Origin of the sequence: Serratia sp. root2, from assembly GCF_031931805.1 — a bacterium.
Lineage (GTDB): Bacteria > Pseudomonadota > Gammaproteobacteria > Enterobacterales > Enterobacteriaceae > Serratia > Serratia inhibens.
Window position 1 is genome coordinate 1486530 of the sequence record NZ_JAUJXB010000001.1, and the last position, 114306, is coordinate 1600835.

The 114306-nt window shown below is 55.5% G+C and carries 110 protein-coding genes and 3 tRNA genes (1 of these 113 cut by a window edge); 70 read left to right on the forward strand and 43 right to left on the reverse strand.

Features of this window, described 5'->3' with window-relative positions:
* From QZQ97_RS06610 to ydfG, 4 genes are all read left to right on the forward strand, one after another.
* Nucleotides 1-631 carry the 3' portion of an MFS transporter gene (locus tag QZQ97_RS06610; RefSeq protein ID WP_311992791.1) on the forward strand. It extends 824 nt beyond the left edge of the window, so only the last 631 of its 1455 coding nucleotides appear in the window; its start codon lies beyond the left edge, outside the window; it ends in the stop codon at nt 629-631.
* Nucleotides 632-634: 3 nt separating this feature from the next.
* Nucleotides 635-1693, forward strand: coding sequence for an aldo/keto reductase (locus QZQ97_RS06615; protein WP_311992792.1), 1059 nt, complete (start codon nt 635-637; stop codon nt 1691-1693).
* 98 nt (nt 1694-1791) lie between these two features.
* Nucleotides 1792-2313, forward strand: coding sequence for a GNAT family N-acetyltransferase (locus tag QZQ97_RS06620; protein WP_311992793.1), 522 nt, complete (start codon nt 1792-1794; stop codon nt 2311-2313).
* Between the two features lie 200 nt (nt 2314-2513).
* On the forward strand, nt 2514-3263 hold the full coding sequence (gene ydfG / locus QZQ97_RS06625; protein ID WP_311992794.1) for a bifunctional NADP-dependent 3-hydroxy acid dehydrogenase/3-hydroxypropionate dehydrogenase YdfG: 750 nt from the start codon (nt 2514-2516) through the stop codon (nt 3261-3263).
* Between the two features lie 19 nt (nt 3264-3282).
* Here the strand turns inward: ydfG and QZQ97_RS06630 are convergent, their stop codons facing one another.
* Nucleotides 3283-3612 (reverse strand): YnfA family protein, encoded by a 330-nt coding sequence (locus QZQ97_RS06630; RefSeq protein WP_311992795.1) that lies wholly within the window; start codon nt 3610-3612, stop codon nt 3283-3285.
* A gap of 149 nt (nt 3613-3761) precedes the next feature.
* Here QZQ97_RS06630 and QZQ97_RS06635 point away from each other — a divergent pair, with 149 nt between their 5' ends.
* Together QZQ97_RS06635 and QZQ97_RS06640 are read left to right on the forward strand one after the other, a co-directional pair.
* A complete protein-coding gene (locus QZQ97_RS06635; RefSeq protein ID WP_311992796.1) occupies nt 3762-4130 on the forward strand; it encodes a DUF1283 family protein in 369 nt (122 codons plus the stop codon).
* Nucleotides 4131-4219: 89 nt separating this feature from the next.
* Nucleotides 4220-4519, forward strand: a complete 300-nt coding sequence (locus QZQ97_RS06640) for a DUF1161 domain-containing protein (RefSeq protein WP_311992797.1) — start codon at nt 4220-4222, stop codon at nt 4517-4519.
* A 45-nt stretch (nt 4520-4564) separates the two neighbouring features.
* Here QZQ97_RS06640 and QZQ97_RS06645 read toward each other — a convergent pair whose 3' ends face one another.
* Nucleotides 4565-6052 carry an MDR family MFS transporter gene (locus QZQ97_RS06645; RefSeq protein WP_311992798.1) on the reverse strand — a complete coding sequence of 496 codons (1488 nt, stop codon included), beginning with the start codon at nt 6050-6052 and terminating at the stop codon, nt 4565-4567.
* A gap of 274 nt (nt 6053-6326) precedes the next feature.
* Between QZQ97_RS06645 and clcB the strand changes: the two genes are divergently transcribed.
* A complete protein-coding gene (gene clcB, locus QZQ97_RS06650) occupies nt 6327-7607 on the forward strand; it encodes a voltage-gated ClC-type chloride channel ClcB (RefSeq protein WP_311992799.1) in 1281 nt (426 codons plus the stop codon).
* On the opposite strand, the gene bioD is transcribed toward clcB, so the two are convergent.
* From bioD to QZQ97_RS06665, 3 genes are all read right to left on the reverse strand, one after another.
* Nucleotides 7604-8275, reverse strand: a complete 672-nt coding sequence (gene bioD, locus QZQ97_RS06655) for a dethiobiotin synthase (RefSeq protein WP_311992800.1) — start codon at nt 8273-8275, stop codon at nt 7604-7606. The genes clcB and bioD overlap by 4 nt on opposite strands.
* Before the next feature lie 149 nt (nt 8276-8424).
* Nucleotides 8425-9642, reverse strand: coding sequence for a sugar metabolism global transcriptional regulator Mlc (gene mlc, locus QZQ97_RS06660; protein ID WP_311992801.1), 1218 nt, complete (start codon nt 9640-9642; stop codon nt 8425-8427).
* A gap of 158 nt (nt 9643-9800) precedes the next feature.
* Nucleotides 9801-10691, reverse strand: coding sequence for a LysR family transcriptional regulator (locus QZQ97_RS06665; RefSeq protein ID WP_311992802.1), 891 nt, complete (start codon nt 10689-10691; stop codon nt 9801-9803).
* 149 nt (nt 10692-10840) lie between these two features.
* Between QZQ97_RS06665 and QZQ97_RS06670 the strand changes: the two genes are divergently transcribed.
* Both QZQ97_RS06670 and tus read left to right on the forward strand, forming a co-directional pair.
* Nucleotides 10841-12106, forward strand: coding sequence for an MFS transporter (locus QZQ97_RS06670; protein ID WP_442995188.1), 1266 nt, complete (start codon nt 10841-10843; stop codon nt 12104-12106).
* A 161-nt stretch (nt 12107-12267) separates the two neighbouring features.
* Entirely contained in the window at nt 12268-13206 is a 939-nt protein-coding gene (gene tus / locus QZQ97_RS06675; protein ID WP_311993885.1) for a DNA replication terminus site-binding protein, read from the forward strand.
* On the opposite strand, the gene QZQ97_RS06680 is transcribed toward tus, so the two are convergent.
* From QZQ97_RS06680 to QZQ97_RS06695, 4 genes are all read right to left on the reverse strand, one after another.
* Entirely contained in the window at nt 13196-13564 is a 369-nt protein-coding gene (locus QZQ97_RS06680) for a VOC family protein (protein WP_311992804.1), read from the reverse strand. The two genes, tus and QZQ97_RS06680, sit on opposite strands and share 11 nt — an antisense overlap.
* A 93-nt stretch (nt 13565-13657) precedes the next feature.
* Entirely contained in the window at nt 13658-14347 is a 690-nt protein-coding gene (locus QZQ97_RS06685) for a helix-turn-helix transcriptional regulator (RefSeq protein WP_311992805.1), read from the reverse strand.
* A gap of 59 nt (nt 14348-14406) precedes the next feature.
* Complete coding sequence (fumC, locus tag QZQ97_RS06690) at nt 14407-15804, reverse strand: class II fumarate hydratase (RefSeq protein WP_311992806.1); 1398 nt, start codon at nt 15802-15804, stop codon at nt 14407-14409.
* Nucleotides 15805-16064: 260 nt separating this feature from the next.
* On the reverse strand, nt 16065-16403 hold the full coding sequence (locus QZQ97_RS06695; RefSeq protein WP_311992807.1) for a hypothetical protein: 339 nt from the start codon (nt 16401-16403) through the stop codon (nt 16065-16067).
* 496 nt (nt 16404-16899) lie between these two features.
* Between QZQ97_RS06695 and manA the strand changes: the two genes are divergently transcribed.
* Entirely contained in the window at nt 16900-18078 is a 1179-nt protein-coding gene (gene manA / locus QZQ97_RS06700) for a mannose-6-phosphate isomerase (RefSeq protein WP_311992808.1), read from the forward strand.
* 143 nt (nt 18079-18221) lie between these two features.
* Nucleotides 18222-19745: a YdgA family protein gene (locus QZQ97_RS06705; RefSeq protein WP_311992809.1), complete on the forward strand. Its 1524-nt coding sequence runs from the start codon at nt 18222-18224 to the stop codon at nt 19743-19745.
* Between the two features lie 43 nt (nt 19746-19788).
* Here the strand turns inward: QZQ97_RS06705 and QZQ97_RS06710 are convergent, their stop codons facing one another.
* Nucleotides 19789-20946, reverse strand: coding sequence for a serine hydrolase domain-containing protein (locus QZQ97_RS06710; protein ID WP_311992810.1), 1158 nt, complete (start codon nt 20944-20946; stop codon nt 19789-19791).
* A gap of 102 nt (nt 20947-21048) precedes the next feature.
* On the opposite strand from QZQ97_RS06710, the gene QZQ97_RS06715 reads away from it, so the two are divergent.
* A complete protein-coding gene (locus QZQ97_RS06715; RefSeq protein ID WP_311992811.1) occupies nt 21049-21978 on the forward strand; it encodes a LysR family transcriptional regulator in 930 nt (309 codons plus the stop codon).
* A gap of 9 nt (nt 21979-21987) precedes the next feature.
* Here QZQ97_RS06715 and ampC read toward each other — a convergent pair whose 3' ends face one another.
* A complete protein-coding gene (ampC, locus tag QZQ97_RS06720; protein ID WP_311992812.1) occupies nt 21988-23124 on the reverse strand; it encodes a class C beta-lactamase in 1137 nt (378 codons plus the stop codon).
* 256 nt (nt 23125-23380) lie between these two features.
* Between ampC and QZQ97_RS06725 the strand changes: the two genes are divergently transcribed.
* A complete protein-coding gene (locus tag QZQ97_RS06725) occupies nt 23381-24256 on the forward strand; it encodes a LysR family transcriptional regulator (RefSeq protein WP_311992813.1) in 876 nt (291 codons plus the stop codon).
* Here the strand turns inward: QZQ97_RS06725 and QZQ97_RS06730 are convergent.
* Nucleotides 24253-25284, reverse strand: coding sequence for a Mal regulon transcriptional regulator MalI (locus QZQ97_RS06730; protein ID WP_311992814.1), 1032 nt, complete (start codon nt 25282-25284; stop codon nt 24253-24255). The genes QZQ97_RS06725 and QZQ97_RS06730 overlap by 4 nt on opposite strands.
* 256 nt (nt 25285-25540) lie before the next feature.
* Between QZQ97_RS06730 and malX the strand changes: the two genes are divergently transcribed.
* On the forward strand, nt 25541-27160 hold the full coding sequence (malX, locus tag QZQ97_RS06735; protein WP_311992815.1) for a maltose/glucose-specific PTS transporter subunit IIBC: 1620 nt from the start codon (nt 25541-25543) through the stop codon (nt 27158-27160).
* Entirely contained in the window at nt 27153-28334 is a 1182-nt protein-coding gene (locus QZQ97_RS06740; RefSeq protein WP_311992816.1) for a MalY/PatB family protein, read from the forward strand. Before malX ends, QZQ97_RS06740 begins: the two co-directional genes overlap by 8 nt.
* A 134-nt stretch (nt 28335-28468) precedes the next feature.
* Here QZQ97_RS06740 and QZQ97_RS06745 read toward each other — a convergent pair whose 3' ends face one another.
* Complete coding sequence (locus QZQ97_RS06745) at nt 28469-28831, reverse strand: NUDIX hydrolase (RefSeq protein WP_311992817.1); 363 nt, start codon at nt 28829-28831, stop codon at nt 28469-28471.
* Nucleotides 28828-29424 carry an NUDIX domain-containing protein gene (locus QZQ97_RS06750; protein ID WP_311992818.1) on the reverse strand — a complete coding sequence of 199 codons (597 nt, stop codon included), beginning with the start codon at nt 29422-29424 and terminating at the stop codon, nt 28828-28830. Before QZQ97_RS06750 ends, QZQ97_RS06745 begins: the two co-directional genes overlap by 4 nt.
* A 101-nt stretch (nt 29425-29525) precedes the next feature.
* Here QZQ97_RS06750 and QZQ97_RS06755 point away from each other — a divergent pair, with 101 nt between their 5' ends.
* The 9 genes from QZQ97_RS06755 to add all read left to right on the forward strand — a co-directional run bounded on the left by QZQ97_RS06755 (nt 29526) and on the right by add (nt 37226).
* Nucleotides 29526-30281, forward strand: a complete 756-nt coding sequence (locus QZQ97_RS06755; protein WP_311992819.1) for a DeoR/GlpR family DNA-binding transcription regulator — start codon at nt 29526-29528, stop codon at nt 30279-30281.
* A gap of 566 nt (nt 30282-30847) precedes the next feature.
* Complete coding sequence (locus QZQ97_RS06760; RefSeq protein ID WP_311992820.1) at nt 30848-31828, forward strand: 6-phosphofructokinase; 981 nt, start codon at nt 30848-30850, stop codon at nt 31826-31828.
* A gap of 10 nt (nt 31829-31838) precedes the next feature.
* Nucleotides 31839-32153, forward strand: coding sequence for a PTS sugar transporter subunit IIB (locus tag QZQ97_RS06765; RefSeq protein WP_065506242.1), 315 nt, complete (start codon nt 31839-31841; stop codon nt 32151-32153).
* The gene (locus QZQ97_RS06770; RefSeq protein ID WP_311992821.1) at nt 32146-33513 is read left to right on the forward strand and encodes a PTS sugar transporter subunit IIC; all 1368 of its coding nucleotides are present in this window, start codon (nt 32146-32148) and stop codon (nt 33511-33513) included. The genes QZQ97_RS06765 and QZQ97_RS06770 overlap by 8 nt, the downstream gene beginning before the upstream one ends.
* Nucleotides 33500-34342 (forward strand): class II fructose-bisphosphate aldolase, encoded by an 843-nt coding sequence (locus QZQ97_RS06775; protein ID WP_311992822.1) that lies wholly within the window; start codon nt 33500-33502, stop codon nt 34340-34342. Before QZQ97_RS06770 ends, QZQ97_RS06775 begins: the two co-directional genes overlap by 14 nt.
* Before the next feature lie 410 nt (nt 34343-34752).
* On the forward strand, nt 34753-35022 hold the full coding sequence (locus QZQ97_RS06780) for a hypothetical protein (RefSeq protein WP_311992823.1): 270 nt from the start codon (nt 34753-34755) through the stop codon (nt 35020-35022).
* Nucleotides 35023-35031: 9 nt separating this feature from the next.
* A complete protein-coding gene (locus QZQ97_RS06785) occupies nt 35032-35469 on the forward strand; it encodes a PTS sugar transporter subunit IIA (RefSeq protein ID WP_311993886.1) in 438 nt (145 codons plus the stop codon).
* Nucleotides 35466-36044, forward strand: coding sequence for an AAA family ATPase (locus QZQ97_RS06790; RefSeq protein WP_311992824.1), 579 nt, complete (start codon nt 35466-35468; stop codon nt 36042-36044). The genes QZQ97_RS06785 and QZQ97_RS06790 overlap by 4 nt, the downstream gene beginning before the upstream one ends.
* Nucleotides 36045-36227: 183 nt before the next feature.
* Nucleotides 36228-37226 carry an adenosine deaminase gene (gene add, locus QZQ97_RS06795; protein WP_311992825.1) on the forward strand — a complete coding sequence of 333 codons (999 nt, stop codon included), beginning with the start codon at nt 36228-36230 and terminating at the stop codon, nt 37224-37226.
* A 32-nt stretch (nt 37227-37258) separates the two neighbouring features.
* Here add and QZQ97_RS06800 read toward each other — a convergent pair whose 3' ends face one another.
* From QZQ97_RS06800 to QZQ97_RS06825, 6 genes are all read right to left on the reverse strand, one after another.
* A complete protein-coding gene (locus QZQ97_RS06800) occupies nt 37259-38254 on the reverse strand; it encodes a bile acid:sodium symporter family protein (protein ID WP_311992826.1) in 996 nt (331 codons plus the stop codon).
* Between the two features lie 75 nt (nt 38255-38329).
* Complete coding sequence (locus tag QZQ97_RS06805) at nt 38330-39370, reverse strand: oxidoreductase (protein WP_311992827.1); 1041 nt, start codon at nt 39368-39370, stop codon at nt 38330-38332.
* Nucleotides 39371-39487: 117 nt separating this feature from the next.
* Nucleotides 39488-40405, reverse strand: coding sequence for an arabinose operon transcriptional regulator AraC (araC, locus tag QZQ97_RS06810; protein ID WP_311992828.1), 918 nt, complete (start codon nt 40403-40405; stop codon nt 39488-39490).
* Nucleotides 40406-40637: 232 nt separating this feature from the next.
* On the reverse strand, nt 40638-41621 hold the full coding sequence (gene araH / locus QZQ97_RS06815) for an L-arabinose ABC transporter permease AraH (RefSeq protein WP_311992829.1): 984 nt from the start codon (nt 41619-41621) through the stop codon (nt 40638-40640).
* Between the two features lie 17 nt (nt 41622-41638).
* On the reverse strand, nt 41639-43174 hold the full coding sequence (gene araG / locus QZQ97_RS06820) for an L-arabinose ABC transporter ATP-binding protein AraG (RefSeq protein WP_311992830.1): 1536 nt from the start codon (nt 43172-43174) through the stop codon (nt 41639-41641).
* Between the two features lie 61 nt (nt 43175-43235).
* Nucleotides 43236-44219, reverse strand: a complete 984-nt coding sequence (locus QZQ97_RS06825; RefSeq protein WP_311992831.1) for an arabinose ABC transporter substrate-binding protein — start codon at nt 44217-44219, stop codon at nt 43236-43238.
* 362 nt (nt 44220-44581) lie between these two features.
* On the opposite strand from QZQ97_RS06825, the gene QZQ97_RS06830 reads away from it, so the two are divergent.
* The 6 genes from QZQ97_RS06830 to rsxC all read left to right on the forward strand — a co-directional run bounded on the left by QZQ97_RS06830 (nt 44582) and on the right by rsxC (nt 51966).
* Complete coding sequence (locus QZQ97_RS06830) at nt 44582-46267, forward strand: ribulokinase (RefSeq protein WP_311992832.1); 1686 nt, start codon at nt 44582-44584, stop codon at nt 46265-46267.
* A 36-nt stretch (nt 46268-46303) separates the two neighbouring features.
* Nucleotides 46304-47809, forward strand: coding sequence for an L-arabinose isomerase (araA, locus tag QZQ97_RS06835; RefSeq protein WP_020438950.1), 1506 nt, complete (start codon nt 46304-46306; stop codon nt 47807-47809).
* 148 nt (nt 47810-47957) lie between these two features.
* The gene (locus QZQ97_RS06840) at nt 47958-48398 is read left to right on the forward strand and encodes a DUF2569 domain-containing protein (protein WP_311992833.1); all 441 of its coding nucleotides are present in this window, start codon (nt 47958-47960) and stop codon (nt 48396-48398) included.
* 145 nt (nt 48399-48543) lie between these two features.
* Nucleotides 48544-49125 carry an electron transport complex subunit RsxA gene (rsxA, locus tag QZQ97_RS06845; protein ID WP_004938443.1) on the forward strand — a complete coding sequence of 194 codons (582 nt, stop codon included), beginning with the start codon at nt 48544-48546 and terminating at the stop codon, nt 49123-49125.
* Entirely contained in the window at nt 49125-49697 is a 573-nt protein-coding gene (rsxB, locus tag QZQ97_RS06850) for an electron transport complex subunit RsxB (RefSeq protein ID WP_311992834.1), read from the forward strand. The genes rsxA and rsxB overlap by 1 nt, the downstream gene beginning before the upstream one ends.
* Entirely contained in the window at nt 49690-51966 is a 2277-nt protein-coding gene (gene rsxC, locus QZQ97_RS06855) for an electron transport complex subunit RsxC (protein ID WP_311992835.1), read from the forward strand. Before rsxB ends, rsxC begins: the two co-directional genes overlap by 8 nt.
* Nucleotides 51967-52056: 90 nt before the next feature.
* On the opposite strand, the gene QZQ97_RS06860 is transcribed toward rsxC, so the two are convergent.
* Nucleotides 52057-52950, reverse strand: coding sequence for a helix-turn-helix domain-containing protein (locus tag QZQ97_RS06860; RefSeq protein WP_311992836.1), 894 nt, complete (start codon nt 52948-52950; stop codon nt 52057-52059).
* A 379-nt stretch (nt 52951-53329) separates the two neighbouring features.
* On the opposite strand from QZQ97_RS06860, the gene rsxD reads away from it, so the two are divergent.
* From rsxD to dtpA, 5 genes are all read left to right on the forward strand, one after another.
* The gene (rsxD, locus tag QZQ97_RS06865) at nt 53330-54415 is read left to right on the forward strand and encodes an electron transport complex subunit RsxD (protein WP_311992837.1); all 1086 of its coding nucleotides are present in this window, start codon (nt 53330-53332) and stop codon (nt 54413-54415) included.
* 9 nt (nt 54416-54424) lie between these two features.
* Complete coding sequence (gene rsxG, locus QZQ97_RS06870) at nt 54425-55054, forward strand: electron transport complex subunit RsxG (protein WP_311993887.1); 630 nt, start codon at nt 54425-54427, stop codon at nt 55052-55054.
* Complete coding sequence (locus QZQ97_RS06875) at nt 55051-55749, forward strand: electron transport complex subunit E (protein ID WP_311992838.1); 699 nt, start codon at nt 55051-55053, stop codon at nt 55747-55749. The genes rsxG and QZQ97_RS06875 overlap by 4 nt, the downstream gene beginning before the upstream one ends.
* The gene (nth, locus tag QZQ97_RS06880) at nt 55749-56390 is read left to right on the forward strand and encodes an endonuclease III (protein WP_311992839.1); all 642 of its coding nucleotides are present in this window, start codon (nt 55749-55751) and stop codon (nt 56388-56390) included. Before QZQ97_RS06875 ends, nth begins: the two co-directional genes overlap by 1 nt.
* Before the next feature lie 847 nt (nt 56391-57237).
* On the forward strand, nt 57238-58758 hold the full coding sequence (gene dtpA, locus QZQ97_RS06885; protein WP_311992840.1) for a dipeptide/tripeptide permease DtpA: 1521 nt from the start codon (nt 57238-57240) through the stop codon (nt 58756-58758).
* Nucleotides 58759-58828: 70 nt separating this feature from the next.
* Here dtpA and QZQ97_RS06890 read toward each other — a convergent pair whose 3' ends face one another.
* Nucleotides 58829-60919, reverse strand: a complete 2091-nt coding sequence (locus tag QZQ97_RS06890) for a prolyl oligopeptidase family serine peptidase (protein ID WP_311992841.1) — start codon at nt 60917-60919, stop codon at nt 58829-58831.
* A gap of 159 nt (nt 60920-61078) precedes the next feature.
* Complete coding sequence (locus QZQ97_RS06895) at nt 61079-61642, reverse strand: helix-turn-helix domain-containing protein (RefSeq protein WP_311992842.1); 564 nt, start codon at nt 61640-61642, stop codon at nt 61079-61081.
* Nucleotides 61643-61754: 112 nt separating this feature from the next.
* Between QZQ97_RS06895 and QZQ97_RS06900 the strand changes: the two genes are divergently transcribed.
* The 3 genes from QZQ97_RS06900 to QZQ97_RS06910 all read left to right on the forward strand — a co-directional run bounded on the left by QZQ97_RS06900 (nt 61755) and on the right by QZQ97_RS06910 (nt 64117).
* Nucleotides 61755-62939, forward strand: coding sequence for a benzoate/H(+) symporter BenE family transporter (locus QZQ97_RS06900; RefSeq protein ID WP_311992843.1), 1185 nt, complete (start codon nt 61755-61757; stop codon nt 62937-62939).
* A 93-nt stretch (nt 62940-63032) separates the two neighbouring features.
* Nucleotides 63033-63530, forward strand: a complete 498-nt coding sequence (locus QZQ97_RS06905; RefSeq protein WP_311992844.1) for an MEKHLA domain-containing protein — start codon at nt 63033-63035, stop codon at nt 63528-63530.
* Nucleotides 63531-63613: 83 nt separating this feature from the next.
* Entirely contained in the window at nt 63614-64117 is a 504-nt protein-coding gene (locus tag QZQ97_RS06910; RefSeq protein ID WP_311992845.1) for a cupin domain-containing protein, read from the forward strand.
* Here the strand turns inward: QZQ97_RS06910 and QZQ97_RS06915 are convergent.
* A complete protein-coding gene (locus QZQ97_RS06915) occupies nt 64082-64936 on the reverse strand; it encodes an aminoglycoside phosphotransferase family protein (protein WP_311992846.1) in 855 nt (284 codons plus the stop codon). The genes QZQ97_RS06910 and QZQ97_RS06915 overlap by 36 nt on opposite strands.
* Before the next feature lie 155 nt (nt 64937-65091).
* Between QZQ97_RS06915 and QZQ97_RS06920 the strand changes: the two genes are divergently transcribed.
* Nucleotides 65092-65469 (forward strand): RidA family protein, encoded by a 378-nt coding sequence (locus tag QZQ97_RS06920; protein WP_311992847.1) that lies wholly within the window; start codon nt 65092-65094, stop codon nt 65467-65469.
* A gap of 9 nt (nt 65470-65478) precedes the next feature.
* On the opposite strand, the gene QZQ97_RS06925 is transcribed toward QZQ97_RS06920, so the two are convergent.
* Both QZQ97_RS06925 and QZQ97_RS06930 read right to left on the reverse strand, forming a co-directional pair.
* Complete coding sequence (locus QZQ97_RS06925; RefSeq protein WP_311992848.1) at nt 65479-65859, reverse strand: nuclear transport factor 2 family protein; 381 nt, start codon at nt 65857-65859, stop codon at nt 65479-65481.
* A gap of 27 nt (nt 65860-65886) precedes the next feature.
* On the reverse strand, nt 65887-66201 hold the full coding sequence (locus tag QZQ97_RS06930; RefSeq protein ID WP_311992849.1) for a hypothetical protein: 315 nt from the start codon (nt 66199-66201) through the stop codon (nt 65887-65889).
* Between the two features lie 203 nt (nt 66202-66404).
* Between QZQ97_RS06930 and QZQ97_RS06935 the strand changes: the two genes are divergently transcribed.
* On the forward strand, nt 66405-66674 hold the full coding sequence (locus QZQ97_RS06935; RefSeq protein ID WP_062870668.1) for a hypothetical protein: 270 nt from the start codon (nt 66405-66407) through the stop codon (nt 66672-66674).
* On the opposite strand, the gene QZQ97_RS06940 is transcribed toward QZQ97_RS06935, so the two are convergent.
* On the reverse strand, nt 66671-67066 hold the full coding sequence (locus QZQ97_RS06940; RefSeq protein WP_311992850.1) for a nuclear transport factor 2 family protein: 396 nt from the start codon (nt 67064-67066) through the stop codon (nt 66671-66673). The genes QZQ97_RS06935 and QZQ97_RS06940 overlap by 4 nt on opposite strands.
* Nucleotides 67067-67303: 237 nt before the next feature.
* On the opposite strand from QZQ97_RS06940, the gene QZQ97_RS06945 reads away from it, so the two are divergent.
* From QZQ97_RS06945 to gstA, 4 genes are all read left to right on the forward strand, one after another.
* Complete coding sequence (locus QZQ97_RS06945; protein ID WP_311992851.1) at nt 67304-67969, forward strand: HD domain-containing protein; 666 nt, start codon at nt 67304-67306, stop codon at nt 67967-67969.
* 107 nt (nt 67970-68076) lie between these two features.
* Nucleotides 68077-68340 (forward strand): DUF3811 domain-containing protein, encoded by a 264-nt coding sequence (locus QZQ97_RS06950; RefSeq protein WP_006324956.1) that lies wholly within the window; start codon nt 68077-68079, stop codon nt 68338-68340.
* A gap of 203 nt (nt 68341-68543) precedes the next feature.
* Nucleotides 68544-69428, forward strand: a complete 885-nt coding sequence (dapA, locus tag QZQ97_RS06955) for a 4-hydroxy-tetrahydrodipicolinate synthase (RefSeq protein ID WP_311992852.1) — start codon at nt 68544-68546, stop codon at nt 69426-69428.
* A 92-nt stretch (nt 69429-69520) separates the two neighbouring features.
* Entirely contained in the window at nt 69521-70126 is a 606-nt protein-coding gene (gene gstA / locus QZQ97_RS06960; RefSeq protein ID WP_311992853.1) for a glutathione transferase GstA, read from the forward strand.
* 37 nt (nt 70127-70163) lie between these two features.
* Here gstA and pdxY read toward each other — a convergent pair whose 3' ends face one another.
* Nucleotides 70164-71024 (reverse strand): pyridoxal kinase PdxY, encoded by an 861-nt coding sequence (gene pdxY, locus QZQ97_RS06965; RefSeq protein WP_311992854.1) that lies wholly within the window; start codon nt 71022-71024, stop codon nt 70164-70166.
* Between the two features lie 496 nt (nt 71025-71520).
* Between pdxY and QZQ97_RS06970 the strand changes: the two genes are divergently transcribed.
* The 3 genes from QZQ97_RS06970 to QZQ97_RS06980 all read left to right on the forward strand — a co-directional run bounded on the left by QZQ97_RS06970 (nt 71521) and on the right by QZQ97_RS06980 (nt 81092).
* On the forward strand, nt 71521-74598 hold the full coding sequence (locus tag QZQ97_RS06970; protein ID WP_311992855.1) for a DUF4214 domain-containing protein: 3078 nt from the start codon (nt 71521-71523) through the stop codon (nt 74596-74598).
* A 77-nt stretch (nt 74599-74675) separates the two neighbouring features.
* On the forward strand, nt 74676-77810 hold the full coding sequence (locus tag QZQ97_RS06975) for a DUF4214 domain-containing protein (RefSeq protein WP_311992856.1): 3135 nt from the start codon (nt 74676-74678) through the stop codon (nt 77808-77810).
* Between the two features lie 186 nt (nt 77811-77996).
* Nucleotides 77997-81092, forward strand: coding sequence for a DUF4214 domain-containing protein (locus QZQ97_RS06980; protein ID WP_311992857.1), 3096 nt, complete (start codon nt 77997-77999; stop codon nt 81090-81092).
* Nucleotides 81093-81186: 94 nt separating this feature from the next.
* Here QZQ97_RS06980 and tyrS read toward each other — a convergent pair whose 3' ends face one another.
* From tyrS to anmK, 4 genes are all read right to left on the reverse strand, one after another.
* Nucleotides 81187-82461, reverse strand: a complete 1275-nt coding sequence (gene tyrS, locus QZQ97_RS06985) for a tyrosine--tRNA ligase (protein WP_311992858.1) — start codon at nt 82459-82461, stop codon at nt 81187-81189.
* Between the two features lie 139 nt (nt 82462-82600).
* Nucleotides 82601-83254, reverse strand: coding sequence for a pyridoxamine 5'-phosphate oxidase (gene pdxH, locus QZQ97_RS06990; RefSeq protein WP_311992859.1), 654 nt, complete (start codon nt 83252-83254; stop codon nt 82601-82603).
* An 89-nt stretch (nt 83255-83343) separates the two neighbouring features.
* Entirely contained in the window at nt 83344-83646 is a 303-nt protein-coding gene (locus QZQ97_RS06995; RefSeq protein WP_311992860.1) for an MliC family protein, read from the reverse strand.
* 45 nt (nt 83647-83691) lie between these two features.
* Nucleotides 83692-84813: an anhydro-N-acetylmuramic acid kinase gene (anmK, locus tag QZQ97_RS07000; protein WP_311992861.1), complete on the reverse strand. Its 1122-nt coding sequence runs from the start codon at nt 84811-84813 to the stop codon at nt 83692-83694.
* A gap of 365 nt (nt 84814-85178) precedes the next feature.
* On the opposite strand from anmK, the gene QZQ97_RS07005 reads away from it, so the two are divergent.
* Nucleotides 85179-85643, forward strand: coding sequence for a glycine zipper 2TM domain-containing protein (locus QZQ97_RS07005; protein ID WP_166728786.1), 465 nt, complete (start codon nt 85179-85181; stop codon nt 85641-85643).
* An 86-nt stretch (nt 85644-85729) separates the two neighbouring features.
* Here the strand turns inward: QZQ97_RS07005 and slyA are convergent, their stop codons facing one another.
* Entirely contained in the window at nt 85730-86164 is a 435-nt protein-coding gene (slyA, locus tag QZQ97_RS07010; RefSeq protein ID WP_212559616.1) for a transcriptional regulator SlyA, read from the reverse strand.
* A 180-nt stretch (nt 86165-86344) separates the two neighbouring features.
* On the opposite strand from slyA, the gene QZQ97_RS07015 reads away from it, so the two are divergent.
* Genes QZQ97_RS07015 through QZQ97_RS07025 form a run of 3 tightly spaced genes read left to right on the forward strand, consistent with a single transcriptional unit; the run spans nt 86345 to nt 89485 of the window.
* Complete coding sequence (locus tag QZQ97_RS07015; RefSeq protein ID WP_311992863.1) at nt 86345-86581, forward strand: DUF1656 domain-containing protein; 237 nt, start codon at nt 86345-86347, stop codon at nt 86579-86581.
* Between the two features lie 3 nt (nt 86582-86584).
* On the forward strand, nt 86585-87442 hold the full coding sequence (locus QZQ97_RS07020; RefSeq protein ID WP_311992864.1) for an HlyD family secretion protein: 858 nt from the start codon (nt 86585-86587) through the stop codon (nt 87440-87442).
* A gap of 9 nt (nt 87443-87451) precedes the next feature.
* A complete protein-coding gene (locus tag QZQ97_RS07025; protein ID WP_311992865.1) occupies nt 87452-89485 on the forward strand; it encodes an FUSC family protein in 2034 nt (677 codons plus the stop codon).
* A gap of 6 nt (nt 89486-89491) precedes the next feature.
* Here QZQ97_RS07025 and sodC read toward each other — a convergent pair whose 3' ends face one another.
* Nucleotides 89492-90016: a superoxide dismutase [Cu-Zn] SodC gene (gene sodC, locus QZQ97_RS07030; RefSeq protein WP_311992866.1), complete on the reverse strand. Its 525-nt coding sequence runs from the start codon at nt 90014-90016 to the stop codon at nt 89492-89494.
* A gap of 241 nt (nt 90017-90257) precedes the next feature.
* Between sodC and QZQ97_RS07035 the strand changes: the two genes are divergently transcribed.
* Nucleotides 90258-92102, forward strand: a complete 1845-nt coding sequence (locus QZQ97_RS07035; RefSeq protein ID WP_311992867.1) for a polyurethane esterase — start codon at nt 90258-90260, stop codon at nt 92100-92102.
* 67 nt (nt 92103-92169) lie between these two features.
* Here QZQ97_RS07035 and QZQ97_RS07040 read toward each other — a convergent pair whose 3' ends face one another.
* From QZQ97_RS07040 to QZQ97_RS07050, 3 genes are all read right to left on the reverse strand, one after another.
* Entirely contained in the window at nt 92170-93066 is an 897-nt protein-coding gene (locus QZQ97_RS07040) for an aldo/keto reductase (protein ID WP_311992868.1), read from the reverse strand.
* A gap of 99 nt (nt 93067-93165) precedes the next feature.
* The gene (locus tag QZQ97_RS07045) at nt 93166-93405 is read right to left on the reverse strand and encodes a DUF1289 domain-containing protein (RefSeq protein WP_013812685.1); all 240 of its coding nucleotides are present in this window, start codon (nt 93403-93405) and stop codon (nt 93166-93168) included.
* Between the two features lie 21 nt (nt 93406-93426).
* On the reverse strand, nt 93427-94356 hold the full coding sequence (locus QZQ97_RS07050; RefSeq protein ID WP_311992869.1) for a LysR substrate-binding domain-containing protein: 930 nt from the start codon (nt 94354-94356) through the stop codon (nt 93427-93429).
* A gap of 141 nt (nt 94357-94497) precedes the next feature.
* Between QZQ97_RS07050 and QZQ97_RS07055 the strand changes: the two genes are divergently transcribed.
* The 4 genes from QZQ97_RS07055 (at nt 94498) to QZQ97_RS07070 (ending at nt 98841) form a co-directional block, all read left to right on the forward strand.
* Complete coding sequence (locus QZQ97_RS07055; RefSeq protein ID WP_311992870.1) at nt 94498-95139, forward strand: NAD(P)-dependent oxidoreductase; 642 nt, start codon at nt 94498-94500, stop codon at nt 95137-95139.
* Between the two features lie 152 nt (nt 95140-95291).
* Complete coding sequence (eptA, locus tag QZQ97_RS07060) at nt 95292-96929, forward strand: phosphoethanolamine transferase EptA (protein WP_311992871.1); 1638 nt, start codon at nt 95292-95294, stop codon at nt 96927-96929.
* 103 nt (nt 96930-97032) lie between these two features.
* Complete coding sequence (locus QZQ97_RS07065) at nt 97033-97653, forward strand: TetR/AcrR family transcriptional regulator (RefSeq protein WP_311992872.1); 621 nt, start codon at nt 97033-97035, stop codon at nt 97651-97653.
* A gap of 90 nt (nt 97654-97743) precedes the next feature.
* On the forward strand, nt 97744-98841 hold the full coding sequence (locus tag QZQ97_RS07070) for an alkene reductase (RefSeq protein ID WP_311992873.1): 1098 nt from the start codon (nt 97744-97746) through the stop codon (nt 98839-98841).
* 110 nt (nt 98842-98951) lie between these two features.
* Here the strand turns inward: QZQ97_RS07070 and idi are convergent, their stop codons facing one another.
* On the reverse strand, nt 98952-99491 hold the full coding sequence (gene idi, locus QZQ97_RS07075; protein WP_166728784.1) for an isopentenyl-diphosphate Delta-isomerase: 540 nt from the start codon (nt 99489-99491) through the stop codon (nt 98952-98954).
* Between the two features lie 313 nt (nt 99492-99804).
* On the opposite strand from idi, the gene gloA reads away from it, so the two are divergent.
* Together gloA and rnt are read left to right on the forward strand one after the other, a co-directional pair.
* Nucleotides 99805-100212 (forward strand): lactoylglutathione lyase, encoded by a 408-nt coding sequence (gloA, locus tag QZQ97_RS07080; protein WP_166728783.1) that lies wholly within the window; start codon nt 99805-99807, stop codon nt 100210-100212.
* Between the two features lie 79 nt (nt 100213-100291).
* On the forward strand, nt 100292-100981 hold the full coding sequence (rnt, locus tag QZQ97_RS07085; RefSeq protein WP_311992874.1) for a ribonuclease T: 690 nt from the start codon (nt 100292-100294) through the stop codon (nt 100979-100981).
* A gap of 243 nt (nt 100982-101224) precedes the next feature.
* Here rnt and QZQ97_RS07090 read toward each other — a convergent pair whose 3' ends face one another.
* Nucleotides 101225-101569, reverse strand: a complete 345-nt coding sequence (locus tag QZQ97_RS07090) for a Grx4 family monothiol glutaredoxin (protein ID WP_013812676.1) — start codon at nt 101567-101569, stop codon at nt 101225-101227.
* Nucleotides 101570-101983: 414 nt separating this feature from the next.
* On the opposite strand from QZQ97_RS07090, the gene QZQ97_RS07095 reads away from it, so the two are divergent.
* The gene (locus QZQ97_RS07095) at nt 101984-102802 is read left to right on the forward strand and encodes a C40 family peptidase (protein ID WP_311992875.1); all 819 of its coding nucleotides are present in this window, start codon (nt 101984-101986) and stop codon (nt 102800-102802) included.
* A gap of 224 nt (nt 102803-103026) precedes the next feature.
* Here the strand turns inward: QZQ97_RS07095 and cydH are convergent, their stop codons facing one another.
* Entirely contained in the window at nt 103027-103116 is a 90-nt protein-coding gene (gene cydH / locus QZQ97_RS07100) for a cytochrome bd-I oxidase subunit CydH (RefSeq protein WP_004943739.1), read from the reverse strand.
* Nucleotides 103117-103441: 325 nt separating this feature from the next.
* Between cydH and purR the strand changes: the two genes are divergently transcribed.
* Nucleotides 103442-104467: an HTH-type transcriptional repressor PurR gene (purR, locus tag QZQ97_RS07105; protein ID WP_065506178.1), complete on the forward strand. Its 1026-nt coding sequence runs from the start codon at nt 103442-103444 to the stop codon at nt 104465-104467.
* Here purR and punR read toward each other — a convergent pair whose 3' ends face one another.
* Nucleotides 104468-105412, reverse strand: coding sequence for a DNA-binding transcriptional activator PunR (gene punR / locus QZQ97_RS07110; RefSeq protein WP_311992876.1), 945 nt, complete (start codon nt 105410-105412; stop codon nt 104468-104470).
* Nucleotides 105413-105536: 124 nt separating this feature from the next.
* Here punR and punC point away from each other — a divergent pair, with 124 nt between their 5' ends.
* Nucleotides 105537-106745, forward strand: coding sequence for a purine nucleoside transporter PunC (punC, locus tag QZQ97_RS07115; protein WP_311992877.1), 1209 nt, complete (start codon nt 105537-105539; stop codon nt 106743-106745).
* Between the two features lie 342 nt (nt 106746-107087).
* Nucleotides 107088-108239: a cyclopropane fatty acyl phospholipid synthase gene (gene cfa / locus QZQ97_RS07120; protein ID WP_311992878.1), complete on the forward strand. Its 1152-nt coding sequence runs from the start codon at nt 107088-107090 to the stop codon at nt 108237-108239.
* A 70-nt stretch (nt 108240-108309) separates the two neighbouring features.
* Here the strand turns inward: cfa and QZQ97_RS07125 are convergent, their stop codons facing one another.
* A complete protein-coding gene (locus QZQ97_RS07125) occupies nt 108310-108606 on the reverse strand; it encodes an I78 family peptidase inhibitor (protein WP_311992879.1) in 297 nt (98 codons plus the stop codon).
* Between the two features lie 28 nt (nt 108607-108634).
* The gene (locus tag QZQ97_RS07130) at nt 108635-109285 is read right to left on the reverse strand and encodes a riboflavin synthase (protein WP_065506175.1); all 651 of its coding nucleotides are present in this window, start codon (nt 109283-109285) and stop codon (nt 108635-108637) included.
* Nucleotides 109286-109528: 243 nt separating this feature from the next.
* Between QZQ97_RS07130 and QZQ97_RS07135 the strand changes: the two genes are divergently transcribed.
* The 8 genes from QZQ97_RS07135 (at nt 109529) to QZQ97_RS07170 (ending at nt 114177) form a co-directional block, all read left to right on the forward strand.
* Nucleotides 109529-110905 carry an MATE family efflux transporter gene (locus QZQ97_RS07135; protein ID WP_311992880.1) on the forward strand — a complete coding sequence of 459 codons (1377 nt, stop codon included), beginning with the start codon at nt 109529-109531 and terminating at the stop codon, nt 110903-110905.
* Between the two features lie 192 nt (nt 110906-111097).
* Nucleotides 111098-111174: transfer RNA gene (locus QZQ97_RS07140), tRNA-Val, on the forward strand.
* Nucleotides 111175-111194: 20 nt separating this feature from the next.
* A tRNA-Val gene (locus tag QZQ97_RS07145) sits at nt 111195-111271 on the forward strand.
* Nucleotides 111272-111291: 20 nt separating this feature from the next.
* A tRNA-Val gene (locus QZQ97_RS07150) sits at nt 111292-111368 on the forward strand.
* 141 nt (nt 111369-111509) lie between these two features.
* The gene (locus QZQ97_RS07155) at nt 111510-111815 is read left to right on the forward strand and encodes a cupin (RefSeq protein WP_311992881.1); all 306 of its coding nucleotides are present in this window, start codon (nt 111510-111512) and stop codon (nt 111813-111815) included.
* Between the two features lie 33 nt (nt 111816-111848).
* The gene (locus QZQ97_RS07160; RefSeq protein WP_147417737.1) at nt 111849-112208 is read left to right on the forward strand and encodes a hypothetical protein; all 360 of its coding nucleotides are present in this window, start codon (nt 111849-111851) and stop codon (nt 112206-112208) included.
* Between the two features lie 11 nt (nt 112209-112219).
* Nucleotides 112220-113632, forward strand: coding sequence for a pyruvate kinase PykF (gene pykF / locus QZQ97_RS07165; protein ID WP_311992882.1), 1413 nt, complete (start codon nt 112220-112222; stop codon nt 113630-113632).
* 308 nt (nt 113633-113940) lie between these two features.
* Nucleotides 113941-114177, forward strand: coding sequence for a major outer membrane lipoprotein (locus QZQ97_RS07170; RefSeq protein ID WP_004943717.1), 237 nt, complete (start codon nt 113941-113943; stop codon nt 114175-114177).
* Nucleotides 114178-114306 lie beyond the last annotated feature (129 nt).

Genomic DNA, 114306 nt, shown 5'->3' on the forward strand with positions numbered 1-114306 from the left:
CGCCATTGGCGCCGTGCCCTTCTTGCTGCCGTTGCTGTTCCAAATCGGCTTTGGCCTCAACGCCTTCGACGCCGGGCTGCTGGTGCTGGCGGTGTTTGCCGGTAACCTGGCGATGAAACCTTTTACCTCTGCCATACTTTACCGTTTCCGCTTTCGCACCACGCTGGTGGTGAATGGCCTGCTAAACGCCGCCACTATTTTTGCCTGCGCGTTGTTGACGCCGCAAACCCCGACCTGGCTGATTGTGGCGTTGCTGTTCGTCAGTGGGTTAACGCGTTCCATGCAGTTCACCGCGCTGAATACGCTGGCGTTTTCCGAAGTGCCGCAACCGCAGATGGGCGGCGCCAACACTCTGTTCACCGTCTCGCAGCAACTGGGCAGCGGCCTGGGCATCGCCATCGGCGCGCTGGCACTGCGGTTGGCGGAAATGCTGATGCCGCCGTCGGCCGATCGCCTGCCGCTGGTCGATTTCCAGTTGGCGTTTGGGGTTATCGGCGTCATCGCCCTGCTGGCGGTGGTAGACAGTTTGACGTTGAATCCCGAGGCCGGCAGCGAAGTCCGCCGGAAAAAATCCCCTTCGTCGGCACCGGCTGGCGCTGATGAATCCACGGCAACCAAGGCAAGGAGTTAAACGATGCAATACCGTCAGCTTGGCCATTCAGGCCTGAAAGTTTCGGCGCTTAGTCTCGGCACCATGACCTTTGGCGGCGCAGGAAAATTCGCCAAAACCGGCGATACCGGCGTTGACGAAGCCCGCAACCAGATAGACCGCTGTATCGACGCCGGCATTAATCTGTTCGATACCGCCGACGTCTATTCCGCCGGCAAATCGGAAGAGATCCTGGGCCAGGCGCTGGGCAAAAAACGCCAGCAGGTGCTGGTCGCCAGCAAGGCGCGCTTCCCGATGGGCGCCGGCCCGAACGACGCGGGGCTGTCTCGCCATCATTTGATCCGCGCCTGCGAAGCCAGTCTGCGCCGGCTGAACACCGATTATCTCGATTTGTATCAACTGCATGAGTGGGACGGCGTGACGCCGGTTGAAGAAACCCTGCGCGCGCTGGAGCATTTGGTCAGTAGCGGCAAGGTGCGTTACGTCGGCGTGTCCAACTTTTCCGGCTGGCACCTGATGAAACACCTCGGCACCGCCGGACGCTTGGGCCTGGTACGCCCGGTCAGCCAGCAGATTCATTACACGCTGCAGGCCCGCGAGGCAGAATATGAACTGCTGCCGATCGCAGCGGATCAGGACGTCGGCGTCCTGGTGTGGAGCCCGCTGGCCGGCGGTTTGCTTTCCGGTAAATACCGCCGCAATCAGCCTGCACCGGAAGGCACCCGCCATCTGGCCAACTGGGGCGAGCCGCCGGTGCGCGACGAGGAACGGCTGTACGATATCGTCGACGTACTGGTGGATATCGCCCAGTCGCACGGCGTGTCTGCGGCTCAAGTCGCCCTTGCCTGGCTGCTGGCACGGCCCACTGTCACTTCGGTGGTGATCGGCGCGCGCAACGACAATCAACTGCAGGACAACCTGCAAGCCGCCAATCTAACCCTGAGCGAAGAAGAGCTGCAGCGGCTGGAGGAAGTGAGCCGTCCGCCATTGATTTATCCTTATTGGCACCAGGCCGCCACCGCGCCGGACCGTCTGTCGGACGCCGACCTGCTTCTGCTTGCTCCGCACCTGCAGCAAAAATAAGTCGCATCTGCCGTTAATCAACGTAGTATCGATGATCCGCCCCGTTTTGACGGGTGCGGATTTTTTGCCGTTTTGGCCTGAAAAGCGAGGTAATAATAATGATTCACAGTGACCTTTCTCAGTGCCGCCTTAACACCGATCGGTTGTTGATTGCTCCATTTACCGCAGCAGACGCCGACGAGGTTTACCAGGCGATTACCCCAACCTTGACGCGCTTTATGAATTTTGAACCGGAGGCGTCACCGGAGGCCTTCGCCAACGTCTGGCAAGCCTGGTTACCGCTGATCCGTGAAGGCGAAGAAGTGATTTTTATTGCCCGTCTGCGCGACACCAAACAGTTTGTCGGCATGGGCGGCGCGCACGACCTGCACAGCCAAACGCCGGAACTGGGCATTTGGGTAAAAGAGACTCAGCACGGCAACGGCTATGGCCGCGAAATTGTCCACGCCATAGCGGTCTGGGCCAGCGAGCGCTACCGGCCACAGCACTTTATCTACCCGGTGGCCGAGCAAAACACCCCCAGCCGACGCATCGCTGAATCCCTTGGCGGCGTGGTAGCCGGCCGGCGCGAAAACACCAAATACGACTGCGTGGTCTACCAGGTTCCGCCACAGCTTTAAAGGTTTTACCGGCCCGGCCCCTTACCCATCCTTTAGCGGCCAGGCCTCCTTTTCTCTTTGTTGCCAACTGACCGAAAACCGCCCGCTTGCCGGCATCGATGGCTGTTTTTTACCGCACATGCAGATAACCGCTGCCACTTGATGTGGGATTATGCTAATCCTAATAGTATGTAGGGTATAAACACTTGAGGAACAGTCACATGATCATTTTTGTCACGGGCGCCACATCAGGTTTTGGCGAGGCTATCACGCGGCGTTTTATCCGCGAAGGCCACCAGGTAATTGCTACCGGCCGCCGCGTTGAACGCCTGGAAGAGTTGAAAGACGAACTGGGTGACGCGCTGCACATCGTCCGCCTGGACGTACGCAACCGCGCCGCAATTCAGCAGGTGATCGACGAGCTGCCTGCTGCTCTGCGCCAGATCGACGTGCTGGTGAATAACGCCGGCCTGGCGTTGGGATTGGAACCTGCGCACAGAGCCGACGCCGACGATTGGGATACCATGATCGACACCAACACCAAAGGCCTGGTGAACATGACCCGCGCCCTGCTGCCGGCGATGGTTGAACGCAACATTGGCCATGTGATCAACATCGGATCCGTCGCCGCCAACTGGCCGTATGCAGGTGGCAACGTTTACGGCGCGACCAAGGCTTTCGTCAAACAGTTCAGCCTGGGTCTGCGGGCCGATCTGCACGGCACGCGTATCCGCGTCACCGACATTGAGCCTGGCCTGGTGGGCGGTACCGAGTTCTCCAACGTGCGCTTCAAGGGCGACGATGGCAAAGTTGACAAGATCTACGACGGTGCCAATGCGCTAACGCCGGAAGATATCGCCGAGTCGGTGTTCTGGGTCGCCACCCTGCCGGCCCACGTCAACATCAATACGCTGGAAATCATGCCGGTCAGCCAGTCCTTCGCCGGGTTGAATATCCACCGCGAGTCCTGACGCTTCCCGTACCGCCGGATTATCCGGCGGTACGCCAGCCTGAAACGATAATCAGCATCCCCGCCAACGCCACACCGGCACCCAACCAATCCAGCGCCGACAGCTTGACCCCGTCCACCACCCGCAACCACAGCAGCGCCGTTGCCACATAAACGCCGCCGTAAGCCGCATAGACTCGCCCGCTGGCTGCCGGATGCAGCGTCAACAGCCAGACAAACAGCATCAAACTGGCTGCTGCCGGCAGCAATAGCCAAACGCCGGCGTTTTTTTTCAGCCACAGGTAGGGCAAGAAACAGCCTATAATTTCGGCTAACGCGGTGGCGAAAAATAGCAGGGTAGTCTTTAACATGGGTGATGCTTTTCTCTCAGTAAAGTAAACGAAGCGGCGCTTGGCTGGTGCAGTCTCCGGGCTAGGTGGTATATTTATTGCCACGCCTGCGGGCGCGATTAAGCCGGTGTTGCCTTCCTCCGGCAACACTAACTCATAAGGATGAAACGATGAAAACACTTTCTACACAACGACTGCTGCGCGGGATGCTGCCGGTCGCCATGTTGATGCTGATGGGTGCCTGGCAGGCTCCGACGTTGGCTGCCACCTGCACCCAGGGCAGCACCTGCGTAACCGTCGATGGCAGTAATAGCGGCGCCATGGGCACCGAAGCCGCTCGCCAGAGCAAAGAACAGTTTAACGACACCAAATCTCTGCGCCATAAGGTCAACACCCGCGTCGAGAAAGAGTTCGACAAGGTAGACAAGGCAATCGACAGCGAAGACCGTTGCGACGATAGCCTGAACGTTAATGCCTACTGGGAACCGAACACCCGCAAGTGTCTGGATCGCCAGACCGGTCGTCAGATTAATCCTTAATCTCGTCGCAGCCGGCGGCGAACGTTAACCTCGGCCGCCATTGCTGCTATTGTGACAACGGAAGCTCATGCTCAAATAAGGACGAATTGATGAAAAAAACGCTTATCCTGGGTGCACTGCTGCTGACCGCAGCCCCCCTGGCAGCCCTGGCCTCATGCGAAAGCGTGAAGGCGGACATTTCACAGAAAATTGTCAAAAACGGCGTACCGGAATCCGGCTTCAAGCTGGACATCGTACCCAATGACCAGGCTCAACAGGCTGGCGGATTAGTCGTTGGTCACTGCGAAAACGACACTCAGAAAATTGTCTATACCCGCCTGAGCAACGGTGACGATAACGGTGACGCGGCCCAGACAGGCACCAGTCAGGACACCAAAACCGCGCAATAACCCCAGTTCAGGGCGCAACCGCGCCCTTAGTTTTTTCTTTTTTTACTACGCCTGTTCCGCCTCTTCACCCTCACCCTGCGGCCTATGCCGTGCGGGGATCAACATCGCCGCTGCCAACGCCAACAACGAAATCAGTGCGGAAACCAAAAACACCCAATGTAACGAAGCGGCCACCTGCTGAACCATATCCGCCAGTTGTTCCGGCGTCATGGCGCCGCGCACTGCCGGCTCCATCAATTGCTGCACCGGATCGGCGGTTTGCGGCAGACGGTGCTGCAAGTTTAGGTTCAACGTAGCGCCCAAAATAGCGGTGCCGATGGCCGACCCCATCATTCGGGTGAATACCGTACAGGCGGTAGCTATGCCGCGAATGCTGTGATGCGCGGCGTTTTGCACCGAAACCAAAAACGTGGTGTTGCACAACCCCATGCCGGCGCCCACCATAAAAGCCGCCACCCGCCCCCACAGCAGACCACCGCTCGGCTGCAGCAGCAACAAGATCAACCCGCCTGCCAGCAACAACAGCGCCCCCAGTAACGCGGTGGTACGATAAGACGTCATCAGCATCAGCCGCCCGCTCAGGGTGCTGGCCAGTGGCCAGCCAATCGACATCAGCGCCAACGTGGTCCCGGCCTCCAGCGGCGTTCCTCCCATTACGCCCTGAATAAAGGTCGGCAGAAAGGCGCTGATCCCCATCATCGCCGCGCCGATCACCACCCCACCAATATTGCCGGCCACAATCACACGGCTTTGCCACAACGCCAACGGGAACAAAGGTTCTGGCGCGCGGCGTTCCTGGCGGATCAGCAGCATCAGCGAAACCGCCGCCAGCAACAACAGCGGCAACACCCACCATCCCAGATTTTCCGCCTGCAGCAACGACATGAGCAGCGCCGCGACAAACAGCGTCAGCCATGCCGTGCCCGCCAGATCCAACGCGTGTTTGCGCACCCGTTTACTGGAGGGCAGATAGCGGCCGAGAAAAAACATAGCCAGCAGGCCAATCGGCAAATTGACCCAGAACACCAGCGCCCAGGGCAAATGCTGAACGATAAACGCCCCCAGCAACGGGCCAATGATTGCCGACACGCCCCACACGCTGGACAGATAGCCCATGACCTTCGGCCGCTCGGTAGCGCTGTAGATATCGCCGATAATGGTGGTCGCGATCGGCATAATCGCCCCCGCACCCAGCCCCTGCAACAGCCGAAAACCAATCAGCCAGTACATATTGGGCGAAAAACCGCACAAGACCGATCCCAGTAAAAACAGCGAGGCGCCAAAGAAAAACACCCGCTTGCGGCCCAATAGATCCGCCAGCCGGCCATAGATCGGAATAGTGATGGCCTGCGCCAGCAAATAGACCGCAAAGACCCAGCCCAGCAGCGAGAAACCGCCGAGATCGCCAATGATGGTCGGCATCGCCGTGGCGACAATGGTCGCCTCGATGGCAGACATAAACATTGCCAGCATGCAGGCGATCAGAATCAGCGGGCGATGAGCGAGAGGTGCAGATGAGTCGTTAGTTGTCATAGCGTTTTTGGGCTCTGGATTCTTATTGTCATCAAATTATATCCGCCGGGTTAAACGCTGCCGTAAGCTGTGTCTACTTCCCTGTTTTCAATGGCGAAAAACGCATCATTTGAACACTTGGTGACAACGTCACCATAGATGAGCGGAATGTTTCGCTTCGCCGTTGAAACCACGATCCCAGCGGCGAATCTGTAAAGATTCTCTGGCCTTCGGCCGGACCGGCAAGCACAATGCTCAGCTGAACCTTTCATTTTTATCACGATTTTACCGCCTCATGAAACGATTGGTCCACCTGCATCATTATCGCGCCCTGCTGCGCCGCCTGTTTATCGCCATCTTTCTGGGCATTGCCGCCGCGTTGGTCGTTTGGCTGTTTCACCGCGCGATGCTCGGGCTGGAGTGGGTATTGCTCGATCACGAAGATGGCAGCCTGGTGGCCGCCGCCGCTGCATTACCGGGCTGGCGCAGAGCCTTAACTCCGGCTCTGGGCGGCCTGGCGGCAGGTTTTTTGCTGTGGGTTTATCAGCGTTATCAGCATCAGCGGCAAATAGCGCCTACCGATTATATGGAAGCGATAGAAACCGGCGACGGGCGGCTCGATGTCAGCGCCAGCCTGGTTAAATGCCTGGCTTCATTGCTGGTGGTGTCCAGCGGTAGCGCTATCGGCCGCGAAGGCGCGATGATCCTGCTGGCGGCACTGGTGGGATCGGTATTCGCCCAACGCTTTACCCACGAAAAAGAGTGGAAACTGTGGGTAGCTTGCGGTGCCGCCGCCGGTATGGCCAGCGCCTATCACGCGCCGCTGGCGGGCAGCCTGTTTATCGCCGAAATTCTGTTTGGCACCCTGATGCTGGCTTCGCTCGGCCCGGTAGTGATTGCCGCCGTCAGCGCGCTGCTGGTGACTAATTTGCTCAACGGTGGCCAGGCGCCGCTGTATTTGGTGGAACCACTGCCTGCGCCCTGGCCGGTACAATATCTGTTGATGGCGCTGCTCGGCGTGCTGGCCGGTATCTGCGGCCCGCTGTTTCTGTGGGCGATGTCGGCTTCCGGCCATGCGTTCCGCTCACTGCGCCTGACGCCGCCGCTACAGCTGGCGCTGGGCGGATTCATTGTTGGTTTGCTGTCGCTGCTGTTTCCTGAAGTGTGGGGTAATGGCTACAGCGTAGTGCAATCTCTGCTCAGCGCACCGCCCGGCGTATTGCTGGTCGGCGCCATTTTGATCTGCAAGCTGCTGGCTGTGCTTGCCAGCAGTGGTTCCGGTGCGCCCGGCGGCGTGTTCACCCCAACGCTGTTTGTCGGGGCTGCGCTGGGTTCGGTGGTTGGGCAGCTGTGCGCCACCTGGCCCGAGTTGGGTGCTGCCGTGCCGCTGTTGATGGCGTTGACCGGTATGGCAACCTTGTTGGCCGCCACCACTCACGCGCCAATCATGGCCGCGCTGATGGTGTTTGAGATGACCGGCGAATACACTCTATTGCCCGGTATTCTGCTGGCCTGCGTGATCGCCACCACCGTGTCGCGCGGCTTGCGTTCGGTGTCGGTCTATCACAATGCCTAACGGCTCAGCAAAGGCGAAATATCGAGGTAGTGCGCCAGTTCGCGCTGCTCGGCGCGCGGCAGATACGGGATTTCCCCCAACAGCGGCGCAGGAATGCGCTGGCGCAAGGCTTCGATAGTTTCTGCGTAATGCGCCAGCCCCGGATTAATCCGGTTCGCCACCCATCCCAACAAAGGTAAACCGTCATTAATGATCGATTGTGCGGTCAACAAGGCGTGGCTGACGCAACCCAATTTGATTCCCACCACCAACACCACCGGCAATTGCTCCTGGATCACCCACTCGGCATAGGGCCGCAGATCGTTCATCAGCACGCGCCAGCCGCCGCTGCCCTCCACGACCACGGTATCGGCTCTGGCGGACAGACTCTGCAACCCGCTGCTCATCATGCCGTAGTTGATATCCTCGGTGGCATGAGCGTGAAACACCTCATCCAGACAGGTGATGGGATTAATTTCCTCGTACGACAGCGGCAGGGTCGAAGATGCCTGTAAAACCAAAGCGTCTTTATTGCGAATGCCTTCGCTGGTTTCCTGACAACGCGCCGCGATCGGCTTATAGCCGGCGGCCGAACGGCCCTGCGCGGCCAGCGCCTGCAGCAAGGCGCGGGAAACCACGGTTTTACCGACGTCGGTATCCGTGCCTGTTACAAATAAACGCTTTAACATGTCTTAATTGCCCCGAAATGCTCCATTAACAACCCAAATATCGCCGTAATATGGCGAAGGAGACGAACGGGAAAATTCTAGGGGATGCTGAGCGAACGGGGCTTGAGGTAGCTCAATCTTTTATCGTTAAAAGATAAGTATTACTGATATTACCCTTGCAGCAGTTGTACCAGCAACGAGCCGTTGTACAAGGCTTCCTTCACCAGAGCGGCGCCGGGCATGGTGCCCTTGTTGAAGAACTGAGTGGATTCCACCTGCACATGGTCGCTGTAGGCCGGCAGCGATTGCTGACGAATGCAAGAGGCGATGGCCGGATGCAGAATTTCCGCCGCACGGTTCAGCGGGGAACCGACCAGGATTTTTTCAGGATTGAACAAATTGACCATGATCGCCAGAATACGCCCCACGCTGTGCCCCACGCCCAGAATGATATCTTTGGCCAGTTGATCGCCCGCCAGCGCCGCATCGCACAGGGATTCTGCCGTCAGCGGCACGCCGTGCAGGCTGGAGCTCATGGAGGTCGCGAGACGCTGTTGGGCGATCTCCAGGATGTTTTCAATACTGGCGACGGTCTCCAGACAACCGTGGTTACCGCAGTAACAGCGTTTGCCGTAAGGGTCGACCTGCGTATGACCAATCTCCACCACGCTGTGGCTGCCGCCGTGCAGCACTCGCCCACCGGTGATCACGCCTGCGCCGACGTTGTGGTCGATCACCACCTGAATCACGTTCTGGCTGCCGCGCGAAGCGCCGTACAGCGCTTCGGCCATGGTCCAGGCGCTGATATCGTGCTGCAGGTAGACCGGCAACCCGGTGCGGGTTTCCAGCGCCGGCCCCAGAGGCATGTCCACGACATCGTAAAACGGCATACGGTGCACCACGCCGGAGGCCACATCAATCATGCCCGGCAGGGTAATGGCGATCGCCGTCAGGCGCTCAAGTTTGCTTTGATGGCGGATAAAGAACTGGTCGACTTCGCCGAGAATGCGTTTAAGCAGCGGTTCAGGGTGTTCGGCGTCCAGCGGCAGAAGCTCTTCTACCACCAGTTTGCTGCTGATATCGCGCAGCGCCAGCGTAATGGTGCCGCGGCTGATGCGAGCGGAAAGGTAATGCCAGGCTTCGGTGTCAAGCACCAGCCCTACCGCCGGTCGCCCGCGGCTGCCGACTTCCTGATATTCGTTTTCTTTAACCAGATGCGCTTCCAGCAGCTCGCGTACGATTTTGGTGATGCTGGCGGGGGCGAGCTGCGCACGTTTGGACAGTTCTATACGCGAAATTGGGCCCAGTTCATCGATTAGCCGATAAACTGCCCCTGCATTTGTTTGTTTGATTTGATCGATATGCCCAGGCTGCCCAACAGCAATCACAAACCTGCTCCTACTATTTTTCGCGCTTCTAAATAAAGACTAGAGGCTATGGTGGGGCTTTTGTAATACAGCGTCAACTATTTGATTCGTTATGTGATTTGCAGCACAAATTCCCCCTGCTTTCGCCGCGGATTGCGTTTTATTTGTGCAGCATTCCGTCACGGCAGCAGCAGTGTCATCAACGATTTGGCTGCAGCGGTCAGCGCTCTTTGGCGGTGATGCACCAACCAGACTTCGGTCATCGCCTCCGGTTCCGCCAGCGGCAGGTATTTCACCCCATCGACTTTCACCCGGCCAAAAGACGCCGGCAGAATAGAGATGCCCAGCCCGGAAGATACCAGGCCGATGATAGTCATCGCTTCGCCGACTTCCTGGGTGATGTAGGGCGTGATCCCCGCTTTGGCCAACAGCGACAAGATTTCGTCATACAACGCCGTTCCCACCTCTCGCGAGAAAAACACAAACGGCTCTTCCGCCAGATGCTGGAAACGCAGCGTGCCGGGCGCAATATGGATTAACGGATGCCCTTCCGGCACCACCGCGACCAATGGCTCGCATAGCAACAGTTGATGCTTCAACATGTCCGGCAAGCGCGTATTGCGCATCACGCCCAGATCCAGTTCGCCGTTAAGCAAGGGTTCGATCTGTTGCTTGGTATTCACTTCGCGCATTTTTATATGCACATGCGGGTGCTGTTGGCGATAAGCCCGCAAACTGCGCGACACCACGCTGATAAAAGGAGCCGAAGAGGTGAAACCAATGGTCAACTCACCCAGTTCGCCACGCTCCAGTCGCGCGGCCTTTTCCGCCGCACGGCCGACCTGATCGAGCACCTGATAAGCCTCTTTCAGGAACATTTCCCCCGCCTGCGTCAGGCTGACGTTGCGGTTGTTACGCGCCAACAAACGCGCGCCGACCATTTCCTCCAGCGCCTGGATTTGCTGGCTGAGCGGCGGTTGCGAAATGCGCAAACGTTCCGCCGCCCGACCGAAATGCAATTCTTCCGCCACAGCGACAAAATAGCGCAGGTGTCTCAGCTCTATATTCATACTTTAAACGTCTTAATTTGAATTATTAATATATTAGACAAAAAACTGGGCTCTCCCTATCATTTTGTTAACCCATGATGTACCTGTTTAAATCGCCCGAAGTTCGGTAAGGAAAGACTGTGACAACCCCTGTGCGTTCTGCGGCAAGCATGCCGTCGACGCTGGCCGCCAACGACGATGCGGCTGCTGCGCCAAAAGCCAAACGCTCCACCCTGAATAAACTCCCTTACATCGAACGCGGAACGCCGCAGTTTATGCGCGTTACCCTGGCGCTGTTTTCCGCCGGGTTGGCTACCTTCGCCCTGTTGTATTGCGTGCAGCCGATCCTGCCGGTTCTGTCACAGGACTTTGGTATCTCGCCGGCGGAAAGCAGCCTGTCGCTTTCGGCCTCCACCGGCCTGTTGGCGATCGGCCTGATGTTTACCGGCCCGCTGTCCGATGCGATCGGCCGTAAATCGGTGATGGTGGTGGCGTTGTTGCTGGCGGCAATATGCACCCTGATTTGCGCCTTTATGACCAGTTGGCACGGTATCTTGCTGATGCGTGCGCTGATTGGGCTGTCCCTGAGCGGCGTGGCGGCCGTCGGCATGACTTATTTAAGCGAAGAGATCCACCCCAGTTTTGTCGCCTTTTCGATGGGGCTTTATATCAGCGGCAACTCCATCGGCGGCATGAGCGGCCGCCTGGTGACCGGGGTATTGACCGATTTCTTCTCCTGGCGCGTGTCGCTGGCGGTAATTGGAGTATTCGCGCTGGCCGCAGCCTGCATGTTCTGGCGCATTTTGCCCGCTTCTACGCATTTCCGTGCCAGTTCGCTGCGCCCGCGTACCCTGCTGATTAACTTCAGGCTGCATTGGCACGACAAGGGGTTGCCGCTGCTGTTTGCCGAAGGCTTTCTGCTGATGGGCAGCTTTGTCACTATGTTCAACTACATTGGCTACCGTCTGCTGTCCGATCCTTATCACCTCAGCCAGGCCATTGTCGGCCTGTTGTCGGTGGTGTATCTGACCGGATCTTACAGCTCGCCGAAGGCTGGCGCGATGACCTCTCGTTTCGGTCGTGGCCCGGTTCTGCTGGCTTCAATCGTGATTATGCTGATCGGGATCCTCATTACCGCCTTGGCGCCGGTAGCGATTATTCTTATCGGCATGATGCTGTTTACCGCAGGTTTCTTTGCCGCCCATTCGGTTGCCAGCAGTTGGATTGGCCGCCGCGCACGGCGCGCCAAAGGCCAGGCGTCTTCTCTTTATCTGTTCTGTTATTACGTCGGTTCCAGCGTGGCCGGTACGCTCGGCGGCGTGTTCTGGCACAGTTTCGGTTGGAGCGGTGTCGTAGCATTTATCAGCATGATGCTGCTGCTGGCTCTGTTGGTGGTGCATTATCTGAAGAAGCTGCCGGAAGCGGCGCGCGTCTAACCCCCTCACCTTGCCGCCTGCCTGCGGGCATAAACAGGCGGCAACCTTAATCCCCCTGCCAGGCTGGACCACTGGGAGCCTGGTGTTATCACTGTGGTCGAGGTTGCCCTTTCGTTTGCCGTTCTCTTATTGTATGTTGTAACTAAAATGCGAGGTGAATGATGGATAAATACGGTCTAATCGGCAGAATGAATACGTGTTTCACCGAGTTGGAGCAGGCACTGGCAGCGCTCCACCAGCAAATCCTGCCGCTGCGGCTGCTGGCGGCGCGGGTGTTCAGCCTGCCGGAAATCGAGAAGGGAAAAGAGCACGCGGCGGTGGAACAGATCGCCGTCGAGCAGCATGTTGGCCAGGCGGCGCGTGCGCTCGCGCTGGAGCACTATCAGCGGCTGTTTATCCATCACAATAAACACAACGTCAGCAGCAAGGCGGCGGTACGCCTGCCCGGCGTGATATGTCTGGCGGTGGAACTGCCGCAATATCAGGCGTTGCAGGCGCAGATCGCCCTGATTAATCGGCTTAAGGCCGAACTGGAACAAATTATCACCGTCGATTCGGGCCTGGCGCCAGAGCAGCGGTTTGATTTCGTCCACACTCACCTGCATGGCCTGATCACCCTCAGCGCCTATCGCGCCATCACCGCCCTGAGCAACCCTGATTCGGTCCGCTTCGGTTGGGCCAACAAACACATTATCAAAAACGTGAAACGCGACGATATCTTGGCGCAGCTGGAAAAAAGCCTGAAGGCCGGGCGCGCAGTGCCGCCGCATAACCGCGAGCAGTGGGCCGAACTGGTCAGCCGCGAGATCGATGACGTCAGCCGCCTGCCACAACAGGCGGTGTTGAAAATCAAACGCCCGGTGAAGGTACAACCGATCGCCCGCGTGTGGTATCAGGAGCAGCAAAAGCAGGTGCAACACCCCTGCCCGCTGCCGCTGATCGCCCTGTGCCAGGTGGAAAGCGGCGCACAGGTGCCAAAGATTGGTGAACTGCTCAATTACGACGCTGCGGCGGTCAAACACAAGTACAAACCCGATGCCAAACCGCTGCGGCTACTGGTTAAACGGCTGCATCTGTATACCGACGCGCCTACAGGCTGAGCGCGTATCCCCGCAGGCGGTGGCCGTCCGGATCGGTGGCAACGAAGGTATAACCGAAATCGAGCGACACCGGTTGCTGGATAATCTCCACCCCCAGCTCACGCCACTGCTGACAAAGCGCGTCTACGTGCTGCGATTGCTCGCACAGGAAACCAATCTCACCGCCGCCACCGGCAGCCGTTGCGACCGGTTCTACGGTATGCTTCGACCACATCGCCAGTTTAAAGCCGTTACTCAGCACAAACAGCGCGAAGCTGGGTGAAAACTCCACCGGCTCCCGCGCCAGTAACCGGCGATAGAAAACGACGCTTTTTTCCGGGCTGTCGACGTAAAGCAGAGTCATGTTTGGGGTTGTCATCAGACTGGCCTCATGGCTGAAGGGAACCGGCGGCTCCCGATAGCGGTAAATTAGCGCGCCCTGCTGACAGTTTTTGGCAGTAGTGATTATGGTTTACTGGGGAGTGATGCCCTGGGTTTTATACCACTCTTTCATCAATACGCGACGGCCACGCGGGTAGCGCTGCGCCAGCGGCGTAGCCAAACGAATGCGATCAAGCCGGAAATGGCGAAACGCCTGGCGCAGTTCGCACCAGGCGACCAGCATGCGCACCTGTTCAAAATAGCCGAGCGCAAATGGCCACAGAGTGCGTTCGCTGACGCTGCCGTCGCGATCACAGTAATCCACGGCGAGCTTGCGCTCCTGGCGAATGATATCGCGGATCAACACCACCGTTTCGTCTGCCACCTGCACCACGTCTGTCGGGCCAATCAACAAAGTGTTGGCCTCCAGTTCATCGCGCAGCATGGCGGGCAGGACGTCGGCAATTTTCGCCAGCGCATTATTCGCCGCGCCGGCCAATTGGGTGTCTCCGCGCCGCGACACCCAACGCATTCCCAGCACCAACGCTTCGATTTCCTGCGGCGAGAACATCAGCGGCGGCAGCATATAACCAGGCCGCAACACATACCCCACCCCGGCTTCCCCGACGATCTCCGCCCCCTGCTGCTGCAACGTGGCGATGTCGCGGTACAGCGTGCGCATGCTGATGTTCATTTCCTGCGCCAGCGCATGGCCGGCGACCGGATAACGATGGCGCCGCAGGATCTGCATCAGATCCAGTAAACGCTCGGTGCGTGACATGCTTTTTCTCCAAAAAAAGGGCTTACCCCAAGTAAGCCCTTAACCATGCATTCAATCAATTACTTCTTCATGCTGCCGACCATCTCTTCCGGGCGCACCCATTGGTCGAATTGCTCTTCGGTCAGGTAACCCAGGTTCAGCGCTGCGGCTTTTAGCGTCAGCCCTTCTTTATGGGCTTTCTTGGCGATTTCCGCCGCTTTGTCATAGCCGATATGGGTATTCAGCGCGGTAACCAGCATCAAAGATTCATTCAGCAACTGGCTAATGCGATCGCGGTTGGGTTCGATGCCCACCGCGCAGTGCTCATTAAAGCCCTGCATGCCATCGGCCAGCAGCCGGATAGACTGCAGATAGTTGTGGATCACCATCGGGCGGAACACGTTCAGCTCAAAGTTGCCGGAGGCACCGCCGATATTCACCGCCACGTCATTGCCCATCACCTGCGCACACAGCATGGTCATCGCCTCGCACTGTGTCGGGTTGACCTTGCCCGGCATGATGGAGCTGCCCGGTTCGTTTTCCGGGATGGAAATCTCGCCAATGCCGCAGCGCGGGCCGGAGGACAACCAGCGCACATCGTTGGCAATTTTCATTAATGAGGCCGCCAGCCCTTTCAGCGCGCCGTGGCCGTGCACCAACGCATCGCAGGTCGCCAACGCTTCAAATTTGTTGGGCGCGGTAACGAACGGCTGTCGGGTCAGGTCAGCCAGCGCCCTGGCGACGCGCACCGCATATTCGGGATGAGTGTTCAGCCCGGTCCCCACCGCCGTACCGCCCAGCGCCAACTCGCAGATGTGTGGAATGCTGGCTTCGATATGCTGCAAATTATGCTGCAGCATCGCCGCCCAGCCGGAAATTTCCTGGCCGAGCGTCAGCGGCGTGGCGTCCTGCAGATGGGTGCGGCCGATTTTGACGATATCGCGGAAGGCTTCCGCTTTGTCGCTCAACGTTTTGTGCAGCACTTTCAATTCAGGGATCAGATGTTCGCGTACCGCTATCACCGCCGCCACGTGCATCGCGGTCGGGAACACGTCGTTGGAGCTCTGGCTCTTGTTTACGTCATCGTTTGGATGTACCCGCCGCTCTTCGCCGCGCACTCCGCCCAACAGCTCGCTGGCGCGATTGGCCAGCACTTCGTTCATGTTCATGTTGGTTTGGGTGCCGGAACCGGTTTGCCAAATCGACAGTGGGAACTCGTTGGTATGCCGATCCGCCAGCACCTCATCGGCGGCGTTGACGATGGCGTTAGCGCGCTCGGCCGGCAGCAGACCCAGGTCCCTGTTCACACTGGCCGCAGCGCGTTTGGTCAACGCCAGCGCATGGATTAAGGCGGTCGGCATCTTTTCAGAAGAGATGCGGAAATGCTCCAGAGAACGCTGAGTCTGCGCCCCCCATAGCCGATCGGCCGGCACTTCAATCGGTCCCATAGAGTCTTTTTCAATACGAACGGCTGCCATCACGGTCTCCTTAGTACAATTCCTAAAAATGTACGATTACGCCAACGCGCTCATGCCCGCCGGCACACCCAACCAGTATAGTGACATAATAACTATTCGCATTAAGAGAGTTGCCTCACAGCATTTTTTCTCCATTGTCAGGGTATTGCATGGCCATTATTTTTTTGTCGAGCCTTCCTGCCCTTTTCTGAGACGTAGATGAGAGCCCACAATAAAAAAGCGCCGTCTGGCACTCTGGTTATTTATTCTCAGCCGAGGGATTAATGGTGGTGTTGATTATAGGCATTAATTCTTTGGTCCTGCAGGTGATTGATTTCATCATAGGCATCCTGACGTTCATTGTGGCGATAAACCCCCGCACCTATCGCACCGGCAACGGCGGCAACAGGATGAGCGACCGGGGCGGCGGTTACCACCACCGGTGTCGGTGCGATCACCACGGGATGAGGCACCACCACTACCGGGCGCGGCGCCACAATCACCGGTCTGGGCGTGACCACCACCGGCCGGGCAACGCCATAACCATAAGCATGGGTGACCACGACGGCCGCATTGGCACCTGAAGTGCACAAGACCAGAGCCAGTAACAGTTTTTTCATCAGCACCTCTAATTTAGCAATAATCAATGAGTGGTTTATTTGCATGCACTGTATAGCGGCGCCGCCAATTAAATTTAGCTAGCTGTGTGGTTACCGGTAAAAACCAAATAATTATGATGAAAGAGATATTCAGCCGGTAATAATTCACGTCAAAAAACACAGTTTGAAATAGAATGAATGAAAACAACCCAAAGCCGCTGTTTTATTCCAGCGTTAATCCCGGAGTTAACATTTAGCATTGCAACACGCTATTCACCGGCAAGCGGGGTGGCGTTTTTTTACCCACCCCCGTCCTTGCCAACCGACGTCGGAATTGTGACAGGGGTTGCTATCACGTTATACTTTCCCGGCCTTGAGGAACGGCGCCGTCGCGCCACTTGTTTGATCGCGCCCCGCTTTTACGTCAAGGTTCGCGTGTAGGATTAGGCGCACAAGGTTTTTTCACTGTCAGATACTTACCGTCGCCTCGACGGGAATGCAAAGGATGTTTATCAAGATGCAAAAAATGACCAACGCAGTGCAAAACTATGCATGGGGCAGTCACGACGCGTTAACCCGGCTGTATGGTATCGCTAACCCGCAAGGGCAGCCGATGGCCGAGCTGTGGATGGGCGCTCACCCGAAGAGCAGCTCCCGCGTGGCGGATGCCAACGGCAATTTGCGCTCACTGCGCGACGTCATTGATGAAGACCAATCCAAACAACTGGGCGCCGACGTTGCCCGCCGTTTTGGCGAACTGCCGTTCCTGTTTAAAGTGCTGTGCGCCGACCAGCCGCTGTCGATCCAGGTGCACCCAAGCAAGTCCGCCGCCGTTGCAGGTTTTGCCAAAGAAAACGCCGCCGGCGTTCCGCTGGATGCGGCCGAGCGCAATTACAAAGACCCGAACCACAAACCGGAGCTGGTGTTTGCGCTGACGCCTTTCCTGGCGATGAACGGCTTCCGCGAGCTGTCCGACATTGTTTCTCTGCTGCAGCCGATCGCCGGTGCGCATCATGATATCGCCGCCTTCCTGCAACAGCCTGACGTTGCGCACCTGTCAACGCTGTTTGCCAGCCTGCTGGCGATGAGCGGCGAGCAGAAGTCACTGGCGCTCGGGGTGCTGAAAGCCGCACTGAACAACCAACAGGGCGAACCCTGGGATACTTTGCGCTTTATCGCCGGTTTCTACCCGGACGACAGCGGCCTGTTCTCGCCGCTGCTGCTGAATGTGGTGCAACTCAAGCCGGGCGAAGCGATGTTCCTGTACGCCGAAACACCGCATGCGTATCTGAAAGGCGTGGCGCTGGAAGTCATGGCCAACTCGGACAACGTGCTGCGCGCCGGTCTGACGCCCAAGTTTATCGATATTCCTGAATTGCTGGCCAACCTGCAGTTCCGTCCTCAGCCGGTTTCCGGCCTGTTGACCCAGCCGGAAAAGCGCGGCGATGAGCTGTTCTTCCCGATCCCGGTAGAGGATTTTGCCTTCTCGCTGCACGATCTCTCCGCCGCACCGCAGACGCTGGCTCAAAACAGCGCGGCCATCGTGTTCTGCGTTGACGGCGAAGCGGTACTGGAAAAACAGGGCCAGCAACTGGCGCTGAAGCCGGGTGAGTCCTGCTTTATCGGTGCTTTCGAGTCCCCGGTCAGCGTTAGCGGTTCAGGCCGCATCGCGCGCGTTTATAATCTGTTGTCGTAATCACTCGGTAAATTTCAGCAAATTAGTTGCTAAAAAGAGTGGGTTACCTTCACAATTAAACGCCTGCGGGCGTTTTTTTGTTGGCCCAAATTTGCCCATCCATCTGTTTACAACAGATGGCTTAATAAAGGATGAACAGAACTATGAAAAAATCGTTAGTCGCTGTCAGCGTCATTGTGGTTCTTGGCGCGGCATGGACCGGGGCTTCCTGGTACACCGGCAAACTGATCGAGCAACGGATGGGTGAAGTGGTTGATAACGCCAACAGCCAACTGAAAGCCTACCTGCCGAAAGCCGGTGTCAAACTGGGTTATGAAAATTACCAGCGCGGCATTTTCAGCAGTAAAATCCGTTACGTGCTGCGCGCAGACGGCAGCGTCACCACCGACGATGCCGCACTGAAGCCCGGCGACGAAGTGGCGTTCCTGGAAACCATCGATCACGGCCCTTTCCCGTTCGCCCAGCTGAAAAAATTCAATCTGTTGCCGAGCATGGCCTCGGTGCATACCGAGCTGGAAAACACCCCGGCAACCAAAGGCCTGTTTGACATTACCAAAGGCAAGTCGCTGTTCACCGCCGACTCGCGCATTTCATACAGCGGCGATACTTCGTCGGCCATCGACGTGATCCCGCTGGAATACGCCAAAGACAAATCGGCGCTGAAGTTCAGCGGCGCAACCATCAATGCCGATGTCTCGCGCGATATGAAAGCCTTCACTCTGGACGCCAGCAGCGACAGCGCCGTGATCAGCGGTCCAAACCAATTCGGCCAGACCGAACAGGTTACCTTGCAGGGTGCCACGCTGAAGAGCCAGACCCATGCCGGCCAGTTCGATCTCAGCCTCGGCGACCAAAACATGGCGGTGAAGCAGATCAAGGTTGCCGTTGACGGCAAAGATACCCTGACGCTGGACGGCTTTAACCTGGCGAGCAAATTCGGCGAGAAAGACAACAATCTGAACGGCCAGATCGATTACACCATGGATGCGCTGAAGATCCAGAACAGCGACTTCGGTTCCGGCAAGCTGTCGCTGAAAATCGACAAACTGGACGCCAAGTCGCTGAAAGAGTTCGCCGACCGTTACAACCAGCAAGCGCTGGCGATGCTGCAACAGGGCCAACCCGTCGATCCGGTTGCTTACCAGCAGCAAACCACCGATATCTTGCTGCAAAATCTGCCGCTGTTGCTGAAAGGCAACCCGAACATCAGCATCGCACCGCTGAGCTGGAAAAACAGCAAGGGTGAAAGTACCTTTACCCTGAATCTGGACCTGACCGATCCGGCGCAGGCAGGCTCCCCGGCACAATCTCCGGATCAACTGATTGCTCGTTCGGTGAAAAAACTGGACGCCAGCCTGAGCATTCCGGTCGCAATGGCCACCGAAACCACGTCACAGACGGCGCTGCTGCAAGGCTATAGCGCGGAAGAAGCACAAAAACTGGCGCAACAGCAGGTGCAGGGGCTGGCGGCGATGGGCCAGATGTTCAAACTGACCACCCTGAAAGACGACGTGATTGGCAGCAGCTTCCATTACGCCGACAACCAGGTTGATCTGAACGGCAATAAAATGACGCTGCAAGAGTTCATCGGCATGTTCGGCCTACTGGCCGCACCGGCAGAGGAAGACGCACCGGCTCAGGACGCCGCTCCGGCACCGGCGCAGTAAGCAGTCAATCCCTTCGTTGGGGCTCCTTTACGGAGCCCCAGCTTTATCCCCCGATTCCGTACACCGCATCGCGGATCTGCTGCGGATACTGCCCACTCATGCCTTCAAACGCCGTGTTGGTCAACGCCACCACGCTTAGCGCCGCCTGCGGATCGCAGAACCAGCTGTGGCCATAGACACCGCCCCATTGCAGGGTGCCGTTGTGCTGCGGCGTGGCCGCCAGTTGCGCGTCTGTCAGTACTGCACCGCCAAAACCAAACCCCCAGCCCGGCCCCTGAACTTCGGCTTCAGCCCCAACGTGCGGCTGGCGCATCAGCGCCACGGTTGCCGGCTGCAAGATACCCTTACCGCCAATGCGTAACGTCTCCACCAGCCGCAGTACATCGTCGGCGTCACCGACCATGCCGGCCCCGCCAGAGGCATAAGCCAACGGATCAAGCGCTCGTGATGGCGACAGTTCGATATCAAAACCGAAACCTTCCGGCAGCGTCAACCGCATACCCTCTTGTATCGGCTCCGGCCTGGCACTGGTATCGTGATAAGCGGTCGCCAGGTTGTCGGCATTGGTGGTGTAAAAACCGGTATTGCCCAGCCCCAACGGCTGCGCGACCCAGTGTTCGAACACCTGCGGCAACGGCTCGCCCGCCGCCTGCTCCAGCACCGCGCCCAACACATCGATCGCCAGTGAATAATTGAACAGGCTGCCGGGTACTGCCAGCAGCTCCGCCTGCGCCAACAACTGTAAATTCTGCTCCAGCGTTAGCGACGACAACGCCATTCCATCTTGAATGCCCAACCGCTGATACGGGCCGTCCGCGGGCTGGTTCAGGCGATAATCCAGCCCTGCGGTGTGGCTCAGCAGGTGACGGATTTTAATCTCCGGGCGGTGACCGTCGGCCAATGCCGGGGTGAACCACGGCAGCCAGCGGCTTACCGCATCGTCCAGGCCCAATTTTTGTTGTTCGATCATACGCATCGCCGCCAGCGTGATATAAGGCTTGGACACCGACGACAGGCGAAACTGCGTTTCACGCCGCATAGGCCGCTGCAACTCGCGATCGGCATAGCCGGCGGCCCCGGCATAAACCAGTTCGCCCCGTTGCGCCACCAGCACCACGCTGCCCACGATGCGCCCTTCGTCGATCGCCCGTTGGCTGACCGCCTGCACTCTTTCTGCTAATGACTGATTCGCTGTCGACATGTTTTGTTGTTCTCTTTGAAGGAATAGAATCAGTCTATCCTGTGTATTATAAAATTAAATATCGGGTTACTTAACGAATCATTAAGCAGGAATTAGCGATCGATGAGTTCACTGTTACAGTTACTGCCCTTCTTCGAAGCCGTCGCCCGGCTGGGCAGCTTTACCCAGGCGGCCAACCAGCTGGGCGTTACGCCCCCGGCGGTGTCGCAAAACATTCAGGCGCTGGAAACGCGGCTGGGCGTCAGGCTGTTCAACCGCACCAGTCGTTCGGTACGGCTGAGCGATGAAGGGAAGATTTTTTACCAGCGGGTGGCACCGGCCATGAGCCAAATCGACGTGGCGGCGGACGATCTCCGCACCCTGCGCGGGCAACCTTCCGGCCTGCTGCGCATTACCTTGCCGCAACTGGCCGCGTCCCTGCTGGTTATGCCTTATCTGGAGGAATTTCAGGCACGTTACCCCGAAGTACAGCTTGAGCTGTTTACCGACGACCATTTTTCCGATCTGGTGCTAGGCAGCTTCGATGCCGGCATCCGTATGCGCGCGATGTTGCAGAAAGACATGATTGCGGTGCCGATCGATAACGGCCAACGGCGGGTGGTGATCGCCTCTCCCGGTTATCTGGCGCAGCACGGCGTACCGCTTACGCCGGCGGCACTGAGCGAGCATAATTGCCTGCGCTACCGTTTCCCCGGCAGCGGCAAATTTGAGCCCTGGTATTTCAGGCAGGATGACGGGCACCTGGCGCTGGAAGTCAGCGGTGGGCTGATTTTTAACGAGGACAGGTTGATTAAAGACGCCGCGCTGGCGGGTCTGGGCATTACCCAGCGCTTTCGCAGTACGGTGCAACGCGAGCTGGAAAGCGGGCAACTGGTGGAAGTCTTGGCGGATTACGCCGGCGATTCGCCCGGTTTTTTCCTCTACTTTCCTGCCAGCCGTCATATGCCGCTCAAACTGCGGGTATTTATTGATTTCATGCGCGAGAAACAGGCGTTGCAGAAGAGGCCCCAGAGCGCCATTGCGGCGCCCTGAGGCTGCGACTTAGGGTTTTTCCAACGCTTGCACGATGCGGTAAGTGGCCGCCACCCGATCGTCATTCGGGAACCATTTGTTGGCCAGCATCACCACGGCAATCTTTTGCTTGGGCAAAAACACCGCGTAGGTAGAGAAGCCGCCGGTCGAGCCGGTTTTATTGAACCAGGCCGCGCCCTGTTCCCGTTGCGGCGGCGTGATGGCGGTGGCCGGGGTACCGTTCATGATCATCCCGGCATTGTTGCCCTCCGTCAGGCGCGCCAGCTCCACCGGATAAGGATAGCTTTCCCACATCAGATCCTGGGTGAATACCCCCGCCCGGTAATAGCCGGTATGGGTGTCATCCAGCGCCTTGCGCCATTTGTCCCCCACCTTCGCGACCTGCATATTGGCCTCGAGGTAGCGGATCAGATCCTGCGCGTTGGATTTGACGCCGTAGGATTCGGCATCCAGCGGCCCCGGAGTGACGCGCACCGGCTGGTCTTTTTTGTTGTAGCCCTGGGCGTAATTCGCCATTTGGCCGGTCGGCACGTTGATGTAGCTGTGTGTCAGCCCCAGCGCCGGGAACAACTTTTGTTCCATCGCCTGAGCGAAGGGCTGGTTCAGGCTTTTCGCCGTGATCATCCCCAGCATACCGATACCCAGATTGGAATAAACGCGGGTGCTGCCTGCCGGTTTTGCTGGCTGCCATTGCTTGTAATAGGCCATCAGTTGCGCGTCGTTGGTCACCTCGTCCGGCACAAACAGCGGCAGCCCGGAGGTGTGAGTCGCCAGATTCAGCAGGCTGACATGGTCAAACGCGCTGCCGCGCAGTTCCGGCAAGTAACGGCTGGCCGGTTCGGCGAACGACAGTTTTCCCTCATCGTTGGCATAGGCCGCCAGCGTGGCGGTGAAGGTTTTGCTCAACGAGCCGATTTCAAACAGCGTCTGGTTGGTGATGGGTTTGCCGGTCTGTTTGGACGCCACGCCATAATGATAAAACTGCTGTTTCCCCTCCACCGATACTGCGATCGCCATACCCGGCACGCCATACTTTTGCATCAGCGGTTGAATGATGGCATCGATGTCGGCTTTATCGGCAGCATGACCTGCCGGGATCGCCAGAGCGGTCAGCAACGCCACCGCCAGCTTATAGGTTCTCTTCATATAACAAGCTCGTTTTGTTGAAGGGTTGCCGCCAATAGATTTTTTTGTCAATCGGCGTAACCGTTTCCTTGAGTGATTATACCCTGCGAATTTCACGTTGCAGCCTACAACGCTGCGACCTGAAAGGTATGGGCATCTATTATTCCTTTGCTCGTCGCAGGATAACTGCAACGAGTGCGCAAAATATCGGTGTTTATCCCTCGCCTGACAAGCGATAATAATTTCACCTAGTCAAAAGAAAAACTTATAGGTTGTTATGCGTAACCGACTGCCGCTGAACGCACTGCGTGCTTTTGAATCCTCTGCCCGCCACCTTAACTTTACCCGCGCCGGGCTGGAACTGAGCGTGACCCAGGCTGCCGTCAGCCAGCAGGTGCGAATGCTGGAAGAACAGCTGGGCATTGTGCTGTTCAAGCGCCTGCCGCGCGGTCTGGACCTTACCGAAGAAGGCCAGGCGCTGCTGCCGGTGTTAACCGAATCCTTTGACCGCATCGAGTCGGTACTGCAGCAGTTTGAAGGAGGCCATTTTCATGAGGTACTGACGATTGCGGTGGTCGGTACCTTTGCGGTCGGCTGGCTGATGCCGCGGCTGGCGTCGTTCAGGGAGGCCCACCCGTTTATCGATCTGCGCATCTTGACCAATAACAATCTGGTTAACCTGTCGGCGGACGGCTTGGATTTCGCCATTCGCTTCGGCGAGGGGCTGTGGCCCGCGACCTGCAATATCAAGCTGTTTGACGCGCCGTTGACGGTGTTGTGCCCGCCGGCAGTCGCCGTGCGGCTGCGTTCACCGGAAGATCTTAAAAACGAGCTGCTGATGCGCAGTTACCGCAAGGATGAATGGGAACGCTGGTTTGCCGCCGCGCAGATCGCCCCCTGGCGCATTAACGGCCCGGTGTTCGATGCGTCGCGATTGATGGTCGAGGGGGCGATAAACTGCGGCGGTGTGGCGCTGGCTCCCGCCAGTATGTTCGCCCGGGAGTTGCAGGGCGGGCTATTGGTGCGCCCCTTTGCCGCCGAAGCGAACCTGGGCGGCTATTGGCTGACCCGTCTGAAATCCCGCGTAATGACCCCGGCGATGAAAACCTTCGAAGGCTGGCTGCAACAGCAGGCCCGGCAAGAACAGGCTTAGGCTGAACCGCGCTTGATCAGTCGCGGCGGCAGAATGACGTTTTGCGCCGGCAGCCCGGCGTCGCCAATCCGCTGCAACAAACGTGAAGCCGCGCTGCGCCCAACCTCCAATGCCGAGCTGGACACCAGAGTCAGCGGCGGTTCGGTCAGTTCGGCTTCGGGCACGTCGCCAAAACCAATCAGCGCTACCTGCTGGCCATAATAGGTGTCCACGCCGTCCGAACCTATGCTGCGCCCGCTGCGCACAATGCCGAAATAAGCGCCCAACGCCACCGATGCCTTGTGGCACACCAGCGCGCTGATGTTCGGGTATTGGCGTAGCAGGTTTTCCGCCGCCTCCGCCGCCGCCCGCTGATGGCAATCGCATTCGACAATCCATTCGGATCGAAATGGCAACCCATACTGCACCAGCGTGGCGCAAAAGCCCCCCAGCCGTTCCGCACGGGTCAGTGAGCTGCTCTGGCCCCCCAGATAGGCAATTTGGCTGTGGCCGCGTGCGATCAGGAATTCTGTGGCCATCTTGGCGGCCTGCATATTGTCCGGGCGCACCACGTCGACCCCTTCCAACCCGTTCGAGCGCGCAGCGCACACCAGAGGGACGCCCTGCTCTGCGGCCTTTTCCTTCAGGCCCGCAGCCGAACGCATACCGCCCGCCAACACCATACCGTCGACGCCGTGTTCCAGCAGGGTTTCAAAACAGCGCATCAGCCCTTTGCCGTCGCGGCCGCTTTGGGTGAGGAACAGCACTTTGCCGTGCGCCTCCAGCACCTCACTCAGGCCCGCGGTCATTTCGGCATAAAAAGGGTCGCAGATGTCGCGCAGGATCAACCCTATCACGCCAGATTCACCGCCACGTAACGTCGCCGCCTGGCGGTTGCGCACATAGCCCAGGCGTTCGATCGCCTGATTGACCCGCGTCACGGTGGTGGCCGAAATACGTCCCTTGCCGCTTAGCACCAGTGAAACGGTGGTGACGGAGACGCCGGCCTGTTGTGCGACATCGGTGATGGTGATCTTTTTGATGGTCATAACCCCTGCATGTCCGATCCTGGGCATAGTGTGCAAACGCTGTAGCTTGAAAGCCCCAGGGTCTGTCTCTGAAGCAATGGTATACCGAATCTCTTTGTTCGGTAAAACGTTTTACTGACGTAATCATTGTCACGGCAAAGCACCGACCATAATTGTGATTAGTGGCGCATTTTTGCTAGGTAAAACGTTTTATCTTATTTTTACCTAACAGGGGAAACATTACTTTTGCATATTTTTTCGCCAGGAGCCGCCGGTTATGCCAGCATCTAAAAAACAAAAAATAACGCTCTGGGAGTTTTTCCAGAGCCTGGGCAAGACGTTCATGCTGCCCGTCGCCTTGCTGTCTTTTTGCGGCATCATGCTGGGGATCGGCAGTTCGCTGAGCAGCCGCGATGTCATCACTCTGCTGCCTTTTATCGGCCACCCTGCCTTCCAGTTGCTGTTCACCTGGATGAGCAAGGTGGGTTCTTTTGCCTTTAGCTTCTTGCCGGTGATGTTCGCCATCGCCATTCCGCTGGGCATGGCGCGTGAAAACAAAGGCGTCGCCGCGTTCTCCGGCTTTGTCGGTTTTGCCGTGCTCAATCTGGCCACCAATTTTTATCTGACCACTACCGGCATTCTGCCCACCGCCGATCCGCTGGTGTTAAAAGCCAATAACATCCAGAACATCCTCGGTATCCAGTCTATCGACACCGGCATTTTGGGCGCGGTGATCGTCGGCATTATCGTTTATCTGCTGCATGAGCGTTTCAATACCATCCGCCTGCCGGATGCGCTGGCGTTCTTCGGCGGCACCCGCTTTGTGCCGATCGTCACCACCCTGGTGCTGGGCCTGTGCGGGCTGGTTATTCCGTTGATTTGGCCCTGGTTCGCCGCCGGCATCAACGGCCTCGGCTGGGTAATCAACGGCGCGGGCGCTTTTGGCCCGATGATTTTCGGCACCGGCGAGCGCCTGTTGTTACCCTTCGGTTTGCACCATATTCTGGTGGCGTTGATCCGCTTTACCGAAGCGGGCGGCACGCTGGACGTTTGCGGCCACAGCGTCAGCGGCGCCCTGACCATTTTCCAGGCGCAGCTCTCCTGCCCAACCACCACCGGCTTTGCCGAAAGCGCTACCCGCTTCCTGTCGCAGGGTAAAATGCCGGCATTCCTCGGCGGCCTGCCGGGTGCGGCGTTGGCGATGTATCACTGCGCCAAGCCGGAAAATCGACATAAAATCAAGGGTCTGCTGATCTCCGGCGTGGTGGCCTGCGTGGTCGGCGGCACCACCGAGCCGATCGAGTTTCTGTTCCTGTTTGTGGCGCCTTTCCTGTACTTCATCCACGCCATTCTTACCGGGCTGGGCTTCACCCTGATGGCGCTGCTGGGCGTGACCATCGGTAACACCGACGGCAATATCATCGATTTCGTGGTGTTCGGTATCCTGCACGGCACCGCCACCAAGTGGTATCTGGTGCCGATTGTCGCCGCCATCTGGTTTGCCGCCTACTACGCCATTTTCCGCTTCTCCATTCAGCGCTTTAACATCAAAACGCCGGGCCGCGAGAGCGATACCGCCACCAGCCAAAGTGCGCCTATCGGCGCGGTCGGTAAATCCGGTTATAACGTGCCGGCCATTTTGGCGGCGCTGGGCGGCAGCGAGAATATCGTGTCGCTGGATAACTGCATCACCCGCCTGCGCCTGTCGGTCAGCGACATGAGCAAGGTGGATGACGCGGCGTTGAAGGCCAACCGCGCCATTGGCGTGGTGCACCTCAATGACCATAACCTGCAAGTGGTGATCGGTCCGCAGGTACAATCGGTGAAAGATGAATTAGACTCACTGATAGCGGCAGCGCTTCCTGCCGCCGCCCTGCAGGGAGCTTCACATGTTTGATTTTTCTACTCCGGTCGATCGGCACGGTACCTGGTGCACGCAGTGGGATTACATTGCCGACCGCTTTGGCAGCGATGACCTGCTGCCGTTCACCATCTCCGATATGGATTTCGCCACCGCCCCCTGCATTATCGAGGCGCTGCAACAGCGCCTGCAGCACGGCGTGCTGGGCTACAGCCGCTGGCAACATGAAGATTTTCTCGGCGCGGTGCGCCACTGGTATCAGCGGCGCTTCAACACGCCGATCGACACCGGGATGGCGGTTTACGGTCCGTCGGTGATCTACATGGCTGCACAGATGATCCGCCTGTGGTCAGCGCCGGGGGAATTCGTGGTCACCCACACGCCGGCCTATGACGCCTTTTATAAGGTGATCCTCGGTAATCAGCGCCAACTGTTGGCCTGCCCGTTGCACAAGGACGGCGACCAATGGCTGTGCGATATGGCGCACCTGGAAGCGCTGCTGGCGCGGCCGCAAACCAAGATCCTGCTGTTGTGCAGCCCGCATAACCCGACCGGCAAGGTGTGGAGCGTGACGGAGTTGCAGCAGATGGCAGAGCTGTGCGAACGCCATGATGTACGGGTGATCAGCGATGAGATCCATATGGACATGGTGTGGGGTGAGAAGCGCCACACGCCATGGAGCCAGGTGGCGACCACGCCCTGGGCCCTGCTGACCTCCGGCTCCAAAACCTTCAATATTCCGGCGCTGACCGGCGCTTACGGGTTTATCAGCGACGATGCCGCTCGCGACGCCTACACCCAACTGCTGAAAAGCCGCGACGGGCTGTCTTCGCCGGCGGTATTGGCGGTGGTGGCGCACATTGCCGCCTATCGCCACGGCGAACCCTGGTTGGATGCGCTGCGCGATTATCTGCAAGACAACCTGACCTACGCCGCCGAACGGCTGAACCAGGCGTTCCCGGCGCTCGACTGGCAGCCGCCGCAGGCCACCTATCTGGCCTGGATCGATCTGCGCCCGCTGGGCATTGATGACAGCCAGCTGCAACAGGTGCTGATCGACCGCGAGAAGGTCGCGATTATGCCGGGTTTCACTTACGGCGAAGAGGGCCGCGGCTTCCTGCGGCTGAACGTCGGTTGCCCACGCAGCAAGGTGGAAGCCGGCATGGATAAACTGATTAACGGGCTGAGGTTTGTTCTGGGCGAGGGTTAGTCGTCCGGGCCGGTTCGGGCCTGCCGCCGGGGGTTGAGCAACCGCCCCGGCTCTCCAGGAAAGGGCGCTACGGACTACGCCCGCTCTTGCAATCAATACGGTCATTCAGGGCGAACATGTTCGCCCTCTGCTCATTACGCCAGCGGGATATCCTCCAGGCGGTAATAGACATTCAACCCGCGTTCATTGGCCAGCAATACGTCGTTATCCGCCCCCGCCGATGCGCCTTCAATGCGATAAATGGCCTGGCATTGGGCAATCAGCCGATGTGCCACCGGGTAGAGAAACGCCTCGCTGACCGCATCCCCCAATTGGGTTGAACCGGCCGCCGCCGCCAGCGGCAGCGCCAGCCATTCGCCAATCACCGGCACATGCCCGCACCGATACACCTCGAGCGCCGCCTGCTCCAGTCGGTGCAGGTTAGCGGCAATACGTTGCGGATCGCCATCGGTGCCGCTGCGGTACGGGCCGGCTATCAAAATCAATTGAGCACTCATAGGTTATTCTCCAGGGTATGATTAAGCGCCACAAACTGCAGCAGCATAATGGTCTTGGCATCCACAAGGGTTCCTTGCCGAATGGCGTGCAGAGCGTCCGTCAACGGCATCTCGATCACCTCGAGGTCTTCGCCTTCCGCCTCCACCCCGCCGCCGTCGCTAACCCGGCTGCCGGCAGTGTATTCCCCGACAAAGAAATGCAGTTTTTCGGTCACCGAACCGGGGCTCATATAGGCCTCAAACACCTTTTGCACGTTTTGCACCCGATAGCCGGTTTCCTCCTCCGCTTCGGCGCGAATGCGCTCCTCCGGAGAGGCATTGTCCAGCAAGCCGGCGGCGGCCTCTATCAGCATGCCGTCGTGGCCGTTGACGAACACCGGGAAACGGAACTGGCGCGTCAGCACCACCTTTTGCGCCTGCCGGTTAAACAGCAAAATGGTCGCGCCATCACCGCGATCGTAGGTTTCGCGGCTTTGCCGTTGCCAGACGCCATCACGGCGTAAAAAATCGAAGGTGGTTTTTTTCAGCAGATACCAGTCATCGGACAACACCCGGGTTTCAACGATACGAACCCGATCTTTAGTCGCAATCATATTGGCCAACTCCACAACTCAGGAAAGGAATTGGATACTATCGTGCAGTTTCGTGTATGATCAAGATATTTCGTGCAACGGAAATTTAACGGGACAACAGGATGCTCACCAGTCAGCGCAAAAAAATTATTCTGGAAAAACTGGCACAGGACGGACAGGTGCTGGCCAAACAGCTTAGCGAAATGTTCGGGCTGTCCGAAGACACCCTCCGCCGCGATCTGCGTGAGCTGGACAGCGAAGGGCTGCTGCAAAGGGTCCACGGCGGCGCGTTGCCGGTCTCCCCCGCCATCGGCACCTTTGCCGAAAGAAACGGGCAGGAATCCGCCGCCAAGCGCGCGATCGCCAAAGCCGCAGCAGCGATGATCATTCCAGGGCAAGTGGTGATCATCGATGGCGGCACCACCTCCGCCGAGCTGGTGAAACAGCTGCCGCCCACGCTGGAGGCGACTATCGTTACCCACAGCCCCAGCGTAGCGGTCGGGTTGGTTGAACACCCCAAGGTAGAGGTGATCCTGATCGGCGGGCGCCTGTATAAACACTCGATCGTCAGCGTAGGTGCCGCTGCGGTGGAAGCCATGTCGCACATCCGCGCGGACATTTACTTTATGGGCGTGACGGGCGTGCACCCGACCGCCGGGCTGAGCACCGGCGATCTCGAAGAAGCCTATATCAAGCGCGCGCTGGCGGCGCGGGCGGCGGAAACCGTGGTGCTGGCCTCCGCCGCCAAGCTGAACGCCGCCTCCCAGTATGCGATTGGCGACATCACGCTGGCGCAGAGCATCATCGTCGAACGCGCGACCGATGCCGCGCTGATCGCCCCGCTGGAACAGGCCGGGGTCACGGTGGTGAGAGCCTGAGCAGCGCGGCCAAATAAATAACTTAATAAATGCACGGTTATTAAATGGCTGTGTTTAATACCGCAACACCCCAAGCTTGGGACGGGTGGAGAGCATGCAGGTTAGCCGACCGTTGAGCGCATGGACGCGTGATACGAGCCTCCATGGATGGATTCACGGCGTGTCGGCGCTCTGCATGCTCCTCACCAGCAGCACTATTAGGCGCAGCTATTTAATCCTGACCCCATATTGAGGGATATTAATTTTCGTCTTCGTCTCACTGCCACAAAAAATGCGAGAGTAATCACATTTCATTAAACTGATCCCGGCCCAATCCGCTATTATCCCACCTTATAAAAAATTCCACAGCGAACCACTTGCAACATATTGATTATCAATAAATAGTCACCTTTCCTCTTTTGTTTATCAAAAACAAAAACGAGATAAAACTCACAAAAAAACCACCATCAATAGTGCTGTCAAGGTCTTCCAAGAAAATGTTTGTGATTGTTTTGTGATATCCCCTGCAAATTTTAACGATGCCAAAAATAACAATGACTGCAACGGAACAGACTGGGAGAAGGCATATGAAAATCGGCGTAGTAATAAGCGGCGGCGATGTCAGCGGCATCAACAACTTTATTTTCCAGGTCGCCAGGCTGGCACAGGCAGATATCGTTCTGTTTAACGGCGGAATACCGGGATTACTGGCTAATCAATATCATTCCATCGCCAGACGCGACCTGGTTGATTTCGCCATTTCATCGATGCCGATTATCTCTTCAGGCCGCACGGCAAAGAAACTGGTCGCCAGTGAATATGAAACTATCGGCAAGCAACTTAAAGCTCTGCACATCGACGTGCTTATTATGGCCGGCGGCGACGGCTCGCTGCAGTTTTTAAATACGCTCAGTGAGTTTGGCGTTAACTGTTTTGGCGTGGGCATGACCATCGACAATGACGTTTTCGGCAGCGGCTACACCATTGGCTTTTCTACCGCCTGCGAACAGGTGATAAAAGAAGTCTCCAAGCTGCGAAATACCGGGCGCGCCCTGCCGGGCCGCGTATTTATGATTGAGCTGCTCGGGGGTTACTGCGGGGAGCTGACGCTGCAATCGGCGATAAAATCCAATGCGGACTTTGCCCTGATCCCGGAGTGCCAACACCCCTTGAGCGCATTGGCGGAGAAAATAACCCACCGGTTGGAGCAGCAAAACAGCGTTATCATTTTATGTTCGGAGGGATACACCAAAGAATATTCGCCAGGTTTCCAGGGGGCGATCGACACCATGATTAAACAGCTGGAACCCAAGATTGGCGTGCGTATTCGCAAAACCATCGTGGGGTACGGCTTGCGCAATGGCGATCCCACTTGCGAAGAGATCTATCAGGGAACACTTATGGCCAGCGAAGTCGTGCGCTGTATTCATTCCGGAATGAAAAACAAGGCCGTCATTATTAATGCCGGCAACCAACCTATTCCGATTGATTTAATCAGCATGCAAAAACGTTTGGTCGATACCGAAGGACACCATTACAAACTCGCCAGGCAGTTAAATATAATCTGAGGAGATGTCCATGCTTAAAATACTGTGTGTTTGCGGCTGCGGCCTCGGCTCCAGCTTTGCCATCGAAATGAGCGCAAAAGCGGTGCTGAAAAAATTAGAGATTGAAGCCGATATTGATCACACTACGATCTCTGAGGCCAGCGCCTTTAAATCAGATATTATTCTCACCCAAAAAACCTTCGCCGATATTTTAAATGCCGACGCCAGCGAAGAAGAAAAAAAACGGGTCATTGTTCTCCACCGGCTCACCGATAAAGTGGAAATAGAGCAAAAGATTGTGGCCTTTTTGAAAGAGCGCGACATGAAGGACCCCCATCATGAATAGCCTGATCGATTTTATCGTCAAAGATCTGCTTGGCCAGGCGTCGATCCTGATTGCCTTTATCGCCATGTTGGGATTGTTGCTGCAGAAAAAATCCACCGGCAAGGTCGCCGAAGGCACGTTCAAAACGCTGTTGGGCTTTCTGATCATGATGGCCGGCATCAACATCATCGTCGGCGCACTGACCTACCTGAACAGCATATTCACCCACGGCTTCGGCATGACCGGTTACATCACCGACGTGGCCGCCATTGCCGGCCTGGCCAACCGCGAACTGGGATCGGAAGTGGCAATGACGCTGCTGGTGATTTTCGCCGTGAATATCATCATCGCCCGCATCACCCCGTTCAAATACATTTTCCTGACCGGGCAGGCGTTGTTGTGGATGGCCACCATCGGCGCGGTGATCGGCTATAAAGCCGGGCTGACCGGGATGCCGCTGATTTTGACCGGCGGGATCTTTGGCGGCGTGATGGCGGTGTTGATGCCGGCACTGGCGCAGCCGGTAGTGCGCAAAATCACCGGTTCGGACGAGGTGGCGCTGGGGCACTTCTGCACCATCGGTTATCTGGTGCAGGCGGCGGTCGCCAAGGTGGTCGGCAAAGGGTCGCGTTCCACCGAGGATCTGGAGTTACCCGACAACTTCAAGTTTCTGCAAGACACCTATCTGTCGATGGCGGTGGTGATGATCCCGATGTACCTGATCCCCGCGCTGGCGGCCGGGCCGCAGTTCATCGCCCAATACGCCGGTGGCATGAACTACCTGATGTACTCCTTTATGCAGGCCATTCAGTTCGTCGCCGGCGTGTTTATCCTCTACAGCGGCGTGCGTCTGTTGCTGAATGAGCTGGTGCCGGCGTTTCGCGGCATTGCCATGCGCATCGTGCCGGATGCCCGCCCGGCGCTGGATTGCCCGGTGTTGTTCCCCTATGCGCCCAACGCGGTGATTGTCGGCTTCCTGGCCACGACCCTGGGCTCAATCATCGGCATGATCGTTTTCCCGATGTTCGGTCTGGCGATGATCCTGCCCGGTCTGCTCACCAACTTTTTCGCCGGCGGCACCGCAGGCATTTTCGGTAACGCCCTTGGCGGACGACGCGGCGCGATGATCGGCGGCGTGGTTCACGGTCTGTTCATCACCTTCCTGCCGGCCATTCTGGTGCCGATGCTGGAAAGTTACGGCTTTGTCGGCGTGACCTTCAGCGATTCCGACGTCATCAGCAGCGGCCTGGTGATGGGGCATGCCTTCCAGGGCAACTGGCTGTTCATCACCCTGTTCATTGTCTTCGTCACGCTGATTGCGTGGTTTGTTAACGGTAAATCAACCAAACACCATGAGGGAAAAGTCCATGAAACTCTATAATTTCAACGAACTGTTGTCCGTTGCCAAAGCCCGCGACTTCAAGGCGATAGGCTCATTCAATCTCCATTGCCTGGAGATGCTGCCGGCCTTTTTCAGGGCGGCCAAGGCCACCCACAGCCCGCTGATGATCCAGATTTCCACCGGTACCGCCGAGTATCTGGGTTACCGGCTGCTGGTTGATTCGGTGCGCTCGCTGGCGGCAAGCGAAGACGTGCCCACCTGTCTGCATCTGGATCACTGCTCGGACATCGCCTCCATCGAGACGGCGATTGATGCCGGTTTCAGTTCGGTGATGTATGACGGTTCGCATCTTGATATGGAAGAGAATATCGCCAATACCCGCAAGGTGATCGACATTGCCCGCCAACGTAACGTCTCGGTGGAGGCTGAACTGGGCGCTATCGGCGGCTCGGAGGACGGCAAGGCAGTCGCGGAAGAGGACATCTGTTTTACTACCGTAGAAGACGCCAAGCGCTTTGTAGACGAAACCGGGGTCGATATGCTGGCCGTGTCGGTCGGTACCGTTCACGGGCTATATACCGGCAAGGCGCATATCCAGCACCAGCGCCTGGCGGAAATCACCGAGGCCACCCATACCCCGCTGGTGTTGCATGGCGGCACCGGGGTCAGCGATGACGATATGCGGCGCGCGGTAGCCGGCGGCATTGAAAAGGTCAACGTGGGCACCGAGATGAACGTGCAGTGGGTTGGGCGCTGCAAGCAGACGTTTGAAAAAGGCAAAGTGAACGACAGCGTGCGCAAATTCCTGATCCCGGCCAATAATGCCGTCACCGAAGTATTAACGGAAAAGATCGGTCTGTTTAAATAACGGTTGATATTAATGACAAGGTGCCTTTAAGCCCGAGATACCCGGGCCTAGCGCACCGAGGGGCCATTATGAGACACATCCATGTGTCCCACCCTTCGGGCCGACATAAAGTCGTTCCAATTTGCTCCAGGCAAATTGGTCGGCGGCAAGCCGCTACGACCCCTTCGGCACGCTCTCCCTAATAATGAGCTTTGTCAGCAGTCTGAATATCGTTATTTTCTTTGTAATATATACCCTGTGCATTTCAGGTCGCGGCCAAGCGGTTAACTCATCTGTCCCGGATCCCCAGCTATTACAGGGGCGCTGCATGCTGCGCTCGCTGAGTCGGGGGTGGATATATTCGCCCTTGCAGGGGCCGATTGATACACCATGCTGCGGCGTGAAAAGCGCAGGTATAGACTGGAGAATATATGTTTAATTTTATGAAGCGTCAGCGGGAAAAAGAAATACTGCCCGTCGCGAATTACGATGATGAAGCCAATGAAATTGCAGCCGAAATTAACGTACTGGAACGGCGGTTGGCGGCAACGCCGGCGGACGGCGATATTCATAAGACATTAATGCTGGCCTATAATCGGGCAGTAAAGCTTTATGCCAAAAGCCAGAATCATCGCCACCATATCGATGCCGTTTTTATCAAGATGGACGAGCTGCGCAATATTATCAGGAAAAATCTCTGAGGGATCATGATGACAATTAAACAACTGCTGATTGAAGCCGGCGCCATACAGGTCGGCGTCAAGGAAACGGACTGGAAAAAGGTCATTACGCTGGCGGCGCAGCCCTTGGTGGATAACGGCTATATTCACGCCTCTTATTATCAGGCGGTGATCAGCAATACGCTGGCCCATGGCGCGTACTACGTGTTTGACGAAGGCATCGCCATCCCTCACGCGCGGCCGGAGTGCGGGGTGATTAAAAACTGCTTCAGCATGGTGTTGCTCGAGGAGCCCATCGCCTTTCGGGACAGCGAAAAGGCCGATATCGTCATCCTGTTCGGCGCAACCGACAGTAACCGGCATATTGAAGACGGCATTCGCGCCATTGTCGATTTGCTGGACAATAAAGAGCGGCTCGACAAGCTCCGCGCGGCGAAAATATGGCAAGAGGTGGTGGACATATTATGACTCTGGCAAGCGGAAAAACCGTCATTCTGGTCAATGGCGTTCCTGCCTCCGGCAAAAGCACCGTCGCGCAGGCTTTGGCACAGCATTTCGGCCTGCCTTATCTGGCCATCGACGGCATCAAGGAACCTTTTATGTCGCGGCTGGACAACGTGGATCGGGGGCTGAACCGGCGGCTTGGCTGCGCCGCTTATGAAGCCATTTGGTCAATCGTGGCACAGGCGCCCGAATGCTGTACTTACGTAATCGACGCCTGGTTCGGCTTTCAACCCAGGGAACAGTTGCGCCATTACTTGCGTGAAGCCGGGGTGACGCATCCCCTGGAGGTGTGGAACCAGATTTCCGGCGAGCTGGCGGCAGAACGCTATGGTTCGCGCATCGGGCAACGGCCCAAAGGCCACCCCGGTGCAGAATATTTGCCTGAATTGCGAGCGCTGGCCGAACGCGCCGCCCCGATGGCCATCGGCCCGGTGATCCGGGTTGAGCAGGCCCAGCCGGTGGAGATAGGCAGGATTGTCGATTGGCTGGCGGAGTACGGCATCGGTGGCGATAACATCGGTAAGCGGATGGCAGGTTGATGCTTTCCGCGACTGCGGGTCAGAGCAAACGCGGGAGCTTCTCCCGCCATTGCACAAAAATGCGACGCCCTTCGCAATTAATGTGACTTTAATCACTTTTTTATGCAACGTAATGGCAATTTTCATTCTTTTGTTTTTATACTGATATGCACTTTACCTACAACAAAATAACGAGTGCAGATCATGATTGACTCCCGCCTACCGCTTACCGACATTCACCGTCATCTCGACGGCAACATCCGTGCGCAAACCATTCTCGATCTGGGCCGTCAGTTCAATCTGACCCTGCCCGCCGACGAGCTGGAAGCGTTGCGCCCGCACGTGCAAATCACCCATGCCGAACCGGATCTGATCAGCTTTCTGCAAAAACTGGACTGGGGCGTGGCGGTGCTGGGCGACCTGGATGCCTGCCGCCGGGTTGCCTATGAAAACGTAGAGGACGCGGCCAATAACGGCCTGCACTATGCCGAGCTGCGCTTCTCGCCGTATTACATGGCGATGAAACATCATTTGCCGGTGGCGGGCGTAGTCGAAGCGGTGATTGACGGCATTCGTTCCGGCGTTCGCGATCGGGGTATCGATGTCCGCCTGATCGGCATCATGAGCCGCACCTTTGGCGAAGCGGCCTGTCTGCAAGAACTGGAAGGCCTGTTGGCGCACCGCGACGGCATTACCGCGCTGGATCTGGCCGGTGACGAGCTGGGCTTCCCGGGCAGCCTGTTCCTCAGCCACTTCAACCGCGCCCGCGACGCCGGCTTGCGCATTACCGTGCACGCGGGCGAAGCCGCAGGTCCGGAAAGCATCTGGCAGGCGATCCGCGAGCTGGGTGCCGAGCGTATCGGCCACGGGGTGAAAGCGATTGAGGATCCGGCGCTGATGGACTTCCTGGCTGAACACGGTATCGGCATCGAATCCTGCCTGACCTCCAATATTCAGACCAGCACCGTCTCTTCCCTGGCCCAGCACCCGCTGGCGAAATTCCTGCGCCACGGCGTGCTGGCCTCGATCAACACCGATGACCCGGCGGTTCAGGGCATTGAGATCGAACACGAATATCGGGTAGCGGCGCCACAGGCCGGGCTGACGCCGGCTGAAATCCGCACCGCACAGGAAAACGGCCTGAAAATGGCGTTCCTCAGCGAGCAGGAAAAGCAGGCTCTGCGCGATAAAGTGCGAGGCTGATGAAGCAAGGGGCGCGTATAACGCGCCCCGGTTTATTTCACCGCCAGCGCCTCTCGCTGTTTGGCTGTTTTGCGCGCATAGCGCTGCGCCAGTACGGCGCACACCATCAGTTGCACCTGATGGAAAATCATCAGCGGCAGCACCATGGCCCCCACCGCAGCGGCCGGAAACAGCACGTTAGCCATCGGAATGCCGTTCGCCAGGCTCTTTTTCGAGCCGCAGAACACAATAGTGATTTCATCGGCGGTATCGAACCCCAGCCAGCGCGCAGTGTATGTGTTGATAATCAGCACCACCGTCAGCAGCACCAGCGACATCACCAGAATGGTCAGCAACGACCAGCCATCAATCCGGTGCCAGATGCCTTCCACCACCGCCGCGCTGAACGCGGTATACACCACCAGCAATATCGATGAACGGTCAGTGATGTTGATCAGTTTACGGTGGCGATCGACCCATTTACCGATCAACGGTCGCGCCAAATGCCCCACCACAAACGGCACCATCAATTGCAGGATTATCGAACCGATGGCGTGCAGCACATCGGTGTTCCCACCCTGGGTATGCATCAAGGCCCCCACCAGCAGCGGCGACAGGAAAACGCCGAGGATACTGGACGCCGAGGCGCTGCAAATCGCCGCAGCCACGTTACCGCCCGCCGCAGAAGTGAAAGCGATGGCCGACTGCACCGTCGCCGGCAACGCACACAGATACAGGAAGCCCAGATAAACCGTCGGCGTCATCAGCCCCGGCACCATCCAATTCATCGCCAGTCCCAATAGCGGGAACAACGCGAAAGTGCTGAGAAACACCACCAGATGGAGTTTCCAGTGGCTCATGCCGGCGATAATCGCCTCACGCGACAGCTTGGCGCCATGCATAAAGAACAGCAGCGCAATGGCAGCGGTTGTCAGGCGTTCGAAGAAGGTTTTCCATACCCCTTCGCAGGGGAATATAGAGGCGACGATCACCACCACAATCAGGACCAACAAAAACTTATCAATGCGCAGACGCTGTAACCAGGACATGAACAGGGATCCCTCGAAGAGTAAAACGGGTTCGACAAGCGAACCCGGAACCATAAATGGCGGAAGCTACGGCGATCAGACTACCGGTAACGCCCTTTGCTGTTTCGCAGATTCAATGCCCAGCTCGATCATTTCCATCACTTTGATGGCGTCGCCGGCCGGCACCGGGTTTTCGCCCTCGCCGTTAATCGCATCGCGGATTGCCGCGTAATAGGCCGGGTAGTTGCCGGGAATGCTCAGCAACGGCTTCTCCGCCAGCACGCCATCGCGTGACAACGTCACTACACCGTCGCGCATATCGTAGCCCCAGTCAGCCTGCGGCAGGCGCTCACCGGATTTCAGGCGGTCCTCCTGCGGATCCAGCCCAAACTTGATAAAGCTGCCCTGAGTGCCATGTACGATATAACGCGCGGTTTCCGCCGCCGCCAGCACCGTGCCATGCAACACCACCCGGCGGTGGCCGTAGTTCAACACCGCATGGAAATAGTCCACCGATTGCGAGCCAGGACGCAGTTCGCCCAGATCGACAAACAGCGTTTCCGGCTTGCCGAACAGTTGCAACGTCTGATCGATCAGGTGCGGCCCCAAATCGTACCAGATGCCGGTGCCGGCGCCGGCCTGTTCGCGCCAGCGCTGGCGCACTTCCGGCCTGAAGCGATCGAAATGCGATTCAAAGTAAACCACTTCACCGAGCGCGCCGTCTTTCAGCAACGTCTTGAGCGTGAGGAAATCGCTGTCCCAGCGGCGGTTGTGGAACACCGACAACAGTTTGCCGCTCTGTTCCGCCTGTTGTTTCAGCTCTTGCGCTTGTGACAATGTCACGGTAAAGGGTTTGTCTACCACCACGTGCTTGCCGGCGGCCATCGCCTGCTGCGCCAGTGGAAAGTGGGTATCGTTGGGGGTGGGAATGACGATCAGATCGATAGACGGGTCGTTGAACAATGCCTGCGGATCGCTCACTACGGTCATCGCAGGCCAGTCGGCGTGCACTTTGCCTGCATCGCTGCTCGACACGGCGGCCAGTTCTACGCCCGGGGTGCCGACAATCAGCGGCGCATGAAAGGTTTTGCTGGCATAGCCGTAACCGACCAGCCCAACCCGAATTTTTTCTGCCATGGTATTTCCTCTTGCTGGCTCGCTATAGACCCATCCGATTTGACACCATGACGCAGGCGGGAACAAGAAGTAAATGAGGCTGCGTCCGGCAATGGCGGGCCCGGGCACAGCCTTGGGTTAACTGCTCACCGCCGCGTAAGGCGATTCGCGCCGGCTTTTCGCCGGGTAGTTAATCTCCAGGCTGCGGCGCCGGAAATCGCTTGGGCTGACGCCGACCCGCTTGCGGAATACGCGAGAAAAATAGAGTTGATCGTCGTAGCCCACCACCCGGCCGATAGTGGCGATCGACTCCTGCGTGGTCTGCAACAGCAGCTTGGCGCGGATCACCCGCTGATCCTCGCGCCAGCGCAGGATATTGATGCCCACCTGCTCACGGAACAGGTGCGCCAGCCGCGACGGCGACAGGCAGACATGGCGCGCCACCTCGTCGATGCGCAACTCGCCCGCCAGGTTGCCGGTGATGAACTGACAGGCTTCTATGACGCGCGGATCCATGATTTTCTGCGGGCTGAGCGGATCTTCTTCCATCGCGCGCAGCAACAGGCGTTCCAGCAGGTTCATGCCCAGCTCTTCCGCAAAACGGCGGCCGGAACGCTGGGTCTGTTCGATATTGGCGAACAGCCGATCGAATTCCAGCAGCAGGTTATTGTTTGGCAGCGTCAGGCGCCCTACCTCATGGGTTTTGCTGTGCCATTCCAGCCAATCGGCCCAATAAGCGCGCGGGCGGAAATAAACCCAGCGGTGATACCAACAATCGCTGTCCGGTGAACGGCCGTAGTAATGAGGTGCCTTGGGAGGAAACAGCAGCAGGTCGCCGGGATTGCAGTATAAGGTGTCCTCGCCGTCGAACACCTTGCCCTGGCCCTTGATGGTCAGATTGAGAATATAACCCTTCATGCCACCGGGGCGGTCGATAAAGAAATCCAGCGGGCCGTCCGCCATGATCGGCGTCAGCCCGGCAACCAGATAGGCGTTGAAGGTGTAACCCGGTAACAGCGGGTTCGGTTGCGGTTCCTGTGCCATGCGATGATACATCGGTCCTCCTCAAACGGCTTGTATTGTGAGGTTGATGACAAAGTTGTCTTTGAGTCCGAGATACCCGGGCCTAACGCACCGAGGGGCGCTCCGACGGCCAAGGCCGTTACGACCCCTTCGGCACGCTCTCCCTAATAACGGGCTTTGTCAGCAGTCTGGTATACGTAGTGTATCGGCCCGGCAGATAACTGCTCGGGCCGATGGCAGAACTGTGAGCAGGGTTAGCGATTTTCTACGCCGTGCGTTTGGCCTGCTGTTTGTAGCGGTCGAAAATTACCGCCGCCAGCAGGATCACGCCGCGTACCACATATTGCGAGAACGGCGAGATATTCAGCAAATTCATCGCGTTTTCTACCGTCCCGAGGATCAGGATGCCGGCAATAACGTAGGAAATCTTGCCGATACCGCCCTTCAGCGACACCCCGCCCAGTACGCAGGCCGAGATCACGATCAGCTCATAGCCGATCGAGGTCATCGGCTGGCCGCTGGTCATGCGCGAAGCCAGAATGATGCCGGCGGCGGCCGACACCAGACCGGACAGCACAAAGATGATGATTTTGGTGCGCACCACCGGTACCCCGGCCAGCCGCGCCGCCTCTTCGTTGCCGCCGATCGCCAGCGTATTGCGGCCAAAGGTGGTTTTGTTGAGCAGGAAACCGAACAGGATCAGGCAGGCGACGGTGATCCAGATCGGCGCAGGCAGCCCCAGCCAGTTGGCGTAGCCCAGGGTGAAGAAGCGTTCGTCTTCAATGCCCACCGCCTTGCCGTCGGAAATGATGTAGGCCAGGCCGCGCAAGATCTGCATGGTGGCCAGCGTGGTGATCAGGGCGTTGATTTTCAGCCGAGCGATGACAAAGCCGTTAATCAATCCCGACGCCACGCCCAACAGCAGGCCGGCGCCTACGCCGATCCACAGGCTTTCGGTCAGGTTGATCACCACCGCGGTGGTGACCCCGGCACAGGCGATGACCGAGGCGACGGACAGATCGAAGTCGCCGGAGGCCAGGCAAAACAGCATGCCGCAGGCCACCATGCCGGACATGGATATCGCCAGCCCCAGCCCTTTCATGTTGATGAAAGAGCCGAAGTTAGGCACAAACACTATGCAGGCGATAAACAGCACCGCGAACACCACCAGCATGCCGTAGCTGTCCCAGATACGCGCCAGCCCCCGGCCGCTGCGGTTTTTCACGGAATGGGTCGTTATGGTCGACATCTCTTTCTCCTTCACAATCAGGCCACCGCCGTAGCGGCATCAGGGGCAATATCGGGGGTGCGCAGCATCGCCAGGCTGAGGGCTTTCTCCTCGCTGGCATCGTCGTGCAGTAACTCGCCGGAAATGGCACCTTCGCGCATCACGATGATGCGATCCGCCAGCCCCAGCACTTCGGGCAAATCGCTGGAAGCGAACAGCACCGCGATGCCCTGCTGCGCCAGTTGGTAAATCACATGGTAGATTTCATGCTTGGCGCCGACGTCGATACCGCGCGTCGGCTCATCCAGCAGGATCACTTTCATTTCTTCCGACAGCCAGCGGCCCAGAATCGCCTTCTGTTGGTTGCCGCCGGATAAATTCATAATCAGCTGACCGGCACTTGGGGTTTTGATATTCAGCGCACGGATGTGGTGGTCGGCATTGCTGATTTCCCAGCCGTTATTGATCAGGCAGCCTGCGCGGATACTTTTACGCCGCGCGCTGATGTTGATGTTGTCTCGCACCGAATGCACCGGAATGATGCCGTCCGCCTTGCGGTCCTCCGGGCACAGCATGATGCCGGCGCGGATAGCGTCTATCGGCGAACGGATGTCCAGCCGCTGGCCATCCAGCGTCAGTTGCCCGCTACTGACCCGCGTGGCGCCGAAAATGCCCTTCATCAGTTCGCTGCGCCCGGCGCCCACCAGGCCGAACAGCCCGACAATCTCCCCGGCCCGCACGTTCAGATCGATAGGGGTTTTGACGCCAGGTGCCTGCAATCCCTGTAGCATCAACCTAACCGGCCCCAGCGCACGCGGCTGATAACCGTAGACGTCAGCGATATCGCGGCCCACCATCGCCTGCACCAGTTGCGCGTTGTTGACCTGGCTCATGTCGTCAAAAGTGCGCACATAGCGGCCGTCTTTGAATACCGTAATGGCATCGCTAAGGGCAAAGATTTCCTCCATACGGTGCGAAACGTAGAGGATCACCCGCCCTTCGGCGCGCAGTTCACGGATCACCCGGAACAATTGCTCAATCTCCCTGGCGGACAGGGAACTGGTCGGTTCGTCAAACGCGATCACTTTGGCGTTGCGCGCCAACGCCTTGGCGATTTCCACCATCTGCCACTGGCCGATCGACAGGTATTTCAAGGGGGTATCCGGGTCGATATCCAGCCCGAGATGTTCCAGCTGCAAGCGGGATTCGTAACGCAACAACTTGCGATCCACCAGCCCGAGTTTGGTCGGCAACTGGCCGAGATAAATGTTCTCCGCCACCGTCATTTCCGGCACCAGATGCAGCTCCTGGTAGATAATCGCTACCCCGGCGTTCAAGGCATCGGTGGTGTTGGCGAACTGTACCGGCTGGCCTTTCAGCTGAATTTCGCCCTGGGTCGGCGCGTAGTTGCCGCTGAGAATTTTGAGCAGCGTCGATTTCCCGGCGCCGTTTTCCCCCATCAACGCGTGGATCTGCCCGGCCTGACAGCTGAAACTGATATCATCCAGCGCCTTCACGCCCGGGAAGGTTTTACCGATGCCTTTAAACGTCAGATACGGCAATGCGGCGGTCATAATGCGATCCTCCTGCGGTCAAAAATGCCGCCCGGCGTTAACGCGGCGGGCGGCTCGGTGATTACATCAGGCCTTTTTTCTGCAGTTCGGTTTTAAAGTTGTCGCGGGTGATCAGCACCACGTCGGTCACTTCGGTAAATTTCTGCGGTTCCACACCCTTCTCTACCCAGTCGTGCAGCATCTGAATGCTTTTGTAGCCGTGAATGTCGGGGCTTGGCAGCAGCGACCCGTAGAAACCGGTAGCCTGCGCCTTGGACAGTTCGCTGACCGCGTCCACACCGTTGATGCCGATGCCGATCACGTTCGGTGCCTTGAAGCCCTGGCCTTCGGTTGCGCGCACGCCGCCCAGTACGGTGTTGTCGTTCATGCCGACAATCAGCCAGTTTTTCACTTCAGGATGTTGCACCAGCATCGAGTTGGCGGCGTCGAACGCCCCAGGAATATCGTTGGACTTGGTCGGTACCGAGTAGATTTGTTTTTCCGGGAAGCCGGCCGCTTTCAACGCGGCAATCGAACCGCCGGTGCGGCGACGGGCGGTATCCAGCTCATCGGCGGTGATCGCCATCACGGCGCTGTCCGCCGGTTTCCAGCCGCGTTTGTTCATCTCTTTCCACAGCTCCTGGCCCTGTCGCTCACCGATTTTGGTGGCCGCCATCATCACCAGCGGCACGCTGTCCATAGGTTTGCCTTTGGCGGTGACGAACTGATCGTCCACGGCGATCACTTTCAGGTTGTAACTGCGCGCCTTGGCGACGATCGCCGAGCCGAGTTTCGGATCCGGCGTGCAGATGACAAAACCCTTGGCTCCGCTGGCCGCCAGACTGTCGATGGCGTTAAGGGTTTTTTCCCCGTCCGGCACCGCGATTTTAATCACTTCAAAACCGAGATCCTTACCGGCCTTGTCGGCAAATTTCCATTCGGTCTGGAACCAGGGTTCCTCTGGCTGCTTGACCAAAAAGCCCAGCTTCATGGTCTCGGCGACAGCCGAATGTGACATAACGGCCGCCAGCCCCAGTGCCGCCAGCGCCTTAGTGAATTTATGCATGATGTTCTCCGCAGTTTTGTTCTCTTCGGCGAATAAATTTGCTCACCGTGAAAACGTTATCATTAGGGTGCCTGTTGTCGGCGTGACGCTTGTTTTCGCGGCATCGACCAACACCAGCTGTAAGACGGCTTAAGTTTTAGCGGGTATTTGTTGCCAAAATGTAGAGCGCTATCACATCCGTGGAATACAGCAGATATGTGCATATATTTAGCGAATTCCGCCAAGCATCAACTTATGACAACCGTCACAAAATCACTGTGCGAAGCAGAAAAGTGCATACTTCCAGCTAATGGCTCCTCACCTGCCCACCGCTCCGGCTCCTATGGTTGTCACAGCGTATTAACACATCAGGAGTCAACATCATGACGGCAGGCGCTATTGCCCTGGGATTGGACTTCGGCAGCGATTCGGTGCGGGTATTGGCGGTTGACTGCCATAACGGCCAGGAATTGGATACCGAAGTGGTTTACTACCCTCGCTGGCAACGCGGCGAATTCTGCAACGCAGCAGAGAACCGATTCCGCCACCATCCACTCGACTATATAGAAGCCATGGAGCAGGCGATCGTCAGCCTGGTGCAGCGAATGCCCCCGCAACAACGGCTGCAGGTGATCGGCATCGGGGTCGATTCGACCGGCTCCACGCCTGCGCCCATTGACGCGCAGGGCAAGGTGCTGGCGCTGCGGCCGGAGTTTGCCGACAACCCGAACGCCATGTTTGTGCTGTGGAAAGATCACACCGCCATCGAGGAAGCCGACGCCATCAACCGGCTTTGCCGCAGCGGCGATTTCCCCGATTATTCTCGCTATATCGGCGGTGTTTATTCATCCGAATGGTTCTGGGCCAAGATCCTGCACGTTTCGCGTCAGGACGCCGGAGTGCGCCAGGCCGCCGCCTCCTGGGTGGAGCTGTGCGACTGGGTGCCGGCGCTGCTGTCCGGTACCACCGCTCCACAACGTTTGAAACGTGGACGCTGCAGCGTCGGGCATAAAACGCTGTGGCACCCCGACTGGGGCGGCCTGCCGCCGAAAGCGTTCTTCGCCGCGCTCGATCCGTTGTTGGTCGAAGATCTGCCCTGGCCTTTGTTTGAAGATTCCCACACTGCCGATTTGCCGGTCGGCACGCTCACCGCCGAGTGGGCCGCACGCCTCGGGCTGTCTGAGAGCGTGGTGCTGTCCGGCGGCGCATTCGACTGCCATATGGGGGCGGTAGGCGCCGGGGCGCAACCCTATACCCTGGTGAAGGTGATTGGCACCTCCACCTGCGACATCCTGATCGCCGATCGCCAGCGGGTCGACGGGCGCGCCATCGAAGGCATCTGCGGCCAGGTCGACGGCAGCGTGGTGCCGGAACTGATAGGCCTTGAGGCCGGGCAATCGGCCTTTGGCGATATGTATGCCTGGTTCAGCCGTTTGCTGAGTTGGCCGTTGCATGAAGCGGCGAAAAACCACCCCGAACTGCAACCTCAGTTGACACAGATTGAAGCCGGCCTGCTGGCCGCGCTAACCGAATCCTGGGCCAACAATCCGTCGCTGGATCACCTGCCGGTGGTGCTGGACTGGTTTAACGGCCGCCGCACTCCCTACGCCAACCAGCGCCTGAAAGGCGTGATTACCGATCTGAACCTCGGCACCGATGCGCCGACGCTGTTCGGCGGATTTATTGCCGCCACCGCCTTTGGCGCCCGCGCCATCATGGAGTGCTTCGAACAGCAGGACATCCCGGTAGATAACGTGCTGGCCATGGGCGGTATTGCGCGTAAATCACCGACGATCATGCAGGCCTGCGCCGACGTGATGAACCGCCCGCTACAGATTGTCGCCTCCGATCAATGCTGCGCGCTCGGCGCGGCAATCTTCGCCGCCGTGGCCGCCGGCCATTTCAGCAGCGTGCCCGAAGCGCAGCGCCAAATGGCCTGCGGCATCGAACGCACGCTGCAGCCGGATCCGCAGCGTGTCGCCCGCTATCAACAGCTTTATCAACGTTATCAGCAATGGTGCCTGGCCGCCGAGCCGCGTTACGCCCCTGGCGCAGACTCGCCATGCTGAATTTCGATACCCGACACTAACCCCCAGGAGTCTCTGATGGATGCATTTAAGCAGCATGAAGTCTGGTTCGCCATCGGCAGCCAGCACCTGTACGGCCCGCAAACCCTGCAACAGGTCAAGGCGCACGCCGAACAGGTAGTGGAAAGTCTCAACCGCGAGGCAGGATTGCCGGTAAAACTGGTGCTGAAACCGCTGGTCACCACGCCGGATGAAATTACCGCCCTGTGCCGCGACGCCAACTATCGTCAGGAATGCATCGGCATCCTGACCTGGTTGCACACCTTCTCGCCGGCCAAAATGTGGATCGCCGGGCTGTCGATCCTCAACAAACCCTTGCTGCAATTCCATACCCAGTTCAATGCCCAGGTGCCCTGGGACAGCATGGATATGGACTTTATGAACCTGAACCAGACCGCCCACGGCGGCCGTGAGTTCGGCTTTATCGGTGCCCGCATGCGCCAACAGCACAGCGTGGTTGCCGGCCATTGGCAGGATCCTGAAGCACACCGCCGCATTGCCCAGTGGATGCGCGCCGCCGCCGCCAAACAGGCGAGCCGGCAGCTGAAAGTGGCGCGTTTTGGTGACAACATGCGCGAAGTGGCGGTGACCGAGGGTGATAAGGTCGGCGCGCAGATCCAGTTCGGCTACTCGGTCAATGCCTATGGTATCGGCGATTTGGTCAGCGTGATCAATGAGGTCAGCCGCGGCGATGTGGACACCCTGATTGAAGAGTACGAAGCCAGCTATGTGCTGAGCGACGCGGCGAAAATCAACGGTGAAAAGCGCGAGAACCTGATCGACGCGGCACGCATCGAGCTGGGGATGAAACGCTTTCTGGAACAGGGCAATTTCCAGGCCTTTACCACCAACTTTGAAGACCTGCACGGCATGAAGCAGTTGCCAGGGCTGGCGGTGCAACGTCTGATGCAACAGGGCTACGGCTTTGGCGGCGAAGGCGACTGGAAGACCGCCGCACTGCTGCGCATCCTGAAAGTGATGGCCGATGGGCTGAACGGCGGTACCTCGTTTATGGAGGATTACACTTATCACTTCCAGCCGGGCAACGATCTGGTGGTCGGTTCGCACATGCTGGAGGTGTGCCCCTCAATCGCCAAAGAAAGCAAACCGCTGCTGGACATTCAACCGCTCGGCATCGGCGGCAAGGCGGATCCGGCGCGACTGATTTTCTCCACCCCGGCCGGCCCGGCGGTTAACGCCAGCCTGATCGACATGGGCGACCGTTTCCGTCTGCTGGTCAATCAGGTGGATACCGTGGAACAGCCGCACCCGCTGCCCAAGCTGCCGGTAGCACGCGCCATCTGGCGGGCTCAGCCGACGCTGGCCACCGCCGCAGAAGCCTGGATCCTGGCCGGCGGCGCGCACCACACCGTGTTCTCCCAGGCGCTGGACGCAGACCAACTGCGGCTGTACGCCGAGATGCACAACATCGAGTTCTTGTTGATCGATAACGCCACCGCTCTGCCGGCGTTCAAAAACGAAATCCGCTGGAACGAAGCCTACTATCAGCTTAACCGCCGTTAATCTGTCGGCAGCCGGGGGGAAAACCGGCTGCCGGTAGCCAAACGTGCTGCCCTTGCCCCCAGATCCCGACCATCCGCTTGATATTGATGACTAACCCCCTATTACCCGCTAAGCTATGCGGCTTCATGTCTTACCCAGGAAGCCGTTTATGTCTCAAGCTGAATACACCCGTATTGGCGGTTGGTTGCTGGCCCCGATGGCCTATATGATTGTCACCCTGCTTAGCGCCAGCCTGATGATGCTCCTGTATGGCATGGCGATTTTCATGCCGGAATCGCGCGAATATCTGCTGACCAACGCCCAGGCATTTACCCTGCAATGGTATTTTTCGGTGCTGACCACGCTGGCGATGTGGTGCTTTACTTTGTGGCTGCTGTGGCTGTTTTGTCAGCGCTCGCAGCGTTTCCCCAAGCTGTTTTTGGTATGGCTATTGATCACCGTGCTGCTGGCGATAAAAGCCTTCGCCTTTGCGCCGGTGCCGGACGAGTTGGCAGTGCGCAGTCTGGGTTGGCCGCTGCTGATGGCAGCGCTGCTGGTCCCCTATATGAAGCGTTCGCAACGGGTAAAAGGCACCTTTACCGAGCGCTGAATCCCGTTGTAGCACGTTTTATGCGGATAATTGTGTAAATTTTCGCCAAAAAAGGGCAAAAAGAGCAATAACCCTGCTATCCCTATGTTGTCGTTACGCCGCCAATTCCCGATAATAGGCGGCTTTTATTTTTTTAGGCATCGCAATGACCGAATACCTGCTCCTGTTTGTCGGCACCGTCCTGGTGAATAACTTCGTTTTGGTGAAGTTTCTTGGCCTGTGCCCGTTCCTTGGCGTATCCAAGAAGCTGGAAAGCGCCATCGGCATGGGGATGGCCACCACCTTCGTCATGACGCTGGCCTCCGTCAGCGCCTGGGTGATCAACACCTTTATCCTGGTTCCGCTGGATCTGGTGTACCTGCGCACGCTGTCATTTATTCTGGTGATCGCCGTTGTGGTGCAATTTACCGAGATGGTGGTGCGCAAAACCAGCCCGGCGTTGTATCGCCTGCTGGGCATCTTCCTGCCGCTGATCACCACCAACTGCGCCGTGCTTGGCGTAGCCTTACTTAACGTCAATCTCGGCTACAACTTCCTGCAATCGGCAGTGTACGGCTTTAGCGCCGCGGCCGGCTTCTCGTTGGTGATGGTGTTGTTCGCCGCCATTCGCGAACGGCTGGCGGTCGCCGACGTACCTGCGCCGTTCCGCGGTTCTTCCATCGCGCTGATCACCGCCGGGCTGATGTCGCTGGCCTTTATGGGCTTTACCGGGCTGGTGAAATTCTAATGACGGCGTTATGGATTGCTATCGCTGCGCTTAGCGCCCTCGGCCTGTTGTTCGGCCTGGTGCTGGGCTTTGCCGCCCGCCGCTTTGAAGTGGAAGAAGATCCGGTGGCCGAACAGGTCGACGAGATCCTGCCGCAGAGCCAATGCGGCCAGTGCGGTTACCCCGGCTGTCGCCCTTATGCCGAAGCCGTCGCCAACGGCGAGATGATCAACAAATGCGCGCCGGGCGGCGAGCAGGTGATGCTGAAACTGGCGGAACTGCTTAACGTCGAGCCGCAACCGCTGGGTAGCGAAGCCGCCGTCGAGCCGGTGCGCCAGGTGGCCTATATTGATGAAGCCAATTGCATCGGCTGCACCAAGTGCATTCAGGCCTGCCCGGTGGATGCCATCGTCGGTGCCACTCGCGCCATGCACACCGTAATTACCGATCTCTGTACCGGCTGTGACCTGTGCGTTGCGCCGTGCCCTACCGATTGTATTGAAATGAAACCGGTCGCCACCACCACTGCCAACTGGAAGTGGGATATGAAGACGATTCCGGTGCAAGTGATCCACGTGGAGCAACATGCTTAATCTGTTCGCCGCCTTCAAAAAAGACCGGATTTGGGATTTCGACGGCGGGATCCATCCACCGGAAATGAAGACTCAGTCCAGCGGGACGCCGCTGCGCACCGCTCCGTTGGCCGAGCGCTTTATTATTCCCCTGCAACAGCATCTTGGGCCGGAAGGCGAGCTGTGCGTCAACGTCGGCGACCGGGTGTTGAAAGGCCAACCTTTGACCGTTGGCCGAGGCCGTACGGTGCCGGTACACGCACCGACCTCCGGCATCGTCAGTGCCATCAAGCCGCATATCACAGCCCATCCTTCCGGGTTGGCTGAGCTGTGCGTGACTATCCAGGCGGACGGCGAAGACCGTTGGTGCGAACGTGCGCCGGTGGCGGACTACCGCCAACTGGCGGCGCAGGAGCTGCTGCAACGCATTCATCAGGCCGGCATCGCCGGGCTGGGTGGCGCCGGTTTCCCGACCGCCAGCAAACTGCAGGGCGGCATGAGCGGCGTGGAAACGCTGATCCTCAACGCAGCCGAATGCGAGCCTTATATCACCGCCGACGACCGTCTGATGCGCGAACACGCCGACCAGATTATCGAAGGCACGCAGATTTTGCGTCACCTGCTGCAACCCAAGGTTACGCTGATTGGCATCGAAGACAACAAGCCGGAAGCGATCGATGCACTGAAGCTGGCGCTGCGCGATCAACCGGGCATCGCCCTGCGGGTGATCCCGACCAAATACCCTTCCGGCGGCGCCAAACAGCTCACCAAGATCCTGCTCGGCAAGGAAGTGCCGCACGGCAAGCACTCTTCCGCCATCGGCGTGCTGATGCAAAACGTCGGCACCGCTTTCGCCATTAAGCGCGCCATTGTCGACGGCGAACCGCTGATCGAGCGCGTGGTGACCCTGACCGGCGATGCGCTTAGCCAGCCGGGCAACCTGTGGGCACGCATCGGCACGCCGGTGCAGCATCTGTTGAATTTTGCCGGCTTCCAGCCGCAGGCACAGCAAATGGTGGTGATGGGCGGCCCGCTGATGGGCTTTACCCTGCCCGCCCTTAACGTACCCATCGTTAAAATCAGCAACTGCATTTTGGCTCCGTCGGTCAGCGAAATGGCACCGCAGGAGCCTGAACAGTCCTGTATCCGCTGCGGTCTGTGTGTCGATGCCTGCCCGGCAGGCTTGCTGCCGCAACAGCTTTACTGGTTCAGCCGCGGCGAAGAACACGAAAAAGCCCGCAATCATAATCTGTTCGATTGCATTGAATGCGGCGCCTGCGCCTTTGTCTGCCCAAGCAATATCCCGTTGGTGCAGTACTACCGCCAGGAAAAGGCCGAGATCAAAGCCATCGATCAGGAAGCCGCGCGCACCGCCGAAGCCAAGGCGCGTTATGAAGCCAAGCTGGCGCGACTGGAGCGCGAAAAACTGGCGCGTGAAGAACGCCACAAAAAAGCCGCGGTCAAGTTGACCGATGACGATCAGGATGCCGTTCAGGCCGCTCTGGCGCGCGTACGCAGTAAAAATGCCGCGCCGGCGACCGGCACGGTGAGCGGTGATGCCCCAGACAACAGCGAGATGATTGCCGCCCGCGAAGCCCGCAAGGCGCAGGCACGCGAACGTCGCGCTCAGTTGGAGACGACAACCGCTCCAGATGCGGCAACGGTCGCCGAAGGTGAAGACCCGCGTAAAGCGGCGGTTGCCGCCGCGCTGGCACGGGTAAAAGCCAAAAAAGCCGCGCAGCAGGCTGGTGGTGAAACGCCTGTCGATACTGCGCCGGCCGAACCGGCAACGGCGGTGACGGAAGAAGATCCGCGCAAGGCGGCGGTCGCGGCGGCCATCGCCCGCGCCAAAGCCAAAAAAGCCGCGCAGCAGGCTGGTGGTGAAACGCCTGTCGACGCCGCGCCGGCCGAACCGGCAGCGGCGGTGACGGAGGAAGATCCGCACAAGGCGGCGGTCGCAGCGGCTATTGCCCGCGTCAAAGCCAAAAAAGCTGCGCAGCAGACTGGTGGTGAAACGCCTGTCGACACCGTGCCGGCCGAACCGGCAGCGGCGGTGACGGAGGAAGATCCGCGCAAGGCGGCGGTCGCGGCGGCCATCGCCCGCGTCAAAGCCAAAAAGGCCGCGCAGCAGGCTGGTGGTGAAACGCCTGTCGACGCCGCGCCGGCCGAACCGGCAGCGGCGGTGACGGAGGAAGATCCGCGCAAGGCGGCGGTCGCGGCGGCCATCGCCCGCGTCAAAGCCAAAAAGGCCGCGCAGAGTCTGGCTACGGCCGAGACGGAAAGAGAGTAACGGAGAAAGCGCCTTGCAGAACGCAAGGCGCTTTAGGCTGTGTCCCTTGATGGAACTGCGAACGCACCAAAGATCATTAAGGGACGCAGCCTAATCAATAGAAATCAGATAGGTATAATCGACGTCGATCTGACGCATCTTCGAGTCCTGATTCCATTCTTTGGTTTGAATAATTTCCATTTCTACGCTGCCCTGCACCTCATGACGCAGCCCCGGCATTACGTGGGTCACCAGATAAGCGAAGAACTGCAAACACTCTTTCGCCGTACCCAAATGGTTGATAGAAATATACTCTCGGCCAGGAATATGAATATTGTCGATCTGATGCCCCGAAAGAATATCCTTTTTGTTCTCCGCCTCCACCGCCATCACGTGAGTGGATGAGCACTGCTTGTCATCACGGTTACGGGCGGAGTGGATGCTGTATACCCGACGACAGTCCACATTCAGCCCGCGGAAGAAATCGGTGAAAATCTCGTCCTTCATCGCCATGCAAGAAGCATGTTCGATTTCCGTTTCGGCGGCAAAATCCAGCTGGCGCGAGAAGCCAACCAGTTGCATATCCGGCAGCGTTACACGTTTCACCTCCGGATAGTAATCGGCCGCGAAACTGGCGTCGAAACTGAAACGCGGCATCAGGTTCTTCACATCCCATTTGTCCATCGAGCGATAACGGTTGGGCGTGGTGTCGAAACGCTGTTTGAACATGCGCGTAAAGGTCTGCTGGGAATCAAAGCCCAATTCGTCTGAGATATCGATGATCGAACGGTGGGTAATGCGTAACGCTACTGCGGCACGCGTCAGAATGCGTGAACGGATATAGGTGGCGAGTTGAATGCCGGTGATACGCTTGAATTTGCGCTGCAGGTGCCATTTGGAATAGCCGGAAATGCGCGCGACTTCGTCCAGGTTTGGCCGTTTCTCCAGATGTATCTCAACCCACTCAATTAATTCTTCAATAAAAAATACATCTTCATTAGTCATTATTATGCATTCACTAACTTAATAATACTCGGGATAATAACTCACATGGATTATGTAAAAGTTGTTATTTTGTGCGAAAAAATGTACCAAAAATAACATATAAATCCTGTGGTTGTGGCCTGACTCCGGCCCGCGGCGCCAACAGTTTGGCTACGGCATGCCCAAGCTAGCGCAGTTTTACCGCGAAAAAAAATCCGATCGCGCCACAGGCCGGTTAAACCACAGCGCAACCCGTGCTAAAAGCCTAATAGCCCTACAATTAAGACGTATTACCCTTTCAGTGATTGAGGTAGAATGCAGCGCTGTTATTTTCCCTGCGCCTCCGCTGTGAGGCGCGTAGAACCTGCCGATGCACGGCAAAGATAGGTGTAGTGATTCTATGAAGTTCAGGCCGGTACAACAAACAGCCGCCAAAGGCTTGCACATCGCCAGTTCCCCTTTCACCCATAACCAGCAAAGCACCAGTCGCATCATGCTGTGGGTCATGCTGGCTTGCATTCCGGGCATGGCGGCACAGGTGTGGTTTTTCGGCTACGGCAACCTGATCCAAACCGCGCTGGCGATGATCGTCGCACTGCTGGCGGAAGGCGCTATCCTCGCTCTGCGCAAATTGCCGGTACGCACCCGGCTGGCGGACAACTCAGCGCTGCTGACCGCGCTGCTGCTCGGTATCAGCCTGCCGCCGCTGGCTCCCTGGTGGATGATTGTTATCGGCACCTTCTTTGCCATCGTTATCGCCAAACAGCTTTACGGCGGCCTGGGGCAAAACCCCTTCAATCCGGCCATGGTCGGTTACGTGGTGCTGCTGATCGCCTTCCCGGTGCAGATGACCAGTTGGCTGCCGCCGGATGAACTGCGCGCCACCGCCCTGTCGTTACAGGATACCCTGCTGGCTATTTTCAGCGGCCATACCACGCAGGGCGCCACTATCCACGAACTGCAAATGGGTATTGACGGCATCAGCCAGGCGACTCCTCTGGACGGTTTCAAAACCGGTCTGCGCAGCGGTCATAGCGTCGAGCAGATGCTGCAACAACCGCTGTTCGGCGGCACGCTTGCCGGCATCGGTTGGCAGTGGATCAACCTCGGCTTCCTGGCGGGTGGCCTGTTTATGCTGGCGCGCCGTCTGATTCACTGGCAGATCCCGTTCAGCATGCTGGCGACCATCGCCTTCTGTTCCGGCCTGACATGGTGGCTTGATCCCGCGCAGCAGGCATCGCCGCTGATCCACCTGTTCTCCGGCGCCAGCATGTTGGGCGCGTTCTTTATCGCCACCGACCCGGTCAGCGCCTCCACCACCCCGAAAGGCCGCCTGATTTACGGCGCGCTGATTGGCGTGCTGGTGTGGTTGATCCGCGTTTATGGCGGCTACCCGGACGGCGTGGCCTTTGCCGTGCTGCTGGCCAATATTACCGTGCCGTTGATCGACCACTACACGCAACCGCGCGTGTACGGTCATCGCTAAGGAGCCATGATGCTGAATTCAATGAGAAAGCATGGCACCACGCTGGCGGTGTTCGCCGCAGTGACGACCGGTTTGACCGCCGTGGTGCACAGCCTGACGCAGAAAACCATCGCTCATCAGGCGGAACTGCAGCAAAAAGCGCTGCTCGATCAAGTGGTGCCGCCGGAAAACTACGATAACAACATGCAGACCGAATGCTTCCTGGTCAGCGACCCGGCGCTGGGCAACGGCGCCCCGCACCGCCTGTATCTGGCGCGCAAGAACGGCCAGCCAACGGCGGCGGCACTGGAAACCACCGCACCGGATGGGTATTCCGGCGCCATTCAGCTGTTGGTCGGCGCCGATTTCAGCGGCACCGTGCTCGGTACCCGGGTTATCGAACACCACGAAACCCCGGGGCTGGGAGACAAGATTGAGCTGCGCATTTCGAACTGGATTTCGTTCTTCAGCGGCAAGAAAATTGAAGGCGCGGACGACAAGCGTTGGGCAGTGAAGAAGGACGGCGGCATGTTCGATCAATTCACCGGCGCCACCATCACGCCGCGTGCGGTAGTCAACGCCGTTCGTCGCACGGCATTGTATATGGAAACGCTGCCGCCTAAACTCGATACCTTACCTGCCTGCGGAGCCAGCGAATGAGTGAAGCAAAAGAGTTGATTGTCCAGGGGCTGTGGAAGAACAACTCCGCCCTGGTGCAATTATTGGGGATGTGCCCGCTGCTGGCCGTCACCTCCACCATTACCAATGCCCTGGGGCTGGGGCTGGCGACCACGCTGGTGCTGACGCTGACGAACGGCTCCATTTCGGCGGTGCGTCGCTGGGTGCCAAGTGAAGTGCGTATTCCGATTTACGTCATGATCATCGCAGCGGTAGTGAGTATCGTGCAGATGCTGATCAACGCCTACGCCTTCGGCCTTTACCAGTCGCTGGGGATTTTTATTCCGCTGATCGTCACCAACTGCATCGTGGTCGGCCGCGCCGAAGCGGTAGCGGCTAAAAAACCGATCGGCCTGTCGGCACTGGACGGCCTGGCTATCGGCCTGGGTGCCACCGGCGTCATGGTGACCCTGGGAGCGATGCGCGAGCTGCTCGGCAACGGTACCCTGTTCGACGGCGCAGATATGCTGCTGGGAAGCTGGGCCAAGGTGCTGCGCATTGAAGTAGTGCATTTCGACAGCCCGTTCCTGTTGGCCATGCTGCCGCCTGGTGCCTTTATTGGCCTGGGCCTGCTGTTGGCAGTGAAATACCTGATTGATGAACGGATGAAGGCGCGCACCGCCAAAGCGTTAGTGGCCGAACCGATGCGGGAACAAGGACAAGCAGAGAAAGCGTAATGAATAAACTCAAACGCCTGGAAATTCTGACCCGGCTGCGTGACAACAATCCGCAGCCGACCACCGAACTGGTCTACACCACGCCGTTCGAGTTGTTGATTTCAGTACTGCTTTCCGCACAGGCCACCGACGTCAGCGTCAACAAGGCTACCGCCAAGCTTTATCCGGTGGCCAATACCCCTGCAGCGTTGCTGGCGTTGGGCGTCGACGGCGTCAAAAGTTACATCAAGACCATAGGCCTGTTTAACAGTAAGGCCGAGAACGTCATCAAAACCTGCCGCATGCTGCTTGAACTGCACGACGGCGAAGTGCCGGAAGATCGCGCCGCGCTGGAGGCTTTGCCCGGCGTTGGCCGCAAGACCGCCAACGTGGTGCTCAACACCGCCTTTGGCTGGCCGACCATTGCGGTAGATACCCATATCTTTCGCGTCTGTAATCGCACGAACTTCGCGCCGGGCAAAAACGTTGATCAGGTCGAAGAGAAGTTGCTGAAGGTGGTACCTGGCGAGTTCAAGGTCGATTGCCACCACTGGTTTATCCTGCACGGCCGTTATACCTGCATCGCACGCAAACCCCGCTGCGGTTCGTGCATCATTGAAGATTTATGCGAGTTTAAAGAGAAAGTTTACCCCGAGGCTTAGCCCAGGTCACACAACGTCCGAGATCGCCTCTGGCGGTCATTTACGCGCACCGCAAGACATATCCTCTGAAGTTTGCCGGGCCAAATCGCTGGCCTGTAAACAGCTCCACACTCAAATGGCCCATCGCTTTGGGCCACGTCCCATAAATCAACCCTCGACGTTGCAGCCGCTCGAACTCGAGCTTGCCTGCCCTTATCTCCGGTCTTGAACAAGGCTCCTGACGCTGCTGTCTGTTGCAGATATAACATTCTGCACGCGCTACCCTGCGTGCACCACTTGCTCCTGCTACCACCCTATTTTTTATCAGAAATGTGATGCCGAGCAGCAGTAACCTTGGTGATTTCGTGGATTTCAGTGAAAAACTCACCCCGATGTTATTTTCAAGCAAAAATTTAGTCGAAAATTGTGGTATCAATCACGCTTTCACGATCACATTCCCGTCACAAACGTCAGCATCACTCCCTTGAATTTCTATAATTTTACAAAACACCAATTACTCACAACAATAAAGCGGCTTGGCAACCACAGACATTGATATCAACCAATAAAATGCAAAATAGCAGAATATATCCCTAATTAAATTCCGTATAGCTTTTAATCAAAACAAAACTTCGTCAAAACAAATCAAGGCAAAAGTTCATGCTGCGTAATATTTGCAACATGGTTGTTTCACAACGCGAACGTTATATGTAACAGAGTATGACAAACGGCTTGCCTCGTTGACAAAGATAGTGAACATTAACCGCCGTCATCCCATCCTATAACAACGCAGAAGGATGCAGTCCTGCATCACCTTTTGCAATTTCTCGTCTCTCAGAGGCGGGGCAGTGAAAAATCAGAGGTACCAGTGTCAACTGCAAACAACAACAGCAAACACCCTGAAAGCGTCAGTCTTAACGCCTTCAAACAGCCCAAGGCGTTCTACCTGATCTTCTCGATCGAACTGTGGGAACGTTTCGGTTATTACGGCCTGCAAGGCATCATGGCGGTTTATCTGGTCAAAATGCTTGGCCTGAGCGAAGCCGACTCAATTACCCTGTTCTCGTCCTTCAGCGCCCTGGTGTATGGCTTCGTTGCCATCGGCGGCTGGCTGGGGGATAAAGTGCTGGGCTCCAAGCGCGTAATCGTGCTGGGCGCGCTGGTGCTGGCCGTCGGTTATGCCATGGTGGCCTACTCCGGCCATGAAATCTTCTGGGTCTACCTGGGCATGGCGACCATCGCCGTGGGCAGCGGCCTGTTCAAGGCGAACCCGTCCTCCCTGCTGTCGACCTGCTATGAGAAAGACGATCCGCGTCTGGACGGTGCATTTACCATGTACTATATGTCCGTCAATATCGGTTCTTTCCTGTCGATGCTGGCGACCCCGTGGCTGGCGGCGAAATATGGCTGGAGCGTCGCGTTCTCACTGAGCGTGGTGGGCATGCTGATCACCCTGGTCAACTTTATGGTGTGCCACAAATGGGTGAAACAGCACGGCTCCAAACCGGACTTTAAACCGCTGCAGGTCAAGAAGCTGCTGATGGTGCTGGTTGGCGTCGTGGCGCTGGTCGCCCTGTCAAGCTGGCTGCTGCACAACCAGATCATTGCCCGTTGGGCGCTGGCGATTATCTCCCTGGGTATTGTTGTCGTGTTCGCAAAGGAAGCCTTTACGCTGCATGGCGCAGCGCGCCGCAAGATGATCGTTGCCTTTCTGCTGATGCTGGAAGCGGTGGTGTTCTTCGTGCTGTATGCCCAGATGCCGACCTCGCTGAACTTCTTCGCCATCCACAACGTCGAGCACAGTATCCTCGGCGTGGCATTTGAACCTGAACAGTATCAGGCGCTGAATCCGTTCTGGATCATGCTGGCCAGCCCAATTTTGGCGGCACTGTACAACAAGATGGGTGACCGTCTGCCAATGCCGCACAAGTTCGCCTTCGGCATGATCCTGTGCTCTGGCGCCTTCCTGGTACTGCCGTGGGGCGCCAGCTTCGCCAACGAACAGGGTATCGTTTCGGTTAACTGGTTGATCCTGAGCTATGCGCTGCAAAGCATCGGTGAACTGATGATCTCCGGCCTGGGTCTGGCCATGGTGGCGCAACTGGTGCCGCAGCGCTTGATGGGCTTTATCATGGGGTCCTGGTTCCTGACCACCGCCGCCGCCGCGCTGATTGCCGGCAAGGTCGCCGGATTGACCGCCGTACCAAGCGACATCAACGATGCGCACGCTTCACTGGCTATCTACAGCCACGTGTTTATGCAAATTGGCATCGCCACCGCCGTCATAGCCATTCTGATGATGCTGACCGCGCCGAAGCTGTACCGTATGACGCTGGACACCGCAGAAGATACCCATAAGAAAGCGCAGGCCGCTGCAGCGGTTAACTGATAACGGTTTCAGACAGACAAAAAACGGGGCGTATCAACACGCCCCGTTTTTTATTTCAGCCTCTCTCTTCTCAACCCGGCGACTTGCCGCTCAGGGTAGCCCACATGAATTCGCTGACCAACGCGCTGTGGAAGGCCGCCTGTTTCTTGTCGGCCGCCGCGCTGTGCCCGCCCTCGGTATTCTCGTAAAAATACGCCTGCTGATAGCCCATTTGCTGCATGCGCGCCGCCATTTTGCGGGCGTGCGACGGATTGACCCGATCGTCGCTGGTGGCGGTGTAAAACAGCACCGGCGGGTATGGCACATCCGCTTTGATATTGTGATAAGGCGAGAAGGTTTTGATGTACGCCCATTCCTCCGTTTTGGCCGGATCGCCATATTCGGCAATCCAGGAAGCACCGGCGGAAAGCTGGGTATAACGCTGCATGTCCAGCAATGGCACCTCGCAAACGATGCAGCCGAACAGCTGCGGGTATAGCGTCAGCATGTTACCCACCAGCAGCCCACCGTTACTGCCGCCACGCGCGCCCAAACGCTGTGACGACGTCACTTTCCGCGCAATCAGATCCTGCGCCACCGCGGCAAAATCCTCATAAGCGCGATGGCGGTTCTGCTTAAGCGCCGCCTGGTGCCAGGCCGGCCCATATTCCCCGCCGCCGCGAATATTCGCCACCACATACACCCCACCGCGCTCCAGCCAGGCCGGTGCCTTGCTGCCCATATAACCCGGCAGCAGCGACACTTCAAAACCGCCATAACCGTACAGCAGCGTTGGGTTGCTGCCGTCCAGCTTGATGCCTTTGGCCGAAATCTGGAAATACGGCACGCGGGTGCCGTCACGGGAAGCGGCAAAATGCTGGCTGACCTGATAACCGTCGGCGTCAAAGTCCTGCGGCCCCTGCTTGAGCAGCTCTGCCTCGCCGCCGTCGAGACTCCCCAGGTACAGCGACGTCGGCTGCAGGAACCCGCCAATGGTCAGGAAATAATCGTTGGTTTCATCGTCAATCCCCCCGGCGGAAATGGTGCTGATGGCGCCCGGCTTGCCGAGCGGCCTGCGCTGCCAGCTTTTGCCTTGCGGCGTCAGCACTTCCAGCCGGTTCACCACGTTATCCATGATGCTGAGGATCAGGTGGTCGCGCGTGCCGCTATAACCGCTCAGCGCCGCCTGCGCGGTCGGCGTGAATAACACCGTCAGTTCGCGTTTACCCGCCAGATAATCATCGAAATGGGCCGCGAGCAGCGAACCTGAAGGATAGCGCGCGCCGCCCACCTCCCAGTCGCTGCTCGGTTTGATCAATAGCCATTCACGATGCGTGCTGAACTCTGCGTCGGCGGGAATATCGATTTTGATTTGCCGATCCTGCGCAGTCAGCACAAAGGTTTCACGGCGGTAGAAATCCAGGCTGCGCCCCACGTAGTTGCGCTCAAACCCCGGCGTATGGTCGTGATAGGCAAACACGGCCATGTCCTGCGGTTGCGCCTCATACAGCGTTTGGGCGGCGCTCAGCGGCGTGCCGCGCTGCCAACGTTTGGCGATGCGCGCGTAACCGGATTGGGTCATCGAACCTGCGCCAAAGTCGGTGGCGACAAACAAGGTATCTTTATCAATCCACGACGCCTGGCTTTTCGCCACCGGCAACGCGAAGCCGTTTTTCACGAACGCTTTGCTGACCAGATCAAACTCGCGTATTTCGGTGGCGTCGCCGCCGTCCGGCGACAATTCCACCAGGCAATAACGATACTCCGGCGGTAACGGCTCGGAACCGTGGAACACCCAGTCTTTGCCCTCCGCCTTGCCGAGCGCATCGATATCCAGCACCGTTTCCCAGGCCGGCTTGGCCTTGCGATACTCCTGCAGCGTGGTACGCCGCCATAGTCCACGCGGATTGGTTTGATCCTGCCAGAAGTTGTAGTAGTAATCGCCGCGCTTGGCGACCCACGGAATTTGGCTGTCTTTGTTCAGGATGTCCAGCACCTGTTTTTCCAACTGCTGGAAGCCTTCGCCCTGAGCGAAACGCGCAGTGGTACGCTGGTTTTCCTGCTTCACCCATGCCTGCGCGGCCTTGCCCTGCAGCTCTTCCAGCCACAGCAACTCATCGGTGGCACTGGCGCCGCCCTCCGCCGCCATCGCCAGGCGGACACTGTTCGGTAATGAAGTCATCGCGAATACGGCTCCTGCAGTTTGTGCACTGAGTTTAATAAACTGGCGTCGATTGCTAACCGGCAAAATCAAGTTCTCCTTCCTGGATAAATAAGACTCATTTTCAACAAGGTAGATCGTTGACGCAACGGAGTCAAAGCCTGCGCCCGTACCGTTGAGTCAAAATTTAGGATAGTGGATCAGATCGTGAATGCGCACCGTCTCCTGGCTGGCGTTGCGGTAAGCATGTGGCCGATCGGCCTGAAAGCGCATCGCCTCGCCTTCGGCCAGGCTGTGCCACTGACCGTCGACCGCCAGTTCCAGTTGGCCGCTGATGACGATCACATGTTCAATGACGCCCGATTCGTGCGCCGACGATTCGCTGAGCGCCCCCGGCGCCAGATCGATGACGAACATGTCAAAACCCAATTGCCGGTCAAACGGAAACAGCGGCACCACCCGCATATCGGCGTTGTACTGATTGAACACCGGCGCATCGCCGTAACGATGCAGCGTGGTCTGCTCTTGCAACGGCGAGATCTCCAAAAAAGCGGAAAACGCCACGTTAAATCCGGTGGCGATTTTCCACAGCGTCGCCACCGTTGGGCTGGATTCGCCACGTTCTATCTGCCCCAGCATCGCCTTGCTGACGCCGGTATTCTCAGCCGCCTGAGCCAGGCTCCAGCCGCGCTGCGCACGCAGCGATTTCAATGTTTGCGCCAGATGGCCGGACAGTTCCTGCATGATTCCTCCTGCTGAATTCCGGCTGATTATAGCCACTTGTACGCTATAACGCACGGTGCTATGCTCATTCATCATCGTGCGCTATAACGCACAATCACAGCCGGAGTCTGCCATGCGTCCTGCCATCTCCTTGCGCCATTTGACCCTGCCCGCCGTTATGGCCGGGTTTGTAGCGGTATTGGTAGGCTACACCAGTTCCGCCGCCATTATCTTTCAGGCCGCGGCGGCCGCCGGCGCCACGCCATTGCAGATCGGCGGCTGGCTGAGCATGCTTGGACTGGGGATGGGCGTGACCTCGCTTGGGCTTTCGTTGTATTACCGCACGCCGATCCTGACCGCCTGGTCGACTCCCGGCGCGGCACTGCTGGTCACCAGCCTGCCCGGTACGCCGATCAACGAAGCGATTGGCGTGTTTATCTTCGCCTCCGGTTTGATCCTGCTGTGCGGCGTCACCGGGCTGTTCGCCCGGCTGATGGACTTTATTCCGCAGGCCATCTCGGCGGCGATGCTGGCGGGGATCCTGCTGCGCTTCGGCCTGGACGCTTTTGCCTCTCTGCAGGTAAATTTTGTGCTCAGCGCCGGGATGGGACTGGCGTATCTGGTGAGCCGCCGCTATCTGGCGCGTTATGCGATTGTGCTGACGTTGCTGGTCGGGCTGGCCATTGCGGCGTTGCAGGGCACCATTCATCTTTCTCGGCAACCGCTGGCTTTCGCCGTGCCGGAATTTATTGCGCCGCATTTCACCTGGTCGACGCTGCTTGGTATTGGCGTGCCGTTCTTTGTGGTGACCATGGCGTCACAAAACGCCCCCGGCATCGCTACGCTGAAGGCCGCAGGCTATAGCGTCCCTACTTCACCCCTGATCAGCTGGACAGCGCTGACCGCACTGCTGCTGGCACCGTTCGGCGGGTTCTCCGTTTGCATCGCCGCCATTACCGCCGCCATTTGCATGGGGCCGGACGTGCATCCCGACCCACAGCGCCGTTATATGGGCGCCGTGGCCGCCGGGGTGTTTTATCTGTTCGCCGGGCTGTTTGGCGGCGCTATCGGCATGTTGTTCAGCGCGTTGCCGACGGCGCTGATCCACACCATTGCCGGGCTGGCACTGCTCGGCACTATCGCCGGCAGTTTGCAACGCGCGCTGCAGGATGAAAAACAGCGCGATGCCGCTCTCATCGCCTTCCTGATCACCGCCTCCGGCGTGACGTTACTCGGCGTCGGTTCTGCATTTTGGGGAATTATCGGCGGTGCGATCGCGCATCTCATTTTGTCGCTGCCGCGGCGCACAATAGATTAATCCAGGCGTAATTCTTTTCCGCTTCAGCGATCTTCTGCTTAACTGTCAAAGGGGCGATTATTGCCCCGCTTTGGATCCGTTAAGGGAGTCGCTATGCCATCTTCCGAGCTGATTGATCTGATTCAGCGTATCGATTCCGCCTATCGCCAGTGGACGGGCGGCGGCCTGCCTGGGCCGCAGGCCGCTACTGCCGACCAGCATTTTCTCTGGCTGCACCAACAGGCACCGTACAGCCTGTTGGCTCACGGAGGCGGCGTGGACCCGGTTTTTATCTACGCCAATCATTGTGCGCAGCAGTGTTTCGGTTATTCCTTCGATGAATTTATTGCGCTGCCTTCGCGATTGAGCGCCTCGCCGGTAGATCGCGCGGAACGCCAGCAATTGCTGGATAAGACCACCAGCCAAGGCATCGCGCAGGGATATCAAGGCCTGCGAGTCGATAAATTTGGCAACGCCTTCACTATTTATGATTGCGCAGTATGGCAGATCCCGGGTGGGGGTCAGGCCGCACTGTTCTGGCCACAGCCGAAACGCCGCCCAGGCTGGTTTAACCACCGGAGAACGTGCACGGTGCAAAACGATAAAGGTTGATGCGTATAGCTTCGGCAGGCTTAGAGGCTTTTACCACCACAGTCGATCATTAAGTAACATTGTCATGATGGAGCATATGGCTTATGAATGATAACGCCGCGCTGTTAGCCCAGCGACTGATCCGCAATATCGAAGATGTTGAAAAAAATCACGATCGCCGCCCGCCGTTGTATGACAGCGTCGGCGCCCGTTTAGGTACCGGCACCGCTGCCAATAAGCTGGGCGCGTCCATCGACGTGGTGGCACCAGGCATGCGTTCCTGCCCTTATCATTTTCACTATGCGCAGGAAGAAATGTTTATCGTGCTGGAGGGAAACGGGACGCTACGGGTCGCCGGTGAGCAATTGCCGATCAAAAGCGGTGACGTTATTTTTATCCCGCCCGGCCCGGAGTACCCGCACCAAATCATCAACACTTCTGCGCTACCGCTGAAATATCTTTCCGTCAGCACCCGTGAGCAGCCTGAACTGGTGGAATATCCGGACTCAGGCAAGTTTCAGGCAACAGCCCAGCGCGGCAATGGCCAACAGGTGCACTATCTGCAACGCCCTTCAGCGTCGCTCGATTATTGGGAGGGTGAACCCTGAGTCCCCATCCGGCAGGGGCAGGCCCAACGCGCGCGCGGCCTGCTCCGCCACCCGAAAATCGATATCCGCCGCTTCGCCGTCTTCCATAAACCAGGCTGCGGACAGCCCCGCCCAGGCGAGGATCCATTGCAGCAAACGCTGGCGTTCCAAGCCAGCCAATTGGCAGACCTGCTCCACGCGGCGCTGGAAAATATCCGGATCGGTGGCAATGCCGTAATTGGGGTTGCAGAAGATATTGGCGTAGTCGAAGGCGCGTTCGCCGTAGAGGCGTTTGGGATCGATCACCAGCCAACCGCGCTCGCCGAAATCCAGCACGTTGTCGTGATGAATATCGCCGTGCAGCACGCTCTGTTCCCGCGGGCTGGTCAGCAGATCCGCCGCCGCCGTCGCGCTGAGCCGCAGCATGCCGCCGTGGGCTTGCGCCGCCGGCCATAACGAGTTGAACCACAGGTGCAGCGGAATAAGCTCCGGCAAGGGCTGCGAACGCGGCGCATGCAAGCGGGCAACCACCTGGCAAAGAATGGCCGTCGCCTGCCTATCGTCGCCGTCGCGCACCATTTGCGCCAGCGATCGGTTGCCCTCGGCACGCTCCAGCAGGATGCCGTCCTCGTGCCAGGCCAGCACTCGCGCAGCGCCTTCACCCTGCCACCAGCACATCAGTAACCCGCCGAACTTTTCTTCCTGTTCGCGGGCGATTTTCAGCATGGCGGCAGCACCCTGATAACGCACCGGCATCAGCAGGCTGCTGTGAGTTTCAAATGCGTTGCCGTCAGGTTCCAACTGCCAGCGTTGCACATAGGGAATAAAGGCCGGATTCATTGCGGTCAGGCGTCCTTATTGATGGCAATCACGGTGAAAAATGGGCGCCGGTGATACTATTAGACATCAACAGTTCCCGGCGTATTCCCGGTGTTAATTGCAGTATCCTAACCAAGTTTGCCTATTTTTTTAATTAATCTTGCGGGGTTTTTATCATGACGTCATTGAAGCGCATCAATTATCCGCACTTGCCTGCGCCGGGCGGGCCTTATGTCCACGCGGTACGTCACGGCGATACGCTGTATGTCTCAGGGCTAACGGCTTTCGCCACCGAAGCTCAGGGGCAAACGGCGCAGCAGCAGACGCAGGCCATTCTGGAACAGTTGGCAACCATTACCGCCGCCGAAGGCACCAACCTCAAAGCGCTGATTAAAATCACCGTATTTTTAACCGACATCGGCGATCTGCAGGCAATTCGGCCCGTGCTGTTTGATTATTTTGACGGTGCGCTGCCGGCCTGTTCGCTGGTCGCGGTCAACGCACTGTTCTCGCCACAGGTTAGCGTGGAGATCGACGCCGTCGCAGCGCTGTGACATTGGGCGCTATAACGCGCCCTCATCCAGCTCGCACGGGCCGACTTTGAACCAGGCCTTCACGATCTTGCCCTGTTCGACTTCATAAATGGCGATCACGTCCATTTTGCCGCGCCCCTGCGGGAAATTGCGCGTAACCACTTCCTGATCGATCACCATGCTGCCCAGCGCCATGCGTTTGACCCGCTCACCATACAGGCTTGGTTCCCTGAAGCGCGCAATATGGCGTTCGCGGATTTCCGCCTTGCCGCTGGCCAGCAGCGTATCGGGGTGTTCGTAATACTGCGCGTCTTCCGCCCAGTGCGCCATAAAAGCGTCAATATCGCGGGCGTTATAGGCATCAAGCTGCTGCTGAACCACCTCTTCCGGGCGTAGCGTTTTGTTGTTCATAATATCCCCTGTTCGTAGTGAACCTGACTATGACAGCGTGGCGATTTCATCAACCCGATGATGAAAGACATAAGGGTCGGAAATTAAAGCGAAGGCTTCATCGTCCCGATAAGTGACTGCTACCTGATAATCCTCACCGGCGAAGCGTTTTATCGCCGCCAGAGACTCCCAATAGGTGGCCAGAAAGAAGTGCGCATACTGGCCCTGGATCTCTTGTCGAACAAAAGCACCAAGATTTCCAGCCGTAGCTTCAGCATGCTGCAGCCCTGTGACAGTTAAATGATCGGCAAATCCTTGCTGATGCTGTAGCGGCACACACCCGTGCCAGGTTCTGACTATCATCGCACCCCCAAAAATGAATAAAAAAACACAAATACTGAATAGATAACGTATCATGTTTTAGCGTTTATTCACTACCCCGTGCGCAGATTTTCAGCGAAGGAATGCCAGCGGGAAAAACAGCGGCGCGGCACGCGTTAACCTTTGCCGCCATCAGGAATATTCTGGTAATTTATCACCAAGAGAATTATTACCCGCGGAAAGTTATGCAGCAAAAACCGGTTATGCACGAAGCCAGACAGTTAAAGCGACTCAACGCAGCCACGCGGCGGCAATCCCATATGTACAAATGGATTGCCTTTATCGCGGCGATGGATGCTGTATTGGTGTTTTGCTATGACCGAGATATGCGCAACATTACCTTTTCAGGCGCAGTCGCGCTGGTGTGCGGCTATTTGTGGATCCGCGATCGCAACAAGGCTCGCGGTTACCGGCGAGAATACGATCGTAAATACGGCAAGCACAGCGGCCTTTAGTCCTGCATGGCTTCCAGCACTTTAGCGCTGTCCACGATTTGCACGAACTTGACGATTTTCCCCTCGCGCAACTGATAAATATGCGCAAAGGATGCCGTGAACGATTTGCCGGTCGCGCCATAGGTGCCATGATAGAACCCTTGGGCGATCACGTTTTCGCCGGCATCATAGAAGTGTTCAACGTCAGCGCGGTAGCCTTGCCATTCTGCCCCCAAGCGCTGATGAACATTTTTAAAAATGGCCTGCGGCCCAACGTAGGTACCGGCATAAGGAAAGCCTGCCGCTTCGGTCCATTCTGCATCGGGCGCCAACGCCGCCAGCAGGTTACGACCGTTCTCTTCGGCACTGCCGCCCTCATAGGTCGCGCGAACGATTTCCAGATTCGTTGGCATGTCTTTTCTCCTGTGGCTTTAACGGGATATCCCGGCCATGCCCCGCAGACACAGGCTAACACCAGGCGGGGATGACCGGAATAACGCTATTGTAAGTTGCTTATTCCGGTACAAAAACCGTAATTGCGGCAATAGTCTATTGCAATACAGTAAACAATTCTGTTGCTGCAGTGTCATAACCGCCCCATCGGCGGCTGCTATGATAATTAACGATTACCGCCAACAAGGAGCAAAAACGTGCATTTTCCACTGCTGCCACAGGCATTGCTGCGGCCTTTCTCACCCCATCAGGAACTGGCACAGGCGCTGTTGCCGCTAACCCTCGATTCCGACGATGGCTCGCATGACGTTGCCCACTTGCACCGTGTATGGAAGAACGCCCGCCAGATCAGTATGCAGGAAGGCGGCGACCGGCGCATCTTGTGTGCGGCGGTGCTGTTGCATGACTGCGTCGCGGTAGAAAAAAATTCGCCGCAGCGCCACCTGGCGTCACGCATGGCGGCGCAAAAAGCCGCGTTGACGCTGGCGCAGCTGGATTGGGAAGCGCACGACATCGCCAAAACGGTCCATGCCATCGAAGCCCACAGTTTTTCTGCCGCCATTACGCCGGAAACGCTGGAGGCGAAAATCATCCAGGATGCCGACCGTTTGGACGCCATCGGCATGATTGGCGTGGCGCGCTGTTTCTATATCGGTGGGCGTATGCGCAGCGCGCTGTACGATGCCGCCGATCCGCTGGCGCAACAGCGCCAATATGACGATAAGCGTTTCACGCTGGATCACTTCGAAACCAAACTGTTTAAGCTGCAGGAAGGTTTTCAGACCGCAGCCGGCCGACAAATGGCACAAGAGCGCACCGAGCGCATGCGTCGTTTCCTCAGCGAGTTGCTGGAAGAGATGTGAAAATCGCTGTTAATGCTTTCAAGGTGTCGATTCCGTTACGCTACCGGCATCTTCGCCGCGATAATTGCTGTACACTGTTAACCATCTTCACTGACCAGGCCACAACGATGAAAAAACTGACGCTGAAAGACATGACGGAAAGCGAGCAACGTGAAGTAAAAACCGAGCTGGACAAAGCGCGTAAAAACCTCGGCCGGGAATTGACGAACGCCGAGAATAACAAGACCAAGGATGAAGTCGTGGCACGCATCATGGCCGCCCGCGAGAAAATTGAAAAAGCCACGCGCGCCGAACGTAAAGCCAACCGGGTCAAACCCAGCGGCGAAACCTTCAGTTGGTCCGCTTCAATCAGTACCCGCCCCCCGCGTTAATGCCTTAAGAAAACCCCGCCAGCGCGGGGTTTTTTATTGCTCCCGATTCATTAGCCAAACTCATCAGCCCTTTCGAATCATGAATAACAATGTTATCAATAAGTTGTAAATTGACAGCATAATGAAGAATATTCATTATCGGGGAACATCCTCTGGCACTTTCTTATCTTGCTTATCTGTCGTTTGCACTGAAGGAACTTATTATGGCTTCATTCTCCGGTATTTGGGTTGCGCTGGTTACACCATTCAACAATAACGCCGTCGATCTGCCTGCGGTTAAACGGCTGGCGCAATACCTGATCGCCTCTGGCGTCTCCGGGTTGGTGGTCTGCGGCACCACCGGTGAAGCGGCGGCGTTGAGCAAAGAAGAACAATTGTCGGTACTCGACGCGGTATTGGACGTCGTGCCGGCCAACCAGGTGGTAATGGGGCTGTCGGGCAATAACATGCTGGATACCCTGCAGATGCAGCAGGAGATCCAGTTGCGCGACATTGCCGGGGTGCTGATCCCCGCGCCCTATTACATCCGCCCATCGCAATGCGGCCTGGTGGATTACTTCACCCAACTTGCCGATGCATCGAGCGTGCCGGTGATCCTGTACAATATCCCGCAGCGCACCGGCATCGTGATGGAGTTGCAAACCCTCAGGCAGATCGCCCGCCATCCGCAGGTGAAGGCGATCAAAGACTGCGGCGGTAACCCGGATACCACCATGGCGCTGATTGACGACGGCGAGATCGACGTAATGACCGGCGAAGATAATCTGATCCTCACTACCCTGTGCCTGGGCGGCACCGGGGCAATTTCCGCCTCCGCACATATTTATCCGCAGCGCTTCGTGCAACTGGTACAACAGGTCGCCAACGGCGATCTGGCTGCCGCGCGCGCTAACTTCTATGCGCTGTTGCCGATGATCCACCAGATGTTCAGTTTCCCCAACCCTGCCCCCGTCAAGGCCGCTCTTGCGCAGCAAGGCCTGATCCGCAACGAACTGCGATCGCCGATGCAAATCGCGCCACAGGCGTTGCAACAGCGCATTGCCGCTACTCTGGCGCAGCTACAGCCGGAGGATGCGCTGATTAGCTAAATTTGTTAGCTAACCCGCTGTAATTTTAACGTTATGGAACTAGGATCAGAGGTTAAGCATGCCTGTCATTCATCACAATCAAGGAGCTTCCGATGAAACTGTTCTATAAAGCCGGCGCCTGTTCTCTGTCACCGCATATTGTACTGCGCGAGGCGGGCCTGGATTTTACGGCGGAAAAGGTCGATCTGGCGCAGAAAAAGACCGAAAGTGGTGCAGACTACCTGACCATCAACCCTAAGGGACAAGTACCGGCGCTGCTGCTGGATGATGGCAGCGTGCTGACCGAGGGCGCGGCGATTGTGCAGTATCTGGCGGATCGCGTTCCTGATCGCAACCTGATCCCGGCGGCGGGTACGTTGTCGCGTTATCATGCCATTGAGTGGCTGAACTATATTGCGACTGAATTGCACAAGGGATTCAGCCCACTGTTTAACCCGAAAACGCCGGATGAATACAAGGCCATCGCACGCGCCAAACTGGAGCAGCAATTCAGCTATTTGAATTCCGTGCTGGCAAAGCAGCACTTCCTGTTGGGAAACCGGTTCAGTGTGGCGGACGCCTATCTGTTTACCGTTCTGCGTTGGGCCATTGCCCTGCAGTTTGATCTCAAAAAATACCCTCAGTTGGCGGCGTATTTTGATCGCGTGGCTGCACGGCCAGCGGTGGATGCGGCGTTGAACGCCGAAGCTTTGAAATAATCCCCAAGCCCCGGCGGCGCTGCCGGGGCTACAGAGTTTAGAGTTTTACCGCGTTGAATTCGCACTTCGGCTGCACGATGCGATCCTGTGCCGCCACTACCTGCAATTCGTACTCGCCCATTGCCTGGGTTGTCAGCATCACCTCATACACCGCCGCAGTCACATGCTCCAACGCCTTATCCAGCGCCACGCCTTGCAGTAAATTAACCAGTAACAGGCCGCTGGTCAGATCGCCTACGCCTACCGGTTGGCGAACGCCAAAATCCACCAGCGGGCGGCTGATATGCCAGGCTTCATCTGCCGTGACCAACAGCATTTCGAAACAGTCGATATGATAGCCGGCGCGGCTCAGGTGTTTGACCAGCACCAGCCTCGGCCCTTTGGCGATCAGTTCACGTGCTGCGCTTACCGCTTGCCCAACGTCAGTCACTTCCCGCTGGCTCAGCAGTTCCAGTTCAAGCAGGTTTGGCGCAATCATGTCGCTGCATTGCAGCGCCTGGCGGCAAAAAAACTCCGCCACGCCCGGCGCAACGATGCAACCCTTTTCAGGGTGGCCCATCACCGGATCGCAGAAATACCAGGCGTTCGGATTAGCCTGTTTGACCTGCCGAACCACCTCGAGAATATGGCTGCCCTGCTCCGGTGAACCGATATAGCCACTCAGCACCGCATTGCAGTTTTTCAGTTGATCGATGGCCGCAATCCCCTGAGCGATCTCCGTCAGGTGGCTGGCCGGCATTACGCAGCCCGTCCATTTGCCGTACTGGGTATGATTTGAAAACTGCACCGTGTTCAGCGGCCAGACGTTAACGCCCATACGGCGCATTGGGAATTCAGCCGCACTGTTGCCTGCATGCCCAAACACCACATGCGATTGAATAGAAAGAATATTTTTCATCTTAATTGGGTTATAACCTTGCCAAAGCCTGACCATGGGTAATGAAACACAGTGGATAAGCAGTTGTTCACTGCCACATATCATACTCTAACCGTTAAAATTGAAAAACAAAAAAAACCATTTAAAATAAATAGTTAGATCAATTTCAGCAAGAATGCATCTCTGTGACAGAGTGTCATAACCGCAATAATCCTGGCGTTTTTCCTAAAAATGAATTTAAAAACTTAGCAACCTCTTGGTACCAGCTAAGAGGGGGAATACTCAGCATTTTATCCTCTTGAAGTAATCCTTTATTGCAACTACGTTTAAATTCGGTATTTAACACATAAATCTAATTTTTTACGTCTTTAGAATAATAAAAAATAAATTTATAGGATACTAATTATTAGCGATGGTAACTTTCTCTTTTGGAGAAAAAGCAAACATTTTCTTATATGATCTTCTTGAATAACATTCAAATTATCAACCACTTACCATGTTACAGTTTGGGGAAACCATGAGCACCATTAACTATCAAAAAGACGTTGCCGCTCTTTATTACGCCTGCCTGGGGAAAAAAGCAGACTCCGCCACGCTGATTTTCTATGCCGACGTTTTATCCGCCGGGAAAATCGATCAAACATTCTTGGTCAATAAATTCGTTGCAGCACAAGATGGCCAATCACGCTATCAACATCTCAGCAATGAAGAAAAGGTCAGCTACGTTTACTACAATATAACCGGTAAATCCCCTTCTGCGAACGTACTTGCGAATTGGACCGCTGAGTTGAACCAAGGCCACTCAGTGGGATACATGGTTCAGACTCTGGTGCGTGAATTCCGGGATTATAACGGTAATAATGCGGAATATGTCGACGGCGCAGCAAAGCTGGAAGATACCATCAACAGTTCACTTTATCCCGCCTTCAACCAAGGACCCGAACTCTATTCCTCCGCAGCCGATATTCAGGCAATCTACTATGTGATTGGTGGCGTGATGGTTGCCGACGGCATCAATTTTTGGGCTCAAGCATTATACAGTGGTAAAAATACACTAAGTCAAATTGCGCAACACTTCATAGATACCCGACCTAAAACTGCCGATTTGAGTAATGAAGATTTCGTCAAAAAAATATTCGGTCTGACGTTCCAAGCTTCCCCCAACGACGCAGAATTAGCCAAGTATCTTTCCGGCCTTAACAATTCGTCGGAGAGTCGTGGTGAAGTCGTTGTAAGAATGATAGAGGATATTCGAAACGATACGGCACCTCCCAAGGCAAAGGATGCATTCCTCAGCGCAACGCATGTCTACGCCGCCGGTGAACTGCCGGCCGCCCAATACAAAGAAACGGTTGCCGCACTCTACCTGGCCATCGCGAAAAGCGATGCATCAGCATCAACCCTTGATACCTACAGCAAGTTTTTAGCAGCCGGTAACTCTGAGCTAGCCTTGGTAAAAATACTTGCTAAATCATCGCAATTCAGCGAGGCCAGCAATTTCAAGAAAATATATAATGATTTGTATGACATTAATGGCTCAGTTTCAGAACAATTTTACCAGGCCATTCTGCTAAAAAGTGGTAATGACCCCTTGAAAGCAACGTTGCTGATTATCGACTCTCTCCGTAACGGAAAATATCCATTAGATAATGATCAATCTCCGAACCCTTCACTGATAAAACAGTTCAATGCAAGCATTGGTGAATCCTTGGGTTATCAAGAAAAAGCCACATTGACGCTAAATAGCAATGGCGGAGTCCCAACTGGCACAATTAACTCCAGCAAGTTGCACTCATTGTCATCCGCAGAACTGGCCGTTCTTAAGGACGTCAAGATTAATGCCAATATCGATCTGCAGAAAAGTCTTGATCTCTCCGGACTAAATGGCATAAAGGAGATCACTCTCAGCGGGGACTATGCCACCAATAAAATATTGCTAAATTCGATTGCTGACGCGTGGATTTCCCCAACATTGATTCTTGATACCAAAAACATAGAGACTTCCGGTGGTGGCGCAGACCTGACAAATTTCAGAGTCGATAAAGAAGTTATTGTCAGCGATGGGACCGATATTGCCAATGCCAAATTCAATCTGATTTTTGGGCCAAATGAGAATAGCCTGCTATTTTGGAACGGGAATGCAACGGACACTACAGGGAACATCGTCAGCGAAAACTTTACCGCCCAGACAACGAATTTCTACTCCACCTACGACAACTATCTTATCTCGGCAAACTTTTTTACCAAAAATATCTATATTACAACGAATCAAAATGGTGACGACAGTACAGAAACTATCGGAAACAGTGGCAACTTCAAGTATTTTTCTGCCTTTGATCTGACTAACTACGTCGGGAAAACAAATGTTTATCGCGACGGCTTATTAGTAGGTACTCAGGACGACAAGGTTTTTGATTTCGGCCTGGCTACACAGCGAGGTACGGTGAATGGCTGGGACGGACTGACCGTTTCCGGGGCGGTAAATAATGTTCATGTGATTAATTTTCATAAGGGCTACGGATATGGCAATGACGATAGCAATATCCTGCGTTACCGGGAAGATGCCGGCGCCGCCAGTACACTGCATATTGAAACGGCTCTCTTCACCAAAAATATATCGTCGGATATCGCTCTAAGGGTGCATCTGGGCGAAGACGAAACCGACCATATCAACGCAGGTACCCTGAGTCTGACTACCCATTACCAGGGAACGGTTAATAATAGGTCCCTGATCATTGAGACGCGGGCTGAGAGTGGCACTCTAAGGCTTGCCGGAGGTGACAATAGCATTACAGATATCAGCTTAAATGGCGCAGCGGTACATCCCCATACCCTAAATCTGACTATTGCCGCAGACTTTAGTGATTCATTAACTTATGTTGGCATCACACCGAGTGATGACCGTTTGCAAGATCATATTATCAATTTGCATATGGAGAAGGGAGGATCTGGTGGGGGAGCATTTTATCAGACATTACTTTCTCTCAATGACAACACTCCCTTTCAAACTGTCATAGATACATTAGCGGGCGAACAGTTGCTCGTTTCCGGCGGCGGTTCAGGGGATAATCTGCAGGTAATGGGAAATACGACTATTATCGACGACACTAGTAGTAATGCCGCAGACACCTATCGTTTTGCCGACAGTAGCATAGATAACCTGGTTACCAGTATTGCTCCAGGTAGCCGAGACAAAATACTTGTCGGCGATGAAAATCACCAGTGGGTCTTTGGCTCCGGAGGTTATAAAGAAATGACCGTTTATGGCAGCGTCACTGGTAACGATGCACTTAATGCACAATTTAACGCCTTAGACCCCAGCCAATCTAACTCTGCGAAAAATATGTTTAGCGCAATACTGGCTAATGTGACAGAAGGGAAAAGCCAGGGTCAACTGTCCGAAGTAGGCGTATTAAAACTGGATAAGGCATTGTATGTGATTATTGATAAAAATCTCGATAAAATATTTGATGACAGTGACATTGTCTTTTCCCTGGGGAACAGAGACCCCTACCAAACCGCAGTTAGCCTGCATTATAAATCGCCTCCCATACAACTAACGGCAGAAAGCTCAGTGATAGACAGTGCGCTATAACAACCTCGGTAATGAAACATGAATACCGCAGGCAATGTGATTAAATCAAAAATGAAGAATAAATAAATGGGGGTCTTATGAGTTTACTTCAAGCGCAACATAGTCTTTCTGCCATTTACATGGCTGCCCTGGGTAAAAAAGCGGATACCAGCACCCTTGATTATTTTGGCAGGCAATTAGAAAATAGTAAGACCAATCCCACGGCGCTCGCCAATGCGCTGATTAACTCTCGTGATGGGCATAATCGTTACGATGGTCTGACTAATAGCGAGAAGCTTAGTTATATCTTTAAAAACATTACTGGGTCTGAGCCAGATAGTGTTACATTAGAAACGTTAATGTCAGAAGTTGAACATGGAAAATCTTTGGGTTCCATTATCATTGGTGTCATCAATAAAACAGAGAGTTATAACGGCACGGATGCTACCGCATTACAACAAAAAGCGCATCTCAACGATGTCATAAACACAACCCTTTACCCTTCTTTCGACAAAACCGTTGAATATTCCGCTTATGCCGCTGACATCCAGGCAGTTTACTATGTCATAGGTGGAACAATGGTATCCAGCGGTATTAATTTTTGGGCCAATGAATTAATTAACAGCCCGGAAAAACTTAATAAAATAGCTCAAAACTTTGTTAGCACTCGTCCTTCACTAAATAACTTAAACAACAATGATTTTATAAAATTAATATTTAAGAACACCTTCGATAAAATACCCACATCGCAGGAGTTGTCCAACTATCTCTCTGGCCTCGAAAACAATACAGAAACAAGAGGAGATGTTGTGGTCAGAATGATTAATGATATACGCAATGATGACAGCAACTCTCAAGCCAGCATTCACTTTAATCAAGCGACAAAAGTCTATCTTTCCGGCGAAATACCTGATTTGAAATACCAGGAAGTCGTAGCCTCTTTCTACCTGGCCATCGCAAAAAGCACTGTACCTGCGACTGCGCTTGACACATACAGTAAATATTTAGCGAGTGGAAAAACAGAGACTGATTTACTGAAAGTATTGGCTAACTCACCTCAATTCCATCTGGCTGAAAACTTTGCTGTAGTTTATCAGTACTTGTATGGCACTAAGCTGACCGCATCAGAATCACAGGCCATTTTGCTAAAAGCGGGTAATAACAAATACCAGGCAACGAATCTTATCGTTGAATCGTTCAGAAACGGTGAGTTTCCATTGGATAATCATAGTTATCCACTTGATAAAAAGTTGGTCATTAACTTTGAGAGCGAAATCAATGCAGCATTAAACTATTTTACTGGTCCGGCAACGCTAGAGGTCTCTGCAAACGGCGGTAATCCTTCCGGCACGTTGAATACAGGTAAGATGCATCAACTCTCTAATGCTGAACTTTCGCAGCTGACTCAAATCACTCTTACCGCAAGTACAGAACAAAGCGTTGACCTTTCATTCACTAAAGTAACCAAAATCACGCTCAACGGAGAATATTCCACCAGCAACGTGGTACTGGACTCCATTAATAAATCCGCAAAAGACATCACTCTGATGCTTGACGGCAATAGCCTTCAACATGCAGGTCCAAGCGTCAACTTAGGCAACGGAAACGTCGAGGTCATCGTCAGCGCCGCGGCCGATATCGCCCATGCCAACACGCAGCTAATTTTCTCTCCCAACGCCAACAAAAGTATCCTGCAAGGCCTTTATTGGGACGGAAATGGGCACAATAATGGCGCCAACCAGGTCAGCAGCACATTTACCGCAAAAAGTAGCGATCCCAGCGCCACAAAATCCACTATTTCCGCGAATTTCATTACTAAGGATATTTATCTGACGACTCAGCAAGATGGCTCGCTGAGTGGAGTGATCAAGAGCAGTTATGATCAGTTTTTCGGTTTCCAATATATCGACCTGACGCATTATAAAGGTACCGCAAATATCTACCTTGACGGCGCGCTGGTCGCTACCGAAGGCGCGAAGGTGTTAGATTTTGGCGTAGCCACCCAAAACGCCACTATTAATAACGCACAATATGACGATGTTGGCTCGCTGACCCAGGCGGCAGTGTCTGCCGGAAATTATACTGGGCAAAATGGCCTGACAATTTCCGCTTACTCTGGCGAAATACATGTGCTTAACCTGACACCCGCTCAATATGACTACTCGCCATACAGCCTGGCTTTCAATGGTGACGTGACGTCAGACAGTAAAGTGTATTTGAGCTACACGCCGAACAATGCCACGCAAGCTGAACTCCAGAGTTTTGGCATTCGTTTGGCTTCTGCGGGGTTACAGAAACTCAATGCAGGCACCGTGGATATCTCAGCCGCAGGCAACTATATCGGTGCGTTGACTATCGTCGCCGAGGGCCAGCAGACCGAAAAAACCCTCACCCTGTCTGGGGCGAATAACCATATCCAAAGAATTGAACTGGATGGCACCAACTCCAACACTCTGAACCTGACCATTTCGCAAGACTTTAGCGACTCGCTGAAAACTATCAGCGCCATTCCCTATGCAGACCACCGTGCTGCGGACATCATTCTGAATTTAAACGCAGAAAAAGGTGGCACCGGCGGCAGCGGTTTTTTCACCACGTTATCGGGTCTGACGAATGCGTCCCCCTTCTCGGCGATTACCGCGCAATTGGCTGGCGATCAACTCAGTGTGGGAAACAACGGCTTCAGCAGCGCTAGCGTGACCATTAATCACGCCACGGTGCAGGGAAATACCACGCTTGAAGCCGCTGCAGTGCTTAACTTTGCCGACAGTGGCGTCGATAACCTGGTTTCTCTGTCGAAACTTGCAACCAAAACGCAAATTAATGCGGGCACTGGCGACCAGCAATGGACTTTTTCCGCCACAGGCAACAAGACCATGCAGGTTTACGGTAGCGTGTCCAAGCCCGCAGAAGTGAATGCCTTGTTCAACAGCGTTGACATGACCGGGGTAACCACCGCCAACACCCTGTTTGGCAAACTACTGTCTCTGGTCACCCATGGCGCCAGTCAGGGGCAGTTGGCCGAAGTGGGTGCACTGAAGCTGGATCACAGCATCTATGTGATTATCGATAAGAATCACAATCAGTCTTTTGACGACCAAGACATTGTTTTTGCACTTGGCAATCAAACATCCGAACTGGATATTTATCAGACCGCAGTGAACCTGCACTATCAATCACCGGTAGTGAGTCTGACCGGCTCGAGTCAAATAAACACCGAAACTTTTGCTTGAACGTCAATACAATAAGGGGGAAACCCCTTATTGTACAATGTAATTAAATCAACAGTAAATATATTTCCCTGGCGGAATCTGTTAAGCGAATTTTTAGGAAAATATGAATAAAAACTTAAATTTAACATATTCAGCCTCAAAAATTTCACACCTTAATTTTATTTCAAAAATATGGGGGTCTACTTAATGAATAATCTTTTAGCACAACATCAGGTCGCAGCCATTTACCAGGCAATGCTGGGGAAAAAGGCCGACCTTGCCACCCTGAATTACTTCGGTTACAAAATAGCCAGCGAGCAACTATCTCTGTCGGGTCTGGCCAATAGTTTCACCCTGGCGCAAGACGGAAAAAATCGTTATGACGGGCTAAATGACAATGAGAAGATAAATTATATTTACGCCAACATTACCGGCACTCAACCAGATGCTGCCACGCTCGCAAAACTGGTAGCGCAAATACAGCACGGCACCGCTTTGGGAAGTATAGCCGTCACCATCGTCAATCAGATTGAATCCTACAACGGCAGCGACGAAACAACATTATCCCAGCAAGCCTACTTGCAAAAAAACATTAATACCACGTTGTTCCCGGCCTTTGACAAATCAACAGAGTTCTCCCCCTTTGCTGCTGATATTCAGGCGGCTTATTACGTTCTCGGCGCAGCTCAGGTGTCCAGCGGGATAAATTATTGGGCCGATAAACTCATCAACACCCACAATAATCTAGACAAAATCGCTCAGGTATTTATCAACGATCGTATTCAACTGCTTAAGTTGAGCGACGAAGATTTCGTGCGTAAAATATTCCACAATACCTTTGGCAGTAACGCCACAGCACAAGATATTATTAATTATGCCAGTGGATTGCAGAACCACACCGAAACGCGTGGTGAAGTCGTTGTCAGAATGATCCACGATATCCGAAATGACAACGACCACCCGGCAGCTAAACAACTCTTCACAGCGGCAACTCATGTCTATCTGGCCGGTGAACTACCGGCATTGCAATACCAGGAGGTAGTCGCATCATTTTATATCACCATCGCTAAAAGTTCCGTCCCTGCCAGCGCTCTGGACACATACAGTAAAATGTTGGCCGCGGGTACGACAGAAGCGCAATTGCTGAAAATTCTGTCAGCATCATCGCAATTCAGTACCGCAGAAGACTATGGCGTCATTTACCAACGTTTGTACTACAGTACGCTTACTGCAGCCGAATCGCAGGCCATTTTGCTTAAGGCGGGCAACGATAAACTGACGGCGACCCTACTGGTTCTCAATGCTTTCCGCGATGGGAAGTATCCACTGGACAATCACCCCATACCTCCAGCACATTCATTGCTACAGAACTATGAAAACAACCTGGGAAATACGTTAAATTATCAGAAAACTTTTGACGGCGTATTTTCCCTTTCCGATAACGGCAAACTGCTGGCAGATATCAATACTCACCAAACACATGAATTGACTCATGCGGAAATTGCATCATTGACATTATTGAACCAATTTAATATTAACGCAACTGCCAATATTGCCGTTGACCTGAGCATGGTCCCGTTTATCGGCACCACTAAAATTGTGCTTTCCGGTACCTATGCCACCAGCGCTACGGTATTGAATTCTCTTGGCAATAAAACCGTCGAACTGTTGCTTACAGATGCAAATATAAAAAATTCTGATGCAACTCAATCGTTGAAAACGACTATGGCAACGGTTGAATCCGGGACCGATCTAAGTAACGCCAAGATCAATCTGCTAGTAGAAAAACAATTGTATTGGGCAGGTAACAGTGTCAATGGCGGTGCCAATCATATCGGCAATGGCTTCCTCGCCCAAAGCAATGCTGATGTATATTCCAGCTATAACATGTTATCGGCCAATTTTATTACCAAATCAATTTACCTTACCAGCAATGATAACATTAACTTCGAAGGAAGCATCGTCAGTAATGTCAGCCAGTTCCTCTACTTCACCTACATTGATCTGACAAATTATCGTGGGACTGGTGAAATTTATATGAATGGTCAACGTGTTGCGACTGAAGGTAGCAAAGTCTTCGACTTTGGTTTATTCAGCCAAAATGCCAGCATTCACAATTCGTCTTATGATAACGTCAGCGCTTTGCAACAAGCTGAATTGCCTAAGGCAACCATACATAAGGAATTTACCGGCGTGTATGGAGGTGTGGTTTCCGCTTATTCAGGTGATTTGACCTTACTCAACGTCGGCAATGAAAAATTTACGATTGGCGGCGAGTTAACTAAAGACAGTAGCATCAAAATTTATGATACGGCGCAAAGCGACACCAGTTTCAGATTGGAATTTACCGAAGAAGCCAGCCACATTCAGGATCTGAACATGGGCACCTTTAGCTTTACCTCAGATCATAAAGAGACGTTGGAAATCTTCATGTTCAGTAATCTTGATACAGTACAGAACCGAACGTTGACGCTTGGCGGCGGGGACAACTCGATTTCCGATCTGCTGTTGAATGGACGTATGTATACGGGTGATAAAGCCGTAGCGCTCAATCTGACCATTGCCGCCGACTTTAGCGATAACCTGCACACCATCCGTGGCAGTGACTATGTCGACCGCAGATACTACTCCGACATGAAACTGAAATTGGTAGCGGAAAAAGGCGGTACCGGCGGCGGCAGCTTCTATAACACCCTCAACTCTCTCGCCAATAAAGGGGATTTCACCCACATCATCGACGATCTGGCTGGGTATCAATTAACGCTCGACGATACCGGTCTAACGGTACTCACGGCAAATGTCAAAGGCAATACCACCTTAGACCACGCACGGGCATTAACCTTTGCTGACAGCACAATCGATAATATGGTCACATTGAATGGCGGTTACCAAAATAGCGTCATTAACGTGGGAGATAATGGAAACCCATGGATTTTCTCCAAAGCTGGCGATAAAACCGCCACGCTGTATGGCAGCGCCACCTCTCAGGCAGAGATCCAGAATGCGTTTAGCGGCCTGACTGCAGCTAACGATGCGCAGGACTTGTTCTCACAGATCTTGGCGAAAATGACCCATGGCGCAAGCACCAATAACCTGTCGGAGGTCGGATTGCTAAAGCTGGACAAATCGGTGTATGTCATTGTGGACAACAACCACAACCAGGCGTTTGATGCCAATGACCTGGTGTTCTCGATTGGCAATCAGGACCCGTATTTGGCAGCTGTTACCCTGCATTATCAGGCTCCAGCCATTGACGTCAATGGTGCTGCGGCCGAGAGTCATTTGGCGGAAGCTTTAGTGTAAAACAAAATCAGGGACAGCCGCACGAACCTGACTGATGTTTGCCCATAAAAAAACCGGAGGGTAATACCCTCCGGTTTTTTATATTCAGACGAACTTATTTCCAGTCGACCAGGCAGTAATGCTTTTTACCCCGGCGCAACAGCGTGTAGCGGCCGAACAGACGATCGGCGTCGCTGAACGCGTATTCGGCGTTGGACTGTTTCTCACCGTTGATGGTCACCGCGTTGGAGCCGATCATGGTGCGCGCCTGGCCACGTGACGGCACCAGTTCAGCATTCACCAGCGCCTGCTGCAGATCCGCATCGCCATCCAGTTTGATGGTTGGCATACCGTCCTGCGCCAACTGGGCGAAGTCCGCTTCGGTCATGTCGTGCAGCGCGCCGGAGAACAGGCTCTGGGTGATGCGCTTGGCCGCAGCCAGCCCTTCCGCGCCATGTACCATGCCGGTCACTTCTTCCGCCAGCACATACTGGGCGCGCGGCGCTTTGCCGCTGTTCTTGTCTTCTTCTTCCAGCGCGTTGATGTCTTCCAGGCTCATAAAGGTAAAGAACTTCAGGAAACGGTAAACGTCGGCGTCGGCGGTGTTGATCCAGAACTGGTAGAACTTGTACGGGCTGGTTTTTTCCGGTGCCAGCCACACTGCACCGCCTTCGGTCTTACCGAACTTGGTGCCATCTGCCTTGGTAATCAACGGCACGGTCAGGCCGAACACCTGTTTCTGGTGCATGCGGCGAGTCAGATCGATACCGGAAGTGATATTGCCCCACTGATCGGAACCGCCAATCTGCAGTTCCACCTGGTGGCGGTTGTACAGCTCGGAGAAATCGAAACCCTGCAGCAGGTTGTAGGAGAACTCGGTGAAGGAAATGCCCGAATCGTCACGGTTCAAACGTTGCTTCACTGCCTCCTTGTTGATCATCTGGTTCACGGAGAAATGCTTGCCGATGTCACGCAGGAAGGTCAGCACGTTCATGCCGCCAAACCAGTCATAGTTGTTGGCGGCGATAGCGCTGTTGCTGCCACAGTCGAAGTCAAGGAACGGGGAAACCTGTTTGCGGATCTTTTCCACCCACTCATTCACCGTCTCGGCGGTATTCAGCTTGCGCTCAGCCGCTTTGAAGCTCGGATCGCCGATCAGACCCGTGGCGCCGCCTACCAGCGCGACCGGCTTGTGGCCGGCCAACTGGAAGCGCTTCAGGCACAACAGGGGAACCAGATGGCCCAAATGCAAGCTGTCAGCGGTCGGATCGAAACCGCAATACAGTGCAATTGGCCCTTGCGCCAGTCGCTCTGCTAACGCTTCCTCATCCGTAACCTGGGCAACGAGGCCCCGCTCTTGCAGTTGTTTAATCAAGTTGCTGCTTGCCATCAATGACTCCATGTATAAACGAATGCACCTTTGTCGGTACACGACCTTTCGCCCACTGGCGAAATATAAAATTCAGGGTAGCGCATAGAATAAAGCGCCGGCGGCATCAGTGCCAGCGCTTAAGGGGGATTTTCAGTCTTCAGGGCGCCAGTCGGTCAATTTTCCAGTCATTCCCATCGCGCTGATACAAAAAGCGGTCATGCAGGCGGTGTTCGCCGCCCTGCCAGAACTCGACAGAATCGAAATTAACGCGGAATCCGCCCCAAAAACTCGGCAACGGCACTTCGCCCTGCTGGAATTTTTGCTTCAATTCGAGGAATTTGCTCTCCAGTACGCCGCGGGCGGAAATACGCGATGACTGCTGCGATACCCAGGCGCCGATCTGGCTGTCTTTCGGCCGGCTGGTGAAGTACTTCATCACCTCCAGCGTGGACAGGCGCTCTGCCTTGCCAAGGAAAATCACCTGACGATCGAGCATGTGCCACGGAAATAGCAGGCTGATGTGCGGGTTTTGCGCTAACTGTTGCGCCTTGCGGCTGCCGAGATTGGTATAAAAGACCAGCCCTTTGTCGTCAAAATGCTTGAGCAGCACGATGCGCTGATAGGGTTGGCCATTTTCATCCACTGTAGCCACACACATGGCGGTAGGATCGGCCAGGCGCGCATCGCAGGCCTGCTTCAGCCAGCGTTCAAACAACTCAAGCGGATTGACGGTCAGATCGTTGCGGCGCAGGCCGCCACGGGTGTATTCACGGCGCAGGTCCGCAACATCAAACTCATTATTTTCAATCATCTGGTTTATCAACCAACCGAAAAATTCGTCGTTACATTCTGCGCCTGCAGCGCCAGAATCTCAATCGTTCTGACGCCGCCGTCGGCCGATCAGTTAGCCAGTACGCAGTCGCTTATAATCACCTTGTCATTACGTTCGACATAGGCGTTTTGGCCCTTCGACCAGAAACTGTACTTGCCGTCGCTGTATTTCGCACCGGACATGACCAGCACCTGTTTCAGCTTCAGTTGCTCGCCATCCATCAGAAAGCTGGCCGTGCTGTCCTTACCGTCCAGCGACACCGTCAGCGGCATAGTGCCGCATTGGTAATGCAGCGTCTGGCTGCTTTGCGGCAATACGTAACTGCAGCCTGCCAGCGCCAGCGCGCCTGCGGCAATAATGATTTTTTTCATGCTATTGCTCCTTAGGGAAATCTGTCGATTTCTATCCTAACAGAGCTAACGGGCCCCTAAAGGCAAAACCGGATAAATCCCACCCAGCAGGGTTTCACGGCTGGCGCCGGTGACCGACGGCAGGTTGCCGGCCTGTCCGGACAGGGTACGAAACGCCAGCCAGGCAAAGGCCAGCGCTTCCATATCGTCACCACTGACGCCGAAATCGTCGGTCAGACACACTTCGGTTCCCGGCAGTAGCGCGGACATCCGCGCCATCAGCAACGGGTTGCGCGCCCCGCCGCCACATACCAGCAAACGCTCGCAACCACCCGCCAATTGCACCTGCTCGCAAATGCTGGTCGCCGTCAGTTCCGCCAAGGTGGTTTGCACATCAACGGGGCTAACTGCCGGCAAGCCCGAGAGCTGGCGCTCCAGCCAAGCGGCGTTGAAATACTCGCGACCGGTGCTTTTCGGCGCAGGCAACGCAAAGTAAGGATCGGCCAGCATCTGTTGCAACAGCGGCAGGCAGACGCGCCCCTCCATTGCCCATGCGCCGTCTTTGTCGTAAGGCTGCGAACGATGACGCCATACCCAGGCATCCATCAGCATATTGCCCGGCCCGGTATCGAAACCGCGCACCGGCGCGCCTGGCAGCAGCAACGAAAGGTTGGCGATGCCACCAATATTGAGCACCATACGGCGCTCTACCTGATGCGCCAACAGCGCCTGATGAAATGCCGGTACCAGCGGGGCACCCTGGCCGCCGTAGGCCATATCGCGGCGGCGGAAATCGCCGACGGTGGTGATATTGGTCAATGCGGCAATGCGGTTGTTATCGCCCAATTGCATCGAGAAGCGTGCATCACCTTCAGGTTCATGCCACACCGTCTGGCCATGACAACCAATAGCGGTGATGTCATGCGCCGACATGCCGGTTTGTTTCAGCAAGCCAAGCACCGCCTCGCCAAACAACACGCCAAGCTGCGCATCCAACCGGCCCACCGCAGAAAGCGTGGTCTGCTGGCCCTGGCACATGCCGAGAATGTCTTGCTTCAGTTGGATCGGCATCGGGTGGCTGTAACTGGCCTGCTGCGCGACCATTCGTCCGTCGATTGCGGCAAGCACCACATCGACGCCATCCAGACTGGTGCCAGACATAACACCTATATAGCGGCCTGACTTCATAGCAACATCCTTTAACCCGCACGGGGAAGCAAACTTTCAACCGATAAATAAACCAGAATTAGACCATTAACGCCATGAATTATGATGTCTTTTTTCACCTCTGTGAGCGATGCGCCTGTTTTTAGCGGTCGGCCACGGTGATAAAGGTGGCTAAACCACGGCTCAACCCGCAACGGAATTTGTTCCGGCCCTGTCATAAAGCTAAACCACCGTTTATTATTGGTTGAACAGAGTAAAGTTAAGCTGCGTGCAGTGACGGGCATGGTGATGTACGTGCGTTTACGCCATACTTTGTCTATTATTTTCACTGAATCTGGGCCTGGAAAGGTTTCCCAGGTTATGGACTACCACAACAGGAGTTTTATATGATCAAGCGTCTTCTCGTCGTTGCCGTCGCCGCAGTTACGCTGGCAGGATGCGCCAATGAATCCATGTCCGGCGATGTCTATTCATCCTCGCAGGCCAAACAGGTTCAGACCGTGACTTACGGTACACTGGTTTCTGTCCGTCCAGTCAAAATCCAGGGGAGCGACAGTTCGAATACCATTGGGGCGATCGGCGGTGCGGTACTTGGCGGCTTGCTGGGTAACACCGTAGGTGGCGGCACCGGCCGTACCCTGGCAACCGCAGCGGGCGCAGTAGCCGGCGGCGTAGCAGGCAACAGCGTCGGTGAGCTGGCTGGGCGCACCACGGGTTATGAGTTGGAAATCAAGACCGACCAGAAAGAGAATATCGTGGTGGTTCAGAAGGCTGGCGCAACCAAGTTCAGCGTGGGCCAGCGTGTGCGTATGGCCCGCACCGGCGACACCATTACCGTCTCTCCGCTGTAAGCGGAAGCTGGAAGGTAAAACCGGAGGCCAAGGCCTCCGGTTTCATTTCCGATGCTGTGAAATCTAATCAAACAAAGAAATCGTTATTATTGTTTATTTTGCAATTCAGAGATGTTTTGTTCCAGCTTGCCAATCAATCCTACCAACAACTGCACTTCATCCGTGGTAATACCGCTCAAAATCTCACCGCGCGTAGAGCTGATGACGCTGTCCACTTCCCTGATGATGGGATCGGCCGCTTCAGTCAACTTGATACGCTTTGCACGCCGATCGTTAGCGCAAGTATGGCGAGTAATAAGCCCCTTCTCTTCGAGTTGGTCCAGCGTTCGAACCAGCGAAGGTTGTTCAATGCCGATTGCCTTGGCCAGTTGGATCTGCGACTGCTCCGGCGGTAGACGATTGATATTGTGCAGGGTGACCCAATGTGTTTGCGTGAGCGCCAGCGGCTTTAGCCGATGATCGATAAGCGCGCGCCAAACACGAACTAATCGTGCTAAATCTGAACCTAATGATGACTCCACTTCCCCCTCCTTATAATTAGCATGCTAATATAACTATCCAAAGTTTAGACCATTCTGAGTAACTCACATTAAAAACACAAATGTATATAATGTATGTTGTAGAAATAACCACCACTTTGATCAGTTATTGTTTATCCGTTACGCAAATATTTAACATATTCACTCGTAGGGATTGTTAATGTGAATAGTTCATGGCTTCACGCCACCGCCCCTCTGCCCGATTTGGTGCTCGGCGCCTCACTCTATTTCCCACCCATATTTAACGCTTTTTTGCTCGGGTCGGTTTTATGGCTACTGGCACACCGCCTGTTGCGAGACTGGATTTATTCCGGCGAAATTTGGCATCCCATGTTGATGGATTTGTCTATTTTCGTCATCGCCGTCAGCGGCTCCTTATGGATTTTAGCGAGTTGGTAACTCATGACGCATAAAACGTTAAAATATTTTTCTACGGTAATCGTCTGCGCCATTGCCCTATGTGCCGGTTGGTGGTTATGGAATTATTATATGCAATCCCCGTGGACCCGTGATGGAAAAGTGCGCGCCGAGCTCGTCAATATCACACCGGAAGTTTCTGGCAGATTAGAGAAAATAACCGTACATGACAATCAATTCATACCTGCGGGAAGTCTGATTTTCACTCTCGACCCGGTGCCATACCAGATTGCGCTGGACAATGCTGAGGCCGCGCTGGCAAAAGCGCAGTCCGATCTGGCCAAAGCGGAGCATGAGGCGGCACGTCGTCGCAGCCTGCCAAAAAACGTTATTTCTGCCGAAAATATGGACGAGTCAAATTTAGCCGCGCAAGCAATGAAAGCCGCTTATAAAGCTGCTGAGGCTAATCTGAAACAGGCTAAATGGAATTTAAGTAAAACTAAAATGTACGCGCCTGTCGATGGCTATATCACTAATTTGCAAGCACGAGTTGGGAACTATGCCAGCGCCGGCACGCCGTTGGTTGCGTTGGTCGACGCACACTCGTTTTACGTGCTCGGCTATTTTGAAGAAACCAAGCTCAAGCATATAAAAGAAGGCAATAAAGCGGACATCGTTTTATATAATGGCAACATTCCTCTGCAGGGCCTGGTGGAGAGCATTGGCCGCGCCATTAACGATCAAAGCGTCGACAGCAGCAGCGATTTATTAATGGACGTGAAACCCAACGTTCCCTGGGTGCGTTTGGCGCAGCGCGTGCCGGTGCGAATAAAATTGTTGAACGTACCCGCCGATCTGCCCTTGGTGGCGGGCACCACATGCACCATCGCCATTCATCAGTAAGGCTAACCAGTGAACCTGCCCTTCTTGGAATGGAAGCGTACCCCCTGGGGTAAGGCTACCGGCGGTCAGTGGCGCTATGCGCTGCGCAACTCGCTGGCCATGTGTCTGTCATTGTGGGTGGCGTTCGTCCTCAATCTCGACGAGCCTTATTGGGCGTTAACCTCCGCAGCGGTAGTCAGTTTCCCCACCTTCGGCGGCGTCATCAGCAAAAGCATAGGGCGCATTATCGGCAGCCTGATCGGCGCTGCCGCGTCAGTGGCCATTGCCGGCCATTGCCTGAACGATCCCTGGCTGTTCACCTTATTTATCGCCGCCTGGATCGGTTTGTGCACTTACATTTCCAACCATTATCAGAACAACGTTTCCTATGCGTTTGCGCTGGCGGGCTATACCGCCGCCATCATCGCCTTCGGCACGGTCAACGTCACCGATACTCAGCAGATCTTTGATATCGCTCAAGCGCGCGTCTGCGAGGTCATCACCGGTATTCTGTGCGGCGGCGTGATGATGATGATCCTGCCCAGCACCTCTGACGATGAAACCCTGCTGACCTCGTTAAGACGCATGCACCTGCGGCTGTTGGAACATGCCGCCATGTTGTGGCAACCGGAAATCACCGCTCAAATGCGTACGTCGCATGAGGGGGTTATCGGCCAGATCCTGACCATGAACCTGCTGCGTATTCAAGCATTCTGGAGCCACTATAGACTGCGGCGGCAAAATAATGTGCTCAACTATATGCTGCACCAGCAGCTGCGCCTTACCAGCGTGATCTCCAGCCTGCGCCGCATGTTGCTGAACTGGCCGGATCGCCCGGCCAATCTGGCAGCCGTCCTGGATCAATTGCTGACTGAGCTGCGCGATCCCGCAACCGACAAATACCGGCTGGCACGTATCCTGCAGCAGATAGCGCCTCAGGATCCGACAGATTATCGCCACCGCGCCTTCTGGCTGCGGCTGCGCCATTTCTGCTGGCTGTACCTGCGCTGCATTCGCTGGCTGCAAAGATTGGAAAGCGTCACGCCGGCCAGCGATATCCAACCTCCTCACGTGACTTCTCTGGCGCGTCATACCGACAGTTACGAAGCGGCCTATAACGGCCTGCGTACCTTTTTATGCATTATTATCGGCTGCGCTTACTGGATTAACACCCAGTGGGATGCAGGCAGCTCAGCGCTGACGTTAACCGCCATCAGTTGTGTGCTCTATTCCTCCACCCCTTCACCGATCAATAGCATCACCACCTTGTTGAAAGCGGTATTGCTGCTTTCGGTCGCCTGCTTTGTGGTGAAATTCGGTCTGATGATCCAAATTGACGATTTTTGGGTATTCTGCGCCTTCCTGTTCCCCATTCTGGTCACCCTGCAGATGATCAAACTGCAAAATCCCCCCTACGCCGCGCTATGGGGGCAATTGATCGTATTTATGGGTTCTTTTCTCACCGTCACCAACCCGCCGAGTTACGATTATCAGTCGTTTATCAACAACAACATCGGCAAGATTGTTGGGGTATTGTTTGCCGGTCTGGCATTCCAGATCCTGCGGCCCAGTTCTGACAAACGTAAAAGTCGGCGTATTATTCGCGCTCTGCGGCGCGACTTTAGCGATCAACTGAGCAAAAAACCGCAGCAGAGCGAGAGCCAGTTCGAATCTCTGATTTATCACCGCATCAGTCAGTTGAATCAAAGCCAGGATCAGGAGGCTCGCAGCTGGTTATTGCGCTGGGGCGTGGTGCTGCTCAACTGCAGCCATATCGTTTGGCAATTGCGTGACTGGCAAACTCGCTCCGATCCGCTCTCGGCGGTGCGGGACGTCTGCATTCACTGTCTACGGGACATTATGACCGAGAAAGGCGTGCAGCACCGATCTCTGGACGCCACGCTGCTGGAACTGCTGCGCATGAGCAATGCGTTGGCGCACCACCCTGAACAGGCGGCGCGCGATCTTGCCGGATTGATTTGGCGGCTTTACTGTTCGTTGCAGCAGCTGCAACAGGCGATCAACCCGCCTGACAACGCGGCGGCAACATCCACCGGCCGTTAAACCCGGTTATCCCTTAATCACACCGCAGGCGAAACGTTCGCCCCCGCCACCCAAGGGTTTCGGATGGTCGGAATGGTTGTCGCCACCGGCATGTACCATGAGTGCTTTGCCGGTTATTTCGCTGATTTTTTTCAGCCGCGGTGCCAGCACCGGATCGCTGGCCATGCCGTCTGCCGTGACATAAATGGCCGGCAGATCGCCCAAGTGGCCGTCTGCGTAAGGGCCAAGGTGCTTGCCGGTTTTTTGCGGATCAAGATGCCCACCCGCTGCCAACGCCGCTACCGCCTTACCCTCTTTCATACCCGGCTCGCAACTGCCGTTCTCGTGCACATGAAAACCGTGCACGCCTGCAGGCAACGCTTTTAACTGAGGGGTAAACAGCAGGCCGTAAGGCGTTTCGCTGATCGTGACTTTGCCAATCTCTTGGCCAATTCCCTGTCCGGTCACCAGATTCATGTCAACATCCACCGTTGCCGCCTGCGCGACTCCACAGGCCATCAGGCCGAAGGCCGCATACCAATAATGTTTCATCAATCACACTCCATGAAATATCTGTGAACCTTGAGTATAGGGTAACGAGTGATGCCACCGCTCAGAATGGGGATAAATCTGGCGATAAGATTCGCATTATTAATAATTCACACTAATAATAATTTTACCGCCCGTGGTCATCCGACCAGTTGTCGTTCGGTTTGTTCTGTTCATCTACACTCGCTGCCAGCGCTATTTGATAAGTAAACAAGCCAATGCAGCAAACTCATAAGGAACTGATATGGGCATATTTAATTACCGAGACCTCGATGATGCGAAATCAAAAACGTTATTTTCCGATGCGTTGGCGATTTCTACTTACTCGTACCACAACATTGATAATGGTTTTGACGAAGGCTACCACCACAACGGCTTCGGTTTGGGCTTGCCGTTTACGCTGGTTACCGCGCTGATTGGCAGCACTCAATCACAGGGCGGACTGCCCGGCATTCCCTGGAATCCCGATTCGGAAAAAGCAGCGTTAGAGGCGGTTAATAACGCCGGCTGGACCCTGATTAGCGCTAACCAGTTAGGCTATCAGGGCAAAACGGATGCCCACGGCACCTATTATGGCGAGAGCCTGGGTTACACCACCGCACAGGCTGAGATCCTGGGGAAATATGACAGCGCAGGCAACCTCATCTCGATTGGTATTGCCTTTCGCGGTACCAGCGGGCCGCGCGAGTCATTAATTACCGACAGTATCGGCGATCTGATCAACGACGTGCTGGCAGGCTTTGGACCAGAAGGCTATGCCGACAATTACAGCCTGAAAGCTTTCGGCACGTTATTGGGCGATGTGGCTAAATTCGCCCAGGCACATGGCCTGACCGGTGATGATGTCACCGTCAGCGGCCACAGCCTGGGCGGGCTGGCGGTGAACAGCATGGCAGCGCTCAGCGACGATAACTGGAAGGGTTTCTACGCGCAGTCCAACTACGTGGCGTTCGCCTCGCCCACGCAATATGAAACAGGCGGCAAAGTCATTAATATTGGTTACGAAAACGATCCGGTATTTCGCGCGCTGGAGGGTACCACACTAACGCCGGCATCTTTAGGCGTCCATGATGCGCCACAGGGATCCGCTACCAATAATATCGTTAATTTTAACGATCATTACGCCTCTGCCGCCTGGAATGTTCTGCCCTTCTCCATTCTGAATATCCCGACCTGGTTATCCCACTTACCGTTCTTTTATCAAGATGGGCTAATGCGGGTGTTGAATTCAGAGTTTTACTCCCTGACCAATAAAGACTCGACGGTGATCGTTTCCAACCTCTCCGATGTCACCCGCAGTGATACCTGGGTAGAGGATTTGAACCGCAATGCCGAAAAACACAGCGGCCCGACCTTTATTATTGGCAGTGACGGCAATGACTTAATCAAGGGCGGCACCGGCAACGATTATCTCGATGGGCGCGCCGGCAATGACACTTTCCGTGACGGCGGCGGGTTTAACGTTATTTCCGGCGGCGAGGGAAATAACACGCTGGACTTGCAACAGGCATTGAAGAAAAACGAAGTGGCTTACGATGGCAATACGCTTTATTTGCGTGACGCCACAGGCGGCATCACTCTGGCAAGCGATATCAGCATTTTACGCACTAAAGAAACCTCGTTATTGATCTTCACCAAAGAAGTAGACCATCAGGTGACCGATACCGGGCTGAAATCAGGTTCCAGCCTGACAGCCTACGCCGCGTCATCCAATGGCAGTGACGGTGCCGATACCCTGCATGCCAGAGCCAGCGACAACTGGTTATTTGGCAAAGGTGGCGATGACCAGTTATTTGGCCATAGCAGCGGTAATCTGACGTTTGTCGGCGGTAACGGCAACGATACGTTGCAGAGCGTCGGCAGTAACAATACCTTCCTGTTCAGCGGGGATTTTGGCAGCGATAAAGTGTACAACTTTGGCACCGCCGACAAGCTGGTCTTTCTGGGGACTCAGGGTGCCAGCGGCGATTTCCACGACTATGTTTCGCAGCAGTCTGATGGGCTGACCTTGGCCTTCGGCGAAAATAAGGTGACGCTGATCGGCGTAACCGCCGAAAGCCTCAACGACAGTCAGGTGGTGTTGGCTTAAATAACTTAAAATAAAAAGCCGGGCTATCCACAGGCCCGGCTTTTCTGATGGCGATATTGGCTAATGCTTAAGGCACGTCGTAACCCAGCGCCGCCTTGCGGATGCGGAACCACTGTTGGCGGTTCAGCGTCAGTTCCTGCGCCTTCAGCGCCGAACGCACACGCTCAATCTTGCCGGAACCGATGATCGGCAGCGGCGCAGACGGCAGACGCATTACCCAGGCGTACACCACCTGCTCGATAGACTCTGCACCGATTTCCTGCGCCACCGTCTGCAATTCATCACGCAGCGCCTGGAACTCTGCGTCGCTGAACAAGCGCCCCCCGCCCAGACAAGACCAGGCCATCGGCTTGATGCGCAATTGCTGACATTGATCCAAGGTACCATCCAGAATGGCCGGCTGATGGATCGGTGAAATCTCAACCTGATTGGTGACCAGCGAGAACGGCAGACGCGATTGCAGCAACGTAAGCTGCGCCGGCGTGAAGTTGGAAACACCGAAATGGCGCACCTTGCCGCTTTTGTGCAGAGCGACAAAGGCTTCCGCCACTTCATCGGCCTCCATCAGCGGATCAGGGCGATGAATCAGCAGCAGATCCAGATAGTCGGTATGCAGAAGCTCCAGTGAACGTTCGGCGCTGCGCACAACATGATCGCGGTCGGTGTTGTAATGGCCGATGGGGTTGCCCGGTTTGGCAGTAGTGGCGATCCCGCATTTAGACACCAGTTCCATCGACTGACGCAGCGACGGCTTGAGACGCATCGCCTCGCCGAACGCCTGTTCGCAGGCATAGCCGCCATAAATGTCCGCGTGGTCGGCGGTGGTGACACCCAGTTCGATATGCTGTTCGATAAACGTCAGCAATTGCTGCGGCGTCATGCCCCACTCCATCAAACGCCAATATCCGCAAATCAAGCGGGAAAATTCAGGCCCCTGCGGCGCGAGTTGAATACGGTTTACCATCGTTAAAACCTCATGACATTGTTTGATGTCAGCATACACAAGCGGATAAGAGCGTGGGAAGCGGAAAGCTGCGTTAACGTGCGGCAGATCAGGAATGGCTCAGAACAGCGACGGCTGTTCCGGTTGCGGTTCATCAGGCTGTTTATTGGCGCGTTGCAGGCGCAGGAAGCGTTGATGGCACAGGCGCAGCACATCGCGTTTTTGCGCGTCGCTCATTTGCATCCAGCCAAAACGCTCCTCGCGACTGCGCAGGCAGCCACGGCAAAAACCGCGTTCATCGGCCTGGCAAATGCCGCGGCACGGGCTGGGGATGTCGAAAAACTCAAGTTGCTGCGGCACACGTCCTCCTGCATTCTCTTGCTAATTGAAGACGCCATTGGCACCGCTGGCAAGTGACTTTTCAGTATGGCGGCGAAAATAGTCGCGCAAATAGTGCAGCGCCTGCCGATTTTTCTCGGGCATCGCCCTTTCCAGCGTCAGCGCATGCAGCCGCAACGGCGCAGGCCGCCATTCCGGCATCAGTTGGATAAGCTCCCCGCGCTGCAATTCGTCCTCAATTTCATTCAGCGGCTGAACCGAGATCCCGAGGCCGCTGCGAGTAAAGGCACGCATGACGGTCATGCTGTCGCTGACAATCTGCCCTTCCGCCAGCCGTAATTTAAGCTGCTGCCCGCTCAGGTGGTGCAAATCCAAATGTGTGCCGCTGTAAATACCAGAAATCCAGCGGTGTTGCATCAAAGCCTGCGGCGTCTCCGGCACCCCATGCTGGCTGAGATAACGCGGTGCGGCGCAAAGCACCATCGGCCACTCGGCCAGCGGGTGGGCGATCATATTCGCATCTGCCAACTGGCGGTTGACCCGCAGCGCGATATCGATTCGCTGCTCAATCATGTCGACGATCCGATCGTCCGCCAGTACGCGCAACGTCAGTTTGGGGTGCGCCTGCAACAGCGGCGCCATCGCCTCCGCCAGCGGGCGGCCGCCAATACCGATTGTGGTAGCGATACGCAGTTCACCCACCAGGGTGTCACGCAATTCCGCCAGGCGCTGTTCCGCCTGTTGCGCCTGAAACAACATCGCTTCGCAGCCGGGATAGAACGCCGCACCGGCTTCGGTGAGCGCCAATCGCCGCGTGGAGCGGTGCAATAACGGCACGCCGAGCGCTTTTTCCAGCGAACGCATATGCTGGCTTACCGCCGATGGCGTCATGCTCAGCCGCCGGGCGGCACCGGCCAGTGACCCTTCCGCCACCACGGTGGCGAATACCGCCATTCGATTCAGTTTATCCACGATTATGAAGTTTTACTTAATCAAGAAAGCATGAATATGGCACTAATCAGGTCTATTGTTAAGTACTAGAGTATAGCTAATCTCGCAGGCCAGGCTGGCCTGCCCCCACAGACAAACCCTATTTCTGACAGGAGCAAACAGATGAAAGTAGCCATTATTGGAGCAACCGGTTTTGTTGGCCGCCGCGTGGTAGACGAAGCGCTGGCGCGCGGCTTGCAAGTGACGGCGATTGCACGCCAGCCCAAGGTTCTGCCGGACACCGCCAACCTGACCGTAGCGCTGGGTGACATCGCCGACACCGAATGGCTGGCGAAACAGCTGGCGGGCCAGGACGCGGTGATCAGCGCCTATAACCCTGGCTGGGCGGAAGAGAATCTGTACGAAAAAACCAGCACCGGCGCGCAGAAAATCCTGAACGCAGTGGAAAAAGCCGGCGTTAAACGCCTTTTGGTGGTCGGCGGTGCCGGCAGCCTGGAGGTCGCACCGGGCGTCGAACTGGTAGACACCCCTCAGTTCCCGGAAAATATCCGTCCGGGCGCGCAGGCAGTGCGTGATTTACGCAACAAACTGCGCAATGGCTCTCCACTGGACTGGACCTATCTTTCCCCTGCTGCGTTGCTGGAACCCGGCAAGCGCACCGGCCAGTTCCGCCTCGGCACCACCCAGTTACTGATGAATGGCCAGGCACCGGCCGGCATCTCGGTAGAAGATTTGTCGGTAGCCATTATCGACGAGATCGAAAAACCGCAGTTTATTAAAGCGCAGTTTACCGCTGCTTATTAATCACCCCGGCAGACCGCGAGGAACGCGGTCTGCCGGCTGTAAACTAAACCAAAATTAAACGAACCCGCCACCATTCTGAATCTCTAAGGTTTTCTTAAGTTTCATCCTGTAAATTTCAGCGCATTACTCATTATCAGGATTCAGATTCGGCAATGTGGTTACGTCAACGCTTACAGTGCAACAGCCTGGGGTTTATCCTCGCCAGCGCCTTGTTTTTCACTCTGTTCCAGAACGCGTTATTCCTGCATAAGGCCTGGTCGTATATCAATTTCGATAACGTCCACAACCTGATCTTCGCCGCCACCATGCCGGTAGTGATTTTCTGCGCACTGAACATTATCTTCAGCGTATTGACCGTGCCTTTCCTGCGCAAACCGCTGATGATTTTCTTTCTGCTCGGCAGCGCAACCGCCAACTACTTTATGTTCAGCTACGGCATAGTTATCGACGGCAACATGATGCAAAACGCCTTCGAGACCAATCCGCAAGAAGCAACGGCGCTATTGACGCCGCGAATGGGGTTGTGGCTGGCGCTACTTGGCATCTTGCCTGCGGTGTTGGTGTGCTTTACCGACATCCGCAAAACCCGTCCGTGGTGGTATATGGCCGGGCTGCGTGCCGCCAACGTGATGCTCTCGGTGGTGGTGATACTGATTATCGCCGCGCTGTTTTATAAGGATTACGCCTCGTTGATCCGCAACAACAAAAGCGTGGTGAAAATGCTGACGCCATCGAACTTCGTTTCCGGCACCCTCAAGTTTACCCAACAGCGCTATTTTACCCGTAACCTGCCGCTGGTGAAAATCGGCGAAGATGCACGTAAAGGGCCGCTGATCGCCGGACAACAAAAGAAAACGCTGGTGGTCCTGGTCGTGGGTGAAACCGCCCGCGCCGAGAACTTTTCGCTGGGCGGCTACGAGCGTGAAACCAACCCGCGCCTCAAGCAAGACAACGTGGTGTACTTTAAAAACACCAGTTCCTGCGGTACCGAAACCGCGATCTCTGTCCCCTGCATGTTTTCCAATATGCCGCGCAAAGATTACGATGCCACTCTGGCGACCCACCAGGAAGGCATGCTCGACGTACTGGCGCATGCAGGCGTCAATGTTCTGTGGCGCGAAAACGACGGCGGGTGCAAGGGCGCCTGCGATCGCGTACCGCACGTCGATATGACCAAGCTGAAACTGCCGCAGGATTGCGACGGCGACGTCTGTATGGATAACGTGCTGCTGTATAAGCTGAATGACTATATCAACGGCCTGAAAGACGATAGCGTGATCGTGCTGCACCAGATGGGTAGCCACGGGCCGGCCTATTTCCGCCGCAGCACGCCCGAGTTCCAGAAGTACTCGCCAACCTGCAACAGCAATCAGATCCAGGATTGCACCCATGAGCAGTTGGTGAATACTTATGACAACTCACTGCTGTATACCGACGCCATGCTGGACGACACCATCAAGCTGCTGCAACAGCACAGTGACAAGTTCAATACCGCGCTGGTTTACCTCTCCGATCACGGCGAATCCCTGGGTGAAAATGGTATGTACCTGCACGGTACGCCTTATGTGTTCGCCCCCAGCCAGCAGACCCACGTTCCTTTCCTGATGTGGATGTCCGCCGACTATGAGCGCAACTTCAAGGTTGATCGCCAGTGTCTGAGCAACATGGCCGAAAAGGATGAGATCTCGCAAGATAATCTGTTCCATACCCTGCTCGGTATGCTGAACGTGCAAACTCGCGAGTATCAGTCGCAACTGGATATTTTGCAGCACTGCCGCAGCGGAGCATGAAGGCTTAACTTCTGCCTCCCGCTCGGGCAAAATACCGCACTTCGTCACCGGCGTTTTTACGCCGGTTTTTTTATTGTTATTGACCTAGACCAATCGGTCTATTATGCTTATCCCCATTATGACAAAACATGCACATTGCCCTGTAGATACCCGTGAACATCTGCTCGCTACCGGCGAGACACTTAGCCTGCGCCTGGGTTTTACCGGCATGGGGCTGAGCGAACTGCTGACCACGGCGGGTGTGCCGAAAGGCTCGTTCTATCACTATTTCCGCTCGAAGGAAGCCTTCGGCGAGGGAATGTTGCAGCGTTATTTCGAACACTACGACACTGAAATGCAACGGCTGTTTAGCGACGATAAAAGCGACGCTCGCCACCAGCTGCTGAGCTATTATGCCCAGGCGATCAGCTTCCATTGCCGCAGCGAATGCCATAACGCCTGTTTGGCGGTGAAACTCTCAGCCGAAGTGAGCGACCTGTCGGAACCCATGCGCCACGCGTTGGAAACCGGCACCGCACGGGTGATTGGTCATCTGCAGGATGCCATCGAGCGCGGCATCCGCGAAGGATCGCTGTCTATAACCATGAGCCCGGCGGCCACCGCAGAAACGCTGTATTCGCTGTGGCTTGGCGCTTCGCTGCGTGCCAAAATCCGCCGTTCGGTCGCCCCGCTGACCAGCGCGCTGGAAAGTATTGAATTGCTGTTGCGCCCGCCGCAGCCGTAAACGCAACACCCGAGCTTTACCGAAAAATCACCCTGTTGGGCAGCTGTTTAACTCGCACTAGTCGACCGGTCTATTAATATAGGATGCACTATGAAGATTGAAAAATTGTTCTCCCCGCTGAAGGTTGGCTCTGCAACTTTGCCAAACCGCGTGTTTATGGCCCCGCTGACGCGTCTGCGCAGCATTGAGCCTGGCGATATTCCAACGCCGTTGATGGCGGAATATTATGCCCAGCGCGCCAGCGCCGGGCTGATCGTTACCGAAGCCACCCAGATTTCTTTCCAGGCGAAAGGCTATGCCGGCGCTCCGGGGCTGCATACCCCAGAGCAGATCGCCGCGTGGAAAAAAATCACCCAGGCCGTACACGATAAAAACGGCCATATCGCCGTTCAGTTGTGGCATGTGGGCCGCATCTCTCACACTAGCCTGCAACCGGGCCAACAGGCGCCGGTAGCCCCTTCCGCGATCAATGCCGACACCCGCACTACCGTGCGCGACGAAACCGGTGCCTGGGTACGGGTTCCAACTTCTACCCCGCGCGCGCTGGAAACCGAAGAGATCCCGGGCATTATCAATGATTTCCGCCAGGCAACCGCCAATGCGCGTGAAGCCGGTTTCGACTTTGTCGAATTGCACGCGGCCCACGGTTATCTGCTGCACCAGTTCATGTCGCCAGCCTCCAACCAGCGCACCGATCAGTACGGCGGCAGCATCGAAAACCGCACACGCCTGACGCTGGAAGTGGTCGACGCCACCATCGCAGAATGGGGTTCAGATCATATCGGCATCCGCATTTCGCCGTTGGGCCCGTTCAATGGTCTGGATAACGGTGAAGATCAGGAAGAAGCGGCGCTGTATCTGGTCGAAGAGTTGAATAAGCGCAACATCGCTTTCCTGCATATTTCCGAACCGGACTGGGCCGGTGGCAAGCCTTATTCCAACGCCTTCCGCGATTCAGTACGCGCCCGCTTTAAAGGGGTGATTGTCGGCGCAGGTGCCTACACCGCCGAGAAAGCCGAAGAGCTGATCAACAAAGGCTTTATCGATGCGGTGGCCTTCGGCCGCAGCTATATCGCCAACCCGGATCTGGTCGAGCGTTTCAAACAGAACGCACCGCTGAACGAACCGCAAGCGGAAACCTTCTACGGTGGCGGCGCCGAGGGTTACACCGATTACCCTACGCTGTAAGTAAGATGAAAAGCCCGCCGGTGTGCAAATGCCGGCGGGCTTTTTGCTGTTTATCGGCAAAGCCGCTGGCGCGGGTAAAGGTCGCTATCTGTCGAACAATGCAAGTGAAATTAATGGGTCACCAACCTCGCCCAACGTGCGATCTCATTGGCATCGACAGTACTCATTATTTCCCGAAACCAAACGGTAAATCTATCTGGGCTCCGTTTTATCTCATCGGTTAATTGCTGGATATCCATCCACAACCAGCTATGGGCTTCTGCAGGATCCCCCTGAGGTTCGCCATCAAATAATCCCACGTAAATATGATCGAACTCGTGCTCAATTAAGTCGCCCGGCACCTCTGACCGATAAATGAAGCTGGAGACCTGCCGCAACTCGCTGCTGAACCCCATCTCCTCCTGTAGCCGACGCTGCGCCGCGGCTGTCGTCGCCTCTCCCCAGCGCGGGTGGCCACAGCAGCTGTTGGTCCATAATCCACCCGAATGATATTTACTGAAAGCTCGTTGTTGCAGCAGTAAACGCCCCTGGCTATCGAATATGAAAATTGAAAACGCCCGGTGCAACAACCCTTGCTGATGTATCCGCGTTTTTGTTTGCGAGCCGATGGAATTATCATCGGCATCAACCAGAATCAGCATTTCATCCATTAATGGCCTCCTTCGGCAAGAGCGATGACTTCGTACTGATAAAAACCTGACCAGACTCAAATTTGCGATCCAACCCTGGCCTGCTACCAGGCCCCGATCCCCTTGAGGGGGGTTAATAGTACTTATTTCCCTGATTCGACCGACAGCATACTGTGCGGTTATCATCAGCATAGTCGATGCACTGGTGACGTTGTCACCTTTATCTTCATGCCTTAGCCATGTCGATACATTGAAATCCCTTATACGGCAACGCTATACTGGATTGGCTTCAATCCATTCGCCGTTGACGACGGCACACCCAATCAGAGGAATTATGCGCTTACTCCATACCATGATCCGCGTCGGTGACCTGCAACGCTCCATCGACTTCTATACCAAGGTATTAGGCATGCGCCTGCTGCGCACCAGCGAGAACCCTGAATACAAATACTCGTTGGCCTTTGTCGGTTATACCGATGAAAGCGAAGGCGCAGTGATTGAGCTGACCTATAACTGGGGCACCGACAGCTACGAAATGGGCACCGCGTTCGGCCATCTGGCGTTGGGCGTCGACGATGTGGCCGCCACTTGCGACAGTATTCGCAGCGCCGGTGGTAAAGTGAGCCGTGAAGCCGGGCCGGTCAAAGGCGGCACCACGATTATCGCCTTTGTCGAAGATCCGGACGGCTATAAGATCGAACTGATCGAGAACAAACATGCCGGTCAGGGTCTCGGCCACTGAGACCGATAAGGGGCGCTTTCGGCGCCCTTCTTGTTATGCCTGCGATAACCGCCTGCAACCGGGCGTAAAATTTGCCATAATGCGCGCTGTATTCGATGAAGATAAGAAACTGATGGCCGAAAAAAGTGATCTTAACGCCCTGAGTGGTCGTTTTCGTGGGTTTTATCCCGTAGTGATAGATATAGAAACCGCCGGATTTAATGCCAAAACCGACGCGCTGCTGGAGATTGCCGCCGTTACGTTAAAAATGGACGAAGAAGGCTGGTTGCAGCAGGATGAAACCCTGCACTTTCACGTTGAACCTTTTGAAGGCGCTAACCTGCAACCCGAAGCGCTGGCATTCAACGGTATCGATCCACATAACCCGTTGCGTGGCGCAGTCAGTGAATACGATGCGTTGCACACCATTTTTAAAGCGGTGCGTAAAGGCATCAAGGATCGCGGCTGTAACCGGGCGATTATCGTGGCGCACAACGCCAACTTTGATCACAGTTTTCTGATGGCCGCAGCAGAACGCGCAAGCCTGAAGCGCAACCCTTTCCACCCATTCGCCACCTTTGACACCGCAGCGCTGAGCGGGCTGGTGTTGGGGCAAACCGTGTTGGCCAAAGCCTGTATTGCCGCCGATATTCCGTTCGACAGCACCCAGGCGCATTCGGCCTTGTACGACACCGAACAAACCGCTCAACTGTTCTGCGAGCTGGTTAACCGCTGGAAACGCCTTGGCGGATGGCCGCTGGCCATCGGTGATGCTGACACTACCCTATAGCTTTCAAGTTGCAGCCAGGCTGCCCAGCCAGCTCATCCCCAGGCGCTTACTTCAGTCAAGTAACTGGGGTGACAAATGCTGCTCACAGCGGCCCCGAAGGGGTGTGGCCCATGGAAGGGCCACATAACTGAGTGCAGGTAACAACGCTGCAGCTTGAAAGATGACGGGTATAAACTACAAATAAATCGGGCGGCCCAGTAGCACTGGCGCCGCCCGATGTCTTATTGCAATAAACCCGAGTCGTTATGGCTGCTGGTCTTCTTGCTCTTTATACTTCTCTGCCGTTTCTTTGATCAGCTGCTGCAGTTCGCCGCGCTGATACATTTCAATAATGATATCGCAGCCGCCTACCAGCTCACCGTCTACCCACAGCTGCGGGAAAGTCGGCCAGTTGGCATATTTCGGCAACTCGGAACGGATATCCGGGTTCTGCAGAATATCAACGTAGGCAAAGCGCTCACCACAAGCAGACAATGCCTGTACCGCTTGCGCAGAGAAACCGCAGTTTGGCAGTTTCGGTGAACCTTTCATGTACAGCAAAATAGGGTTCTCACCGATCTGCTGTTGAATTTTTTCAATCGTCGTCATTTATTGCTTCCTCAAGCCACATCTCATGGCTACAACATGCATCACACTGGCTATTGTAGCGGCTGGAACAGTCGCAAGAAAACGCCATCTTTTGCAAGGGCATTCCCCCGTTGCCAATCGCGTCTCACCGGCAAGGCCATTCCGGTTAAAACATACGCTCAGAATAACATTTTTAATCCGACCATTTCACTAATATATTTTTCCGTCGCTCAGCACCTTTTAATAATTCCGGCAACGGGGAAAGGTGATTTTTTATACATCAATGGATTGATTTTTCAGCGAAAAAAATGCCGTTAACGTTTTCTCACAATATGGATTATCATTTATGAGTTCTTCGCTGTTTTATATGGCGAAATTGGGGAATACTGTCATTCTTTCGATATCTGTTCCGGGGCCAAGGTTGGTAACGTCGACATGCGTTTAATTCTTACGCTTTTTGTGCTGTTGTTTACACAGCTATTCTTAAATCTGGCGCACGCTGCGCCACAGGCGCGTGTTGCCGCCGAGCAGCGCAAGAGCCACGTTAATGAAGCTCGGCCGGATGACCGCAAGAAAAAGAAAGCGGCAAAGACCAGCAAAAAAGTGAAAGTCACTGCGCCGCAAAAAACTGCCAAGGTTTCCAAAGCCAAAACAGAGAAAACCGCTAAAAAGATCGTTAGCGCCAAATCGAAACACTCAACCCAGAAAATAGCCAAAATCAAAGTAACCCCGCCGAAAAAGGGTTACAAAAAAGGCTATGGCCGCCACCGGGAAGCCGGTATGGCCACCGCCAAACTGGTGCGTGACGATAAGCCACTGAAACTCAGCCCGGCGCACAAAAAGCGCTATCAGCACGCCAAGCAAACCGCCATGGCCAAGCTGATGGATCAAATGGGCAAACCTTATCGCTGGGGCGGCACTTCGCCGAGAACCGGCTTCGACTGCAGCGGCCTGATTTATTACGCCTATAAAGACGTCGTGAAAATCAAGATGCCGCGCACCGCCAACGAGATGTATCACCTGCGCGACGCAGCGCCGATCAAGAAAAACGAACTGGAAAGCGGTGACCTGGTATTCTTCCGCATCAACAACCGCGGTGTGGCCGATCATGTCGGCGTCTATCTGGGCAACGGCAAATTCATTCAGTCTCCGCGTACCGGCGAGGAAATCCGTATCAGCCAGCTGGACAACGACTACTGGCAAAACCACTACATTGGCGCGCGCCGTGTGGTAACGCCGAAAACCATTCGATAATATCCCCCGCGGCTGGCACTCTCCCAGCCGCCCCCTCGCAAGCTACTGCAATCACTGTAATCGTTCTGGCCTTCGGTGCTTTCGCCGTGCTCTGACCACAGTGTAACGAACCCACATGAAAAATTTCCGGGCATGGGTGTGGCTGGCTATTTGTGAAAAATATGACGTACTGGCGGGAAAACGCGAACAGGCGCAGCGGACTGCGCCAGTGTGACAACCGGGGATCAGTTCAACGCCGCGGTGAAGCTAAAAGCAATAATAACGGCCAGCGCGCACACAGTAGTGAACAGTGACATTTTCAGATCGGTATCCATTACAACTCCTTTTCAGACGGGTTTTCCCAAGGATAAAAGGCACACAATTAATGCGTCAAACCATTTTCCCACAGTTAGGGAATAAAATCTTGTTATCATTTCCCGGTTTATAATACCGATTACCTCTTCCACTTTGGCTCAATATGGGACAAAATTCGCAGTTCACAACTGCGTACCGGCAAAAATGCCCCTCCTTGACCAAACGCTGACGACTTCAACACACTAAAAACTCAGCTTCGCTTATTTGGAAGAAGGATCTACGCAGGCAAACGATTAACATCACACTTACATGCTGCAACATGTGAGTTCAGGAGTCATTCTTTACATGGCAACGATTAAAGATGTGGCCAAACGCGCTGGCGTTTCCACCACCACCGTTTCGCACGTCATCAATAAGACTCGTTTCGTCGCCGAAGAGACTAAAGCGGCCGTCGGGGCCGCGATCAAAGAGCTGCATTATTCTCCCAGCGCCGTGGCGCGCAGCCTGAAGGTCAATCACACCAAATCTATTGGCCTGCTGGCCACCTCCAGCGAAGCGCCCTATTTTGCCGAAGTGATCGAAGCGGTGGAAAACAGCTGCTACAGCAAAGGCTATACGCTGATCCTGTGTAATTCGCACAATAACCTGGACAAGCAACGCGCTTATCTGGCGATGCTGGCGCAAAAACGCGTCGATGGCCTGCTGGTGATGTGCTCGGAATACCCGGATCAATTGCTGGGGATGCTGGAAGATTACCGTAACATCCCAATGGTGGTCATGGACTGGGGCGCAGCACGCGGTGATTTTACCGATACCATTATCGACAACGCCTTCGAAGGCGGTTATCTGGCAGGCCGCTATCTGATCGAGCGCGGGCACCGCGATATTGGCGCCATTCCGGGCCAATTGGCGCGCAATACCGGTGGAGGTCGCCATCAGGGCTTTTTGAAAGCCATGGAAGAGGCCAATATCGAGGTACGCGACGAGTGGATTGTTCAGGGCGACTTCGAACCGGAATCCGGCTACAAGGCCATGCATCAGATATTGTCGCAGAAACAACGCCCAACGGCGGTATTCTGCGGCGGCGATATCATGGCGATGGGCGCTATCTGTGCCGCCGATGAGCTGGGGCTGCGAGTACCGCAGGATATTTCAGTCATTGGCTACGATAACGTGCGCAACGCGCGCTATTTCACCCCGGCGTTGACGACGATCCATCAGCCCAAAGAGCGTTTGGGTGAGATGGCGTTCACCATGCTTCTGGATCGCATCATCAGCAAGCGCGAAGAGTCACAGGTCATTGAAGTGCATCCGAAGCTGGTTGAACGCCGCTCGGTCGCAGACGGCCCCTTCATCGATTACCGCCGCTAGTCACTCACTATCGCCGGGAGCCAAAGCGGTTTCCGGCATCACTTCACTCAGCCATTCCTGGTTCAAGGTTTCACTGTCCCCCAGGTAGTCCAGTAACCAGGCCATCGCCGGCGACGGGGTATTTTGCTGCCAGGTCAGGCAGCATGGGCTGGCGGGAAATGGCTGCTGCAGTTGCAACGCCACCAATTCGCCACGCTGCACCAACGGCAGCACCTGATGCGCAGGCATCATGCCAACGCACAAGCCAGCGCACAAACAGTCCACCGCAGATGCCCAATCCGGTACCACCAACCGCCGCTGGTTATCCAACGTCCAGGTAACACGTTTGGGCAGATTGCGCGAGGTATCCTCCAGACACAGGGAAGGGAAAGGCCGGAGCTGATCATCGTTCAGCAGGCCATCCAACGCCGCCAAAGGATGCTGCGGGCTGGCGACACACAACCAGCGCATATCGCCCATGTCACGAAAGGCAAAGCCGCCGCCGACAGGCACCGCTCGCGTAGCGCCGATCGCCATATCGGCGCGGCCGTCCACCAACGCATCCCACACGCCGTTAAACACTTCCGGTTGGATCAGCAACTCAACATCGGGGAAATGACGGTAAAAATCCAGCACCAACTGGCGGCTACGCTGCGGCTTGACGATGATATCCACGGCAATTTTTAATTGGCCGCGCCAACCATTGGCCACCTGCTGGCACTGCCTGCGAGTGTCGAGCATTTTTTTGATGACACCGCGCGCCTCCTGAATAAATATCACGCCGGCCGGCGTCAGTTCTACATCACGATGACGCCGCTCAAATAGCGGAACCGCCAACCATTGTTCCAGTTGCCGTACGGTATAGCTAACTGCCGAAGGCACCCGGTGCAGTTCCTGCGCCGCCGCACTGAAGCTGCCGGTGCGGGCGACCGCATCCACTACGTCAAGAGAATATTCAGACCACATGGTTTTTGCCTTCAATTTTTTTAACAGCACTTCGCAAATATTACCGTTTCACAAGCAGAGATCCAGCCGGATACACTTGCCGGCGCTAAAAACCTGCGACAATAAAATACTAATGAGAAATACCATGCGAAATTCCTTTGGTTTTATGTTCTATCTTGCCGGCCTGAGCATGCTGGGTTACCTGGCCACCGACATGTATCTGCCCGCCTTTGGCGTCATGCAGCAGGATCTGCAAATTTCCGCCGGCGCAATCAGCGCCAGCCTGAGCATTTTCCTGGCCGGTTTTGCCTTTGCTCAACTGCTCTGGGGGCCGCTCTCCGATAATTTGGACCGTAAACCCGTGCTGCTGATCGGCCTGGCGTTGTTTGCCCTGGGCTGCCTCGGCATGCTATGGGTGCAGAATGCCGTCCAGTTGTGGTCATTGCGCTTTATTCAGGCGATCGGTGTGTGCTCAGCCGCCGTCACCTGGCAGGCGTTGGTCATAGACCGCTATCGTGAAGGCAAGGCCAATCGCGTATTCGCCACCATTATGCCACTGGTCGCACTTTCACCTGCACTGGCACCCTTGGTAGGGGCCTGGCTGCTGAACCACATGGGATGGCGGGCAATTTTTGCCGTTCTACTGGGTATCACCGTCATTTTGCTGCTGCCGACGCTGTTGCTGAAGGAAAGCGCCAAAAGCGCGCCATCTGCCCAACAGAAAAACTCCCTGAGCTTCTTCCAACTGCTGAAATCGCCGGTATTCAGCGGCAACGTCACCATCTTTGCCGCCTGCTCTGCCGGTTTTTTTGCCTGGCTGACCGGCTCGCCGTTTATTCTTGGCGATATGGGTTACAGCCCCAATGATATTGGCCTGAGTTATGTCCCGCAGACACTGGCATTCTTGTTAGGCGGTTACGGTTGCCGTACGGCGTTAAATCGCATTAACGGCAACACCCTACTGCCGTGGCTGCTGGTAGGTTATGGCATCAGCATGGTGGCGTTATATCTGGTGGCAACAATGACCGAGCCTACGCTGACCACATTATTGATTCCATTCTGTCTGATGGCGCTGGTCAACGGAGCCTGCTACCCGATCGTAGTGGCGAATGCGTTGATGCCCTTCCCGGAAGGGACGGGTAAAGCCGCAGCCCTGCAAAATACATTGCAGTTGGGGTTGTGCTTTGTCGCCAGCCTATTGGTTTCGGCCTTTATAGCCCAACCGCTGTTGGCGACGGTAACGGTAATGGTTTCAACGGTCGTATTAGCCGCGTTGGGCTATATGTTGCAACGGGGAAAAGTGGTTGATGATGCACAGACGGTGCGACAGAAACATGCTAACTCTGCGTCATAATTACCATAACTAATAATCACTTAAAGAATATTTTTGCCGAGTGCGATTTACTGTTGAGTCAGCGCCTCGGCAAGCCTATACTCAAAACGACCTTTTAAAATAACACTTTTATAATCTTATTATCACAAGTAGCTGTTGTGTACGCGTAAGGCGTCACACTTTTTTAAGGATTTGTTTATCCCGTGCCTATTGCGCTGGAGTCTTCTTAAAATTTTCCTCTGTTCATAGTCGGATATCAGACGCCAAGGTGACTTTTCATCGTAGGTAAACGTATGCACCCACAGAAATTGTCTAAGCTATTTTCTGGCGGGTCATAAGTCAGAAGAAGGTGATGGAGAAGCTATGAGTTCATCGTGTATAGAAGATGTGAGCATTCAAGACAACCCATGGTACCGTATCGCTCATGAAATGCTCAACATGGCCGGTATTGAAATAAACGGCTCACGCCCTTTCGATATTCAGGTTAAAAACCCTAATTTTTTTAAACGCGTGCTGCAGGAAGGTTCTCTCGGCCTGGGCGAAAGTTATATGGACGGCTGGTGGGAATGCGAACGGCTGGATATTTTCTTTCAACGCGTAGTCAGCGCCGGCCTTGAAAAGAAACTCCCCCACCATTTGAAAGACACTCTGCGTATTGCCGCCGCGCGATTAACCAATTTGCAATCGAAGAAACGCGCCTGGATTGTCGGTAAAGAACATTACGATCTCGGAAACGATCTTTTTACGCTGATGCTCGATCCCTATATGCAATATTCCTGCGCCTATTGGAAAGAGGCGACCACGCTCGAAGAAGCGCAGGAAGCCAAGCTGCGAATGATTTGCGAGAAACTGCAGCTGCAACCAGGCATGAAATTACTGGATATAGGTTGTGGTTGGGGAGGTCTATCCGCCTTTGCGGCGAAAAACTATGGCGTTTCCGTTGTGGGCGTAACCATCTCCGCCGAACAGCAAAAGCTGGCGCAGGAGCGCTGCACCGGGCTGGACGTTGAAATCCTGCTAAAGGACTATCGCGACCTGCACCAGCAGTTTGATCGCATTGCCTCCGTCGGCATGTTTGAGCACGTTGGCCCAAAAAATTATCGCACCTACTTCAAGGTGGTAGAGCGTAATTTAAAACCGGACGGCCTTTTCCTGCTGCATACCATTGGTTCGAATCGGACAGATATGAATGTTGACCCGTGGATCAACAAATATATCTTCCCGAATGGTTGCCTGCCTTCAATCACGCAAATAGCCAAAGCCAGCGAGGGGCGTTTCGTGATGGAAGATTGGCACAATATTGGCGCCGATTATGATCGTACGCTGATGGTCTGGTATGAACGCTTCAGGCAGGCCTGGCCGCAGTTGGCCCAGCGTTATTCAGAACGTTTCGAACGCATGTTCAGCTATTACCTGAATGCCTGTGCAGGGGCATTCCGTGCGCGCGATATTCAATTGTGGCAGGTAGTGCTTAGCCCGAAAGGCATTGAAGGCGGTATCCGCGTCCCACGCTGATTAATGCAATAAAGAAACGACCCCGGTTTGCACCGGGGTCGTTTTATATTATTCGCTAACCAAGGGTTGATCAGCCGCAATAAACCCGAATGATTTTATCATCGCTGTCGCCCAGGAAGTTCAGGCGACGCAGGTTGAAGTCCATAGTAACGGCCGAATTGTACGGAATAGCGCGTACCTGAGATTCAATCTGAACGCCTTCCAGCGCCGACATCGGTTTACCGACGTAACTCTGGTATTGCGCTGCACCACAGGTATCATTTTCTGCATCAACGGCCTGATTGGCCGTGTCCTGCTCAGGTGAACTGCTACAGGCACTCAGCGCCAGCAGCGCCGTTAACATTAACGTTTTCCCATAAAACTTCACGCGGTTACTCCTCTGTGGTTATTGTCCGTCAGATCTTCTGCGCCAGCGCGCTCGCCGTCGCCATTGCCGCTTCGCGGCTCGCCAACACCCGCTCAACGGTGTCTACCACCGCCTGCGTTTGTGGATCGATCTCAATATTCACCTTGTCACCCAGGCGTTTTTTGCCCAGCGTGGTACGGTCAAGCGTTTCCGGGATCAGATGAACGCAGAAACGGTTATTCACCACCTCTCCGATCGTCAGGCTAATACCGTCAATGCCAATAAAACCTTTGTGCAGAACGTATTTCATCAGTTCCGCATCCGGCATGCGCAGCCATACCTGGCGATTATTTTCGGAGGTATAAATCTTGGCGACTTCCGCCGTGCAGATAATATGGCCGGACATCAGGTGGCCGCCAATTTCATCGTTAAATTTGGCCGCCCTTTCGATATTGACCACGTCCCCCAAAGCCAGCTCGCCGAGATTGGTCAGGCGCAACGTTTCTTTGATCAGATCAAAACTGACGCGGTTGCCTTCCACCGCGGTGACGGTAAGGCAGCAGCCGTTATGGGACACCGACGCCCCGAGCTCCAGCCCTGGCAGCAGTTCCGCAGGCATCTCGATGACGTGGGTGCGGAAGTTGGATTTTTCATCAATGGCGACCAGCGGCGCGGTGCCTTGTACGATACCGGTGAACATGTGAGCCTCTTCTTTCTGAAAATGTTTTAAAGCGCTTGGGGCAGTTTGCCCCAGTTGGCGTGGAAAACCAAACCCGGGGAGGCAAAAAGTCCGCGCCTGCGCATTTAATAACTATTTCGTCACAACATTTGCTTAACGACGCCGAGCGCGTACAATCTTTTGGACAAAATTCCGCTATTTTTAATTGTTGTCCTTTCGCGACGACCCTCCCTCAATCATAAATAATATAGAAAAGGTGTATGCGTGCAGAAGTACTTCATTGAAGCGCGTAGTTTATTGGCCCTCGCAATTCCGGTAATCATCGCGCAAATATCACAAACCGCAATGGGTGTGGTCGATACCATTATGGCCGGAGCTTATAGCGCCACGGATATGGCCGCCGTCGCCGTCGGTACCTCTATCTGGCTACCGGCCATTCTGTTCGGCCACGGCCTGCTGCTGGCGCTGACTCCGGTAATCGCACAGCTTAACGGCGCCGGCCGCCGCGACCGCATTGCTCATCAGGTACGCCAAGGGTTTTGGCTGGCTTCTGCGGTCTCTGTCCTGATCATTTTCGTGCTGTATAACAGCAAGTTCGTGATCGACATGATGCACAATATCGATCCGCAGTTGGCGGATAAAGCCGTTGGCTACCTGCATGCCATCATGTGGGGCGCGCCGGGCTATCTGTTCTTCCAGGTGCTGCGCGGCCAATGCGAAGGGTTGTCGAAAACAAAACCCGGCATGGTGATCGGCTTTCTCGGCCTGCTGGTCAATATCCCGATTAACTATATTTTCATCTACGGCAAGTTCGGTATGCCGGAGCTGGGCGGCGTCGGCTGCGGCGTGGCGACCGGCAGCGTCTACTGGTTCATGTTCCTGGCAATGCGCTGGTATGTAAAACGCGCACCGTCGCAACGTGACATCCTGCCGCACGAAGGCAGCAACCGCAGACCGGATTGGCCGGCGATGAAACGCCTCATCGGCATCGGTCTGCCGGTGGCGTTGGCGCTGTTTTTTGAGGTGACGCTGTTCGCCATCGTCGCCCTGCTGGTCTCGCCACTGGGCATCGTTTCCGTGGCCGGGCATCAGATTGCGCTTAACTTCAGCGCATTGATGTTCGTGCTGCCGCTGTCGCTTGGCGTCAGCGCTACCATTCGCGTCGGCTTTCGGCTCGGCGAAGGTGCGGTCGAAGGCGCGCGGATTGCCGCCTATGCGGCTATCGGCGTCGGCATTCTGATGGCCTGTTGCACCGCGCTGTTTACCGCCACCTTCCGCGAACAAATCGCCCTGCTGTACAACGACAGCCCGGCGGTAGTGGCCATGGCATCGCACCTGATGTTGCTTGCGGCCATTTATCAGATTTCCGATTCTATTCAGGTGATCGGCAGCGGTATCCTGCGCGGTTATAAAGATACCCGATCGATCTTCTTCATCACCTTTATCGCTTATTGGGTGCTGGGCCTGCCAAGCGGCTATGTGTTGGCGCTGACCGATGTCCTGGTGCCGGCAATGGGGCCAAGCGGATTCTGGATTGGCTTTATCATCGGCCTGACCTTTGCCGCCTTCATGATGGCGGCGCGCATGCGCTGGCTCCAAAAACAGCCTGCTGCGCTGATCCTGCAGCGTTCCGCCCGTTAAACTTCGCCACCGGCCGGTTGATTCGGCCGCCGGTGGCTTCTTCGTCCATGTTTGCAGAAAAAAACGCCGCACTGCACACAAGCTCATCAATCGCGTGAAATACCGGATAAAATTACGTTTTTCTCCTTGCCAGCACGCGGGTAGCTCGTTAATATTCGTCCCCGCTGTCAGCCATGACAGACAGGAAAAGATGCGTCCGTAGCTCAGTTGGTTAGAGCACCACCTTGACATGGTGGGGGTCGGTGGTTCGAGTCCACTCGGACGCACCAAATTCCTAAAGCAGTACAGTGCGTCCGTAGCTCAGTTGGTTAGAGCACCACCTTGACATGGTGGGGGTCGGTGGTTCGAGTCCACTCGGACGCACCAAATTTCTAAAGCAGTGCAGTGCGTCCGTAGCTCAGTTGGTTAGAGCACCACCTTGACATGGTGGGGGTCGGTGGTTCGAGTCCACTCGGACGCACCAAATCATTATTTCCTCAGGTTCACCCTTTCTGTTCGATACTTCCATTACCCTAAACTGCCCATGCGATCGCGTAAGTTTGCTTTTCTAACCGCTAGCCGTACCCGATATCATCAGGGCTAACACCTTTTCAGGACAGGTTTAATGCTGACATTTACCGCTGAGACTCCGTTTGAAAAACTCGACAATGGCCTCCTCCGCCGCCAGGGCATAATGAGCAATGGCGCCCAGGCTGCAGAAGTCAAATTCGAAGCTGGCACCTTCGGGCAATTGCAAAAGCGGGAGCATTCATTGCAAACGCAGGTAGTTGCCGGTGAATTTGAATTCACCGTTGGCGGTGATACTCAGATCCTGGTGGCCGGTGAAACGATCGTCATTCCCGCCAACACCGCCAGCGGGTGCTTCTGTCTGACCACCGGCACGCTGCTGGAAATCATCACGGCAGATTGATTATGGCAATTGTGGCGTTCACAGTAAGGTTATTTGCGCAACAAACACCTGCTGGTGATTTGCATTTGCGCCACATTTGCTGCTGATTTGACGGTTCCGCCGTTGATCACCGGTTTTTTATTTTGTTTCCCGTCGCTTAGCCTTTATAATGCGCAACGTCTTTCAGTTGAATGGTTTCAGCCCTTGATCTGCGAAAACGCAATAACAACACATTTTCATCTCATCATGTTGCGCAGCATCCCTACGCCCCGGCGCGGGCTGAATTTTTCCGCCCCATTTCAACTCTGGTCACCTATCCTTAACTGTGTTTTGCACCACCAGGCGCGACTCAAATTCCATACCGGTGGCCTGGCCGCTGGTTTTATTCGTTTTTTTATCCATCACAACTTGTAGAAAACTCCGTCATGAAAAAGACCAAAATTGTTTGTACCATCGGTCCAAAAACCGAATCGGAAGAAATGCTGACCAACCTGCTCAATGCAGGCATGAACGTAATGCGTCTTAACTTCTCCCACGGCGATTACGAAGAACACGGCAACCGCATCAAGAACATGCGCGCAGTAATCGCGAAAACCGGTAAAAACGCCGGCATCCTGCTGGACACCAAAGGCCCGGAAATCCGCACCATGAAGCTGGAAGGCGGTAAAGACGCGGCGCTGGTCGCCGGCCAGACCTTCACTTTCACTACCGACCAGAGCGTTATCGGCAATAACGAACGCGTTGCCGTTACCTACGCCGGCTTCGCCGCCGATCTGAAAATCGGCAATACCGTGCTGGTTGACGATGGCCTGATCGGCATGGAAGTCACTAACGTGACCGAGAACGAAGTGATCTGTAAAGTGCTGAACAGCGGTGACCTGGGCGAAAACAAAGGCGTTAACCTGCCGGGCGTTTCCATTCAACTGCCTGCGCTGGCTGAAAAAGACAAACGCGACCTGATTTTCGGCTGCGAGCAAGGTGTCGACTTCGTTGCCGCTTCCTTTATCCGCAAGCGTTCAGACGTGCTGGAAATCCGCGAACATTTGAAAGCCCACGGCGGCGAGCAGATTCAGATCATCTCCAAAATTGAAAACCAGGAAGGCCTGAACAATTTCGACGAAATCCTCGAAGCCTCTGACGGCATCATGGTAGCTCGTGGCGATCTGGGCGTAGAAATCCCGGTAGAAGAAGTGATCTTCGCGCAGAAGATGATGATCGAAAAATGTAATCGCGCACGTAAAGTGGTGATCACCGCCACCCAAATGCTGGATTCGATGATCAAGAACCCACGCCCTACCCGTGCTGAAGCCGGCGACGTGGCGAACGCCATTCTGGACGGTACTGACGCCGTTATGCTGTCAGGCGAGAGCGCCAAGGGTAAATATCCGCTTGAAGCCGTGACCATCATGGCCACCATCTGCGAGCGTACCGATCGTGTGATGCCAAGCCGTATTGACAGCCTCAATGACAACCGCAAACTGCGCATCACCGAAGCCGTCTGCCGTGGTGCCGTTGAAACCGCAGAAAAACTGGACGCGCCATTGATTGTGGTTGCCACCAGCGGCGGTAAATCAGCCAAATCCGTGCGTAAATACTTCCCTAACGCCGTGATTCTGGCCCTGACGACCAACGAAGTCACTGCCCGCCAATTGATCCTGACCAAAGGCGTTACGCCGCAAATGGTCAAAGAAATCGCCTCTACCGACGACTTCTATCGCATTGGCAAAGAAGCTGCGCTGGCCAGCGGCCTGGCGCAAAAAGGCGACGTTGTGGTGATGGTTTCTGGTGCTCTGGTCCCTAGCGGCACCACCAATACCGCCTCGGTACACGTGCTGTAATATAAAACGTGACATAATTGTCTTGACCAAAACGCCGCTTTGCGGCGTTTTTTTTAGCAGTAGTAAACTGTTTTCTCAAAAACGCAACCGCCGATTGCTCATTATTTAGCTAATTACAAATCGGAGTTGTCCCATGGAATCCAGCTGTTTTCCCTAGATTTTTTAACTATTTCTCAAAAGAAGATGCAAGTTTGAGCGAACGATCAAAATAAAGCACTCCAATACAAAAAAATTATTCTCTTTCGAAAAAAGTTTGTGTAATACTTGTAACGCTACATGGAGATTAACTCAATCTAGAGGGTGTTATAATGAATCGTACTAAACTGGTACTGGGCGCGGTAATCCTGGGTTCCACTCTGCTGGCAGGCTGCTCTAGCAATGCTAAAATCGATCAACTGTCTTCTGACGTTCAGACTCTGAACGCTAAAGTTGACCAGCTGAGCAACGACGTGAACGCAATCCGTTCTGACGTTCAAGCAGCTAAAGACGACGCAGCACGTGCTAACCAGCGCCTGGACAACCAAGCTCACGCTTACAAAAAGTAAGATAGCTTCGGTTATTGAAAACGGCGCACATTGTGCGCCGTTTTTTTTGTTTGCAATTCCTCTTTCCCCTCGCCTCAGGCGAAAAAAAGGGTCCAGCACGCTGAACCCCTCAGAATTATCAGTTATAAC

Excerpts from the sequence above, each read along its gene's own strand:
- QZQ97_RS06615 (WP_311992792.1), top strand. The coding sequence starts at position 635 with ATGCAATACCGTCAGCTTGGCCATTCAGGCCTGAAAGTTTCGGCGCTT.
- QZQ97_RS06620 (WP_311992793.1), top strand. The coding sequence starts at position 1,792 with ATGATTCACAGTGACCTTTCTCAGTGCCGCCTTAACACCGATCGGTTG.
- ydfG (WP_311992794.1), top strand. The coding sequence starts at position 2,514 with ATGATCATTTTTGTCACGGGCGCCACATCAGGTTTTGGCGAGGCTATC.
- QZQ97_RS06630 (WP_311992795.1), bottom strand. The coding sequence starts at position 3,612 with ATGTTAAAGACTACCCTGCTATTTTTCGCCACCGCGTTAGCCGAAATT.
- QZQ97_RS06635 (WP_311992796.1), top strand. The coding sequence starts at position 3,762 with ATGAAAACACTTTCTACACAACGACTGCTGCGCGGGATGCTGCCGGTC.
- QZQ97_RS06640 (WP_311992797.1), top strand. The coding sequence starts at position 4,220 with ATGAAAAAAACGCTTATCCTGGGTGCACTGCTGCTGACCGCAGCCCCC.
- QZQ97_RS06645 (WP_311992798.1), bottom strand. The coding sequence starts at position 6,052 with ATGACAACTAACGACTCATCTGCACCTCTCGCTCATCGCCCGCTGATT.
- clcB (WP_311992799.1), top strand. The coding sequence starts at position 6,327 with ATGAAACGATTGGTCCACCTGCATCATTATCGCGCCCTGCTGCGCCGC.
- bioD (WP_311992800.1), bottom strand. The coding sequence starts at position 8,275 with ATGTTAAAGCGTTTATTTGTAACAGGCACGGATACCGACGTCGGTAAA.
- QZQ97_RS06665 (WP_311992802.1), bottom strand. The coding sequence starts at position 10,691 with ATGAATATAGAGCTGAGACACCTGCGCTATTTTGTCGCTGTGGCGGAA.
- QZQ97_RS06670 (WP_442995188.1), top strand. The coding sequence starts at position 10,841 with ATGCCGTCGACGCTGGCCGCCAACGACGATGCGGCTGCTGCGCCAAAA.
- tus (WP_311993885.1), top strand. The coding sequence starts at position 12,268 with ATGGATAAATACGGTCTAATCGGCAGAATGAATACGTGTTTCACCGAG.
- QZQ97_RS06680 (WP_311992804.1), bottom strand. The coding sequence starts at position 13,564 with ATGACAACCCCAAACATGACTCTGCTTTACGTCGACAGCCCGGAAAAA.
- QZQ97_RS06685 (WP_311992805.1), bottom strand. The coding sequence starts at position 14,347 with ATGTCACGCACCGAGCGTTTACTGGATCTGATGCAGATCCTGCGGCGC.
- fumC (WP_311992806.1), bottom strand. The coding sequence starts at position 15,804 with ATGGCAGCCGTTCGTATTGAAAAAGACTCTATGGGACCGATTGAAGTG.
- QZQ97_RS06695 (WP_311992807.1), bottom strand. The coding sequence starts at position 16,403 with ATGAAAAAACTGTTACTGGCTCTGGTCTTGTGCACTTCAGGTGCCAAT.
- manA (WP_311992808.1), top strand. The coding sequence starts at position 16,900 with ATGCAAAAAATGACCAACGCAGTGCAAAACTATGCATGGGGCAGTCAC.
- QZQ97_RS06705 (WP_311992809.1), top strand. The coding sequence starts at position 18,222 with ATGAAAAAATCGTTAGTCGCTGTCAGCGTCATTGTGGTTCTTGGCGCG.
- QZQ97_RS06710 (WP_311992810.1), bottom strand. The coding sequence starts at position 20,946 with ATGTCGACAGCGAATCAGTCATTAGCAGAAAGAGTGCAGGCGGTCAGC.
- QZQ97_RS06715 (WP_311992811.1), top strand. The coding sequence starts at position 21,049 with ATGAGTTCACTGTTACAGTTACTGCCCTTCTTCGAAGCCGTCGCCCGG.
- ampC (WP_311992812.1), bottom strand. The coding sequence starts at position 23,124 with ATGAAGAGAACCTATAAGCTGGCGGTGGCGTTGCTGACCGCTCTGGCG.
- QZQ97_RS06725 (WP_311992813.1), top strand. The coding sequence starts at position 23,381 with ATGCGTAACCGACTGCCGCTGAACGCACTGCGTGCTTTTGAATCCTCT.
- QZQ97_RS06730 (WP_311992814.1), bottom strand. The coding sequence starts at position 25,284 with ATGACCATCAAAAAGATCACCATCACCGATGTCGCACAACAGGCCGGC.
- malX (WP_311992815.1), top strand. The coding sequence starts at position 25,541 with ATGCCAGCATCTAAAAAACAAAAAATAACGCTCTGGGAGTTTTTCCAG.
- QZQ97_RS06740 (WP_311992816.1), top strand. The coding sequence starts at position 27,153 with ATGTTTGATTTTTCTACTCCGGTCGATCGGCACGGTACCTGGTGCACG.
- QZQ97_RS06745 (WP_311992817.1), bottom strand. The coding sequence starts at position 28,831 with ATGAGTGCTCAATTGATTTTGATAGCCGGCCCGTACCGCAGCGGCACC.
- QZQ97_RS06750 (WP_311992818.1), bottom strand. The coding sequence starts at position 29,424 with ATGATTGCGACTAAAGATCGGGTTCGTATCGTTGAAACCCGGGTGTTG.
- QZQ97_RS06755 (WP_311992819.1), top strand. The coding sequence starts at position 29,526 with ATGCTCACCAGTCAGCGCAAAAAAATTATTCTGGAAAAACTGGCACAG.
- QZQ97_RS06760 (WP_311992820.1), top strand. The coding sequence starts at position 30,848 with ATGAAAATCGGCGTAGTAATAAGCGGCGGCGATGTCAGCGGCATCAAC.
- QZQ97_RS06765 (WP_065506242.1), top strand. The coding sequence starts at position 31,839 with ATGCTTAAAATACTGTGTGTTTGCGGCTGCGGCCTCGGCTCCAGCTTT.
- QZQ97_RS06770 (WP_311992821.1), top strand. The coding sequence starts at position 32,146 with ATGAATAGCCTGATCGATTTTATCGTCAAAGATCTGCTTGGCCAGGCG.
- QZQ97_RS06775 (WP_311992822.1), top strand. The coding sequence starts at position 33,500 with ATGAAACTCTATAATTTCAACGAACTGTTGTCCGTTGCCAAAGCCCGC.
- QZQ97_RS06780 (WP_311992823.1), top strand. The coding sequence starts at position 34,753 with ATGTTTAATTTTATGAAGCGTCAGCGGGAAAAAGAAATACTGCCCGTC.
- QZQ97_RS06785 (WP_311993886.1), top strand. The coding sequence starts at position 35,032 with ATGACAATTAAACAACTGCTGATTGAAGCCGGCGCCATACAGGTCGGC.
- QZQ97_RS06790 (WP_311992824.1), top strand. The coding sequence starts at position 35,466 with ATGACTCTGGCAAGCGGAAAAACCGTCATTCTGGTCAATGGCGTTCCT.
- add (WP_311992825.1), top strand. The coding sequence starts at position 36,228 with ATGATTGACTCCCGCCTACCGCTTACCGACATTCACCGTCATCTCGAC.
- QZQ97_RS06800 (WP_311992826.1), bottom strand. The coding sequence starts at position 38,254 with ATGTCCTGGTTACAGCGTCTGCGCATTGATAAGTTTTTGTTGGTCCTG.
- QZQ97_RS06805 (WP_311992827.1), bottom strand. The coding sequence starts at position 39,370 with ATGGCAGAAAAAATTCGGGTTGGGCTGGTCGGTTACGGCTATGCCAGC.
- araC (WP_311992828.1), bottom strand. The coding sequence starts at position 40,405 with ATGTATCATCGCATGGCACAGGAACCGCAACCGAACCCGCTGTTACCG.
- araH (WP_311992829.1), bottom strand. The coding sequence starts at position 41,621 with ATGTCGACCATAACGACCCATTCCGTGAAAAACCGCAGCGGCCGGGGG.
- araG (WP_311992830.1), bottom strand. The coding sequence starts at position 43,174 with ATGACCGCCGCATTGCCGTATCTGACGTTTAAAGGCATCGGTAAAACC.
- QZQ97_RS06825 (WP_311992831.1), bottom strand. The coding sequence starts at position 44,219 with ATGCATAAATTCACTAAGGCGCTGGCGGCACTGGGGCTGGCGGCCGTT.
- QZQ97_RS06830 (WP_311992832.1), top strand. The coding sequence starts at position 44,582 with ATGACGGCAGGCGCTATTGCCCTGGGATTGGACTTCGGCAGCGATTCG.
- araA (WP_020438950.1), top strand. The coding sequence starts at position 46,304 with ATGGATGCATTTAAGCAGCATGAAGTCTGGTTCGCCATCGGCAGCCAG.
- QZQ97_RS06840 (WP_311992833.1), top strand. The coding sequence starts at position 47,958 with ATGTCTCAAGCTGAATACACCCGTATTGGCGGTTGGTTGCTGGCCCCG.
- rsxA (WP_004938443.1), top strand. The coding sequence starts at position 48,544 with ATGACCGAATACCTGCTCCTGTTTGTCGGCACCGTCCTGGTGAATAAC.
- rsxB (WP_311992834.1), top strand. The coding sequence starts at position 49,125 with ATGACGGCGTTATGGATTGCTATCGCTGCGCTTAGCGCCCTCGGCCTG.
- rsxC (WP_311992835.1), top strand. The coding sequence starts at position 49,690 with ATGCTTAATCTGTTCGCCGCCTTCAAAAAAGACCGGATTTGGGATTTC.
- QZQ97_RS06860 (WP_311992836.1), bottom strand. The coding sequence starts at position 52,950 with ATGACTAATGAAGATGTATTTTTTATTGAAGAATTAATTGAGTGGGTT.
- rsxD (WP_311992837.1), top strand. The coding sequence starts at position 53,330 with ATGAAGTTCAGGCCGGTACAACAAACAGCCGCCAAAGGCTTGCACATC.
- rsxG (WP_311993887.1), top strand. The coding sequence starts at position 54,425 with ATGCTGAATTCAATGAGAAAGCATGGCACCACGCTGGCGGTGTTCGCC.
- QZQ97_RS06875 (WP_311992838.1), top strand. The coding sequence starts at position 55,051 with ATGAGTGAAGCAAAAGAGTTGATTGTCCAGGGGCTGTGGAAGAACAAC.
- nth (WP_311992839.1), top strand. The coding sequence starts at position 55,749 with ATGAATAAACTCAAACGCCTGGAAATTCTGACCCGGCTGCGTGACAAC.
- QZQ97_RS06890 (WP_311992841.1), bottom strand. The coding sequence starts at position 60,919 with ATGACTTCATTACCGAACAGTGTCCGCCTGGCGATGGCGGCGGAGGGC.
- QZQ97_RS06895 (WP_311992842.1), bottom strand. The coding sequence starts at position 61,642 with ATGCAGGAACTGTCCGGCCATCTGGCGCAAACATTGAAATCGCTGCGT.
- QZQ97_RS06900 (WP_311992843.1), top strand. The coding sequence starts at position 61,755 with ATGCGTCCTGCCATCTCCTTGCGCCATTTGACCCTGCCCGCCGTTATG.
- QZQ97_RS06905 (WP_311992844.1), top strand. The coding sequence starts at position 63,033 with ATGCCATCTTCCGAGCTGATTGATCTGATTCAGCGTATCGATTCCGCC.
- QZQ97_RS06910 (WP_311992845.1), top strand. The coding sequence starts at position 63,614 with ATGAATGATAACGCCGCGCTGTTAGCCCAGCGACTGATCCGCAATATC.
- QZQ97_RS06915 (WP_311992846.1), bottom strand. The coding sequence starts at position 64,936 with ATGAATCCGGCCTTTATTCCCTATGTGCAACGCTGGCAGTTGGAACCT.
- QZQ97_RS06920 (WP_311992847.1), top strand. The coding sequence starts at position 65,092 with ATGACGTCATTGAAGCGCATCAATTATCCGCACTTGCCTGCGCCGGGC.
- QZQ97_RS06925 (WP_311992848.1), bottom strand. The coding sequence starts at position 65,859 with ATGAACAACAAAACGCTACGCCCGGAAGAGGTGGTTCAGCAGCAGCTT.
- QZQ97_RS06930 (WP_311992849.1), bottom strand. The coding sequence starts at position 66,201 with ATGATAGTCAGAACCTGGCACGGGTGTGTGCCGCTACAGCATCAGCAA.
- QZQ97_RS06935 (WP_062870668.1), top strand. The coding sequence starts at position 66,405 with ATGCAGCAAAAACCGGTTATGCACGAAGCCAGACAGTTAAAGCGACTC.
- QZQ97_RS06940 (WP_311992850.1), bottom strand. The coding sequence starts at position 67,066 with ATGCCAACGAATCTGGAAATCGTTCGCGCGACCTATGAGGGCGGCAGT.
- QZQ97_RS06950 (WP_006324956.1), top strand. The coding sequence starts at position 68,077 with ATGAAAAAACTGACGCTGAAAGACATGACGGAAAGCGAGCAACGTGAA.
- dapA (WP_311992852.1), top strand. The coding sequence starts at position 68,544 with ATGGCTTCATTCTCCGGTATTTGGGTTGCGCTGGTTACACCATTCAAC.
- gstA (WP_311992853.1), top strand. The coding sequence starts at position 69,521 with ATGAAACTGTTCTATAAAGCCGGCGCCTGTTCTCTGTCACCGCATATT.
- pdxY (WP_311992854.1), bottom strand. The coding sequence starts at position 71,024 with ATGAAAAATATTCTTTCTATTCAATCGCATGTGGTGTTTGGGCATGCA.
- QZQ97_RS06970 (WP_311992855.1), top strand. The coding sequence starts at position 71,521 with ATGAGCACCATTAACTATCAAAAAGACGTTGCCGCTCTTTATTACGCC.
- QZQ97_RS06975 (WP_311992856.1), top strand. The coding sequence starts at position 74,676 with ATGAGTTTACTTCAAGCGCAACATAGTCTTTCTGCCATTTACATGGCT.
- QZQ97_RS06980 (WP_311992857.1), top strand. The coding sequence starts at position 77,997 with ATGAATAATCTTTTAGCACAACATCAGGTCGCAGCCATTTACCAGGCA.
- tyrS (WP_311992858.1), bottom strand. The coding sequence starts at position 82,461 with ATGGCAAGCAGCAACTTGATTAAACAACTGCAAGAGCGGGGCCTCGTT.
- pdxH (WP_311992859.1), bottom strand. The coding sequence starts at position 83,254 with ATGATTGAAAATAATGAGTTTGATGTTGCGGACCTGCGCCGTGAATAC.
- QZQ97_RS06995 (WP_311992860.1), bottom strand. The coding sequence starts at position 83,646 with ATGAAAAAAATCATTATTGCCGCAGGCGCGCTGGCGCTGGCAGGCTGC.
- anmK (WP_311992861.1), bottom strand. The coding sequence starts at position 84,813 with ATGAAGTCAGGCCGCTATATAGGTGTTATGTCTGGCACCAGTCTGGAT.
- QZQ97_RS07005 (WP_166728786.1), top strand. The coding sequence starts at position 85,179 with ATGATCAAGCGTCTTCTCGTCGTTGCCGTCGCCGCAGTTACGCTGGCA.
- QZQ97_RS07020 (WP_311992864.1), top strand. The coding sequence starts at position 86,585 with ATGACGCATAAAACGTTAAAATATTTTTCTACGGTAATCGTCTGCGCC.
- sodC (WP_311992866.1), bottom strand. The coding sequence starts at position 90,016 with ATGAAACATTATTGGTATGCGGCCTTCGGCCTGATGGCCTGTGGAGTC.
- QZQ97_RS07035 (WP_311992867.1), top strand. The coding sequence starts at position 90,258 with ATGGGCATATTTAATTACCGAGACCTCGATGATGCGAAATCAAAAACG.
- QZQ97_RS07040 (WP_311992868.1), bottom strand. The coding sequence starts at position 93,066 with ATGGTAAACCGTATTCAACTCGCGCCGCAGGGGCCTGAATTTTCCCGC.
- QZQ97_RS07055 (WP_311992870.1), top strand. The coding sequence starts at position 94,498 with ATGAAAGTAGCCATTATTGGAGCAACCGGTTTTGTTGGCCGCCGCGTG.
- eptA (WP_311992871.1), top strand. The coding sequence starts at position 95,292 with ATGTGGTTACGTCAACGCTTACAGTGCAACAGCCTGGGGTTTATCCTC.
- QZQ97_RS07065 (WP_311992872.1), top strand. The coding sequence starts at position 97,033 with ATGCTTATCCCCATTATGACAAAACATGCACATTGCCCTGTAGATACC.
- QZQ97_RS07070 (WP_311992873.1), top strand. The coding sequence starts at position 97,744 with ATGAAGATTGAAAAATTGTTCTCCCCGCTGAAGGTTGGCTCTGCAACT.
- idi (WP_166728784.1), bottom strand. The coding sequence starts at position 99,491 with ATGGATGAAATGCTGATTCTGGTTGATGCCGATGATAATTCCATCGGC.
- gloA (WP_166728783.1), top strand. The coding sequence starts at position 99,805 with ATGCGCTTACTCCATACCATGATCCGCGTCGGTGACCTGCAACGCTCC.
- rnt (WP_311992874.1), top strand. The coding sequence starts at position 100,292 with ATGCGCGCTGTATTCGATGAAGATAAGAAACTGATGGCCGAAAAAAGT.
- QZQ97_RS07090 (WP_013812676.1), bottom strand. The coding sequence starts at position 101,569 with ATGACGACGATTGAAAAAATTCAACAGCAGATCGGTGAGAACCCTATT.
- QZQ97_RS07095 (WP_311992875.1), top strand. The coding sequence starts at position 101,984 with ATGCGTTTAATTCTTACGCTTTTTGTGCTGTTGTTTACACAGCTATTC.
- cydH (WP_004943739.1), bottom strand. The coding sequence starts at position 103,116 with ATGGATACCGATCTGAAAATGTCACTGTTCACTACTGTGTGCGCGCTG.
- purR (WP_065506178.1), top strand. The coding sequence starts at position 103,442 with ATGGCAACGATTAAAGATGTGGCCAAACGCGCTGGCGTTTCCACCACC.
- punR (WP_311992876.1), bottom strand. The coding sequence starts at position 105,412 with ATGTGGTCTGAATATTCTCTTGACGTAGTGGATGCGGTCGCCCGCACC.
- punC (WP_311992877.1), top strand. The coding sequence starts at position 105,537 with ATGCGAAATTCCTTTGGTTTTATGTTCTATCTTGCCGGCCTGAGCATG.
- cfa (WP_311992878.1), top strand. The coding sequence starts at position 107,088 with ATGAGTTCATCGTGTATAGAAGATGTGAGCATTCAAGACAACCCATGG.
- QZQ97_RS07130 (WP_065506175.1), bottom strand. The coding sequence starts at position 109,285 with ATGTTCACCGGTATCGTACAAGGCACCGCGCCGCTGGTCGCCATTGAT.
- QZQ97_RS07155 (WP_311992881.1), top strand. The coding sequence starts at position 111,510 with ATGCTGACATTTACCGCTGAGACTCCGTTTGAAAAACTCGACAATGGC.
- pykF (WP_311992882.1), top strand. The coding sequence starts at position 112,220 with ATGAAAAAGACCAAAATTGTTTGTACCATCGGTCCAAAAACCGAATCG.
- QZQ97_RS07170 (WP_004943717.1), top strand. The coding sequence starts at position 113,941 with ATGAATCGTACTAAACTGGTACTGGGCGCGGTAATCCTGGGTTCCACT.